Below are 84,754 nucleotides of genomic sequence, written 5' to 3'. Positions count from 1 at the left end.
CGCCGCCCTCGCGGTGGCCTTCCTCGTCTGGGGCTTGATCATCTGGTCGATCATCGTCTACCGGCGCCGCCACGCTGACGAGCCGGCGCCGGACCAGGTCCGGGCTACAACCTGCCGATGGAGATCGTGTACACGGTGCGCCGTTGATCGTGATCGGCGGCATGTTCTTCTTCACCGTTCGGGACCAGTCGCAGATCACCAAGGTGGAGAACAACCAGGATGTCACCATCGGTGCGGTCGGGTTCCGCTGGTCGTGGAACTTCAACTACGTGGACCAGAACACCTACGAGATCGGCACGCCGGGGCAGGACCCGGTGCTCTACCTCCCGGTCAACAGAAAGTGAAGCTCGAACTCACCCGCCTGACGTGATCCACCCTTCTGGGTGCCGGCGTTCCTCTTCAAGATGGATGTGATCCCTGGTCGTACGAACACGTTCGAGGTCACCCCCAACAAGGAGGGCACCTTCGCGGGCAAGTGCGCGGAATTGTGCGGTGTGGACCACTCCAGGATGCTGTTCAGCGTGAAGGTGGTCAGCCAGGCGGAGTTCGACGCGCACATGCAGGAATTGCGCGCCGAGGGCAATTCGGCCAGTTGACCAGTGGTAGGACGACCGAAGCGGCACAAGGAGTCTGACGTGGCGATCATTGACGAACCCATCACACCGACGTCCGACGAGGTCAACGCCAAACTGCAGGCGAGGGCCGACGCAAAGGCTCAGCGCCGCTCCGGCTGGGACAGACCGTCGTCAAGTGGGTGACCTCCACCGACCACAAGATCATCGGGCAGTTGTACCTGATCACGTCGTTCGTGTTCTTCCTCATCGCTGGACTGCTGGCGCTGGGCATGCGCGCAGAACTGGCTGAGCCGGGCATGCAGTTGATGTCGAACGCCCAGTACAACCAGTCGTTCACGATGCACGGCACGATCATACTGTTCCTGTTCGCGACGCCACTGTTCGTCGGGTTCGGCAACGTGATCATGCCTTTGCAGATCGGGGCCCCGGATGTGGCGTTCCCGACTGAACATGTTCTCGTACTGGCTGTTCTTCTTCGGCGGGCTCACCGCCTCGTTGAGTTTCTTGGTGCCGCAGCGGCGCCGCGGACTTGGAGTTCACACCCTCCGCAGGTGCCGACATGTGGTACCTCGGTCTTGCCCTGGGTGGCCTCGGCACGATCCTCGGGTCGGTCAACTTCCTGACCACGATCTACACGATGCGGGCCCCGGGCATGACCATGTTCCGGATGCCGATCTTCACCTGGAACATCCTGGTCACCTCGGTGCTGGTGCTGATGGTCTTCCCGGTGCTGGCGGCGGCCCTGCTCGTGGCGTTCATCGACCGCGAGTTCGGCACGGTGGTGTTCGATGCCGCGAACGGCGGGGCGATCCTCTGGCAGCACTTGCTCTGGTTCTTCGGCCACCCCGAGGTGTACGTGCTGGCACTGCCTTTCTTCGGCATCACCAGTGAGGTCCTGCCCGTCTTCAGCCGCAAGCCGATCTTCGGGTACAAGGGTCTGGTCTTCGCCACACTGGCCATCGGTGCGTTGTCGATGGCGGTCTGGGCCACCACATGTATGTGACCGGTGCCGTGTTGCTGCCGTTCTTCGCCTTCATGACCATGCTCATCGCCGTACCAACCGGTGTGGAAGTTCTTCAACTGGTGGCACCATGTGGGGCGGCTCGATCACCTTCGAGACACCCATGCCGTTCACCCTGGGTTTGATCACCTTCCTCTTCGGCGGGGTGACCGGCGTCATGCTCGCCAGCCCGCCGCTGGACTTCCAGTTGTCCGACAGCTACTTCGTGGTGGCGCACTTCCACTACACGGTGTTCGGCACGGTGGTGTTCGTCATGTTCGCCGGGTTCTACTACTGGTGGCCGAAGATGACCGGCAAGATGCTCGACGAGCGGATCGGCAAGATCCACTTCTGGTTGCTGTTCTGGGGCTTCCAGATCACCTTCCTCGTGCAGCACTGGCTGGGCACGCAGGGAATGCCCCGCCGCTATGCCGACTACCTTCCTGACGAGGGCTTCACACTGCTGAATCAGGTCTCGTCGTTCGGGGCGCTGATCCTGGGGATCTCGACGCTGTTGTTCCTCTACAACGTCTACAAGACCTGGCGGTTCGCACCCAACGTCACGACCGACGACCCGTGGGGCTGGGGCGCCTCGCTGGAGTGGGCCACCAGTTGCCCACCCCCGCGGCACAACTTCGTGTCCCTGCCGCCCATCCGCTCGGAGCGCCCGGCGTTCGACCTCCACCATGCGGAGGTCGAGGGATTGCTCTCGCAGACAGTCGTGGACAAACTGGTGGGCGCTGACGCCGGCCGGAAGGGAGTCGAGCAGTGAAGCACGCCGGATACATCTTCGGCCTGGGCACTGTCTTCTTCGGCGTTGTGTCCGTCGTGTACGGCGTCTGGTCGCGGGACTGGGCAGGGGACCACCTGCGCTGGCCTTCACCGGCTTCATGACCGCCCTGGTGGCCTTCTACTCGCTGTACACGGCCCGGCGACTCGACAGCCGTCCGGAGGACGACAAGGTCGCGAACCAGGAGGAAGCGGATCCCGGATTACGGCTTCTTCAGCCCGCAGTCGTGGTGGCCGCTGCCCATGGGCTTCAGCGCCATGTTGATCGCCCTGGGGCTGATCTTCGCGACCTGGCTGATGCTGGCAGGTGTGGTCTCTTGATGTTGAGCATCATTGGACTGGTTTTCGAGTACTACCGCCGGGACTTCGCCCACTGAGGCTCGCACAGCGCGCCGTGGACTCTCGCAGGTGACATGGCTCACGCACGCGCCGCCGATCAGGTGGTTTGAAAGAGACGCCTGCGTGGCACACTGGAATGAGTCGGCGTGTCAGCCGTCCAGGGCGTGCATACGCCAGGATCGACAAAAGATCGTTGCGAGGTTTCTTTGATGACAGTGAAGCGTAATGTTGCCGTTGCCGGAGCTGCTGCCACGGCGTTGCTGGTCGCTGGCTGCGGCCTGACGCTCATCGCGCGCAGCCAGCCCCAGGCGAACAGGCCGCGGTGTCCATGCAGATCCTGCCGTCGGGGACCGCAAGGCTCCGTGAACCAGCCCATCGTGGTGGTGGCGGAGGACGGCACCCTGGCCGACGTGACGGTCAACGGCCCCAAGGGCCTCTCAAGGGGCCGCCACAACCCGAACGCAACACCTGACCTCGAAGGCCAAGACGCTGGACTTCGGCGCCAGCACACCGGCGGCCACCGCCACCAACAGCTCCGGCGCGCCCACCACGATCGACCGGAACATCAAGACCGTGAACCCGCAGACCCTCGTGAACATCAGCACGGTGTCCGTCGCTGACAACGTGACCGTCGGTGTCGGCATGCCGGTCGGGTGACCTTCGACGCGCCGGTGAAGAACAAGAAGGCCGTCGAAGAGCAGCTGCAGGTGAAGACCTCGCAGGCCGGACCGGGGCTTGGGCGTGGGAGTCCGACTAGGTTGTGTTCCGCCCGAAGAAGTACTGGCCGGCTAACACGAAGATCGAGGTCTCGATGCCCCTGAAGGGGATCAAGACCGGTCCTGGTGCCTATGGCGCGGAGAACCGGGCGGTGTCCTGCAAGACCGGCGACCTTACGGTGTCCACCTACAACGCGTACAAGCACACCATGACCGTGAAGAAGAACGGCAAGGTCGTGAAGACCTTCCCGGCGACCAGCGGCAAGCCCGGTTTCGAGACCCGGCAGGGCATCAAGGAGTCATCACCGAGAAGCCTGACTTCGTGGTGATGGACGCGGCGACCGGTGGGACGACGTCGGAGGACGACCCCGAGTACTACCGCCTCGACGTGAACTGGGCGATGCGGATCACGAATTCCGGGGAGTTCGTCCACGCGGCCCCGTGGTCGGTCGGATCCCAGGGTTATGCCAACGTCGGCCACGGATGTGTCGGCTTGAGCACTGACAACGCGTACTGGCTGTTCCAGAACTCACGGGTGGGCGACGTCATCGTGGTCAAGAACACCGGTCGGGAGCAGGACCTGGGCAACGGCATCACCGAGTGGAACGTGGCCTGGAAGGACTGGCTGAAGGACTCCAAGACCGGCCCTGTGCAGACCGACACGACCGGTACCCCCGCCGCTTGAGCCCCTGTCGCGGGACGAGCCGGGACTGGATGGCGTTCCTTGCTGCAGCCGGGTCGTCGGCCCAGAAGGACAACGAGGTGAATCTACTGCGGCCTGCGGGCGGTCAACTCGGTGCCGAGTGGCAGGTGCACGTTGACCTGGCCCGACACGGCGATGAACAGGTGATCCTTCTCCTCGATCTGGACGACCCGGGGTGCTGGTCGAGGGAATCGATGTGCTGACCGGGCCGTGCACGTCGATGGCGTGACAGTTGCGGAGCGGACCCTCGCCGACTCCACGGGTGGGAAGCCCGATGAGTGAGGCCAGGTAGCCGAACATCCAGGCCTCACTACGAGCAGCACCGCGGCCAGTCCCAGCTGCTAAGGAACTGGACCGCGACCATCTCCAGCCCCGAGGCGCCTATCCAGCTGGAGTCCGCGACCCGGACCAGTTCGACGTGGCCGAAACACACAGTTCCCGGTTCTGCGTGGTCGGGCTTGCGCGCCAGCCAGCAGTAGATCCGCGGCCGAAGTCCGTCGGGCGCTGCCACACGGTCACCCCGGCCGGGGTGGGGCGCGCTCACACCCGTCAGCCTAGATGCGGCGGATGACACGGGCTGGACTGCCCACCGCGACGCAGTCGGCGGGGAGATCCCGGCTCACCACCGCGCCGGCACCCACCACCGTGTTGTCTCCGATGCTGACGCCCGGCAGCACGATGGTGCCTGCACCCAGCCAGACGTTGTCGCCGATGGTCACCGGCTCGCCGGACTCCCAGCCATCGCGGCGCAGTTCCGGGTCCAAGGGGTGGGTGGCGGTCAGGATCTGTACCCGCGGCGCGATCTGGCAGTGCGCCCCGATCCGGATGTCCCTGACGTCCAGCAGCATGGCGTCGTAGTTGATGAACGTGTGATCCCCGATGTGGATGTACTGGCCGTAGTCGCAGCGGAACGGCGGTTTGACGACGACCCGGTTCCACAGGTTCCGAGCAGTTCGCGCAGAAGCGCCTCACGCAGGACATCCTGCTCGGCTGAGGTCTCGTTGTAGCGGGCCAGGAGGTGCTGACAGCGCAGATGATCGCCGGTGAGTTCTGGGTCGTCGGCTTTGTACAACTCACCCGCCCGCATCCGGTCGCGCATCTGTGACACAGCCCCGAGCCTAGAGCCAAGCGCTGGGCAGTTGGGACCTTCTCACGGACCGGAGGAGACCCGCACACGCAGACGAGGGCGCCGGCCCCACCAGGGGAGCGGCGCCCTCGTCTGCGTGTCTACTTGTCGTCGATGACGGGATCGTGAAGTACGGATCCGTCGTGCGCCGGGACCAGGCGACGGTCCTCCGCCATCACCGGGGCAGCTTCCTCGACCTCGTGACGCAGGTGGGCCTCGGCAGCCTCGAGTTCTGCGCGCGTCGGCAACGGAATGTTGTCGGCGTAGAAGAAGTTCGAGAGTTTCGCCTGCAGCCGCTTCTTGCGGGCACCGGGTTGCCGCACACCGTTCTCGTCGATCCCTTCGGGCATCGGCAGCGGTGCACGGTCCGGCTTGGACATGAGCACGGCCTTCTCCTCGTCGGAGATGGGTGCGTGGATCTCGATGAACTCACCGTGCGGAAGGCGCAGGATGTTGCCGGTCTCCATGCCGTGGAGCAGCTTGTCCCGATCGCGGCGCTGCAGGCCCAGACAGATCCGCTTCGTGGCGATGAAGACCAGCGGCGGTACGACGAAGATCGCCCCCCGCAGGAACCACGTGATCGCGTGGATCGACAAGTCGAAGAAGCTGGCGATCAGGTCGTTGCCACCACCGATCCACAACAGGATGTAGAACGAAAGGGCCATGGCACCGAGTGCAGTGCGGACCGGAGCGTTGCGAGGCCGGTCGAGCAGGTGGTGCTCGGACTTGTCGCCGGTCGCCCACTGTTCGATCCACGGGTACAGGCCCATGACGGTGAAGAGGATGCCGGGGAGGATGGCAGCCGGGACGAGAATGTTCCAGCTGATCGTGTATCCGAAGATGACCCATTCCACGTTGGGCATCATCCGCAGTGCCCCTTCGAGGAACCCGATGTACCAGTCGGGCTGGGCGCCTGCCGTGACTTGGTCGGGTGTGTAGGGGCCGTAGAGCCAGATCGGGTTGATCGTGACCAGGCCCGAGATCAGGGTGATGATGCCGAAGACCACGAAGAAGAAGCCGCCGGCCTTCGCCGTGTAGATCGGTAGGAGCCGGTAGCCGACGACGTTGTCGTTCGTGCGGCCGGGACCGGGGAACTGCGTGTGCTTCTGGTACCAGACCATGATCAGGTGCGCGGTGAGCAGCGCCAGGATCAGGCCAGGCACGAGCAGGATATGGACCGCGTACAAGCGGCTGATGAAGTCCGTGCCCGGGAACTCGCCACCGAACACGAAGAAGCTGAGGTACGTGCCCACCAGCGGGATGGAGAGCATGATGCCCTGCGCGATGCGCAGCCCGGTACCGGACAGCAGATCGTCGGGCAGGGAGTAGCCCGCGAAGCCGGCCAGCAGGGCCATGGTGAGCAGGCCGACGCCGATCACCCAGTTCATCTCGCGTGGCTTGCGGAAGGCGCCGGTGAAGAAGACGCGGCACAGGTGCACCGTGATCGCCGCGACGAAGAACAGGGCACCCCAGTGGTGCACCTGGCGCATGAGCAGGCCGCCGCGGATGTCGAAGGAGATGTTCAGGGTGGAGGCGTACGCCTCGGACATCTCCACGCCCTTGAGCGGCACGTAGGAGCCGTTGTAGGCGATCTCAATCATCGACGGTTTGAAGAACAGCGTGAGGTAGACGCCCGACAGCAGCACCACGATGAAGCTGTACAGGGCGATCTCGCCGAGCATGAACGACCAGTGCTCGGGGAACACCTTGCCCATCTGCTTCTTGAGGAACTTGCTCGACCCCAGGCGGTCATCCACCCAGCGCACCGTCTTGCCTGCCGTGTTCACCGTCGCGCTCATGCGTCGCCACGCTCCCAGAAGCTCGGACCCACAGGTTCTGCGAAGCCGTCCTTGGCGACGAGGTACCCTTCGGGGTCAATCGTTATTGGTAGTTGCGGTAACCGGCGAGCCGCAGGCCCGAAAACGACGTTGCCGGCGTCACTCAGGTCGAACGTCGACTGGTGACAGGGACACAACAAATGATGCGTCCGTTGTTCGTAGAGCGCAATCGGACAGCCCACGTGGGTACAGATCTTGGAGAAGGCGAGGATGCCGCCGTAGTCCCAGTTCTCGCCCTGCTGGGAGACGATCTCCTGCGGCTCCATGCGCACCAGGATGATCGCGGCCTTCGCTCGGGCGTTGAGGTTGCCCTCCTCGTGCTGGACCTCCGGCAGGTCCGCCGGCATCGCGGAGATGAGCCCGCCCAGGGCCAGATCCGAGGGCCGGACGGGCCGACCGGTGGGATCGACGACGATCCGGGAGCCGGGCTTCCACAGCGTCTCGCGCAGGATGGTGCCCGGCAGCGGCCCGAGGTCGCGCAGCATCACGATCAAAGGGATCGGGAACAGCGCCATGGCCGTGAGCAGTGAGCGACGGATGATGGGGCGCTGCGCGAAGCCGGAGTCCGCCGAGTAGGTGTCGAAGGCCTCGACGGCCGCCTGCCGGTCCTCCTCTGTTGAGGACAGCGGGTGGCGAAGCTGCACCTCTTCCTTCTCGTTCATCAACTTCTTGGACCAGTGGATGGCACCGGCACCGATGAGGAAGATCGCCAGGCCGAAGGTCACGCCGAGGGCGATGTTGCTGGCGTTGACGCTGCCGAAGCCCCAGATGTAGACCGAGCGGTCGATCGGGATCGCCACGAAGGCGACCACGAAGAGCACCGTCATCACGGCCGAACCCAGGAACATCAAGGAGACTTGCCGCTCAGCGCGACGGGCGGCCTTCGGGTCCACATCGGTGCGACGCGGCCGGTGTGCCGGCAATGCCGCGACGGCTGCCTCGATGGCGGCGGCCTCGTCGTCGCCCGTGGTGGCGGGCAGATTGTCGTGAGTGCTCATCGGACCTTGGCTCCGATCCAGACAGCGGCCGCGATGAGGGCCAACAGGCCCGCGGTCCAGGCGAACAGTCCTTCAGCCACCGGCCCGAGCCGGCCGAGGGCGAGACCCCCGTTGTTCGGCTCCACCTTCAGCGACTGGACGTAGGCGATCAGGTTCTTCTTGTCCTCAGGGGTGATGGTCTCGCTGCTGAAGACCGGCATCTGCTGCGGTCCGGTGATCATCGCCTGCCAGATCTGCTCGGGCGTGGCGTCCATGAGGCTCGGGGCGTACTGCCCGTTGGTCAGCGCACCGCCGCTGCCGGCGAAGTTGTGGCACTGGGTGCAGTTGGTGCGGAAGATCTCGCCGCCCTCAGCGATGTTGGCCCCCTCGAGGTTCAACTCCTCTTCTGTGGGGTTCGCCGGGCCGGGTCCCAGCGTGGCGACGTACGCGGCAAGAGCGTCGATCTCAGACTCGGTGTAGATCGGGGTCTTGCGGCCAGCCTGTGCCTCGGGGACGGCCAGCGGCATGTGGCCGGTGCTGACCTGGAAGTCGACGGACGCGGCGCCCATGCCGATCAACGAGGGCCCGCCGTTTCCGCCGCTGGCATTGTCCGCCGCGATGCCTTGGCCTTCAAGGCCGTGGCAGGACGAGCAGCCCTCGAGGAACAGCTGGCGGCCGACTTGGACCTGCTCGATCGACCCGGCAGCCACGGTGGGCTCGGGGGAGGGAGTGGTCTCTGCGTTGACCACGGCATAGCCGGAGCCGACCAGCACCAGGGCCCCGCCCATCAGGGCCCCGGCGCCCCAGGAACGCCTGCGACTGCGCTTTTTCATGGAACCTCGCATCACTTGACCAGGTAAATGGTGGCGAACAGGGCGATCCAGACGACATCGACGAAATGCCAGTAGTACGACACGACAATCGCCGACGTCGCCTGTTCATGCGTGAACCGCTTAGCGACATAGGTGCGGGCGAGCACGAACAGGAAGGCGATGAGCCCGCCGGTCACGTGCAGGCCGTGGAATCCGGTGGTGAGGTAGAACACCGAGCCGTAGGCCGAACTCGACATGGTCAGGCCCTGGTGCACCAGTTCGGTGTACTCCGTGACCTGGCCGCCGATGAAGACCGAGCCCATGATGAAGGTGATGATGAACCATTTGCGCAGGCTCTTCACGTCTCCCCGCTCGGCGGCGAACACACCCATCTGACAGGTCACAGAACTGAGGACCAGGATCGTGGTGTTGACCGTTGCGAAGGGGACGTTGAGCAGTGAGGTGTCGACGGCCCAGATCTCGGGGTTCACTGACCGCAGCGTGAAGTACATCGCGAACAGAGCCGCGAAGAACATCAACTCGCTAGCGAGCCAGATGATCGTTCCGATGGCCACGTTGTTCGGACGGTCGACATGACCGACCGGCGCCAACCGGGTCGTCACAGCAGATGCATTAGCCACGGGTGCGATTCTGGCAGGTTTACGCCTCCCAAACCGAACGACCCCCCGATTCCGCGGCATTTTTCCGGATTCGGCCTCTCCTGAGCACGGAATCAGCCGCTCGGCGTCCGCTGCGCTCCGGTCCGCCACAAGCGAGGTTGCGCGCGGTGTGGCCGGGTGCTTGGCACCTCCTGCTGTTTTCCACACTCACGGTCGCCCGGGCGCCGCGGCCTCCTGACCGTACGGCGGGGCGCGAGGGCCACTAGCATCAGGAGCATGGCGCGCAGGTTGAAGGTCCTCGTCTACAGCGACAACTTGGATACCCGTCAGCAGATCCTGCTGGCCCTCGGCCGCCGGCCCTCGCGGGAACTGCCCGAGGTCGAGTACGTCGAAGTCGCCACCGAGCCGATGGTCATCCGCACCGCCGACACCGGGGGGTTCGACCTGCTGATCCTGGACGGGGAAGCCTCCCCGGCCGGCGGCATGGGGGTCTGCCGGCAACTCAAGGACGAGTTGTTCAAGGCACCTCCGATCCTGGTGGTGGTGGGCCGGCCGCAGGACGCGTGGCTGGCGACGTGGTCACGGGCGGACGCCGTGGTTTCGCACCCCATCGAGCCGATGTCGATGGCGAAGGCCGTAACCGATCTCCTGCGCCCACGGGTGGCGCTCGACGCGGGCTGATCAACCCGCCCCGCCGTTTGCGGTCCAGGTTACGTAGGCTGCCGACATGACCGAGTGGCCCCAGATCTTCTCCGCGCTGTTCGCCCGTCGGCAACTGCAGCCCGAGCAGACGCAGTGGGCCATGGAGGAGATCCTCGAGGATCGTGCCACCCCGGCCCAGATCGCGGCGTTCGCGGTGCTCATGCGGGCCAAGGACGAGACGCCCGAGGAGGTCATCGACCTGCTGTCGGTGATGCTCGAGCACGCCACCTCGGTGGCGGTGCCCGGGCCGGTGCTGGACGTTGTCGGCACCGGAGGTGACCGTGCCCACACCGTGAACGTGTCCACCATGTCCGCCGTCGTGGTGGCAGCCGCGGGTGCGAGGGTGGTCAAACACGGCAACCGGGCGGCCTCCTCGCAATCGGGGTCCGCGGACGTCCTGGAAGCGCTCGGGGTGGTGATCGACCTTCCGGCGGCTGCGGTAGGGCCGTGCTTGGAACAGGCGGGTATCGCGTTCTGCTTCGCCCCGGTGTTCCACCCCGCACTGCGATTCGCCGGTCAGGCGCGCAAGGACCTGGCCATCCCGACGTTCTTCAACATCCTCGGCCCGCTGGCCAACCCGGCCCGCCCCGCGGCTGCGCTGGTCGGCTGCGCCTTCGAGCCCATGGCCTCGGTGATGGCCGACGTGCTGCACAAACAAGGCGTGCGGGCGCTCGTCGTGCGCGGCCTGGACGGTCTGGACGAGATCAGTACGGAAGGGCCGACCACGGTCTGGGACGCCACCGGCCAGCGGGTGACCACTACGCAGTTCACCCCGGAGACCTTCTCGGTGGCCCGCTCGCCGTTGTCGGCCCTGCGAGGCGGGGACGCCGCGCGTAACGCTGACCTGGCGCGGGAGGTCTTCGCAGGCGGTGGGGGTCCGGTCCGCGACGTGGTGGTCGCGAACGCGGCTGCGGCCTGGGCGGCCTGGGCGGCCGTCGGTTCGCCGGAGGCCGATCTGCGTTCCCGGCTCGACGAGGGGGTGGCCCGGGTGAACGAGGCGTTGGACAGCGGCGCCGCCGCCCGGTTGCTCGACCGCTGGGTCGAGGTCAGCCGAGCTCTGCAGGGCTGACCGACGCCCGGACGGGCAGCGCCCAGCACCCGTCGATGTGCACCGGACGGGCCGACTCCAGCCAGCGCATCAGCATCCTGCTCTCGGCGACGAGCGCGGCGGTGGCCGGTGCCGGGGGCCGCGAGACGACCTCCGCGGCGATGACAGCGGTTTCGACCACCCGATGGGCGTCGGCGGTGGTAGGGCAGAAGACGGCGTTGGCCAGGCGCCCGTGGGCGATCACGTGGATGTCCCAGCCGCCCGGGCGGGAAGCGGCCGCGACGATCTGGGGGATCTGCCCGAGTGCGCGCAATTGGGCCGCGGAGTGCACGCCGGCCAGCGCGGCGTCGAGCCGGTCGCGCCACGTGGCAGCCTGCTCGAAGCGCTCTTGCCCGGCCAGGCCGGACATGCGCTCCTGCAGCACCCGGCTGATGAGTGCGGTGTCCCCGGCCATCGCGCGGCGTGCTGCCTGCACCAGCGGCCGGTAGTCCTCGGGGGTCAGTGCCCCGGAGCACGGTGCGAGGCAGCGCCCGATCTGACCGAGCACGCATCCGGTGGCTGCCCGGCCCGGGCGCAGACGCTGCGTGCAGGAGCGCAGGCCGGTGGCCTCGGTGAGCGCCGCTGCGGCCTCCAGTGCAGCAGCGCGCGAACCGAAGGGCCCGACGTACGTGCACCCGTCGGCCTCGTCCTCAGCGATCGCGCGCACCACCGACAGGCGGGGGAACGCCTCGTCGGTGAGTTTGAGCCACACGGTGCGTTCTGGGTGCCTGGACCGCCGGTTGTAGGGCGGCTTCCATTCCGCGATGAGCCGCAACTCGCGCACCCTCGCCTCGAGGTCGGTGGCGCACACGATGGCCGTCACGTCAGTGGCGATGCCGACCATCTCCGTCATCCGTGGCCGCTGTTCGGCACTGGTGAAGTAGGAACGCACCCGCCGGCGGATGTCCTGCGAGACGCCGACGTAGAGCGGGCGGCCTTCGGCGTCGCGGAACGTGTAGACGCCGGCTTCCTCGGGTAACCGGTCGGCCAGGTGACGTTTACTGCGCCGTTGCTGCGGGACCTTGCGCATGGAGGCGGTCAGTTCTTCCAGGGTCAGCACGCCGAGCGTGCCGAGCCGTTCCAGCAGTCCGTGCAGGACGTCGACAGTGGCGCGGGCATCGTCCAGCGCGCGGTGCGTCGGCGTCACCCGGGTGCGGAAGTACTGCGCCAGGGTCGCCAGTCTGTGGTTGGCCACCTCGTCACGGCCCAGCACGGAACGGGACAGCCGGGCCGTGTCGAGCACCTGCGGCTGCGGCCAGCGCACCTTCAGGCGATCGCAGGCCGCCCGCAGGAAACCGGTGTCGTACGGCGCGTTGTGCGCCACGAACACACTGTCGGCGAGAAAATCCAGCAGCATCGGCACCGCCGCGGCCTCTCGCGGTGCGTCGGCGACCATCGAGGAGGTGATGCCGGTGAGCACGGTGATGAACGCCGGGATGGGCTGCTCGGGGTCCACGAACGTGCGGAATTCGCCCAGGACCTCGCCGGCGCGGACCTTCACGGCGCCGATCTCAGTGATCCTGCCCTCGGTCGGACTACCGCCGGTGGTCTCCAGATCGACCACGCAGAACGTCGTTTCCACCAAGGGTGTGCCGTCGAAGTCGAGGTTGAGCTGGGCGGCGCCATGACGCAGCGGCAGCGGCTCCACGGACATGCTTCGACGCTAGGTCAGGGTCACGACATTTCCGGGTAACGGCGCGGATACCCCCATGCACCGGGTGGTGGGCGGCTGTCAGTGGACACATACAGTGGGCGCGTGGCCATCCCCGCCCCTGATGAGAACAGCCGGTGGCGTTGCGCGCGTTGCGGCAACCTCACCCGCTTCGACGTGGTGCGATCCACCCGCTCCGAGCAGTTCTGGCACTTCGACCTCAGTGGTGCGGTCACCGTGGAGGAACAACGCGACCTGCAGGACGACATCGAGAAGGTGACGTGCCGCTGGTGCGGCGCGGCGGACACCGTGGAACTTATCGCGCGGGTGGACGATGTCTGAGCCGCCACTGTCCGGGGTGCGGGTTCTGGACATGACCCGGTTGCTGCCCGGCAACTTCGCGACGGTGACCCTGGTCGAGATGGGCGCCGAGGTGATCAAGGTGGAGGCCCCGGAGGGAGACGGCACGCGCTGGGTCGCACCGCATCTGGCCTCCGGGGAATCCGGGGCGTTCGTGCAACTCAACCGCGGCAAGCGCAGCCTGGTCGTCGACCTGAAGACCGACGAGGGCCGCGAGCAGTTCGCCTCGCTGGTGGCCGGCGCTGATGTCCTGGTCGACTCGTTCCGCCCAGGAGTCCTGGACCGGCTGGGTTTCGGACAGGACAGGCTGCGAGAACTGCGTCCCGCTCTGGTGCACGTCACGATCGATGCCTACGGGTCCGGCGGTGAACTCGAACAGGTTCCCGGCCACGATCTCAACACTCTGGGCTACGCCGGAGTGCTCACTCTCGCCGGCGGCCCCGCGCTCCCCGGCCTGCAGGTCGCCGATCTGGCCGCTGGCATGCATGCGGCACTGGCGGTCCTGGCCGGGCTGCGGACCAGCGCCACGGGTGAGTTCGTGCGCTCCGAGGTAGCCATGGTGGACGCGGCCCTGTCGTTGGCACAGTTGCCACTGGGCGGCTGGCTTGCCACCGGCCTGGCGCCCACAACACCGTGGGACCTCACCGGGCGCTGGGCGTGTTACGAGGTGTACGAGTGCGCCGACGGCTTGTGGTTGACAGTGGGTGCCCTGGAGCCCAAATTCTTCGGCACCATCCTGGACCTGCTGGAACTGCCCGAATGGAAGCCGTCGCAGTACGATCCCGCACGGCAGACCGAACTGCGCGACGCCCTACGTCACCGGGTCGCGTCCCGGCCCCGCTCCCACTGGATGTCGCTGCTGGCTTTCGAGGACACCTGCGTGGGTCCGGCCCTGACGCTGGCCGAGGCCATGGCGCACCCCAATCTTCGCAACCGTCGCGTCCTGCGCGAAATCGAGGCGGCCGACGGCAGCCGTCACCAGGTGTTCGCGGCGCTGCCGTGGCTGGTGCCCGACGACCCCGCGCCACTGCGGGCGCCCGGTCTCGGCGAGGGCTGACCGGCACTTTGTCACAGGGTCTCCCTACGGTCGGGTCACGACGTGAGGAGATGACGATGCTGATCGATTGTGTAAGTTGCACGGCACGGCCGGCAGCCTGTGCCGACTGTGTGGTCACAGCGCTTCTGGATGCCCCCGGTGATGGTGAGCTGACGACTGAGGAAGTCGCCGCTATGGACGCTCTGGCGGCCTCCGGGCTGATATCGCCGCTGAGGTTCGTGCGCGCAGTGTGAGGCGGGCTTTGTGAACGCCGCGGGGTGCACAATGGTGGTATGGCGTCCCGTCGCGTGCTTTCGGCTGTCGTGGCTGGGATGTCGTGCGCCATCCTGCTGGTCCCGTGGGCCGCCCACGCGGACATCGATACGCAGATCGCCCAGGTGCAGTCGCAGTTGTCGGCTCTGCAGCAGCAGGCGGCCGCCGCCGCGGAGGAGGCCAACGATGCCACCATCGATTGGCAGCAGGCCCAGCAGGCGGTCGTGGACAAGCAGGCGGAACTGGCCGCCACCCAGCAGAGCCTGGCCACCAGCCAGAACACCCTCAACCAGGTGGTCAGCCAGATCTACCGCAACGGTGGGGTGGACCCCAGCCTGCTCGTACTGGCCTCGGACACCCCGTCGGACTGGCTGGCGACTCTGGACACCGCGCGGATCCTCGCCGGCCAGCAGAACTCGGCGCTGGTGCGCACGCAGGTCGCCGAGCAGCAGTTGATCCGCGACGAGGCAGCTCTGGAGAAGGCCGAGAAGAAGGCGGAGAACGCCCGGGACGATCTGCTGGACGCCAAGGCGGCCATCGATGCGCGAGTCGCCGAGTCCACTGCCCTGCTGTCCCAACTCCAGGCCGAGCAGCAGCGGCAACTGGCAGAAGAGCTGGCCCGTCAGCAGGAGCAGCAGCAGAAGCAGGCCGACCAGGCCGTCGACCAGGTGGGCGACCTGCCCGACTCCACCACGAAGCCGGTTGTGAAGTTCGCCATCAAGCAGGCCGGCAAGCCGTTCGAGGCCGGAGCGACCGGTCCGGACGCCTACGACTCCTCGGGGCTGGTCAAGGCAGCCTGGGCGGAGGCCGGCGTTGATCTGCCGCACTCGGTGCAGCGCCAGTACGACAAGACCCAGCGCGTCGACATCACCCAGTTGGCACCCGGCGACATTGTGTTCCTCTACGGGACGGGCAAGCATGCCGGCATCTACACCGGCGACGGGTACTTCGTGCATGCCAAGGGCCCGCGCGACGGAGTGGTGTACGAGAAACTGTTCACCAACGAGTTCATGTCGGAGTTCGCCGGCGCCGGGCGCCCGAAACCGTAGCCGGTGAACCGCACACTGGTCGTCACGAACGACTTCCCTCCGCGCGCCGGCGGCATCCAAGCGTTCGTGCACGGCGTGCTGCAGCATCAGGATCCCGAGTCGGTCGTCGTGTACGCGCCGGCATGGAAGCGTTCCGAGGCCTTCGACGACGAGCAGCCCTTCCCCGTTGTGCGTCACCGCACCTCCCTGATGCTCCCCGAACCGACAGTGCTGGCCCGGGCTCGTCGTATCGCGCAGGACTACGACTGCGACCGGGTGCTCTTCGGAGCGGCGGCACCCCTGGGGCTGTTGGCTCCCAGGTTGCGATCACAGGGGATGGCGCCGATCGTGGCCATGACGCACGGTCACGAAGCCGCCTGGGCGACGACCGTGGGTGCCCGCAGGGTCCTGCGGGTCATCGGTGACTCCGTCGACACCGTGACCTACCTGGGGGAGTACACCCGCGGTCGTATCGCTTCGGCCCTACGACCTGCAGCGGCCGCCCGGATGCGCCGACTGGTGCCCGGCGTGGACACCGACGTGTTCCATCCGCGGGTTCGCCCGGATGGGGCGGCCCTGCGCGGGGAACTGGGTCTGGCAGATCGACCAGTCATCGTGTGCGTGTCCAGGCTCATGCCGCGCAAGGGGCAGGACACGCTGATCCGGGCTTTGCCGCTGGTGCAGCGGGCGGTCCCCGATGCCGCGCTGCTGATCGTCGGTGGGGGGCCCTACCGTTCCCGGCTCGATGCCCTGGTCGAGGAGGTGGGCGTGGCCGGCAGCGTGGTTCTCACCGGCACCGTGGCCTGGGAGGCGCTGCCCCTGCACTACGCCGCCGGGGACCTGTTCGCGATGCCCTGCCGCACGCGCAACCGGGGCTGGGATGTCGAGGGCCTGGGCATCGTCTACCTCGAAGCCGGGGCTATCGGTCTGCCGGTCATCGCCGGGGACTCCGGCGGGGCGCCTGACGCGGTGCTCGATGGACAGACCGGGTACGTGGTGGATGGTCGCGATCTGCAGGATGTGGCGCGACGCATCGTGGCGGTGCTGAGCGATCCGCGGGCGGCGGCCGGCATGGGGGAGGCGGGGCGGCAGTGGGTCGAACAGCAATGGACCTGGCCGGTGGTGTCACGCCGGCTGACGGACCTCCTGGACGGCGTCGACCCCGACCGCGGTCCCGGGACGGCCCCGCATTAGCCGGGTCAGCCCCCAGCCGGTGGCGACGAGCAGCAACAGTATCCGCGCGGTCTGGAGGGCCAGCCCCTCCCACCGGTCGGACAGCAGCCAGTCGTAGTGCATGGGGTACAGGATCTGCCCCAGGGCGGCCACCGGCATCAATAGCGCGATCACCGGCCGCATGCGGGTGCCCCGATCCAGCAGACAGACCGCAGCGATGCCACCCACCCAGACCAAGTACTGCGGCGACAGCACGCGAGAGGTGACCATCGAGACCAGGACGACCACCAGGGCGATATCGGCCGGCGAGGCGTCGTCGAGGCGACCGCTGAAACGCAGGATCACCAGCGCGGCCAGGCTCACCACTGTTGCCACGGTCACTGCCAGGGCCACCGCCTCCACGCCCGGAGCGGAGACCTCCATAGCGCCGTAGCGGTAGACGAACCGGCGCGGCCACCCGAAGAGGTGCGCGACCAGGAACAGCCAGGCCGGCACCGACTCCACCTGCAGCCCACGCTCGCGCTGCTCCGAAGCGAACGAACTCGCTCCGTCCATCGTGAGCACGAGGGTCATGAGGATGGCGCCGCAGGTCACGACGAAGGCGGCGAGAGCCTTGGGGAAAGCGCGCCGGGGCACGCTGAGCAGCAGCAGTGCCGGCCATACCTTGAGCAACGCACCGACGGCCAGCCATGCCCCCGATCGCGCCGGTCGGCTGACGGCCAGCAGTCCCAACACCGCGAAGAAGGTGGGGATGACGTCGAAGCGGGTGAGCCACACCGGGCCGATCAGCATGCCGGCCACGATCCAGGCCCAGGGACCCTCCAGCGAGGCGCCGTGACCAGTCCTGCGCATCAGCACGACGAACGTGGCCACGTCGAACGCCAGCATGACCAGCATCAGGCCCAGAGTGGGGTCCGGCGGGACGAGGGCGCCGAGGGCGAAGACCGGGCCGACCAGTGGCGGGTACTGCCACATCTGATCCCCGACCGGGTATCGCCCGGTCTGCAGGATCTGCGCCCACTGCTCGTAGAGGGTGACGTCGTTGATGACCAGCGTGCCCCCGATGTACGGGATGAGGCCGAAGGGTATGAGCAATAGCCAGGCGCGGGTCAGGGCGAACGTCACAGTCGGGAGGAGCCACCACATGCGCGCAGACGGCGTGAAACGCACAGGCACTCCGATCGTCGCCGAACCCGGACCGCCCCGGGGCACAGTCAGTATCTCAGGTCAGACGGTGGGGTCCGACTGCCGCAGCAGACCGAGTTTCAAGGCCGTCATCAGAGCCTGCGCCCGGTTACCGGCCCCCAGCTTCTCGTACAACTTGGAGATGTGAGTCTTCGTGGTGGACTCGCTTATGAACAACCGCCGCGAGATCTGGGCCACGCCGAGACCGTCGGCCAGCAGTTGCAGGACCTCGCGCTCGCGCGGGCTCAATTGCGGTCCGCTCGGGCTCAGCTTGCGCTTCATGGCGTCGGCGAGATCCTTGGCGGTGAAGGACTGCGGGGTCGTGGCGGCGTGCCTGGCCGCGGCGACGACGTCGTCGGACGGTGCGTTCTTGGGCACGAATGCCGAGGCGCCGGCTTCCAGAGCGGCGAACAACTGCTCGTCGCCGGCGTACATCGTGAGGATGACGATGCCCAGCTGCGGGTAGCGCTCGCGTGAGGCAGCGGCCAGTTTGAGCCCGGATCCGTCGGGCAGCCGCACATCGAGGACGACGACATCCGGACGGGTGATCCGCAGCAGGCGCTCGGCGTCGGCGGCCGAGCCGGCCTCCCCGACCACGTCGAAGTCGCCGTCACGCTCGAAGGAGCGCCGCAGACCCTGCCTGATGAGTTCGTGGTCGTCGACGAGGAGAACTGAGATGGTCACAGCGCCTCACTCCTCCCTGTCGCCGGCGGTCGGCTTCAGGATGACCTCCAACACCGTGCCGCCGCCCTCCCGAGGATGCCACGCGAGTTCGGCGCCGATGCGGTTGGCCCGCTCCTGCATGATGTCCAACCCGAAGCTGTCGTTGCGCGGCGAATCCATGCCGCTGCCGTCATCGGCCACCCGCAGGTAGGCCCGCGGTGGGTCGACCCGGCAGGTCACCCACACGTTCTCGGCGTGGGCGTGGCGGCGCACGTTGGTGACCGCCTCCTGGGCGATGCGCAACAATTCGGTCTCCTGGGCCAGGGCGAGCCGGTCGTGGCCCTCCTCCATCACCAGGTGCACCGTCAGTCCGGCTGCGGTGCCGGCCTGCTGCACGTAACTGGCAAGCGCCGACCCGAGACCGACCCCGGGCTGCACGTCGGCTCGCAGGTCGAAGATGCTCAGGCGCAACTCGGAGATGATCCGGCGGACCTCGGTGCGGATGTCGTCGGCCAGAGTCTGCCCCGGCGTGCCCTGCAAGTCGGCGACGAGGACGTCCAGGGCGTAGCCGACACTGGCCAGCTCCTGTGCGATGCCGTCGTGGATCTCACGGGCCAGTCGCCTCCTCTCCTCCGTCGTGGCAGCCGTGCGGACATCGGCGAACAGGCGCCCGGTGTCGATGCGCAGAGCGGCTTCCTGGGCGCCTGGCATCGCCTGCCGAAGGGCAGCGCTGTCGAACGGGGTGACGTCGTTCTGCAGCGCTGCCACACCCACGAGCCGGGAACCGAGGGTCAACGGGATCAGCGCCTCCTGTTCGGGCCCGCCGGTGACCAGGCCCCGGCCGGCGTGGGGCTTCGCGTCGCGCAGTGTGGCCAGGGAGGACAGATCCAGGTCGGGGAACGGGCTGCGTTCGGTGCCGCGCAGCGCGTAGGGGACCAACTGATCGTCCTGCTGGATGTACAGCGCTGATCGCTGCGACGGGACGTCGTGGCTGAACTGCTCGAGGGTCTGCTGGGCCAGGGCCACCTCGTCGAGACCCGCGGGAAGTTGTCGCGACTTTTGTTGCAGCCGGCTCAACAAGCGGTGAGCCGAGCGGTACTCCTCCCCGCTGCGACGGCGCTGCTGGACAGTCCACAAGGCGATGCCTCCCAACCCGGCAAGTACCAGGGAGATGAGGATGATCGTGCCCACGCGACCGATTCCACCATGTGCGGGCCACTGGACGCAGGCTCTTGCCGGCGAACGGGTGGGTGGTGTTGGGGCCGGGGTTGCGGGCAAGGCGGGAGAGGGTGGTACATCGGGGAGTGTTCCAACCGGTGCGGCCTCAAGGCGTGGATGCAACACCTGAACTGAGGGTGAGGTGTTGTATCCACGGGGGTTGGATCGCTCCCGGGTTGTGGTTTCGCTCCCGCCTTGGGCTGGGGTGGTCGCGCCGTGCGCGCTTTCTGCACCGGGGAGAGTTGGGGACGTCGGGGTGTTTAACGGTCTTGTTCCCCGGTCTTTTTCGCTCCCGCTTCGTTTCACTCCCGCCTTTGCCCAGGGCCGGGGCGCGCAGGCCGGGGCGTGCCAGCGCCGGCGTGCCAGGGCCGGGGCCGCGGGCGGGCGACGAGGAAGGCCCGCCGCGGATCCGATCCACGACGGGCCCTCCTCGCTCGGGTCAGCTGTACAGCGATTCGACCTTCGCGCTGAACTCGGTCATGACGACGCTGCGCTTGAGCTTCATCGACGGGGTCAGCTGTCCGCCCTCCTCGGTCCAGTCGATCTCGAGGATCTCGAACTTCTTGATGGCCTCGGCATTGCTGCGCCGCCTTGTTGGCCTCATCCACGGCCCCGCTCACCTCGGCGAGGATGTCGGGGTCCGAGGCCAGCGAGGCCAGCGGGGTGTCGGTCGGCCGGCCCTTCTGCTCCAACCACGCCGGCAGCGCCTCGACGTCCAGGGTCACCAATGCGGCGATGAACGGCTTGTTGTCGCCGACGACCATGCACTGGCTGATCAGCCAGTGTGCGCGCAGCCGGTCCTCGAGCACCGCTGGTGCGACGTTCTTGCCGCCGGCCGTCACGATGAGTTCCTTCTTGCGGCCGGTGATGCGCAGGAAACCGTCGGCGTCGAGTTCGCCGATGTCGCCGCTGTGGAACCAGCCGTCATCCTCGAGGACCTCTTTGGTGGCCTCCTCGTTCTTCCAGTAGCCCTGGAAGATCTGCCCGCCCTTGAGCATGATCTCGCCGTCGTCGGCGATGCGCACCGACGCGCCAGGCATGGGACGCCCGACCGTACCGATCCGGATGGCGTCCGGGAGGTTGATGGTGCTGGCCGCCGATGTCTCGGTCAGGCCGTAGCCCTCGAGGATCGTCACGCCGATGCCCCGGAAGAAGTGGCCGAGCCGCGTGCCGAGCGGTGCACCACCGGAGACCGCGTACTCGACCTTCCCGCCGAGGGCCGCCCGCAGCTTGCCGTACACCAACTTGTCGAAGATCCCGTGTTTGAGTCGCAGCAGCAGGCTGGGGCCACCGGTGTCCAGAGCGCGCGAGTAATCGATCGCCGTGCTGGCGGCCATGTCGAAGATCCGGCCCTTGCCCTCAGCGGTGGCCTTCATCTGGGCGGAGTTGAAGACCTTCTCGAAGACCCGTGGCACAGACAGCAGGAAGGTCGGCTGAAACTGCGCCAGGTCGGCCAGGAGGTTCTTGACGTCCGCGCTGTGGCCCAGGACCGTGCCGGACTCGATGCAGCCGATCTCGATCACCCGCCCGAAGACGTGTGCCAGTGGCAGGAAGAGCAGCGTGGAGCCGTGCGCGTCGAACAGGTCGGGCATTGCGCCCATGATGTTGTCGGATTCGAAGAGCAGGTTCTTGTGCGTCAGCACGCAGCCCTTGGGCCGTCCGGTGGTCCCGGATGTATAGATGACGGTGGCGATGTCGTCCGGGGTGACCGCCTTGCGCCGGGATTCCAGTTCTGTGTCCGAGATGTCCGCCCCGGCCTGCGTGAGACCCTCGACCGCGCCCTCGTCGAAGACCCACACGTGCTTCGTGGGCACCTTGCCGGCCACTTGCTCGTACACACGCTTGTGCTTGTCGCCCTCCAGGAAGACACCGGCGCAGTCGGCGTTGCTGAGGATCCACTCGACCTGCTCGGCCGAGGAGGTCTCGTAGATGGGCACCACAGTCGCGCCGGCGAACCAGCCCGCGTAGTCAGCCAGCGTCCACTCGTAGCGGGTGGAGGACATGATGGCGATGCGGTCACCCGCTCCCACGCCCGCGGCGATGAGGCCCTTGGCCAGCCCGGCGACCTCGTCGCGGAACTGCGCGGACGTCACGTCCTGCCATGTCTCACCGACGCGACGCCGGAGTGCCACCCGGTCGGGGTTCTTCTCGGCGTGGGCGATCATCTTGTCCGTGAGGCCACCGCTGGTGATTTCAGCCACCAGGGGTGCCTCGGATACCTCCTGCATGCAGGGCTCCTGTCGTTGTAGTACCGGATTACCGGAATGAGCGGTCATGGGTTGTGCCGTATTGTTCCGCAATTCTGGCAATAGGGGAACACCCGGCCTAGGAGGCGCGCGGTTGGGGGTGCATCTGGTGGGGCATCATCGTCTCTGTGGCCGGCGTGGATCTCGTGGACGAGACCTTCATCGTCGTGCAGCCGCAGGTGCTGGCCGGAGTCGTCGCCGATCCGGCGTCCTGGGTCAGGTGGTGGCCGGACCTGCGGCTCACCGTGTTCATGGACCGGGGGGTCAACGGGCAGCGGTGGTCGATGACAGGGGCGCTCGTGGGTTCCCTGGAGATCTGGATCGAGCCGTTCGCCGATGGGTGCATTGTGCACCACTACTTGCGTGGCGAACCCTCCGACGACGGGCTGACCCCAGCGCCTTGGCCGGACACCCCGAAGGGCTGGCGAGCGGCGGCCAAGGAGCGCGCGCGCCGTGCCACCGCCTGGAAGCGCACCGTCTGGGAGCTCAAGCGTGAGGTCGAGCAGCGCGCCCGGCCGGTGCCGCGCCGGCGTGGGCGACGAGTCACGAAGAGGGGCAGTAACCTTGAGCGGGACACTTGGGTGAAGGGCGGAGGTCGGTGGCTGAGCAAACGGAGTCGAGCATCATCATCGAGGCTTCGGCTGAGCGGGTCATGGCAGTGATCGCCGATCTCGGCACCTACCCGCAGTGGGCCGGAGTCAAGCAGACCCGGGTGCTGCGGACGTTCCCCGACGGCCGTCCGCTGGAAGCAGAGATGGTCATCGACTCCGGTCCGATCAAGGACACCTACACCATCCAGTACCAGTGGCACGAGGACAAGCAGGTCAACTGGCAACTCACCGAGTCCACGGTTCTGCGCGACCTGGATGGCATGTACATGGTCCACGATCTCGGGAACGGCACCAGTGAGGTCACCTACCGGCTGATGGTCGACCTGCAGATCCCCATCATCGGTTCGATCAAGCGCAAGGCGGAGAGAGTCATAGTGGACACCGCCCTGAAAGGTCTGAAGAAGCGGGTTGAGCAATGAGCGAGGATGACCAGTCACAGAACTCGCCGCTGGACGACGAGGGCAACCCGCCGCCGTGGTGGCACAGCACACCGAGCCAGCCTCCGGTCGACTCGATGTTCGTCGAGGGCCTCAAACTCGCCGGCGCGCTACGGAACTGGGCAGTGGACTCCGGAGCGGTGGCCGCTGCCACGGAGGTGGCGCAGAACGCCGCCGCAAGTGCCTCGGCATTGCTGGCGCAGGCCACCGAGCAGCACCCGCAGACCGAGGAGCAGACCGAGGAGGAACCCGAGCCGGCGCAGGTCGTGCGCTGCACCGACTGCCCCATCTGTCAGGGCCTCGATGCCCTGGAACGCACGAACCCCGAGTGGGCGCATACCGCCCGCGCCGCTCTGTCCCAGATCAACGATCTTGTGGCGGGACTGCTGGGCCCCGCAGGCGGGCAGGCGAAGCCCTAGGCGATTCCCCTAGCGTTGCCATATGGGTCTGACCGTGGGGATCGACATCGGGGGCACCAAGATCGCTGCCGGCGTGGTGGACGAACAGGGCCGGATCCTGGCCCGGCACCGCGTCGCCACCCCGGGTCGCGATGCCGAACAGGTGGAGCAGACGGTCTGTGACCTGGTGCTGGCCTTGCAGAAGGAGCACGACATCGAAGCGGTCGGCATCGGCGCCGCGGGCTTCGTGGACGAGAGGCGCTCCCGTGTCAACTTCGCCCCGAACCTGGGCTGGCGGGACGAGCTGGCTGCGCAGGGCCGTCGAAGCTGTCATCGATCTGCCGGTGGTGGTGGAGAACGATGCCAACGCCGCAGCCTGGGGGGAGTACCGGTTCGGAGCCGGGAGGGACCGGGAGTACCTGGTGACGATCACCATCGGCACCGGCATCGGAGCGGGGATCATCCTCGACGGTGCCCTGTACCGCGGGCGATGGGGAGCGGCCGCCGAGTTCGGACACCTCAATGTCGACCCGGGCGGACGGCCATGCGGCTGCGGCAACCGGGGGTGCTGGGAGCAGTACGCCAGTGGCAACGCCCTGGTGCGTGAAGCCCGGTACCTGGCCTCGGAGCGGCGTGTGGATGCCGAGGCGCTGCTCGACCTCGGGGATGGCACCCCGGAAGGGGTGCAGGGACTGCACGTCACGCAGGCCGCGCGGAAAGGGGACCCCGTGGCGTTGGCGGCCTTCGACTTCGTGTCGCGCTGGCTGGGCCAGGGGATGGCCGACGTCACCGCCATCCTCGATCCGGAGTGCTTCGTCATCGGCGGCGGTGTGAGCGAGGCCGGTGACCTGCTCCTGGCGTCCACCATCCGGGCGTTCACCGAGTCGGTTTCGGGCAAGGACACCCGCCCGCTGCCGAAAGTGGTGATCGCCGAATTGGGCAACGCCGCAGGCCTGGTGGGTGCGGCCGACCTGGCCCGCATCCGCTGACCGCGGTCGCCTCCCCCCGTCGGCGCCGGACCGGCCCTGTGGGAGGCCGGAACCCCAGTCGAGCTAGGGCACCAGGTCCATGGCCAGTTGCTCGAGGAAGAGCCCGATGTCGGTGACCACACCCTGGGCCTGGGCGCTGCCGCGGTCGGACAGCTTCGTCACGGTCGAGGGGTTGATGTCCACGCAGACCAGCGGAATGGACGCTGGAAGGATGTTGCCGGTCGCGATGGCGTGCAGCATCGTGGCCACCATGATCGCGAAGCCGACGTCCTGGAGTTGTGCGCGCATCGCACGCTGCCCCTCGATCACGTCGGTGTAGACGTCGGGCAGGGGCCCGTCGTCGCGCACCGACCCGACCAGCACGAACGGTTTGTCGGCTTCGACCATCGCGTGCATCAGCCCGGCGGTGATCGCGCCGGCCGCCACAGCCTGGGCGATGCTGCCGTGGGAGCGCACGCGATTGATCGCCCGGATGTGGTTTTCGTGGCCGTGGTCGACGCCGGACCCTTTGCTGAGGTCCACACCCAGGGACGTGCCGTACATGTTCGACTCGATGTCGTGCACCGCCAGGGCGTTGCCGCCGAACAGCACGTCGACGTACCCGGCCGCCACGAGCCGGGAAAGGGCGGGCGCGCCGCCGGTGTGGACGATGGCCGGCCCACCGACCCATAGGATCCGCTTGCCGGCGGCCTTGCACTCGCGCATCTGGTCGGCGATCTGCCGCACCTGCAACGCCTGCGGCTTCTCGCTGGACACCACGGAGTTCATGAACTCGAAGATCGACTCGGAATCCGGACGCGGTGGCGACGGCACGACGACCTTGACACCGAGGAAGCCGACGACCACGGGCTCGCCGGCCAGCACGTCCGACATCGGCACGGTGGTCACGCCGCCGTCGCGCAGCACCAGTCCGCAGTCCATCTCAGGATTGCTCACCAGGATCCACTCCCCGCCGATGCGCACGTATGTCTCGAAGTTCGTGCTGGAGTGGAACCCCTCGGGGAACACCCCGTCCATCGGGGCCGGAACCGTGACGGCGTCGCTGGTCTCGACGGGGTTGGCGCCGTGGTTCTGCAGCCTGACCACCAGGTCGTTGAGGGCGGTGGTGTCCTCGTGGGTGATATGGATGCGGGCGGTCGACTCATCGTTCTTCGTCTTGCCGAAGACGAGGTCCTGGATCTCGTAGTCGGCCCCGGCCTCAGGATGTCGTCCAGGGCCCGGCTGAGCATTCCGGAATCGATGAGTGCCCCTGCATCTGCACGACTTCGCTGATGGTCATGGCGGCATCCTGTCACGTCGGCGCGGGCCGGGGCCATGCGTCGGACCCGGCGGGTCACACCACCGAGCCGTCGTCCCAGCCGTCCTCGGGCTCGTGCGGGGAGCGCAGGACCAGCGTCAGGAAGCCGGCGACGAAGGCCACCACCCCGGCGATGACCGCACTGGGGCGCACCACGCCGGGGGCCAGCACGCCCAGGAACAGCAGCAGCGGTCCGCCGATGACCCCGGCCCATGCGAGTCGTCCGATCAGATCGGTCTTGGGCAGCGGTGGCGGCTCCGGCGGAACGAACTCGTCCTCGGGATCCGGGGGCGGGGCGGCGGGCGGCCGGTCGGGCGCAGCGGGCATCTCGTCGCCGAGTTCGGCAACGATGCGCTCCCAGGCGTTCTCGTCGTAGGGGACGTGGTCCCCGGGCTCGCTCATGCCGCCGCCCCGAGCGACTCGGCGAACCTTGTACTGGCCTCGAATATCGCTGTGGCGTCGTTGTCGACGGTGGCCAGGTGGTAGGAGTCCTGGAGAAGGACCTCTTCGACCTGTGACCGCACGTTGGCCAGCAGCCACGTCGTGTTGCTCGGTTCGACCAGGTGGTCGTCGGCGCTGCGTAACACCAGCAGGGGAGCGGTGATGCGGTGGACGTCGGACTTCACCAGCGCCCACAAACGGGTCAGCGAATGCATCGCGCGCAGTGGCAATCGGTCATAACCCAGGTCCGTGCTGCCCGGGCGCTTCACGTCGTCGAAGTGCCACGGCACCGCACCGAGGAACTGGACGTACGGCAACAGGGCCCGGTCCCGGCGTTCGCTGTGCACGACCGGGTTCACCGCGACGATGCCGTCGATGTCGGAGTGAACCTCTGCCAATCGCAGGCTGATCGTGGCCCCGGCACCCAGTCCCATGACCACTCGAGTGTCCGTGTGTTCCCGCATCCGCTCGAGGCAGCGCTCGGCCTCTTGGATCCAGTCGTGCCAGGTGGTGGCGCTCAGGTCCTGCCAGCGCGTCCCATGACCTGGCAATCGGGGCGCGCTCACCGTGTGGCCAGCGGCGGCCAGGTGTTGTGCCCAGGGGCGCACGACCGCCGGTGTTGCGCCGAATCCGTGCAGCACGAGCACGCCGAGGTGGTCGCCCTCGGCGCTGTACGGCTCCGCGCCCGGCATCAGTGGCACTGTCTTCCTCGCGCTGTCGTCCCCGCGCTGACAGAGCCGATGATCTCACGCTCACTAGCGCGGAACGATCGTGCCGTCCACCAGAAGGTCACGGAATGGTCCGTTCGCTCAACCCTTGGCAGGTTGCATTGCCCAAGGCTCGCGGCGTTGCGTAGGGTCGGAGGCGAAATCACGTTCAGGAGGCGGCTGCGGTGTTGTACTGGTTCTTCAAGTACATCCTCATCGGCCCCTGGTTGCGATTGTTCTTCCGGCCGCAGGTCGAGGGTCTGGAACACATCCCCAAGGACGGATCGGCGATCCTGGCCAGCAACCACCTGAGTTTCTCCGATTCGTTCTTCCTGCCCCTCGTGGTCCCCCGTCACATCACGTTCCTGGCGAAGGCCGAGTACTTCAACGGCACAGGCATCAAGGGGTTCTTGAACCGTGCCTTCTTCAAGGGGGTCGGGCAGGTGCCCATCGATCGTTCGGGGGGTTCGGCTTCGGACGACGCCCTGAGCACCGCACTGCGCATCCTCGACCAGAACGAGTTGCTCGGCATCTACCCGGAGGGGACCCGCTCCCCGGACGGCCGGTTGTACCGGGGCAAGACGGGAGTGGCCCGGGTGGCGCTCGAGGCGGAGGTCCCGGTCATCCCGGTCGCCATGATCGGCACCCGGGAGATCCAGCGGCCGGGCAAGATCATGCCGAGCATCCGCCGGGTCGGCATCAAGATCGGCAAGCCCCTTGACTTCTCCCGGTACGAGGGCATGCAGAACGACCGCTTCGTGCTTCGCTCGATGACCGACGAGATCATGTACGAACTCATGGAATTGTCCGGCCAGGAGTACGTGGACCTGTACGCGGCGCGCGCCAAGGAAGTCATCGCCGACGGTGAATCGGTCCAGGCTGCCGCCGCGGCGCAAGCCTCCTGACGCCCGTCCGATCGGGCGTCTCTACGCGGTGCGTTACGCTTCTTGAGTGTCTGATCTGCCGTCCCACAACCTGATCTCCTGGCCGGATCTGCCCTCCGCCCAGCAGCCGGTGTGGCCCGACGCGGATCGCTTGGCGCAGGTCACCGCCGAACTCGCAGTCGTCCCTCCGCTGGTATTCGCAGGGGAGTGCGACCAGCTCATGGACCATCTCGGGCAGGCCGCCCGGGGAGAGGCGTTCGTGCTCATGGGCGGCGATTGCGCCGAGACTTTCGCGGCGAACACGGCCGATTCCATCCGGGCCAGGCTCAAGACCGTCCTGCAGATGGCAGTGGTCCTCACGTACGGCTCGCGGATGCCGGTGGTGAAGATCGGACGGCTGGCCGGTCAGTACTTCAAGCCGCGCTCGCAGCCCTCCGAGACCCACGACGGTGTGACGCTGCCGTCGTACTTCGGAGACGGTGTGAACGACCAGGCCTTCACTGCCGGGGCTCGGGAGATCGACCCCGGCCGGCTGCTCGGGGCCTACCACGCGTCCAGCGCCGCCCTGAATCTCGTGCGGGCCTTCACCCAGGGTGGATACGCCGACCTGCATCAGGTCCACGCCTGGAACCAGGACTTCGTGCGGGAGTCCGAGGCCGGCGTCCGCTACGAGCGCATCGCCCGCGAGATCGACAATGCGCTGGCGTTCATGAAGGCGTGCGGGGCCGATCCCGAGGAGTTCCGCAGGGTCGACTTCTACGCCAGCCACGAGGCGCTGGTCCTGGACTACGAGCGTCCCTTGGTGCGCATCGACTCGCGAACCGGCAACCCCTACTCGGTGTCCGGGCACTTCCTCTGGATCGGCGAGCGCACACGTGACCCCCGGTCGGCGCACATGCACTTCGCTTCGCTGATCCACAACCCTATCGGGGTCAAATTGGGGCCGACGGCCACCCCGGAGGACGCACTGGCGCTAGCCCAGATGCTCAATCCCCAGCGGATTCCCGGGCGGCTGACCTTCATCACCCGCATGGGGGCCGGGCGGGTTGCCGATGCGTTGCCACCGATCGTCGAAAAGGTGGAAGCGGACGGTCACCCCGTGGTGTGGGTCTGCGATCCGATGCACGGCAACACCCGTGAGACCAGCGGTGGGGTGAAGACCCGCCAGTTCGAGGATGTGACCGCGGAGGTGCACGGTTTCTTCGAGGTGCACCGCAGCCTGGGGACCCATCCAGGTGGGCTGCACATCGAGTTGACCGGTGACGACGTCACCGAGTGCCTCGGCGGAATCGACGGACCCCAGGAACAGGACTTGCCGTACCGATATGAGACGGCCTGCGACCCGCGGCTCAACCGGGTGCAGAGCCTTGAGTTGGCGTTCGAGGTCGCCCAGCGCCTCGAAGAGTTGCGCTGACGGATCCTCGGGGAGCGGCCGCTCCTGTGGCTGGCCGGTGTGGCTGGCCGGCTGGCTCAAGGTGGGAGAGGTGCCACTACCGGGGAGCGTTCCAACCGGTCTTTTTCGCTCCCGGCTGTCCGTTTCGCTCCCGCCTTCCGGTGGCCGGGGTGGCTAGCTCAAGGTGGGAGAGGTGCCACTACCGGGGAGCGTTCCAACCGGTCTTTTTGGCTCCCGGCTGTCCGTTTCGCTCCCGCCTTCCGGTGCCCGGATCCGGGACCACCCGGGTCAGGTGATCGTCAGCGTCACCAGCGCTCCGCGTGTGGCCGGCGATCCGCCCCCCGGGTCCTGGGAGATGACCCTGTTGGCGATCGTCACGCCGAACTGCTCCTGGGTCTGCACCTCGAAACCGGCGTCCTCGAGCGTGGCACGCGCCGATTCGGTGTCCATCCCTACGACGCTGGGGACGGGGATGTACTGCGAGCCCTTCGAGACGTAGACCCGCACCTTGTCCCCGCGGTAGGCAGTGGTGCCACTGGTCGGGTCGGTGCCGATGATCTGGCCGAACGGCACGTTCTCATCGAACCGCTCCACCGTCCGGGGCTTCAACCCGCCGCCGATCAGGGTCGCCTGAGCCTGCGAGACGGTCATGTTCCGGACATCCGGGACCACGACCGGCTCGGGGCCCAGCGAGATCGTCAAGGCCACCGTGGTATCCCGCTTGAGCGGCGTACCGGCCGCGGGTTTGGTGCGGATCACCATGCCGGCGGGCACCTTCCGGCTGTAGTCCTGCAGGACCTGCCCGGGTTTGAGGTTCACCGCCTCGAGGGCCTTGCCGGCGGAGGCCTGGTCCATGCCTCGCACCTTGGGCACTCGGTAGCGCTCGGGGCCCTTGGACAGCACCACGGAAACGGTCCCGTCGGCTGCCACCTTCTCGCCCGCGGACGGATCACTGCTGATGATCGTGCCGGCCTCGCGCTTCTCGGAATACTGCTCATCCGTGACGCGCATGGTCAGCCCGACCTCGTTCAGGGTCGCCAGTGCCTCGCTGCGGGTCAGGCCCACCAGTTTCGGGGTGTCCATGGTCTGGGTGGTGCCCAGTTGCCACGCGAAGTAGCCGACAACGCCGGCCAGCACCATGACCAGCAACAGGCCCAGGAAACGCCCGCGGCGGCGGTGCCGCGGGGGTGGCGTCGTGGCGACCGGAGGTGGCGGCGGCCCGACCACCGCGACCGCCGGACTCGGGGGAGTCGTGTCGGGCGCCTCCTTCTCGACGACTGGCATGGGGGGTGGCCCGACCGGGTCGGCCTGCACCACCAGGGTGTCGGGGATCACCATGGCCGGCGCTGCGGCCACGACAGGTGCTGCGTCGCGGCGTACGGGGGCGGGGGCGTGCGGGTCGGCCTCCCGGCGCAGACCGGACACGGCGATGAGCATCTCGGTGGCACTCTGGTAGCGGTCGGCGGGGTTCCTGGCGGTCGCCTTGCGGCACAATGCGTCGATGCCGCGGTCGACTTCCACGAAGGTGCTGGGATCGGGGACCGTCTGCGTCTGGTGCAGGGCGAGCACGTCATCGGGGGTGTCGGCACGGAAAGGCACGTGGCCGGTGAGCATCTCGAACAGCAAGATGCCGGTGCTGTACAGGTCACTGCGTGGATCCGGGGTACGGTCGGACGCCTGCTCAGGGGCCAGGTAGGCGGCGGTTCCGAGCAGCAATGACGCGCGGTGGTCGCCGTCCTCAATGGCGCGGGCCAGCCCGAAGTCGGTGACTTTGACGTCACCACGATCGGCGAGCAGCACGTTCTCCGGCTTGATGTCGCCGTGCACGAATCCAGCCGAGTGGGCCGCCTGCAGACCCTTGAGCACCGCGGTGAGGATGTCCAGGGCGCGGGCCACCGGCACCCGGCCTCCGAAGGTGAGCTCCCGGCGCAGCGTGCGCCCGGGCACGTATTCCATCACCAGGTAGACCGCGTCGGCGGTGCGCCCGCGGTCGTAAACGGCCACCACGTGGGGATCCGATAGTCGTGCGGCAGCGCGCGCCTCGGTGACGAACCGCTCAGTGAATCCGGGTTCGTAGACGAGATCGTCGTTCATCACCTTGACGGCGACAACCCGCTCGAGCCGGTTGTCGAAGCCCTCGAAGACGGTGCCCATCCCGCCGGTGGCGACCACGCGGTCCACTCCGGTACCGCGCGTCGAGTACGCGACCACAGAGATCCGAACTGGTGCGCACGAGAACCAAGTGTACTTTCGCCTGCAGTGTCGCCCGTCGCGATGGCCGGACATGATGGGCACATGTCCAACAAGCGCAGCGAGATTGCCATGACCGAGCAGGAGATCCGGTCCTTCCTGGACGATGGCGGGAACATCCAGATCGCCCTCAACGGCCCGGATGGATACCCCGACATCACGCCCATGTGGTACGTGGTGGATGGCGACCGGATCTGGATGCGCACGTACGCCAAGAGCCAGAAGGTCCACAACGCCCGGCGGGACCCGCGGTGCTGCGCGCTGCTGGAGACCGGCGCGCGCTACCTCGAACTGCAGGGGGTGCAGATCACCGGCGACCTCGGGATCTCCGAGGACGTCGACCGGATCTGCTGGGTCGCAGCAAGGCTCATGGTCAAGTACGAAGGTGTCGACTCCGCGCACCTCCCGGCGCTCGAGGCCGCCTACCGCGAAAAGGCCCCCAAGCAGGTCGCCATGAGTCTGCCGCTGGCGCAGGTGGTCTCCTGGGACCACCGGAAACTGGCTCAGCAGTGATCTACCTGGCGGTGCTGGCTGGGATCCTCCTGGCCAGCACCTGGTTGGAGATCGTCGTGCGCACCCGGGTGTTCCGGCGCTGGCGGCGGCTGCTGCTGACACTGGCCTTCACCCTGGTGCCGCTCGTGGTCTGGGACTGGTACGCGATCGCCCGGGGGCACTGGCACTTCCATCGCATGACCGGGCTGAACCTGGGGATCCTGCCCGTGGAGGAACTCCTGTTCTTCATCGTGGTGCCGATCGCCGGGATCCTGAGCCTGGAGGCAGTGCGGGCCGTGCGCCGGTGGCCGGCGGGGGACGAGCAGCCATGACCTACACGCAGATCGCCATGTGCGCGGTCGCTGCGGCGGTTCTCCTCGATCTCGGGTTGCGCACCCGGCTTGTCGGCCGGCGGGTCTTCTGGGTCTCCTACGCGATCATCCTGTTCTTCCAGTTGCTGTCCAACGGCGTGCTCACCGCCAGCGGCACCGTGCACTACGACGGTGCCGTCATCGTGGGCTCCTCGAGTCCGGAGGACGGCCTGCCGCCGTTCCTCGGCGACGGCAGGATCGCCTTCGCGCCGGCTGAGGATCTGCTGTTCGGCTTCGCCATGGTCCTGTGGTCGCAGGTGCTGTGGATCTACTGGGGCCGTCGGGGCGTGCAGCGGGAACCGGTGTCAGGCCCACCTGTCTGGGAACGTCCCCGCTCAACGGGCCCGTAAGGCTCTGGCGGCTGCGGGGCCAGCCACTGCGAGTCGCCGAGACCACGGCACCCTGGCGCGCCTGGTGAACACGTCGTAGTCGTTGGCCTCGACCTCGTCGACGATCCCGCAGTACAACTCGCTTGCCGCGGCAATGCACGGCTGGGAGTCCGCAGCCAGCATGCCGATACCGGGATTCGCGCGGGCCTGTAACTGACGGACCCGGCCGATCTGTTCGGCAAGTGCCTCCCGCCAGTTGTCGTCGACGCGGCGGGCCCGCACGTCGGCCGGGGTCACCCCATGGGCGGCGAGCTCGGCCAGCGGCAGGTAGATGCGGCCACGCTGCAGGTCCTCGCCCACATCGCGGATGAAGTTCGCCAACTGGAAGGCGATTCCCAGATCACGGGCATGCTCGTACGCCCGGTCGCTGCGGGGCTCGAGGATCGGGACCATCTGCACACCGATCACGGCCGCCGACCCGTAAAAGTACTCGGTGAGCTCCTCGAAGGTCGCGTAGGACTCCACGGTCAGATCCATGCGCATCGAGTGGAAGAACGCCTCGAAGTGCTCGGCAGGAATGGTCCAGCGAACAGCGGTGTCCACCGCGGCCGCTGCCACCGGGTCCTCGCTGTGCCCACGCGCCAGGTCGGTCAGGAAGCGCTCGGACCAGTGGCCCAGGGCCTCGGAGCGTTGCTGGGCGGTGAACGCCGGGTCGATCGCGTCGACGATCTCGTCGGCGTAGCGGGCCAGACCGTAGAGGGCATGGACGAACGGTCGTTTGGCCGGCGGGAGCAGACGTGTGGCCAGGAAGTACGTCTTTCCGTGCTCGGCGTTGAGGCGCCGGCAGCGACGGTATGAGGCCTGCAGCACCGGGTCGGTGATCCCCGCTGCCAGCAACTCCCTGTTCGACACGCAATCATTGTCTCGTGAGCACCGGTCGGTGCCACATGGGGTGATGGGCGCTGGGCGCACCGATGCGGCGGGGCATGTCAGGATTGAGCCCGGAGGCGGGCATGGACTTGCGGGCTCGGGGCTGGAGGGCGTCGTGGATGTGACCGACGCGCCCCGACGGCACTCGTTCTTCGTCCACTACGTCGTGGTCGGTCTGGTCGGATCCATCATCGTGGCCATCGGGTCGCTGGGGGTGGGGTGGCTGCCGGTCAACACCGCGTTGTACGGCAACCCCGTCGTCGAGGCGCTGCGGTCGCCCGGAGTGGGTGTGGCGCTTGCGAGATTCTGCGTGATCGTCGGCATGGCGCTGGTGCTGCAGGCCTGGTTGGTGCTCGGTTACGACGTCCTGCGAGGCAGGATCGAGAAGCTGACACCTCTGTGGTGGACCCTGGTCGCCTGGTGTGCGCCGCTCCTGCTCACGCCACCGCTGTTCAGCAGGGACGTCTATGCGTACTTCACGCAGGGCAAGTTGCTGATCGAGGGGCTCAATCCCTATGACGTGGGTGTGGCCGCCGAGTCCGGGTGGTTCAACGACGGAGCCGATCCCCTGTGGGCCGAGTCGCCCACGCCCTACGGCCCGTTGTTCCTGCTCATCGAGCGCGGCGTGGCGCAGTTCGTGGGCCCGCACCCGGTGTGGGCCGCGATCGCCTTCCGCTTGTGGGCGGTCCTGGCGGTGGCGATCCTGGCGGTGGCGGTGCCGGCACTGGCGCAGCGGCACGGCATCAGTGCGCCGAAGGCGCTGTGGCTGGCGGTGCTCAACCCCCTGGTGATCATGCACTTCGTGGCCGGTGCACACAACGACGCACTGATGGCGGCGGCGGTGGTGGTGGGGCTGTTGTGGGCCGTGGACTACCACCCGATCGCGGGCACCCTGGCGCTGGCCGTCGGTGTGGCGATCAAACCCATCGCCCTGGTGGCCTTGCCTTTCATCGGGTTGATATGGGCCGGGGTGCACGCCGGATGGTGGGACCGGATCCGGTGCTGGCTGGCGTCCGGGGCGGTAGCGGGTGTCGTGGTCGTCGGGCTCGGGTTGGTTTCCGGGACCGGGCTGGGGTGGATCGCGGCGTTGTCGACACCGGGTGCGATCAGGACGTGGCTGTCACCGCCGACGGCGGTCGGCATGGTGGTCGGGGTGCTGTGCGCGCCGTCGGACTCGGCGACCACGTGGACCTCACCGTGGTGGTGACCCGGGGTCTGGCGGGTCTGGTGGCGGTGGGGCTGCTGGCCTGGCTGGTCCTGAAGCCGGAGGGCAGATCCGGGGTGCGCGGCGCTGGCCTGGCGCTGCTCACCGTGGTCCTGCTGGGTCCCGTGGTTCAGCCCTGGTACCTGCTGTGGGCTCTGCCGTTGCTGGTTGCTACTGGCATGGCCGCCAGGTATCTGCACGCAACGCTGCTGTTGACGGCCGTGCTGACTCTGCATGGTGTCGCCGGGACCAGTGCCACCAGTGACGCGCTGTTCGAGTTCGGTGACGGCCTCGGCCTGCTGCTCGTGGCCGGACTGCTGGCCTTGATCGTGTGGGCTTCGCCACGGGAGCGGGTGCTGTTGCTCGGCGACGGAGACGATCCGGGGCTGGTGCCCGACGATCAACCCGCACAAGCCCGGTTCCGGCAGATGGTGATTCTCGGGGCGCGACGGGACTGAAGCCCGGGCGCCGCAAGCCCGTCGGCCGCGTGCGTCAGCGCCAAGCGGCCGAGCGGTATGCGGGGTCCGGCCCCACGATCCGTTCGGCAGCCAGCCGGCCACTGACAAGGACCATTGGCACCCCGACGCCGGGCTGGGTCCCTGACCCGGTGAAGACCACGTTTGCTCCCCAGTGGTTGGCGGAACGGAACGGCCCGGTCTGGAACAGTGAGTGAGCGGCGCTGAACGGTGCGCCGGCCTCCATGCCGCGGGCCTGCCACCCCGCCGGGTCCGTGATGTCCGACACCTCGATCGCGTCGCTGAAGCCGGTGTAGCCGCGCTCTTCCATGACCCGCAGTGCCTCGTCCTGGAACCGCGGGTTGGGCCAGGCCACCGAGCCCCGGGTGTTCGGCGTGATGAACAGGACGTAGTAACTCTGCTTGCCGGGTGGCGCCAGGGTGGGGTCGGTATGGGTGGGGTTGGTCACCAGGAAGCTCGGGTCGCTCATGAGGTTGCCGCTGAGCACCTCGTCGAACGACTGCCGCCACGCGCGGCCGAAGTGGATGTTGTGGTGCGCGATCTTCGAGTAGTGCGCAGAGGACCCGGCGAGCAGGAGCCAACAACTCGGCGAGTAGTCGAGGCGCTCCAGCCGCCGGGCGTCGAGGCCGAGCAGATCGCGGTATGCGACTGGCAGGTCCGGGTTGAGCACGACGGCGTCGGCGGGGAACCGGTCACCATCCGTGGTGATCACGGCGGTTGCCCGGTCGCCGACCGTCTCCACGGACTCCACCGTGACTCCGTAGTGGATCGTGACACCGTGCTTCACCGCGGCGTCGGCCATGGCCACCGGCAGGGCGTGCATGCCACCGCGGGGGAGGAATACCCCCGCCACGGAATCCATGTAGGAGATGACCGAGTACAGCGCCAGCGCCCGGTAGGGGGACAGCCCGGCGTACATCGCCTGGAACGAGAACAGGCGCCGGGTGCGCGGGTCGGACAAGAAGGAATCCACGCGGCGCTGCAGGCGACCGAAACCGCCGAGCGCCACGAGTCGGGCGAGATTCGGGGTGATCAGGTCCAGCGGGCTGTCGATGTTGCGGTCGATGAAGTCGCGGATCTCCAGCCGGTACATCTGCGCCACGTAGTCCACGAACCGGCGGTAGCCGGCCGCCTCGCCGGGGCCGATCCGGGCCTCGATCTCCGCCGCCATCCGCTCGGGATCCGCGAACACGTCCATGGTGGAACCGTCGGGGTAGAAGGCGCGATACGCAGGGTCGAGGGGGATCAGATCCAGCCAATCGCGGTAGTCCTCGCCCACTGCCGCGAAGGCGTCCTCGATGAGGTCGGGCATGGTCAGCACCGTGGGTCCGGTGTCGAAGGAGTAGCCGCCGATCTCCAGCCGGCCCGCGCGGCCGCCGGGTCGCTGCTCCCGCTCGAGCACGACCACCTCGCGGCCCGCCCCGGCCAGGCGCAGTGCCGCTGACAGCCCGGCCAGCCCCGCCCCGACCACGACGACTCGCTGGGTCGCCCCCTGCACGGTGAACATCACGTGCTCCGGCGGGTGGCCATGACCAGCAGCCGGTCGAAGGCGGTCCGCGTGGTGTCGTCAAGGTCCATGGCCGCGACCACTGTGGCAGCCGCCTCGGCCCGCTGGTCGATCATGGTTTCCACCGCGGCCCGGGCACCGGTGTCGGTGATCACATCGCGCAACTGGTCGACCATGGCGCCGGTGATGGCCGGGTCACCGAGATGCCGGCGCAGCAGGTCGCGCTGCATGGCGTCGGCCCGGCTCCAGGTCAGCGCGATCAGTGCCGTGCGCTTGCCCTCGCGCAGGTCGTCACCGGCGGGTTTGCCGGTCTCCTGCGGGTCGCCGAAGACCCCGAGCAGGTCGTCACGCAGCTGGAACGCCTCGCCGACCGGGATCCCGAAGTCCGTGAGGGCCTGCAGGTGGGCGGCGTCCGCGCCCGCCGCTGCCGCACCGATGTGCAGGGGGCGTTCCACGGTGTATTTGGCCGACTTGTAGCGGGCGACCACCAGGGCGTTGTCGAGGTCGTACTCTCCGCGTACCTGCTCGAGGAGGTCGAGATACTGCCCAGCCATGAGCTCGGTGCGCATCTCGTCGAAGATGGGCTTGGCTGCGGCCAGGGCCGGGGTGTCCAGGCCGCTGGCCATCAGCAACTCGTCGGACCAGCTCAGGCAGAGGTCGCCGAGCAGGATCGCCGAGCCGACGCCGAAATCCTCCGGTGAGCCCAAGTAACCGTGGGACCGGTGCATCGACGCCAGCCGTCGGTGGGCGGCAGGCTTGCCGCGGCGGGTGTCGGATCCGTCCATGACATCGTCGTGGATCAGTGCACAGGCCTGCAGGAACTCCAGCGCTGCCGCTGCGGTCAGGATGGGTCCGTCCGGGCGGCCGCCGGCGCTGCGCCATCCCCAGTACGCGAACGTCGGCCGCAGACGCTTGCCGCCGTCGAGGAGGTCCTTGAGTGTGTCCAGCAGGGGGAGCAGATCAGTACTGATCGCAGTCAGCACCCCGACTTGGTCGCGCACGAACTGGTCGACCGTGTCGCCGAAATGCGCGCGCAGATCGGCGAGGAGGACGTCGATATCGGCGACGGTTTCCGGCATGTCCCAAATCTACGCGCTGGCAGCCAAGTGCACATCCGCGCATGGGCAGGCATGCGGCTGCGCAGCCAGGTCAGGGCCGACCTAGAATCGGTGAATCATGCCCGCCATCCGTTCGTCCGTGCGCGAGCGCATCGACGCCGGCGGCACGTCCTTCTCGTTCGAGTTCTTCCCGCCGAAGACCGAGGCCGGCACCGCGCTGCTGTGGGACGCCATCCGTCGGCTGGAACCGCTGCACCCGGATCTGGTGTCCGTGACGTACGGCGCCGGCGGTTCGACGCGGGACCGCACCGTGGCGATCACCCAGCAAATAGCCCACGAGACCACGCTGACCCCGATGGGTCACCTGACGTGCGTGGGGTCGACGGTGGCCGAACTGCGGGCGGTCATCGCTTCCTACGCGGCCGCGGGGGTCCATCACGTGCTGGCCCTGCGCGGGGATCCCCCGGGGGGCCCCGAGGCGCACTGGGTGTCCACTCCGGGCGGGCTGGAACACGCCGACGAACTCGTCGGGCTGATCTCCCGGCTCGGCGACTTCAGCATCGGGGTGGCGGCGTTCCCGGACGTGCACCCGTCCTCACCGTCGCTGGCGGCCGATGTCACGGTTCTGAAGTCCAAGCAGGATCGCGGCGCGGATTTTGCGATGACCCAGTTCTTCTTCGACCCGGACTCCTACTTCCGGCTGGTGGACGCGGCCCAAGCCACGGGCGTGACCATGCCGATCATCCCGGGCATCATGCCCGTGACCAATGTCCGGCAACTGCAGCGGTTCGCGCAGTTGTCCGGCACCCCACTGCCGGCGCCCATGATCGAGCAGTTCGAGCGCGTCGCCGATGACCCGCAGGCTGTGGTGGACCTCGGTGTCGAGCACGCCTCGCACCTGTGTTCCCAACTCCTGGCCGGCGGTGCCCCGGGTCTGCATTTCTACACGCTGAACCGTTCGACAGCCACGTTGCGGGTCTACCGCGACCTAGGGTTGACGGTGTGACGCGCAGCGAGTACTTCGAGCGCTGGGCGGTCCTGCACGGTGGGCTGGACCCCCGCACGTCGATTCCGGTGCAGGCCTGGCTGACCGTCACGTACGCACTCGCCCGGCCGCTTGCGGCGATGCGGATGTCGCCGAACGCGGTGACGATCCTGGGGATGCTGGTCGCGCTTACTGTGCCGTACTTGGTGGTCCGCGAGCTGTATCTGATCGGCGGGGTCGTGGCGCTGGTGGCCGGGATCATCGACAACCTCGACGGCGCGGTGGCGATCATGACCGGGCGCAGCTCTGACTTCGGTTACGTCCTGGACAGCGTTGCCGACAGGTTCGGCGACGTCGCCCTGCTCGTGGGCCTGGCGCTGGCCGCGGCCAACCCGTGGCCCGCGGTCGGTGCGGCGTTCCTGGCCTTCATGCAGGAGTACACCCGGGCCCGGGCCGCCGGGGTGGGCTTCACGGAGATCGGTGTGATCAGCCTCTCGGAGCGGCCCACCCGGGTGCTGATCAGCGGGATGTTCCTCATCGCGACTGCTGTGGCCGGCCCCGTGTGGGCGCAGGTGGGCGGATGGGCGGCGTTGCTGGTGGGCATGCTCGGCTTCGGCCAGGTCCTGTGGGCGGTGCGCACCCGGCTGGACACCCGCTGATCAGGCCCTGCCGATCTCCTCGGCCACGATCTCGGCCCCCATCCCCACCAGCGGGAGTCCGCCGCCAGGGTGCGCGGACCCGCCCACCAGGTACAGGCCCGGCACCGCGCTGCGGTTCGACGGGCGCAGCACGGTGGACAGCCGGCCATTGCTGGACACGCCGTAGATGCTGCCGCCAGGGGAGGCGGTCGTGCGTTCCAGGTCCGCGGGCGTGCGGATCTGCGACCACTGCAGACGCTCGCGCAAATCGACTCCGCGGCGGGCGAGTACGTCGAGGATGTGCTCGGCGTACGCGGGGCCGAGAGTGTCCCAGTCCACCGCGGGCGGGGCGTGCAGCGGTGCGTTCAGCAGGATGAACCAGGCCTCGCTGCCATCGGGCCGCATGGCCGGTTCGTCGGGCACGCAGGCGTAGATCGCCGGGTCGGTCACGGGCGCCGGGTTCTTGGCGAAGAGCGCGTCGAACTCCGCGTCGTAGTCCTGCGGAACCAGACGTTGTGGTGGCGGATCCCCGGGGTGGTGCCAGACAGCGCCAGCATGAGCACGAACCCGGAGAACGACGGCTGCAGGCGGTTCAGGCGCTGGCGGGCCGTCCGGGTGCGACGGTCCTCGACAAGTTCGTTGTACACCGTGCGGGTGTCAGCATCGGTGACCACCACATCGGCCGCAATCCTCGCCTGCGCCGCCTCGATCCCCGTGACGCCGCGCTCGTCGGTGAGGATCCGGTCGACGCGCACGCCGAAGTGGAAGACCACGCCGAGGTCGAGGCAGCGCTGGTACAGAGCCGCGGCCAGGGCATGCAGCCCGCCACCGATGTGCCACACGCCGAAGGTCTGCTCGACGAACGGGATCGTGGCCAGGCCGCGGGACACCGCCGTGGGTCGGAACCGGTGTATGTGGCGTAGCGGTCGAGGATCAACCGGGCGCGGGGTCCTGCAGAGTGCGCCGCCCCAGCCCGCGCAGTGTCTGCCAGGGGGCGACCGTGAGCAGGCTCCTCCGGGACGACGCCAGCGGCAGCAGATCGCGGTAGCCCTCCAGTGAGCGGCCGAGCACGTCTCGGCGGGTCAACGCCCAGATGTCGCCGGCCCGTCGCAGCAGTTCGCGCCACTCGTGGCCGGTGTTCCCGCCGAAGGCCTCCTGCAGTGCCGCTGCGCAAGCGCCAACTCCGGCGCCTGGGAGGGTCACGCTCACGCCGTCGGCGAAGTGGTAGCCGAACGCCGGATCGACCTCCTGCAGGTCCACGGAGTCCTCAAGGCTGCGGCCGGTCTTCAGGAAGAGGTCCCGGTAGACCGCCGGGAGGGTGAGCGTGCTGGGGCCGAGGTCGAAGCGGAACCCGTCGTGCTCGAAGCCCGCATTCTTGCCGCCGGGGCTGTGCCACTGCTCCCAGACCTGTACCGCGTGACCCTTCGCGGCCAGCCGTGCGGCGACGGCCATCCCCGCCATGCCCGCGCCCACCACTGCCACCCTCGCCACGCCAAGCAGGCTACCGGCGCGCTTGGATGGTCGGGTGCATGCAGTCCCCGAGAAGTTGCCTGATTACGCGTGGGCCGGGCTCGACCCGCGGTTGGTCGGCGTCCAGGACGATGGCTGGGCAGTGGGCCTGGCTGCGCTGGTGCGAACGCCCGAACTCACCGAGTTGCCGGATGGACCGACCTCGGCGAGCACCGACCTGGTACCTGTGGAGGACCCGCGGATCCGGGTGCTCGGTGCGTATTTCCACGAGCGCTGGCCCTTCGCGATCGCCGGTGCATACCTGCGCCCGGAGGCCTTCGAGCGCCTCGTGCTGGCGGCGGAATCGTTGCCCGATCCCTTCGGGCTGGCGGTGTGGGACGCGTGGCGCGACCCCCGTCTGCAGGCGGTCTTGCATGAGCGGGTGTACCGCGATGGCGATCTGCCGCCGGGCTTCGTGGCGTCACCGGATCCCGATCCGCGCCGGTGTCCACCCCATGCCTCGGGAGGCACGGTCGACCTGACACTCACCTGGTCGGGCCACCCGCTGGCGCTGGGCACAGGCTTCGACGCCTTCGTCCCAGAGGCAGCGTCCGCCGCATTGGAGCCAGACGGCCCGCGGCTGGCTCGCGACCTGCGGAGGTTGTTGGGGGCCGCCATGTCCGGGGCCGGGTTCGTTGCCCACCCGCAGGAGTGGTGGCACTGGGAGTACGGGACCCGCTATTGGGCCGCTGTGGTCGGTACACCCGTGCGGTTCGGGCACGCCCGGCCGCGGGGGCGCTGACTGTGGCCCGCCCTGCCCGCCGCACTGGCCGCGGCAGCTGAAGGCGGGAGAGATCGGTACGTCCGGGAGCGATGCAACCGGTGTTTTTCGCTCCCGCCTGTCCGTTTCGCTCCCGGGTGCGGGCCCCGGCCCGCGGCCCGGCCCCGGCCCCTGGCTGGAGTCCCGGTGGGTGGCTCGCTGCGGGCTCCAACCGCCGCCGCTCCCGGGTGCTGGAGCCCGGGCCGCGCCCCCCGCCCGCCGCCGGCCACTCAAGGCGGGAGAGATCGGTACGTCCGGGAGCGATGCAACCGGTGTTTTTCGCTCCCGCCTGTCCGTTTCGCTCCCGGGTGTGGCTGGAGTCCCGGTGGGTGGCTCGCTGCGGGCTCCAGCCGCCGCGGCTCCCGGGTGTGGCTGGAGTCCCGGTGGGTGGCTCGCTGCGGGCTCCGGTCGCGCCGCTCCCGGATGCGGCTGGTGGTGGCGCAGGCTCACCCAGCGCTGATGGAGCGTCCCCGCCACGTGATCGTCCCGCGACGATGGGCCTGCACGGACCGCTCCCGGATGCCGATCAGGGCAAGGATCGACAGCGGGTGCAACACACAGGCCCACACGGGCTGTCGCATGCGGCGCGCCACGGCCACCCGGCCCATCACCGCCGCCCCGTAGCCGGCCAGGCCCAGCCACCGCGTCAAGCGGTCGCGGGTCAGCAGGGCGACCACCGGTGGCGCCACGTAAAGAGCGGCGAGCAGAACCACCGTGGCCGGGCCGAACGCGTCGTGCAGGGATTTGGTGTAGCCCTCGATGAGTTCCCGGTCGTCGGCATACATCCGGCAGTCGGCCAGGTCGGTGCCGTCGGCCATCGCCACCGTGTGCCCGGTCGCCTTGAACCGGCGCACAAGCGCAAGATCCTCCAATACCTGGTCGCGGACCGCCGCGTGCCCACCGGCGGCGAAGTAGGCATCGCGGCGCACCACGAGGAACTGTCCGTTGCCCGCGGACAGCAGGGGATGGGAGGAGCGCTCGGCCAGGCGCAGTGGCAGGAAGCTCAGCCATGACCATTGCAGCAGCGGCTGCACCAGGACCTGCAATGGGCTGTTCACCTGCTGATGGGGGTAGGGGCACACCAGATCCACGTCGGCCAACAGTCCCGCCGCAGCCCTCGCCGCATCGGGACGCAACTGCACGTCGGCGTCGAGGAAGACCAGGATGTCGCCGTGGGATGCTTGCGCGAGTCGTTGACAGGCCCACGGTTTGCCCAGCCAGCCCCGTGGTGGTCCGCCGTCGCCGTGGATGACATCCAGCCCGGCGGCCGCCACCACGTCCGCGGTGGCGTCGCTGGAGTCGTCATCGAGGACGAGGATCTCGTGGACCCCCTCGAGGGCCTGCAGGCTACGCAACGTGGGTCCGATGCGCCCGGCCTCGTCGCGCGCCGGGACCAGGACACTGATCCGGCCCGGCAAGGGCGCCTGCCCCGGTCGTCGCAAGTGGCGCAGGTTGACCAGACTCAGGGCCGTGGCCGCAGCGGCACCCGCGGCAGCCATCGCGACCGCGCTCCGCAGCACCTTCATGGCGTTCGCCGGGCCCACAGTGCCGGAATGCCCAGCACGGCCATGCCGATGCCCCCGACGAGCGCCACCGCGGGACGGTCCAGGAAGAACGCGTTGGCGATGATGCCGCCGATCCACATCCATCCGTACAGCACGCGCGGTACCACCAGGTCAACTTGCGTCCGCGGCAGACGGTTCAGCATGGTCATCAGCACCAGCGTGCTGAGCAGCCAGCCGGCATAGTTCTGCGCCGGGATCCCGGGGATGCCAGGTAATGCGGGGTCTGCCGACTCCCACACCCAGTAACCCTCGCCGACCATCTGCGGGTCGAGGAACAGGTCCCACGCAGTCAGGCCGGCGGCGGCCAGGGGACTGTCCAGCGCCGGCTCACCGACCGGGCGAGGACCAGGCACGGGTAGGCCATCATGATCCAGGCCAAGGGGACGATGAGTGGCACGCCGAGGATCTGCGGCTGCAGATCGGGGGAGTAGTAGTAGGGGCCGAACGGTACGTCGGTGGTGTGCCCGAGGAGTTCGATGCCCAGGCCGAATGCGCCGGAGATCGTCGCGAACCGCCAGGTCCAACTCCAGCCGTTCTGCTGCATGGCGTGGGTGAGGCTGGCTGCGGTGAACAGCACCACGACTGCGGTGGTGGTGGCCTGCCGGTTGCCGGCGGGTACCAGGATCCAGGAGATCTGCGCGAGGATCGCCGCGGCCGTCAGGGCCACAGGTACGGTCAGGAACCGCTGCCCGGCCACGGCCCGGGTCACCACAGCGGATCCCCGCTGACGTCCAGCACGGCGAACCGGGCGAACAACTCCTCTGCGTACCAACCCGTCTCCCGGGTCTGTGCGATGACGTCGCGGTGCTCGGGTTGACGATAGGCGAAGTCACGCAGAGTGACCGCGTCGCGCCACACACTGAACGTCCCCTGCAGCCCGACCGGTGCTTCCCCGATGCCGATGCGGTAGAGCAGCCCCTCCTGGTCGGGCAGGAGCGCGGCCACCGGCGGAACGGCGCGCTGGAACGCCCGCCACTGCCGTGTCCGGACCCGGGCCCGGGTGATTGCGGCGAGGGGACCGGGGTGCGCGACCAGCGCGGGGTCGACGGTGAAGGGTTCCCGGCCCGACCAGCTGCCGTGGCTGGCGATTGTCCCCAGGACCAAGCGCGTGTGCTGTTCAGCCCGTGCGTTCCAGCGCCGGCGGACACTCTCCGCGGAGTGGTCGGGGCCTGACCAGCACGTGAGCAGTGCCCACTGCCGCAGGTCGGCGTCGGAGGCGGTGAAACGCTTGCCGGCCCCGGTGCCCAGTGATTTGTGGAAGAGCAGCCCGGGCAGCCCTGACAGGGCGAAGGGGTCGCGCGCCATGCGCCACAAGGCCACGGGCACTGCGGTGCGCGGTACCCGCCAGATGTCCAGGACGACGGTCATTCCGCGGGGGCCTCGCCGACCTCGCCGGCATTGCCGGCGGTGATACGCAGCAACTCGTCGTATCTGGTGCGGAAGACGAATTGGGGGTGCCCTGCGCTCACCCACACCTGGCGCTGCCGGGAGAGGGTGACGTCCACGAGGGTTTCGATCGGCCGGGGGTGCCCGACCGGTGACACGCCGCCGATCGGCTGGCCGGTGTGCAGGCGTACGAAGGAGGGGTCGGCACGGTGCACACGCCGGCTGTCGGTGAGTGCGGCGAGTTTCAGCAGGTCCACGCGATGCGCCCCGGAGATGACGACGAGCAACGGTCCGCCATCCGCTTCGAAGATCAGCGAGTTGCCGATCGCGGCCTTGTCAACACCGAGTGCCTGCGCCGCGGATGCGGCGGTGGCCGCCGATTCTGGAAGCTCACGCACTCGTTCGGTGAGGCCGAGATCCTGCAGTGTCGCCTGGACTTTGCGCACACCTGACGGAAGACCCTCCATGGTGGAAGCCTATTGCGTCACCGACTGTTCGCAGCGCCACGTCGCGTATCGGGATCGGGGCGGACTGCGGTGGAAGTGCGTTCCAGATCCGCATTCATGGCAGAGGCGGGCAGGGCGTGGTCACGGCTGCGGGATCTGTGTGAGCGAGTGCCCGTGTCATCGTGATGATCCCGGAGCAGTGAGTCACAGCCGCAGTTGCCCGATCACCGACCGCACCTGCTCGACCGGGATCTTCACCACCCGGCGGTCGTAGGTCAGCAGCCCGTTGGTCTCGTCCTCGACGTCGCTGACCTGGGTGTACACGGTGGCCGTCAAGCCCTGAGTGACGGCGGGGAGGATCTGGTCGGTGTGCAGCAGACGGAATGCCTCGGCCAGTGACGCCGCCGATGTATAGCGCCGGTATCCGAACTCGGTGTCGGTGGGGGAGTGCTCTGCCAGGTGCAGGCTGTATCCGCCGTACTCGCTGAGCGCCAGCGCCCGCGGGTCGCGGCGCCGGGGCACCCGGAAGGCCCGGAAGTAGACGTGCAGGCTGTGGAAGTCCCCGCCATCCTGGTCGTGCCAGCCGCTGGCATGGTCCACCGGCCGGCTGGGGTCGAGGGCGCGGACGCGCTCGGCCACCAGGGTGGCGTCGAACTGCCCCCAGCCCTCGTTGAAGGGCACCCATACGACCACGCTCGGGTGGTTGCGCAGCAGGGCGACGGTCTGGTCGGTCTCGACAAGCCACTGGTCACGGCCGGCCGCGTCCTGGCGAGAGAAGACCCGGTAGTGGCTGTCTTTGAGGCGCAGCGGCGTGACGGCCGGTACCTGCACCACGCCCCGCCGGTACGGCCCGCCGCCGTTGACCATGTCCTGCCACACCAGCATGCCCAGGCGATCGCAGTGGTAGTACCAGCGCTGGGGCTCGATCTTGATGTGCTTGCGCATCATCGTGAACCCCATGTCCTTCATGGTTTCGATGTCGAACACGAGGGCGTCGTCGGAGGCGGCGGTGTACAGGCCGTCGGACCAGTAGCCCTGATCGAGCACGCCAGCATGCAGGTAGGGCCGGCCGTTGAGCAGCAGTTGCGGCACGCCGGACGCATCCGGTCCCACGGTGGTCGTCCGCAGCCCGACGTAGCTGCGAACCTCGTCGTCGCCACAGTGGATCTCCACGTCGTAGAGGTGCGGGTCCTCAGGTGACCACAGGCGCGGTTGCGGGATGTCGATGCGCAGTCGCGAGCCGGTCCGACCTGACGCGGTGCTCACGGGGACGCCGCCGCTCAGCACGCTGACGTCCACGGAGGTGGTGACCGTGGCGGCCACCGTGATCGTGAACCCGGTGAGGTCCGGCTCGAGGTGGACGTCTGTGACGTGGCCGGCGGGCACGGACTCCAGCCACACGGTCTGCCAGATCCCCGACTGTGCGGTGTACCAGATGCCGCCCGGCTGCAGTTTCTGCTTGCCGCGCGCCCCGGTCCCGGTGTCGCTGGGATCGGTGACCACGACGTGCAGGGTGTTGCTCCCCGGCTTCAGCGCCTCGGTGATGTCGAGCGTGAACGGTAGGTAGCCGCCCCCGTGTGCGCCGACGTCGACACCGTTGACGCGTACCCGGCAGAACTGGTCGACAGCGCCGAAGTGCAGCAGCACGCGGTCGCGCACGAACCTCTCCGGCAGGTCGAACGTACGCCGGTAGTGCAGGAACTCCGCGGGCTGCAGTTGTCGGCCGACCCCGGACAGGGGTGCCTCCGGGGAGAACGGCACGACGATGGGTCCGTCCCACGTCGAGGGCTCCCGCGCGGAGATGCGGAAGGCGTGGTCCCAGCGGCCGTTGAGGTTCAGGTAGGAGTCGCGTCGTAATTGTGGTCGTGGGTACTCGGGCAGCGGGTGGTCGGGATCCAGCGCCTCCCCCCAGACGGTCAGCAGTGGCCGCCGGGTCGGCATCATCTGGCCGACCTCCTGCGCAGCGCCGCCACGGGGATCACGATGATCAACACGACGACCGCAGCGGCCACGAAGATGCCCGGTGTGGGCACCTGCTTGAGTTGTCCGAGGTCCTCGTAGTACTCATCGGCCCCGCGGATCACGGCCGCGCCGATGAACGGTCCGATGACCATGGGGACCAGGACCATGGCGATCATGCGCAACCCCTGCACCATGCCCACGCGGTCGGGCGGTGAGAAGTCACGCACGGCCGCGCCGATGGCGGCCATGGAGAGCATGAATCCCGACATCAGCACCAGTCCCGCCGCGATCACCGGGAGCAGTCCGCGGGCGAAGATCATCAGTGCGAGCCCGACGAGGTAGACCCCCGCCGCCGGGAGCATGAAGGCGACCTTGCCCACCCGGTCGATGATGCGCCCGCCGAGCACGCTGACCACCGACGCGCCGGTGAGGACGACGGCGAGTACGAGGGCGTAGGCGTCGATGCGCAGGTAGCGCTGGACGTAGATGATCAGGTACGGCAGGAAGACCTGGGTGGAGGTGCCCAGGATGGCGAAGGCGACCAGGGTCCAGTAGAGCGGGGGATTGCTGCGTATCGTGGTCGGCCGCAGCCCGTGCACGATGGAACGCAGCAGGCTGTCGGTCTGGGTCGGCTCACCGGGGGCGTCCCGGATGAGGGCCAGGGCGACCAGGCCGGCGACGATCATGAGGGCGCCGACCACGATGAAGAACATCTGCCAGTCGCCGTTCTTCGTGAGTCCGTCCAGCCCGCCGAAGACCAGCAGCATCGAGACCAGTGGGAGCACCGCCAGCACCGACTCGACCCGCCCGCGGTTGCTGGGGGAGGTGATGTCGGTGACCCAGGCGTTGAACGAGGCGTCGTTGGCACCCGCGCCGAGGAAACTCATGATGCAGTCCAGCAGAATGACGGCCGTCGCGGCGGCGGTGATGGCGCTGACCGCGGGGATGAGGGCCGCGACGCTGTCCACGGTGATGAAGCCGAAGAGCATCGTGGACACCCCCCACAGCAGGTAGCCGCTCACGATGAACACCCGGCGCTTCCCGATCCGGTCGGAGAGCGGGCCGATGAGGAACGTCGCGAGCGTCGCGGAGATGGCCGAGGCCGCCACCATCGTCGCGATGACGTTCGGGTCGTCGGTGATCGTGTCGTAGACGAAGACGTTCAGGTAGAGGTTCTCGACCGTCCACGCGATCTGGCCGACCAGGCCGATGATGACGACGCCGAACCAGGTGCGCGTGCCCAGCGCGGTGGGCCGCAGGTGGTGGTCGGTGCGGGCCGGGGTCTGCTGGGCCATGGGCGGTCTCCTTCGGGTCCACCCGCACGGTACCGGGCGTAGCGGCGTGGATGCCGCGGGCAGGGCGTGGGGAGGCTAGGGACCGCGGTGGTGTGAGGCACAGGAGTAACCGCGGCACCGCACGCGCGCCACCTGCAGGCAGGAGAGATGCCTCCATCGGCGAGTGAAGGATCGGTTGGGTCGCTCCCGGGTGTGGGGATCTCTCCCGGATCGACCGGAACCTCCATCGGCCGCAGTGTCGTGCCGGGTCAGGTCGTGCTGTGTGTGACCCGGCACGACGCATGCGGTCGTGCGTAAGGCTCAGATGCAGAGAGCCACCGCGGTGATCGTCGCGTTGACTCCGGAGATGTTCCGGTAGGTGGCAAACCAGCCGTTGCCGACCGGGAAGGACCTGAGGACGAGAACCAAGTCGTTCCCGCCGAGGGTGGCCGTGCTGCCGCCGCTGAGCATCTGGGTGCCGGCGGGGCATTGGACTGAGACGTTGCCTGTCGCGCCGTTCGCCAGACCGGCACCGTTCGACACTGTCTGTACCGGGCCGAGTTGCTTGGCCTTGACCGCATCTTCGGCGATCGTCGGGTCGGGGTAGGTGCCGGTCAGGTCGCCACCGGCGGGACCGGTGGGCGCGGCCGTCTGCGCGGACAGCACGGAGAGTCCGGGTGCGCGCGCGTCGATGGCCTTGTTGGCCTGGTTGCGGGCGATCGTCTTGACCTTTGCCTTCGAGACGGCCTGCAGACTGCCGCCGGGGTCGGGTGCGGCCACGGCGGTGCCGGCTACGGCGAGGGTCAGGGCGGCGAAGCCGACGACCAGTGCGGGGGAGGGACGGAGTTTGGAAATCTTGATCATAGGAGTACCTGCCTGTCTCCTAGGTGCGCCTCAGTCCTCTGGCCTCGTGGGTTGAGGCGACGGGTGCCCCAAGATTAGAACCCGTGATCACTGCTGGATAGGTAAGCCTTACAAGACCCTCCCTTAGGCTGAGGCCCCCTGGGCCGATAGGCCACTCTTCCGGGCCGAGGTGGCGGCGTTGGAGTCTGGTCACCGCGTTGGAGATGCCACGTGTGGCTTCTCCAACCTCGTGCATGTTCTCCAACGCGGCGGGTGCGGGGGACACGGTCTCCACGCGCCGCAGCCAGGCCCGAAGACGCACGAGAAATGCCAGCGAACAAATGTTCGAAAATCCCTTGACGTACCCCTGTGCGAGTGTTGTGCTGGATGTCGAACACAGGTTCGAATCGGTATCGAGGAGGCGGAGTCATGAGTCGTACGTACGGCCGGGTCGAGGGAGCCATCGACGTGAAGCAGGCCCGGGAGGCGGGGGCCCCGAACAGTTCGTCTGGCGGGACCGGTTGTACCGGGTCAACCATGTCCTGCAGCAGTGGGACACCTCGGCTGCGTGGTGGCATGACATCGCCACGCCTCCCACCGGCGCCGACCTGCGGACTTGGCGGGTGGAGGCCTCCGCCGGGAAGTGCGACGCCCCTGGTGTGTACGAACTGAGTTTCGATCCTGGGGCTGGCCGCTGGTACCTCCTGCGGACCTTCGACTGAGCGGGCGGTGACGAGATGGTTGCCCTCACGTATGCCGGCAGGGAACTGCTGCGCACCGCAGTGATCGCACTCGATGACGCCTACCAGGCAGCCACTCCGGCCGAGCGGTACGTCGCGGCACACATCGCGGCGCTGCGGGCCGGTGCCGCACTGCTGGCCACCCGGGCGCGCCCGAGTCGCTCGTCGCGCATCCGCAGCGTTTGGCAGATGGTCCCCACCATCGCCCCCGAACTCGGGGAGTGGTGCGCCTACTTCGACATGATCGGGCGCCGGCGCGTCTTCGTGGAGATCGGCCGGGAGCCGGTGACCCAGCGCCAGGCAGACGACCTGGTGCGTGACGCCGAGACCTTCCTGGAGCAGATCGCCGGGATCCTCGGAGTCGGTCTGCCCATCCCCTCCTGGCGCACAGCCGGATAGTCGATGTTCACCCACCTGCATGTCGCGTCCTACTACTCCCTGCGCCACGGCGTCTGTGCACCGCGGGACCTCGTCCAGCGGGCGGCGGAACTGGACCAGCCGGCACTGGCACTGACCGACCGGGACGGTCTGTACGGGGCCGTGCGGTTCATGCAGGCCTGCATGGAACAGGGGGTGGGCGGCATCCTCGGGGCGGATCTCGCCCAGCGTCCGGAGGATCCTCCGCCGGCGCGGCGCACTCCGGTGCGCGGCGGGACCACCCGCGATCCGGCACATCCCCGCATGGTGCTCCTGGCGCGTGGGGGCCGGGGGTGGTCGGCGCTGAGCCGGCTGGTGTCCGCCGCTCATGTCGGGGGTGAACGCGGCACCCCGTCGGTCGGCTGGGACCTGCTCGAGGAGTTCGTCGTCCCCGGCGATCTGCGAGTGGTTCTGGGTCCGGACTCGGAGGTGGGCAGGGCCATCGCCCGTCACCGCTTCGACCTTGCCGACCGGCTGCTGGACCGGTGGCGGCACGTGGCTGGCCGGCAGGTGTACCTGGAGATCGTCGACCACCGGACCGCGCCGCGCGACCCCGGCCGGCACGGGCCGGGCCCAGACCTGTCGACGGCGATGGCTCGCCGGATGTGGGGGTACGCAGCCGAGCGGGACGTTCCGGCGGTACTCACCAACGCGGTGCGCTACATCCGTCCGCGGCAGGCCGCGACCGCCGACCTGCTCGATGCCATCCGGCGCCTGGTCCCGTTGGACTCCCGTCACCTCGACCGGGAGAACTCCGGTGGCTTCCTCGCCGCGCAGTCCCACATGCGCGGGGTCGCCGAACAGGTCGCCGGGTCGGCGGCCGGGCGGCTGCTGGGGGTGACCGCCGATCTGGCGCAGGAGTGCGTGCTGGATCCGGTCGGCGACTTCGGGATCGGCGACATCCATGTGCCCGAACTCGATGTCCTGCTGTCGGGACGCCCACCGGGCGAACCCACCGGTCCGGTGATGGCCGGGTACGCCGCCCGTCGGCACCGGCACGACCAGCGCCGGGCCGAGGGGGCGCGCGCTGACGTCCTGCTGCGCGCCCGCTGCGAAGCATCGCTGCACACTCGTTTCACGGGCCGGGAGGTGTCCGTGGCCCGGCGCCGGCTCGATGACGAACTCGAGGTCGTCGCGACGCTCGGGTTCGCCGGCTACTTCCTGACGGTGGCCGAGGTCGTCGACCTCATCCGGTCGATGCGCATCCGGGTGGCCGCCCGTGGGTCCGGTGCGGGCAGCGTGGTGAACTACCTGCTCGGCATCTCCGGGGTGGACCCGATCCGCCACGACCTGCTCATGGAACGGTTCCTGTCTCCGCTGCGCCGGGTGCTGCCGGACATCGACATCGATGTGGAATCGGCCCGGCGCACCGACATCTACCGGCGGATCGTGGACCGGTTCGGCGCCCACCGCAGCGCCTGCGTGAGCATGCGGGACACCTACAAGGTGCGCCACGCCATCCGTGACGTCGGCGCCGCGCTGGGCTTCCCGGCCTCCGAGATCGACGATTTCGCGAAGGCCTTCCCGCACATCCGCGCCCGCGACGCCCGGGCGGCCGTGGCCGAACTCCCCGAAGTCCGTTCGTCGGTCGTCGGGAAGTTGGCCGAGCGGGGGATGCTCGATGGGTTCCTGCACTTCGTGGAGGCCCTCGACGGCCTGCCGCGCCACATCGCCCTGCACCCCTGCGGCGTGCTGCTGTCCGATTCCTCGCTGCTGGACCGGACCCCGGTCGAGGCGTCCTGGCAGGGCTTCCCGATGAGTCAGTTCGACAAGGACGACGTCGAGGAGATGGGTTTCCTCAAACTCGATGTGCTGGGCATCCGGATGCAGTCGGCGATGGCCCACGCGGTGACGGAGATCCAGCGCGTGGACGGCGCCGAGATCGACCTCGACACGCTGCCCTTCGACGATGCCGACACCTTCGACCTGATCACGAAGGCCAAGACGCTCGGATGTTTCCAGATCGAGTCGCCAGGGCAGCGCGAGCTCATCGGCAAGTTCGCGCCCGAGACCTTCGGCGACCTCATCATCGACATCTCCCTGTTCCGACCCGGGCCGGTGAAGTCCGACATGGTCACTCCGTTCCTGTCGGCCCGCCACGGCTGGCGCGAGCCGTTGCATCTGCACCCGGACCTCGAACCGGCTCTGCGGGAGACCCACGGGGTGGTGGTCTTCCACGAACAGGTCCTGCGTCTGGTGTCGGTCATGAGCGGCTGTTCGCTGGCAGAGGCCGACGAGGTGCGCCGGCAGCTCGGAACCCCCGACGGGCAGATCCAGGTCCGCACATGGTTCATCCCGGCGGCGCTGAAGAAAGGGTACGACCTGAAGACCGTCGAACGGGTCTGGGAGGTTCTGCGGGCCTTCGCCAGTTTCGGGTTCTGCAAAGCCCACGCGGCGGCGTTCGCGCTGCCCACCTATCACTCCGCGTGGCTCAAACGGCACTACCCAGCGGCGTTCCTGGCCGGTGTGCTCACTCACGACCCCGGCATGTACCCCAAGCGCCTGATCCTCGACGAGGCGCGCAATTCGGGGGTGGCGGTGCTGCCGCTGGACGTCAACGTCTCGACCGGGGAGTACCGGGTGGAGACGGTGGGTGAGGGTTACGGGATCCGGCTGTCGCTGGCCGACGTGAAGGGGATCAACGAAGTGGAGATCCGCCAGATCGAGAACGCCCAGCCGTTCGTCGACCTGGCGGATTTCTGGACCCGGACTGCTGTGGCCCGGCCGGTCGTGGAGCGACTGGTGCGCACCGGTGGCTTCGACACCGTGTACGGCATCGCCGGCACCCGCCGGATCGGCCGCGTGACCCGTAGGGACCTGTTGTTGCAGGTCGCCGACCTGCACCGGTCAGGGGGTCGCCGACGAGCCCGGCGGACGGCCGCTGTGCCGCAGGCAGGTAGTGACCTGGCAGCACGAGTGGCCGCGCAGTCGCAGGCGCCGAAGGTCCACGTCGCCGAATCCGCGCAGCTCGCTCTGCCACTTGCCGAGCCCGAACTTCCCAGCGGGCTGCCGGAGATGTCGGTGGCCGACCGGGTGCAGGCGGAGGTGGAGATCCTCGGCCTGGACGTCACGCGCCACGCCATTTCCTTCTACGAGCCGATGTTCGCCGATCTCGGTGTGGTGCGGGCCCGGGATCTGTTGTCACACCGCTCGGACGCCCGGGTACTCGTGGCGGGGATCAAGGTCGCGACCCAGACCCCGCCGATCCGCAGTGGCAGGCGGGTCATCTTCGCCTCCCTGGACGACTCCACCGGGCCGATCGATCTGACGTTCTTCGAGGATGCCCAGGGACCGTACGCCCACACCGTGTTCCACTCCTGGCTGTTGCTGGCCGCCGGGGTGATCCGGCGGACGGGGAGACGCGGCATCTCGGTGCGGGCCACCGGGTGCTGGTCGCTGCCCGACCTGCACGCGGTGTGGAGGTCCGCCGGCGTGGCCGGGGTGTACGAGATCCTCAACTCCCCGGTCGAGATGGCCGGTGGCCCGGATCGCCTGGAGGACCCGACCCGGGCCACCGGGGGTTCGGATCCGGGGGTGCGCCGGGTACTGGTCCACGCCAGTGGTTTCCGGCAGTCACCGTACGCGGACACCCGCCCTGCGGGTCCGTCGTCGAAACGGCCGCCGAAACTGTGGCACAGCAGTCCGGGCAGTGCAGGCTAGGGGAGGAGGGCATCGACGATGAGCAGGCGTGAGACGGGCAAGGTGGCGTTCCCGGCGCCCAGCGACGATTCGACCTGCACAATTCTGCACGTCGACATGGACGCCTTCTACGCCTCGGTCGAACTGCTCAGCCGGCCGATGTTGCGCGGCCAGCCGGTGATCGTCGGCGGCTCCGGGTCCCGCGGGGTGGTGCTCTCGGCGACCTATGAGGCACGCGCGTTCGGAGTGCGGGCGGCGATGTCCATGGGCCGCGCCCGCAGGCTGTGCCCGGAGGCTGTGGTGATCTCACCGGACCATCGGCGGTACAGCCGCGTCAGCGAAGGCGTCATGGAGATCTTTGGTTCCTTCACCGCCGCTGTCGAGCCGCTGTCCCTGGACGAGGCGTTCCTCGACGTCTCCGGGGCGATCCGGAAGTTCGGAAGTCCCACGGTGATCGCCGAGCTGCTGCGGGCCCGCGTGTTCGACGAGCAGGGGATCACGTGCTCGGTGGGCGGGTCGCCCAACAAGTTCGTGGCCAAGGTCGCCAGCGCGCATGCCAAGCCGGACGGCATGCTGCTCATCCCGGCAGACTCCATCGTCGCCTTCCTGCACCCCTTGCCCGTGGGAGCGCTGTGGGGCGTGGGGCCGCGCACCGAGGAGCAGTTGCACAGCCTGGGGGTCCGGACGGTTGCCGATGTCGCACATCTGCCCCGCAATGTCCTGCGCCGAGCCCTTGGCCAGGCCGCCGGCGAGCATCTGGCGGATCTCGCCTGGGGCCGGGACACCCGCCAGGTGAGTTCGCACACGCCGGACCGCAGCATCGGTTCGGAGCACACGTTCGCCGGTGATGTCGACGATCCCGAGGTGATCACCCGGCAGTTGCTGGGCTTGTGCGACCACGTGGCCGCGCGCCTGCGGGCTGCCGGTTGGGTGGGGCGGACGGTGAGCCTCAAGATCCGGTTCGCCGACTTCACGACCATCACCCGTTCCCGCACGCTGCCCGAGGCCACGGACGTGGGCAGGGACATCTACACAGAGGTGGCTGCACTGTACGCCGGACTGGGCCTGCAGCGGGCACGTCTACGACTGGTGGGCGTGCGCATGGAGAAGTTGGCACCGGCGGCGGTGAGCACCCACCAGATCGCCTTCGACGAACCAGAGGCCGGGTGGCGGGAGGCGGAGACCGCAGTAGATCGGGCCGTGGCCCGGTTCGGCAGCGGCGTGGTGCGTCCGGCGAGCCTGTTGGACATGGGCCGTTCGGACGATGATGGCGCGTCGTGACAGGCTCTGGGTGCTTGTGCGCCCTCTCGGGTTTCCATCCGGGACGGCTACCCGTATCGTGGTCTGGTAGTAGACCTCAAGGAGGGAAGGAACGTGCCTCTCTCAGAGCATGAGCAGCGTCTGCTCGAGCAGATGGAACGGGCCCTCATGGCCGAGGACCCGAAGTTCGCCACGTCCTTGCGAAACGGCTCGTCCGGGGCCGATCGGCGCCGGATCATCGGCGGTGTCATCGGCGCCCTGGTGGGTATGGGCCTGCTGCTGGCGGGGGTCTCGGCCAGTCTGCCGCCGCTGGGTGTGCTCGGATTCATCGTGATGCTTGCCGCCGTGTTCCTCGTGATCTCCGGGGTACGTCACGGGTCGTCCGCTCCCAAAGACGCGGCCGCCACCGCTGCACCTACGACGACCAAGGCCAAGCCGGCGAAGGGCCAGTCCGGCTTCATGGCGAAGTTCGAGCAACGCTGGCAGGACCGCAACCGCCGGGACGGCCGCGACGGGTGACCGCCGCCACCGCACTGTGACTCCTTCCGACGCTGTCGTGCTGCGCTGACGTCCGCCTGGACGGCCGGGCAGGAGGCTCGGGGGAGGCATCGCAATGGGTGGGGGATCGGCCGGGGACAACGACCTCGCAGCGCTGCTGTTCGATGGCTATTACGTTCTGGCACTCCAGCCGGTCACGCGCTTGGAGCACGTGTCAGCGACAGTGTGCGGAGTGCTCGGCTACTCCGCGGACGAACTGCGCGGTGACCCCGGTCTGCTGCTGCGGGTGCTGGACCCCCGCGACCGGGACATGATGCTGGCGGTTCTCAACGCCGACGTCGGACTGTCCATGTACCTCACACTGCGATGGGTGGCCAAGGACGGCCACGTCGTGTGGAGCCGGCAGACCTCGCGCAAACTCCGGCGCGACGACGGGTCAGTGGTGTTGTCCGCGACCCTCACCCACATCGACCAGCATGGCGTTCCCGGTGAGCGGGCGAGGGTGGACGGCCGCGACCGGATGCTGGCGGATCACGTGGGTGTGGAGTTGCGGACCGACCGCGAGGGCCGCATCCGCTCGGTCAAGGACTCGGTCGAAGCGGTCACCGGCTGGGCGCCCGGGGATCTCGTCGGGACGTTCGCGAGGGACCTGCTGGATGAACAGGACCGGGATACGTGTGATGCGACCCAGCAGCGGATCCTTGCAGGGGAGTCGGGTTCGCAGATCGTGGTCCGCATCCGGACCGCTGACGCCGGGACCCGTTTCGTCTGCGCCACCTGGCATCCGGTACGCGACGAGACCACGGGCGAGGTTACTGGATCCGTCGTGTCCTGGCGCGACATCGACAGTGCCACCTGCCTGCGACTGGAGATGCAAGTCGAGTCACAGATCCTGCGGGCGGCCCTGGACGCCCACCTGGACCCGCATGGGGTGGTCGAGGCCGTGCGCGACGAGACGGGGCGGACCGTCGACCTGCGGTGTATCGAGGTGAACAACGCCGGCTGCCTGGCCCTGGGCTTGACCCGTGAGCAAGTGCTCGCATCCACAGTGCTCGAACTCATGCCGGACCTGACCGGATCGGCACTGATGGCAGCATTCATCAAGGTCGTGGACGACCGGGAACCCCTGGTGCTCAACGATGGGCTGTCGCCCATCGGACCCAGTGACCGGCGGTACGACCTGCGTGCGGTTGCGGTGCTCGACGGCTTGAGTATCACGTGGCGCGATGTCACCAAGCGCTACGAGTCCGCCTCGAGGCTCGCCGCATCCGAAGCGCACTACCGACTCCTGCTCGAGCACAGCAGCGACCTTGTGACGTTCCATTCCCGGGATGGCGACGTGCAGTGGGTATCACCCTCGATCCGCCGCATCCTCGGCTGGGATCCCGACGAGGTCCAGGGCCGGTTGCTGGGTCTGATCCACCGCGACGACCTCGAGGGTGTCCTCGCCCTGCATGCTGCCATCCGCGCCGGCCAGGAGGACGGCGCTGTGCGGTTTCGGGTCCGCTCCCAGAAAAGGGGGTGGTCGTGGTTCGAGGGCACCGCGCGGGCGGTGCGTGACGCGGCGGGCGCGCTTGATTCGCTGGTGGTGTTCAGCCACGACATCTCGGCCCAGGTGGACTACGAGAATGCGCTGGCAGACTCCGAACAGCGCTACCGACTTCTCGCCGAGCACGCGACGGACGTCGTCTATGGGACAGGACGGGGTGGCACCACGGAGTGGGTCTCCGAGGGTCTGACGAAGATCCTCGGCTTCGCCCCGGAGGAGTTCATCGGTCATAACGGCATGGAACAGGTCTACCCCGGGGACCGGGCATTCGTCTCCCAAGCCATGGCCGAAGTCCTCGCCGGTGAGCGCGAGACTGCCCGCTTCCGGATGCAGACCAAGCGCGGCGACACCCGTTGGATCGAGGCCACCATCCACGCGCTGGAGGATGAACACGGGCAACCGACCGGTTTCGCGGGGGGATGGCGCGACATCCAAGCGGAGGTCGAGGCCGGAGAAGCGCTGAAGCATCGAGCGCGCACCGACAACCTCACCGGACTGCTCAACCGTGGTGAGGCGGTCGCCCAATTGGCTGCCTGGCTGGAGCCCGGTGGGCGCCGCGCGGGACTGGCCGTCGCATTCTGCGACGTCGATGACTTCAAGGTGGTCAACGACCGGCTCGGTCACGCTGTGGGGGACCGCGTCCTGAAGGTCGTCGCCGACCGGGTGCGGGCTTGTGTCCGGAGCAGCGACGTCGTCGCTCGGTTCGGTGGCGACGAGATCCTCCTGATGCTCGCCGGTGCCGACACGATCGAGAGCGCGACTGCGGTCGCCGAGAAGGTGCGGCAGGCGGTCAGAATCCCGTTCGACCTCGATGGACGCCCCGTACAGGTGTCGGTGAGCCTGGGCGTGACCATGGCCGAGGACCGCGACGATGTCGACTCCCTCATCGCCCGCGCGGACCGGGCGATGTACGCGGCGAAGACAGCCGGTCGCGACCAGGTGATCCGCCTCGATTAGACCTCGCCTGGGCACCACAAGTGGGCGCGAGCGGTCCGGGGCTGCCCAGTTGTGGCGCTCCCGGATGAGTGGATTCGGTGTACTTCGGGCGAATCGGACCCAGAACTGGGCGGAATGATCGCGAGTTGACCGCTCCGTGCCCAGTTGTGGTGTGAGCGGGTGCTGGTGGGGAGATCAGTGGTGCTAAGTGGAGGGAAATGGAGTACTGTGGGGCTCCAAGGTGGTCCACGGGTCTGGAGGTGTGCGCATGTTCCTCGGCACGCACACCCCCAAGGTCGACGACAAGGGCCGACTGATCCTGCCGGCCAAGTTCCGCCCCGGCCTGGCGGACGGCGTGGTCCTCACCAAGGGTCAGGACCGGTCCCTTGTCCTATGGCCGATCGCTGAATTCGAGGCAGCTGCGGCCCGGGTCCGGGAGGCCTCACAGTCCAATGCGGCAGTCCGTGCGTACTCCCGCGTGCTGTTCTCCAGCGCCTTCGACCAGGTCCCGGACAAGCAGGGGCGCATCACCGTGCCGCCGACGTTGCGCGAGTATGCGGGCCTGGCGCGTGAGTGTGTCGTGGTGGGCAACCACCACACCGTCGAGATCTGGGACGAACGGGCGTGGAACGACTATCTGGTCACGCAGGACGAGCAGTTCGCCGACCTGTCCCAGGAGGTGGTGCCCGGACTGTTCTGACCCCCGTCCCCCCGCCACTGCGCTGCGGCCCCCGGCCGACGCCCGACCCGGTTGCCTGGCAACCACCATCACCTTGGGTCACTTCCCCGGATCCAAGGTGGCCCCATCCGCCGCGTGCGGACGGGGACCGGAGCGCAGAGACCCCGATCGAAGAGAAGGAGGCCCCGTGGAGCAGGCCGCCCACATACCCGTGGCGCTCAACCGTGTCCTCGACCTCCTCGACCCCGTCCTCGGAACCGACTCACCCACCCAGGAGCGCGTCATGGTGGATGCCACCACTGGCCTCGGCGGCCACAGCGCCGCGGTGCTCGCGCGCTTCCCGGCCGCGCGGGTGATCGGCCTGGATCGCGACCCGGCCGCCGTGGCCGCCGCCCGGCAGCGGCTCGCGCCCTTCGGTGACCGGGCCTCGATCCACCACGCCCGGTACGACCAGATGGGTGAAGTGCTCGATGCCGAGCACGTCCCGGAGATCGATGCTGTGCTCTTCGATCTCGGGGTCTCCTCGATGCAGATCGACCAGACTGATCGTGGCTTCTCGTACGCCCGGCCGGCGCCCTTGGACATGCGCATGGACACCACCGCCGCACTCACCGCCGAGGAGGTCCTCAACACCTACCCGCAGTCAGAACTCGCGCGCGTCCTCTGGGAGTACGGCGAAGAGCGGTTCGCCCGCCGGATCGCACGACAGATCGTCCAGCGCCGCCCCTTGCAGACCAGTACCGACCTCGTGGCTGCGGTGGAGGCGGGGGTTCCTGCCGGTGCCCGGCGCAAGGGACACCCCGCCAAACGCACCTTCCAGGCCATCCGCATCGAAGTCAACGCGGAACTGCGCAGTCTCGAGCAGGCGGTGCCGGTCGCACTGCGGCGACTGCGTCTGGGGGGCCGGTTCATCGCTTTGAGTTACCACTCGCTGGAGGACAAGATGATCAAGCAGGCCCTGCGCGGCGGGTCCCAGTCCACCGCACCACCCGATCTGCCGGTGATCCCGCCCGACTCGCGGCCCTGGCTTCGTCTGATTACCCGCGGGTCGGAGGTAGCGTCGGACACAGAAGTTGCGGCGAACCCACGGGCTCGTTCAGTCCGGCTGCGTGCCGCTGAGAAGGTGCGGGAGGCATCATGACGGTCGTACCCCACGCGGGTTCGCGCCGCACGGTGCTGCAGCGCTCGCTGCCCGCGCAGCGGGCCAGCCGCACAGGTGTGATGAGTTCCAGTGCTTTCGCCATCGGTGCGCTCGCGGTGCTCAGCATCGGGCTGCTGTCGCTGCTGGTGCTCAACACGGCCCTGGCCAAGGGCAGTTTCCGGGCCCACGAACTGCGTGTCCAGAAGGCCGACCTGGCGCAGCGCGAGCAGTTGCTGCGCACCCAGATCCAGGACGCATCGTCGCCGGTCACGCTGACCAAGAGAGCCAGGGCGATGGGCCTGGTACCGGCCACCGCGCCGGTGTTCATCCGGTTGGCGGACGCCCAGATCCTCGGTGAGTCCCTCCCCGCCGGGGTGCCGCTCGACCCATCGACCGGTCAGCCGCTGACCTCCACGGCCCCCACCGCCCCGGTCGTCGGTGGCACCGACCCGGCCGCAGCCGGAGAGCCCACGGCGCCGGCCAGCCCGGAGCCGGTGCAATCGGCGCCCGCTCCCGGCGTGGCAACCACGCCCGGGACGGATACCGAGCAACCCTTGGGAATAACCGGCCAGTAGGCACAGACCCCCGATCACGACAGGACACCAGTGAGCACTTCGACCCGACCCCGTTGCGGCCGAACGATCGGCTCGACGGACCGGGTGACGGGGGTGCGGCGCGCACCTACGAGCCTGGTGATCCGTCGAAGCGCCTGCGTCTGCTGGCTCTCGGGGTCGCGTTCGTGCTGTCGATCTTCGCCGCCCGACTGGTGGACCTGCAGTTGCTGAACCGCGAGCCGCGGGCCGAGGCCGCGGTGGCCGATCGCACCGCCGTGTTCACCCTGCCGGCCAAGCGCGGGACGATCTACGACGCGAACATGCGGCCGCTGGCGGAGTCCGTGGAAGCCGTCGATGTGACGGCCGACCCGCGCCTGGTGACCGACAAGGACGCCACCGCCGACTACTTGGCACCGATCCTCAACATCCCCAAGCAGCAGATCGTCGACGCCCTGACCACGGACAAGCACTTCGCCTACATCGCCAAACAGGTCACCCCGGAAACGTGGGACGCGGTGTCCTCGCTGGACCTCGTCGGCGTCTTCGGCCAGCGCACGACCAAGCGGTACTACCCCTCCGGCGAACTGGCCGCCAATGTGCTCGGCTACGTCCGTGAGGACGGTGAGGCAGGGGCCGGCCTCGAGTACGGGCTCGACACGGAACTGCGTGGTCAGGACGGGCAGAAGATCTTCGAGAGCGGCATCGGTGGCCGACAGATCCCCACCGGCTCGGAACGCGAACGGGACCCGGTCGACGGCACCTCGGTGCAACTCACGATCGACAGCGATCTGCAGTGGGTGGCCCAGCAGGCCATCGAGCAGCGGGTCAAGGAGGTCGATGCCGACAGCGGGACGGTCGTGGCCATCGACCCCCGTACCGGCGAGATCAAGGCCCTTGCGTCCGTGCCGACGATGAACCCCAACTACCCGGGTCAGGCGAACGACGCCAACCGCAACAACCGGGCGCTCACAGAGGTCTTCGAACCCGGCTCCACAAGCAAGATCATGACGATGGCCGCCGTGCTCAGCGAGCGGGCGGCAACCCCCGCACTGTCTTCACCGTGCCGTACAGCTTCACCCGCGGCGGCAGCGTCTTCCGCAACCACGACGCGCACCCCACTTACCAGTTGACGCTGGCGGGCATCCTGGCCAAGTCCGCGAACACCGGCACGATCGAGGCCGCGGAGACCATCGGCGGCGAGAAGCTGTACGAGTACATCAAGAAGTTCGGCGTCGGGGAGCCGACCGGACTGCAGTTCCCGGGCGAGTCCGACGGTTACGTTCCGCCCCCTCGGAATGGTCGCCGACCTCGTTCCCGACGATCGCCTTCGGTCAGGGTTTGTCTGTGAACGCGATCCAGGCCACCTCGGTGTTCGCGACTGTCGCCAACGACGGTGTGCGCATGCCGTCCACGCTGATCAAGAGCTACATCAGCCCGGACGGCCGGGTCCAGGATGCGCCCCGACCGGAGGGCATCCCGGTCGTCGACGCCAAGGCTGCGAAGCAGACGATGCGCATGATGGAGCAGGTCGTCGGCGAGCAGGGCACCGCCCAGATGGCCGCCATTCCCGGCTACCGCGTGGCAGGCAAGACAGGTACCGCCTACCGGATCAACGACGCCTGCGGGTGCTACGACAACTCCGTCACGGCGTCGTTCATCGGTGTGGCGCCCGCCGACGACCCCCGATTGGTCGTCGGGGTCATCGTGCAGAACCCCAAACGCTCCCGGTACGGAGGTCTGACCGGCGGGCCGGTGTTCCGCGAGGTGATGGTGCACGGGCTGCAGGCGATGAACGTCGCCCCATCGGGCAAGAAGTCGCCGCAGATGCCGATCTTCTCCAGCGATCTGGGGCAGTGAGCCCCCGGTGTCCGAGGCGCCATTCACCCGACACCCGACGTCGCCGGTTCTCCTGAGCGAGATCTGCGCGCTGCTCGGGGTCCCCCCGGTGGCAGGTTCGGTCACCGGCGTCAGCCTGTCATCGGCGGCGGTGCAGCCCGGCGATCTCTACGCCGGACTTCCGGGCGCGCGCACGCACGGCGCCAGGTACGTGCCGCAGGCTGTGGCACATGGCGCTGCGGCCGTCCTCACCGACCCGCAAGGGGCGGCCATGTTCGAGACGGACGTGCCCATCGTGGTCTGCGCGGACCCGCGGGCCCGGCTCGGGGAGGTCAGCGCCACGGTGTACGGCGATCCGTCGGCCCGTCTGCAGACGTTGGGCGTGACGGGTACCAACGGCAAGACGACTGTCACGTACATGCTGGCCGCGGCGCTCGAAGCGCTCGGCACGCCGGTCGGACTCATCGGCACCACGGGCACCTATATCGGGGCACGGCGGTTGCCCACGGTGCGAACCACCCCGGAGGCCCCCGACCTGCAGGCACTTATGGCGCTGATGGTCGACGAGGACGTCCTGGCGCTGGCCATGGAGGTGTCCAGTCACGCGCTGGTCCTCGGCCGGGTGGACGGCATCACGTTCGACATCGCCGCCTTCACCAATCTGAGCCCCGATCACCTCGACTTCCACGAAACGATGGCGGAGTACTTCGCTGCCAAGTCGTCGCTGTTCAGCCCGCTGCGCAGCCGCCGCGCCGTCATCAACACCGACGACGAGTGGGGGCGCCGATTGGCCGGCAGCGTGGTCGTGCCGCATGTCACCTACGCCGTGAGCGGTCCCGCGGACTGGACGATCCGTTCCGTGCGCGCCGACGCCGCGGGGTCGGTGTTCGAGGCCGTTCACGCGGGGACGGCGGTCACTGTGCGCGTCGGATCACCGGGGCTGTTCAACGTGGCGAACGCACTGTGCGCGCTGGCGATGCTCGTCACCGCGGGTCACGCCCCGCAGCCTGCCGCAGCCGCACTGTCGTCCTTCCACGGCGTTCCCGGGCGCATGGAGGTCGTGGGTGCGCAACCGGCGGTCATCGTGGACTATGCACACACACCCGACGCCGTGGAACGGGCGTTGCATGCCATCGCCGGCCTGACGCAGGGCAGAATCTGGTGTGTGATCGGGTGCGGAGGAGATCGGGACGCCATCAAGCGCCCGGCGATGGGTGAGATCGCCGCGCGCCTGGCCGATCATGTGGTCGTCACCGACGACAACCCCCGCTCGGAGGACCCGGCGGTCATCCGGGCCGCGGTTCTGCGTGGAGCGCACCAAGTGGCGGGCGCGGACGTGACGGAGATCGGCGACCGGTCGGACGCCATCCACCGGGTGATCGCGGCCGCCTCGCCAGCGGACACGGTGATCATCCTCGGGAAGGGCCACGAGACGGGCCAGGAGATCGCCGGTGTCGTGCAGCCGTTCGACGACCGCGACGTCGCGCGGGCGGCCCTGGGTGCACGCCCGTGATCCCCCTGACGGTGCAGGAGGTGGCGCGGGCCACTGGCGGGTCACTTTCCGGTGTTCCCGGCGACGTGCTGATCGATGCCGTGGTGACGGACTCCCGCCAGGCAACGGCGGGTGCCCTGTTCATCGCCGTGAAGGGTGAGACCCACGACGGCCACGACCATGTCGGCAGTGCACTTGCCGCGGGGAGCCCGGCTGCTCTGGTCTCCCGGCCCGTCGACGGACCGCACATCCTCGTGCACGAGGACACGGTGACCGCAGCCGGACGACTGGCCCGGGCCGTCATCGACGGGTGTCCGGACCTTCGGGTCGTGGCCCTCACCGGCTCGTCCGGGAAGACGAGCACCAAGGACCTCCTGCGAGTTGTGCTGTCGGCGTTCGCCGCAACTGTGGCGCCGCAGGGCTCCTTCAACAACGAACTGGGACTGCCCCGTACCGTCTACGAGGTCACCGTCGACACCCGGTACCTAGTCGCGGAGATGGGTGCGCGCGGAACCGGTCACATCCACTACCTGTGCGGCATCGCACCACCGGACGTCTCGCTGTTCCTGAACGTCGGCCAGGCTCACCTGTCGGAGTTCGGCAGCCAGGAGGGCATCGCCGAGGCCAAGTCCGAGATCCTCGCGGCTCTGCGACCGGACGGCGTCGCCGTGCTCAACGCCGACGATTCGCGCGTCATGGCTCAGGCTGCGGCAGCACCCGGTCGGGTGGTGACGTTCGGGCGGGCCCCGGACGCCGACGTCCGGATCACGGCCCTCGACCTGCAGGACGGACACCCGGTGGTCACCCTTGACCACGCCGGGCAGTCGGTGCGCATCGAGCCGGCGTTGTACGGCGAGCACCAGGGGTTCAACATGGCCGCCGCGGTGGCGCGGCGGTCGCCCTCGGGCTCGACTTCCGGCAGGCGGCGGACAGTCTGCAGGGGGTCGCTCTGGACAGCCGGTGGCGCATGGAGGTCGGGCAGTCGTCGTCGGGCGTAACGGTCATCAATGACGCGTACAACGCCAACCCGGAGAGCATGGCCGCGGGGCTGCGTGCGCTGGCAGCCATGGGACGGGGCAGGCGCACCTGGGCCGTCCTCGGGGAGATGCGCGAGATCGGCCCCACATCGGCCACCGAACACGATGCGATCGGGCGGCTGTGTGTGCGCCTGAACATCTCCCGGCTCATCGCTGTCGGTCCAGGCGCCCGACCCATCCACATGGGAGCCGCACACGAGGGGTCCTGGGGCGAGGAGTCGGTGGCGGTCAGCAGCGTCGATGAGGCGATCGAGGTGCTGGCCCGGAGGTGGACCCGGTGACGTCGTGCTGGTGAAAGCTTCGCGCGCCATCGGACTGGAGCGCGTCGCTGAGGCATTGCTGGGGGAGGCCCCGTGAAACTGGTCGTCATCGCCGGGCTGGTCGCCCTGCTGGTCACGCTGCTCGGCACGCCGCTGCTGATCCGATTCCTGCAGCGCCACGGCTACTCCCAGGCGATCCGGGTCTCCACCGAGGGTGTGCCGTACCCCGAGCACGAGGGCAAGCGCGGCACCCCGTCCATGGGTGGCCTGGCCATCCTCATCGCCCTGCTCGTCGGGTACACGGTGAGCCATCTGTACGCCTGGCAACTGCCATCGGCGTCCGGGTTGCTGGCCATCTACCTCATCGTCGGGCTCGGCCTGGTGGGCGCCGCGGACGACTACCTGAAGATCTTCAAGCAGCGCTCGACCGGCATCCGGGCGCGCACCAAGCTCATCGGTCAGGCGGTCGTCGCGCTGACGTTCGCGTACGGCACCACCCTGTGGCCCGACGAGTACGGGCGAACGCCGGCGTCCAACGCGGTCTCCTTGGTGCGCGACACCCCGATTGTGCTGCCCACAGTCCTGCTGGTGCTGTGGGTCTGGCTACTCATCACCGCCGCCACCAATGCGGTCAACCTGACCGATGGCCTCGACGGTTTGGCCGCTGGGGCCAGTGCGATCACCTTCATGGCCTACACCCTGCTGGGGGTGTGGCAGTACGGTCAGAACTGCTCCTTCGGGCGCTTCGTCCGCTGCTACGACGTGCGCGACCCGCTGGACCTGGCGGTCGTGGCCGCGGCCATGGCCGGCGCGTGCGTGGGGTTCCTCTGGTGGAATGCCTCCCCGGCACAGATCTTCATGGGCGACACCGGCTCGCTGGCGCTCGGCGGCGGCATCGCCGCGCTGGCCATTCTCAGCCGCACCGAGCTGCTGCTGCCTCTGATGGGTGGGCTGTTCGTGATTGTCGCGCTGTCGGTCATCGGCCAAGTCGGCAGTTACAAACTCACCGGCAAGCGGATGTTCCGCATGGCGCCGCTGCACCATCACTTCGAGATGAAGGGGTGGGGAGAGGTGACCATCGTGGTGAGGTTCTGGATCGTGCAGGCGCTGTTCGTGGCTGCGGCGCTGTCGTTGTTCTACGCGGAATGGGTGCGGCTGTGACGGATCTCCCCCCGCCGGGACGTGCGGACTGGTCCGGGCTGCAGGTGGTGGTCGCCGGGCTGGGGATCGCCGGGTTCGCCTGTGCTGACGGGCTGCTGCAGCGCGGCGCGCATGTGACGGTGGTCGATGACAAAGACGGCCCGGACCAGCAGAACAAGGCACAGATCCTCGACGTGCTCGGTGCCACGGTCCGACTCGGGTATGGCTCTTCGCTGCCCGACGCGGACCTGCTGGTGGTGTCGCCGGGCCTGCCGCCGTCGGCTGCGATCACCACTGCGGCGCTGGCCGCGGGCATGCCGGTCTGGGGTGAACTGGAACTGGCGTGGCGGCTGCGCGACCCGGACGGGGCGCCCTGGTTGTTCGTCACCGGCACCAACGGCAAGACCACGACCACGCTGATGCTGGCCTCGATGTTGCGCGCCGCCGGGCTGCGTACCGACGCCGTCGGCAACATCGGCGTGAGCCTGGTCTCCGCGGTGCTGGACCCGGAACCCTTCGACGTGCTGGCCGTGGAAGTGGGTGCCCCCCAGTTGCCTTTCGTGCACACCGTGTCCCCACACTCCGCGGCCTGCTTGAACCTCGCCGAGGATCATGTCGACTTCTTCGGCTCCTTCGAGGACTACCGCAACGCGAAGGCCCGGGTCTACGAGCGCACCCAGGTGTCCTGCGTGTACAACGCGCAGGACGAGGCGACGATCCGCATGGTCGAGCAGGCCGAGGTCGTCGAGGGCTGCCGCGCGATCGGCTTCACCCTCGGTATTCCGGACCGATCGGAGGTGGGGGTGGTCGACAACCTCCTCGCCGACCGCGCCTTCCTGCAGGAGCGCGCGAGCCACGCGCTGGAACTGGCCACTACCGGCGATGTCCAGCCACCGGTTCCGCATCAGATCGCCAACGCCCTCGCGGCTGCCGCACTGGCCCGGTCCTTCGGCATTGATCCCCGACACGTGCGCGACGGTCTGCGCCGTTTCGAGCCGGCCGCGCACCGCATCGCCGAGGTCGGCCGGGTCGACGAGGTGCTGTACATCGACGACTCGAAGGCGACCAACGCGCATGCCGCGGACATGTCCCTGCGGGCCTACGAGTCGGTCGTGTGGATCGCCGGTGGGCTGGCCAAGGGGCAGACATTCGATGACCTGGTGATCAGCCACGCGGGCCGTCTGCGGGCTGTCGTGCTGCTCGGGGCCGACCGGGACCGGATCCGCGAGGCACTGCGGCGACACGCACCGGATGTGCCGGTGGAAGAGGTCGGGGCCACGGACACTGGTGCAATGCAGGAAGTGGTGCGACGGGCCGCGGGGCTGGCCCGACCGGGGGACACGGTTCTGCTGGCGCCGGGATGCGCATCATGGGACATGTTCAGCGACTACGCCCAGCGGGGGCGGGCCTTCGCAGCAGCCGTGGCCGGCATGGAGTCGTGATGCCCACCACCAACCACACCGCGACCACGCGCCGACGGCCCCCCGATCAGTCGGCGGGGGCCTGGCATGTGATCCCAGGCGGGGAGACGCTTCGGCGCTGGTGGAACCATCCGCTGGCCAACTACGCGCTACTGCTGAGCACCACCATGCTGCTGCTCGTGCTCGGGATCGTCATGGTGTTCTCGGCGAGCAACGTGGTCACGTATGCCGCCGGCGAGGGTGTGGGCCTCACGGTCACCCAGAAACAACTCATGTTCGCCGGTGCCGGCCTGGCGTCGATGGTGCTCATCTCCCGGGCATCGGTGACCGGGATCCGGAGGGCCGCGCCCTTCCTCATGATCGCGGCTGTGGTGGGCCTCTCTTGGTCTTCGTGCCGGGCATCGGGGTGTCGGTCTTCGGTCAGCGCAACTGGATCTCCTTCGGCGGACCGTTCCAGTTCCAGCCCAGCGAATTGGCCAAACTCGCCGTCATCATCTGGGGTGCCGACCTCCTCGCGCGCAAGCAGAAGGTGATCCACGAGTGGCGGCATCTGCTCGTTCCGCTGCTGCCCGTGTGGGGCCTGATCGTGGTGCTGATCGTCGCCGAGGGCGATCTGGGCACCACCATTGTCATGTTCCCGATCCTGGCCAGCCTGTTGTTCATCGTCGGTGCCCCGGCGCGGGTGTTCGGGGCGGCGTTCGGCGCGCTGGTGCTGCTGGTCGGACTGGCCTCGGTCACGGTGGCCTACCGCATGCAGCGGTTCCGGACCTGGCTGGATCCTGCCTCGGATCCGAGCGGTGCGGGCTACCAGGTGATCCACGGGCAGTACGGGCTGTCCACTGGCGGGCTGTTCGGGACCGGGCTCGGAGCCAGCCGTGAGAAGTGGGGCGGGCTGCCCGAGGCGCACACCGACTTCATCTTCGCGGTCATCGGCGAGGAACTCGGTCTCATCGGCAGCATCAGCGTCCTGCTGATGTTCGCGATCATCGCCATCGTGGCCGTCCGGGTCGCTCGCTCCTCCGACGATCTGTTCGTCCGACTCGCGACCGGCGGGATCCTGGCGTGGATCGTGGGCCAGGCACTGATCAACATCGGCGCGGTGCTCGGTCTGCTTCCCGTCACCGGCCTGCCGTTGCCGATGGTCTCCTACGGTGGGTCGTCGCTGCTGATGTGTCTGTGTGCCATCGGTGTGTTGCTGGCCTTCGCCCGTGCGGAACCGCAGGCGGCCACGGCGCTGCAGTCACGACGCGGGGACTCCCGGACACGGCTCCTGCGGCGCAGGGGGCACCACTGAGCCGCGGACTGCGGGTGGTGGTGGCCGGCGGAGGAACGGCCGGGCACGTCGAGCCCGCCTTGAACCTCGCGGACGCCGTACGTCGCGCCGATCCCGATGCGGTTGTCACGGCGCTGGGCACGGCCGAGGGGCTGGAGACCCGGCTCGTCCCCGCCCGCGGTTACGAACTCGACCTGATTCCCCGGGTGCCCCTGCCGCGGCGACCGTCTGCGGACCTGCTCACACTGCCGGGTCGGTTGCGCACCGCCGTCGACAGGTGCCGGGAGGTGCTCGCCGATCGACGGGCCGAGGTCGTCGTGGGATTCGGGGGGTTCGTGGCGCTGCCGGCGTACCTGGCGGCTCGCGGCCGGGTACCGATCGTGGTCCATGAGGCCAACGCGAAAGCCGGGCTCGCCAACCGGATCGGGCGGCGCTTCACCCCGTTCGTCGCCGAGGCGACCTCCGGCAGCCTCCCCGGCGCGGTCCGTATCGGCATCCCATTGCGCGAGAGCATCGCCCACCTGGACCGGGCTGCACGCCGATCCGCTGCGCGTGCCCGGTGGGGTCTGGACCCCGACCGCGCTTGCCTGCTGGTCTTCGGTGGATCACAGGGTGCCCGTTCGCTGAACGCCGCCGCCGTTGCCGCGGCGCCGGCGTTGACACGGGCGGGGGTGCAGGTCCTGCACGCCTTCGGCGCGAGGAACGGCGATCAGGTGGCCGGCGTCGCCGATCTTCCCGGTTACCACGCCGTGGATTACATCGACGGCATGGACGACGCGTACGCGGCCGCGGACATGGCCGTATGCCGGGCCGGCGCCATGACGTGTGCGGAACTGGCAGCTGTCGGACTGCCCGCGTTGTACGTTCCGCTGCCCATCGGCAACGGTGAGCAGCGGTTCAACGCGGCGCCGGTCGTGGCCGCCGACGGGGGCCTGTTGATCGACGATGCTGCGCTGGACGGCGACACGCTGGCCAGGGCTGTGCTCCCGGTCGTCACCTCGCCAGGCAGACTGGATGAGATGTCGCAGAACGCAGCCCGTCAGGGCGTGCGGGATGCGGCGGCCCGACTCGCGGACATGGTGTTCGCGGCGGCCGCGAAGGGTGAGACGTGAACGAGCAACGTGAGGTGACCGAGATCCCCGAGTCGGTGCACATCCTGGGCATCGGTGGCGCCGGGATGAGTGCACTGGCCAGGCTGCTGCTGGCCCGCGGCGTGCGGGTCAGCGGGTCCGACGCGAAGGACTCCCGGCGCCTGGACGCCCTGCGGGCGCTGGGCGCGCAGTGCACGGTCGGGCACGACCCCGCGAACGTCGGCGAGGTCGGTGCCGTGGTCGTGTCCACCGCGATCGGGGAGTCCAACGTCGAACTGCGCGCGGCCCGCGAGCGCGGTATCCCCGTGCTGCACAGGTCCGTGGCGCTGGCCATGACCATGACCGGCCGGACCGTCCTTGCCGTTGCAGGCACCCACGGTAAGACGACGACGACATCCATCCTCACGGTCATCCTGCAGGCCTGTGGCCAGGATCCCTCCTTCGCCATCGGCAGCGAACTCAACGACTCCGGAGCCAACGCGCACCTGGGTACCGGTGAGGCCTTCGTGGTCGAGGCCGACGAGAGCGACGGGTCGTTCCTGCGCCTCGATGCCCGGGTGGGGATCGTGACCAACGTCGAACCCGACCACCTCAATTACTGGGGGACCGCGGAGGCCATGACCGCCGGGTTCCACGACTTCGCCACGGCGATCGGCGGTCGTGGCGGCTACCTGGTCGTCTGTCAGGACGACCCGGGGTCCGCCGCACTGGCTCTTGCCGCCAGGGCTGCTGGCGTGGATGTGCGCACCTACGGGGTGGCCGAGGACAGCGACTACCGCATCCACGTCGAGGATCTGACGCCAGACGGGTCGGTCTTCCGGGTGCAGGGACCGTCACTCGGCGACGTCACCTGCCGCATCGGGGTCGCCGGCCTGCACAACGTGCTCAACGCCACCGCCGCAGTGGTCGCGGCCGTGGGTCTGGGCCTGCCCCCGCAGGAGGTGGCGGCCGGGGTGGAGCAGTTCGTCGGCACGCGGCGGCGTTTCGAGTTCCGCGGTGAGGTGGCCGGGGTGCGGGTGTTCGACGACTATGCGCACCATCCGACGGAGATCGCGGCCACGTTGCGCGCTGCGCGCGCAGTCGTGGGGGCCGGGCGCATCCGCGTGGCGTTCCAGGCCCATCACTACTACCGGACGGCCATGTACCTCGACGAGTTCGGCGCCGCCCTCGGCCTGGCCGATTTCGTCGTCGTCCTGGAGGTCTTCGCGCCGGGCGAGGAGCCGATCCCCGGAGCCAGCGGTCAGGGCATGGCCGATGCGGTCCCCTTGCCCGCCGAGCAGGTCGTGTTCGAGCCCTCCTGGTCGGCGGTGGCTGCCCGTCTGGTCGCAGATGCGCACTCCGGCGACATGATCATGACGCTGGGGGCCGGGGACATCAGCCTGCTGATCCCCGAGGTGCTCGACCTGCTGGCACGCACTCTGGACGAGGTGGGACCGTGACCATCACCGAGCCCAAGCAGGAGCACACCGGGGCGCCGGCATCGCGTCGCAAGTGGGTTGTCGCCGGGGCTGCGGTGCTGGTCGCAGGCGGGGCAGCGGTCTATGCGGCGGGCTGGACCGGTGCCATGGGCGTGTCTGCAGTGAAAGTGGAAGGTACTACCTCCATGGATCCTGGGCAACTGGTGAGCGTGGCAGGCATTCCCAAGGGAACCCCCATGATGCGCGTGGACGTGCGCGCGGCCACCGCGCGGCTCTCGGATCTCCCGCAGGTGGCGTCGGTGGACGTGCACCGGCAGTGGCCACGGACCGTTGTCATCACGGTGTCCGAACGCACCGCGGTGGCAATGCAGAAGGCCGCAGATGGGTGGGAACTACTCGACGAGAACGGTGCTGCGTTCGCCGTGGCATCCGAGAAGCCCAAGGACCTTCCCACCGTCGAACGTTCCCCGGACGAGGCCGCGAACACGGCCATGCTGCAGGCGCTGGCCGGGATGTCGCAGCAGGTGCGTGCCCGCGTCGCCTCGATCTCCGCGGAGTCACCGAACAGCCTGATGCTGCAACTGCGCAAGTCGCAGGCCGTGGTGAGTTGGGGCTCAGCGGCGGATTCCGACTACAAGTCCGCGGTGTTGTCGGTGCTGCTGGGCACCGATTCCGGCTGGTACGACGTGTCCAACCCGGACACCCCCACCACGGCCGACGGCCCGCCGATCCCGGCGACTCCGTCGCCGTCGGCCAGCCCGCAGGGGTCGGTCGCGCCCACACCGGCCGCCTCCCCGGAAGCGGGGCTGGACACTCCCACCCCGACCCCCACGCCGAGCGTCGCAGCTGCGGAGACCCCCGGGGGGGTCGTGGCCGACTGAGGTCACATGGCCATGCCGTGCGGGGGGTGTCCCGCGCTCTGGCCCGGCTTCACCACCACGAACTGCCCCATCACGCCCATGTCCTCGTGCAGCAGCAGGTGGCAGTGGAACATGTACGGCCATTCCCGGGTCGGCGTAGTCGGTGAACCGCACGAGGATCCGCACGGTCGACTGGGGCGCCACGTACATGGTGTCCTTGTAACCCGCCAACTCCGGCGGGGGCGGATCCGCGTCCCGCGACAGGATCCGGAACTGCACGTTGTGCACGTGGAAGTTGTGCGGCTGCCGGTCCTGGTTGGTGACCTCCCAGATCTCCGGGGTGTCCACAGGCACTGCCAGGTCGATGCGTGCCATCTGCATGGGCCGGCCATTGATCGCCCGGCCCTGGATCCGGAAAGAGCGGGTGGTCTGGGCGGTCGTGGGATCTGGCGGCGGGAGGGCGGTCAGCTGCGGGGCCGGCGCGGGGGAGGGCCGCAGCGTGGCCGCCGCCCTCAGCTCCGTGACGGTGAACGTCCCGCCGCTGTAGCGGGCATCTGCGCCCGTGCCGAGGTCGGGCGGCGTGCTGTTCAGCTGCACCGTCTCTGCGGGCCGCATGCGGACCACGATCTCGGCCCGTTCGCCGGGGGAGAGCTGGACGCGCTGCGCTGGAACTGGTCCCGCGAGGAGGCCACCATCAGAGGCCACGATGTCGAACGTTCGGTCGTCGTTGAAGCCGAAGGCGTAGGCGCGGGCGTTCGAGGCGTTGAGCAGTCGCAGCCGGATCGCCTCAGTGGTCACCGGGAGGTAGGTGCCGATCTTGCCGTTGGTGACGATGGTGTCACCGAGGAATCCGGTGGAGGGCCCCTGCGCCGGTTCCGGATCGACGATGAGTTGTCCGTCCGCCGTGAAACTCTTGTCCTGCACGATCAACGGCACGTCGTCCACGCCGTACTCGCCGGGCAGGCCGGCATCTGCGGCACCAGGGTCATCCAGGATGAGCATCCCCGCCACACCTCGGTACACCTGTTGGGCGGTCTGCCCGTGGGGATGGGAGTGGTACCAGAGAGTCGCTGCGGGTTGTCGCACGGTCCATTCCGGCTGCCATGTCCGGCCCGGATCGATCATGGAGTGAGGCCCGCCGTCGGACTTGGCCGGCACGTGTAGCCCGTGCCAGTGCAGAGTGGTCATCTCACCCAGCGAGTTGCGCACGACCGCACGCACCCGCTCACCGCGGTGCAGGCGGATGGTCGGACCCAGGTAGCTGCCATTGATGCCAAAGGTGTCGGCGAGTCCCCCCGGTTGTCCGAAGTCGGTGCGTCCGGTGCGGATCCGCAGGGGGACGACGGTGCGCCCGTTGCGATGCGAGGCCTGCGCCAGCGGCGGGATGGGCAGTGGCGTCACCGCGGGGTAGTCCTTGACGCCGGCACCACCACGTTCGCCAGGAGGCGTGCATGCCTGGGTCAGCGGGAGCAGCAGCAGAGCGGCCAGTCCAACACTCCCGGCCCGCACCATGGGCTCATTGTGTCGCACGGAACCTGGCCACCAACGTCCCCTCCGGTAGTCTCAACCTCACATTCAGCCTTAGAAATATGCCGATATTGCGCCCGTTTTCCGACATCTGGCGAAAAAGTCTCCGCCACTTTCCCACAAGTGCTTGCGCGGGCCATTCCTCGTACTAGTCTCCTGTGCAGAGCCCGCATCAGGGGGTTTGTGAACCTCAAGTTGAGGTTGATGGCGATCGATGCGGCTACTTCCCCCAGCCGGTCTGCGAGGACCGGACAACACAGCGCAGTGTGTGCTCTGCCGTGCTCTGCGCTGCCATGTCGGGTTCGACCTGAACCTGAGATGGATACTCCGACTTGAGAAAGGATTTCTGGTGGCCGCTCCCCAGAACTACCTCGCAGTGATCAAAGTTGTCGGCATCGGCGGTGGCGGCGTCAACGCCGTGAACCGCATGATCGAGTTCGGGCTCAAGGGCGTCGAGTTCATCGCGGTGAACACCGACGCGCAGGCCCTGCTCATGTCCGACGCCGACGTGAAACTCGACATCGGACGGGAACTTACCCGTGGCCTCGGCGCCGGCGCCGATCCGGAGGTGGGCCGCAAGGCCGCCGAGGACCATGCCGAGGAGATCGCCGAGGTTCTGCGCGGTGCCGACATGGTGTTCGTGACCGCAGGTGAGGGCGGTGGCACCGGCACCGGCGGCGCGCCCGTCGTGGCGCGCATCGCCAAGGAGATCGGTGCTCTGACCATTGGTGTCGTCACCCGGCCGTTCATGTTCGAGGGCCGCCGACGCGCCACCCAGGCGGAGAGCGGCATCGACGCCCTGCGCGAGGGGGTCGACACCCTGATCGTGATCCCCAACGACCGGCTGCTGGCGCTGGCCGACCGCACGATCTCGATGATCGACGCCTTCAAGCAGGCAGACCAGGTCCTGCTGCAGGGCGTCTCCGGCATCACCGACCTGATCACGACCCCGGGCCTGATCAACCTCGACTTCGCCGACGTGAAGAGCGTCATGCAGGGCGCCGGTTCGGCGCTCATGGGCATCGGTTCGGCCCGCGGTGAGGAGCGGGCGCAGGTCGCCGCCGAGATGGCCATCTCGTCACCCTTGCTGGAGGCCAGCATCGAGGGAGCGCACGGCGTGCTGCTCAGCGTTGCAGGTGGCGCGGATCTCGGCCTGCACGAAATCACCGAGGCGGCCCGGCTGGTGTCCGACGCCGCTCACCCGGAGGCGAACATCATCTTCGGCACGGTCATCGACGACATGTTCGGCGACGAGGTCCGCGTGACCGTCATCGCTGCCGGCTTCGACGGCGGGGCGCCGCTGCCGCGCCTGACCGCGCCGGCGCGGGCGTCGCAGAACGACGGCTTCCACTCCAGCGCCACGGCGCCGCAGCGCGAGGCCATCGATCTGTCCAGCAGCAAGCAGGAGGTCGGCCGCCCACTGGCGCCGGCCACGCGGGCCGTGTCGTTCGAGGACGCCCCGGCCAGCAACGACGCCGACGACCTCGACGTCCCCGACTTCCTGAAGTGACCTCGGGCTCACTGCACGACGCCTCCTGGCTCGTCACCGACCGTACGGCCGGGGCGAGCCAGGGGGCGTTCGCCTTGGGGAACCTCGCCGTGCACGTCGGCGACGACCCCGCGGCGGTGAGCGCGAACCGAACAGCATTGGCTGAGCGAGTGGGGGTGTCCCAGGTGGTCTTCACCCGGGCCGCGCACTCGGCCACGGTCACCTATGTAGACAGCATCGTGCCCGACGTCGCGCGCAGCGACGGCCTGATGACGGACCGGCCGGGGCTGGCCATCGCGGCGCAGGGGGCCGATTGTGCGATGATCGGCATCGCCACCGCGGACGGCTGGATCGCTGCGGTCCACTGCGGCTGGAAAGGGCTGGTACTGGGTGTTGTGCCCGCGGCTCTCGAGGCGATGCGCGCCGCCGGGTCCACGCTCGAGGATCCACAGGCACACGTGGGACCGGTGATCTGCGCGCAGTGCTACCCCGTGGACGTGGGGCGGGCCGGCGAAGTGGCGGCGGTCGTCCCGGAAGCCGTCGTCGAGCGCCGCGGCACTGCAGCCGTGGATCTGCGCGCGGGCCTGGCAGCGCAGTTGGCCGGTCGCGGTGTGCACACGAGCTGGGACCACCGCTGCACCGCTGAGGAGCCGAGCCTCTACTCCCACCGACGCGACGGCGTCACCGGCCGGCAGGCACTGACCATCATCCGGCGGGCTGCATGAACGACGATCCGCGGACCCGGGAACTGGCCGAGAACCTGCACGCGGTGCAGAAGCGGGTGGCTGTCGCCTGCGCGGCCGCCGGGCGCCCGCCGGCCAGCGTGATCGTCGTGACCAAGTTCTTCGGCGCCGACGATGTGCGCCGCCTCGCCGCCCTCGGTGTGCACGACATCGGCGAGAACCGCGACCAGGAGGCCGTGGCCAAACATTCACAGTGCCTCGATCTGGATCTCACATGGCACTTCATCGGGCAGTTGCAGACCAACAAGGCGAAGTCCGTCGTGGGCTACGCGGACCTGGTGCACACCGTTGACCGCACTTCTCTGGTGCGCGCGCTGGACAAGGCGGCGCACACCGCCGGGAAGGTCCAGGATGTGCTGATCCAAGTGAACCTCGACCCGCCGGCGCGGGCGGGCCGCGGGGGGGTCGCGCCGCCCGGCGTGGACGGGCTGCTGACGGCTGTCAGGGCGGCCGACGGGTTGCGACTGCGCGGTGTGATGGGGGTGGCCCCGCTGGGGGAGGACCCGGCCCCGGCGTTCGCCGCGCTGGCCGCAGTGGCCGCGCACGTGCGTGGGCAGGTGCCGGAGGCGGACATCATCTCCGCCGGGATGAGTTCGGATCTGGAGGTGGCGGTGGCGTATGGCGCGACACACCTTCGGATAGGCACGGCTGTCATGGGCAGTCGGCCAACCGTCGGGTACCGTCCTTCTAAGGGCGGGAAGAACAACGAAGGAGAAGCGCATTGAGCACCTTGCGCCAGAAAGTCGCCGTGTACCTCGGGCTCGCCGAGGACGACTACGGATTCGAGTACGACGAGCGCCACGAGCGCGTTGAGCGCTCCTCGACGGCCCGTTCCGACATCGCGGTGGAGCAGAGCAGCACAGCGTTCGCGCCGACCTCCGGTCCGCGCCGGATCGAGGCGGCCTACGACGTCGTCCGGATGAGTCCGTCGGCGTACGCGGACGTGCGTTCCATCGGTGAAGGATTCCGTGCCGGTGACGTGGTCTCGATGGACCTGTCCGGTCTTACCGCGGACGACGCCAAGCGCATGATCGACTTCGCCTCGGGGCTGACCTTCGGTCTGCAGGGAACGATCGAGCGCATCGGGGGCAAGGTGTTCCTGCTCACGCCGAAGGGTGTGGAGGTCACTGCCTCCGTGCGGTCCGCACTGATCTCTTAGGCTCGTGACGTGAGCCCGGTCGCCAGCGTCATCGTCAACGTCCTCTGGCCTCTACCTGCTGGTGCTCATCGGGCGTTTGGTCTTCGACATCGTGCAGATGCTCGCCCGGGACTGGCAGCCGAAGGGCGTCGTCCTGATCATCGCCGAGATCATCTACACACTGACCGATCCGCCCCTGCGCTTGCTGCGCCGCATCATCCCCCCGATCCGCTTCGGCGGGATCGCCTTGGACGTGGCGTTCCTCGTGCTGTTCATCGGCCTGCAGATCCTCATCGCCGTGGTGGCGAGGTTCTGACCGGTCGGTGCCTTAGCCCCGCCGCAGCGCCACGCGCAGGTCCGGGTCCGACAGATCCATCGCCGCCGGTGCCGCCGCTTCGACGATCTCGGTGGCCAGCACCTCTCCTGCGATCATGTCGCCGTGTTCAGCGAACGCCTGCTCGACCCGTTCGTCGTCGGACTGCCACAACACAGTGATGCGGTCGGTGACCTCGAAGCCGGAGTCCTTGCGCGCCTGCTGCAGTGTCCGCACGATGTCGCGAGCGGTCCCCAGGACCAGGAGCCGGTCGTCGAGATGCAGGTCCAGCGCGACGGATTCGCCGCCCCCACTGGCCACGGTCCACCCCTCCTGGGGGACTTCTGTCACGATCACGTCGTCGATCGTCAGCGAAACGGGCGAACCTTCAACCTCGACCTGACCTTCACCTAGGCGCACGGCGGCCGCCAGCCGGGCGGGATCGGCCGCTGTGATGGCCGCGGCGACCACAGGTGTGCGCTTGCCGAACCGCTTGCCGAGGGTGCGGAAGTTGGGCTTGACGCTGACCTCCACGACGGCACCGGCGTCCGCCAGCGACTCCAGGGACAGCACGTTGAGTTCCTCGGCGATCTGCGTGCGCGCCTGCTCATCGAGCTCCGGCCACCGTTCGGCGGCCACCAGGGCCCGCGAGAGCGGCTGCCGGATCTTCATGCCGGATTCGGCGCGGGCGGCGCGGCCCAACTCGACCAACCGGCGGACCAGGGCCATCCGGGCCTCGAGATCGGGGTCGATGAGGTCGTCGGCCACGGCCGGCCAGGCTGCCAGGTGCACGCTGTCGACCTCCTCGGAGCGCGCGAACAGGTCCTGCCACAGCCGCTCGGTGATGAACGGCGTGAACGGCGCCATGATCAGGACCACGTCCCGCAGGCAGGCGTGCAGCGTCTGCAGTGCCGCCGGGTCCGCGTCCCAGAACCGCCGCCGCGAGCGGCGCACGTACCAGTTGGACAGGTCGTCGATCAGTTCGGCGATGAGGCGCCCAGCGGTCTGGGAGTCGAACTGGTCCAGCGCGGCATCCACCGCCCGCACCGTGCTGTGGGTGCGCGACAGCGCCCACCGGTCCATGAGGGTCGGCTCGGCGGTCCGGCCGGGCTCCCACTCGGCCAACCCGCCGTACAGCGCCTGGAAGGACGCGGTGCTCCACAGGGTCGACAGCACTTTGCTGACGACCTCCTGCATGGCCTCCGCACTGACCCGGCGGGCCTGTAACGGGGAGCCTGAGGCGAGCATGAACCAGCGCAGGGCGTCGGCGCCCTGCGCATCCATCAGCGGGATCGGCTCCAGCACATTGCCCAGGTGTTTGCTCATCTTGCGGCCCTCGGCGTCGAGGATGTGCCCGAGGCACAGCACGTTCCGGTAGGCGTTCTGCCCGGTCACGAGGGTCCCCACCGCCATGAGGGTGTAGAACCAGCCGCGGGTCTGGTCGATGGCCTCGCAGACGAAGTCCGCCGGGTAGGACTGCTCGAACTCCTCAGCGTTGGCCGCGGGGTAGCCGAATTGGGCGAACGGCATGGCCCCGGAGTCGTACCAGCAGTCGATCACCTCGGGCACGCGGGTGGCCGTCGCGTCGCACTGCGGGCAGTCGATGGTGATGTCGTCGACGTACGGCCGGTGGGGGTCGATCGCGCTGAGGTCGTCGCCGGCGAGCCGGGACAGTTCGGCGCGCGAGCCGACCGCGGTGAGATGGTCGTTGTCGCACCGCCAGATCGGCAGCGGGGTGCCCCAGTAGCGCGACCGCGACAACGCCCAGTCGATGTTGTTGCGCAGCCAGTCCCCGTAACGACCCCACTTGATCGTCTCCGGGTACCAGTTCGTCGCCTCGTTCTGGGCGAGCAGGGCGTCCTTGGCCGCCGTGGTGCGGATGTACCAGGACGGCAGCGCGTAGTAGATCAGCGGTGTGTGACACCGCCAGCAGTGGGGGTAGGCGTGCTCGTACGGCACCCGCTTGAACAGCAGTCCGCGGGCCGCCATGTCGGCCACGAGGTCCTCGTCGGCGTGTTTGAAGAACTGGCCACCCACCAGGGCGAGCGATTCGTCGAACGTGCCGTCGGTGCGCACCGGGTTGACGACCGGGAGGTTGTAGGCCCGGCACACGGCGAGGTCGTCGGCACCGAACGCCGGGGCCAGGTGCACGATCCCGGAACCGTCGCTGGTGGTCACGAAATCACCGAGGATCACGAAGTGAGCGTCCGGGATGTCGACGAGGTCGAAGGGCGGGCGGTAGTGGACCCCTTGCAGGTCGCTGCCCGCGAGCCGGTGCAGGATCTGCGCGTCGTCTCCGAGGGTGGCCCCGAGCAGGTCCTCTGCGACGACCAGGGTCCGATCTCCGCTGCGCGCCACCACGTACGTTGCCTCCGGCGAGACCGCCACGGCGGTGTTCGACACCAACGTCCAGGGCGTGGTGGTCCACACCAGCAACTGCACACCGGGGAAGCTCTCAACGAGATCGCCGTCGAGGACCTCGCAGGTCACGAACACGGAGGGATCCACGACGGTTTCGTACCCCTGCGCCAGTTCGTGATCGCTGAGCGTGGTCCCGCAGCGGGGGCAGTAGGGGGAGACGCGATGGTCCTGTTCGAGCAGGCCGTCATCGAAGATCTTCTTCAACGACCACCACACGCTGTCGATGTACTCCGGTGACATCGTCCAGTACGCCTGGTCCATGTCGACCCAGTAGCCCATGCGGGCGGTCATCTCGGAGAAGGCATCCACGTGCCGAAGGACGGACTCCCGGCACCGCAGGTTGAACTCACCGATGCCGTAGGCCTCGATGTCGGGTTTGCCGTTGAAACCGAGCTCGCGTTCGACCGCCAGCTCCACCGGCAAGCCATGGCAGTCCCAGCCGGCCTTGCGGGGCACGTGGTACCCCTTCATCGTCCGATAGCGGGGGTAGAGGTCCTTGAACACCCGCGCCTCGATGTGGTGCACGCCGGGGGTCCCGTTGGCGGTGGGCGGTCCCTCGAAGAACGTCCACTGCGGGCCGTCGGCGGTCTGTTGCAGGGAGCGGTGGAAGACGTCGTTCTTCTGCCAGAACGTGATGATTTCGCGTTCCATCGCGGGCAGGTCGATCTTCGCGGGCACCTGTCGGTACATTCGGCTCCTTCTTAGGACTCCCTTCGAGGGTAGCGACGTGGTGGTCGCTACCGGGTCGTACGGTGGCCGCGTGAGCGGTCGGCCCTTCCGGGGATCCATCCGGGTCAGGCCCGGGGCCAGTCGCACGGCCGTCGGCGGGCAGTACGGCGAACCCCCCGCCCTGGTGGTTCGCGTGACGGCACGCGCCGCCGATGGCAAGGCCAATGCCGCCGTGGTGGTCGCCCTGGCGCAGGCCCTCGGGGTGCCCCGCTCCCGGATCGCCATCGTCGCGGGTCGCACCGCTCGCAGCAAGGTCGTCGAGATCGCCGACCCGCCCGCGGACCTCGCGCACGGTTGGGCCGGGCTTCTGCAGGGGCGGGGGTGACCACAACTGGGCTGCCAAGGGCTCATTCCGCCCAGTTGTGGTCACCGCGAACGGGATAAGTCGGTCAAAACGGTCGCCCCACGAACCACAACTGGGCAGATGGCCGAAGTGCAGTACTGGTGATCGCCCATTTGTGGCGGTCTCCACCAGAGCCCCTGCCCGACCCGGGCCGGCCCGGCCTGTCTACCGTGGGCGGCATGAGGCATCCGGCCGTGCTGGTCGCGTGGGCCACGGCGGCGGCCGTGATCCTGGTCGACCAGTTGAGCAAAGCGTGGGCGGTGGCCACGCTGGAGGGTCAGCCCGATCGCCAGATCGTCGGGGAGTTGCTGCGGTTCAGTTTCGTGCGCAATCCTGGCGCAGCCTTCGGCCTGGGCGGGGGAGCCACGATTGTCTTCAGCCTGGTGGCGGTGGCCGTGGTTGTGGTCTTGGTGCGCATGTCGACCAGGTTGGTGTCCATGTGGTGGGCGGTGGCCCTGGGACTGATGCTGGGCGGGGCGGTGGGCAACTTCATCGACCGCGTGTTCCGGGAACCGGCCCCCTTGCAGGGCCACGTCGTCGACTTCCTGCGCCTGCCGAATTGGCCGGTGTTCAACGCGGCGGACATGAGTCTGGTGACCGCGGCGATCCTGATCGTGGCCCTGAGCCTGTTCAACGTCCCCTACGACCGGCCCCGCCACGAGCCGGCCGACGCCGCGGCCGCATGAGCGAGCGCACGTACCCCGTGCCGGACGGCCTCGACGGCCAGCGCCTGGATCAGGCGCTGGCGCGGATGCTGGGTGTGTCCCGCAGCCGGGCCGCTGATCTCGTGGACCATGCCCAGGTCACCGTCGATGGGGAGCTGGTGCCGAAGTCCTCGCGGGTGCTGGCCGACCAGACTGTCATCGTGCAGGACCTCGACGTGATTGCCGTACCGCCACCGGCCATGGACCTGCCGGTCCTGTACGTCGACGACGACCTGATCGTGGTGGACAAGCCGGTGGGCATGGCCGCCCATGCCAGCCCCGGTTGGGACGGTCCGACGGTGGTGGACGCCCTGGCCCGGGGTGGCTTCCAGATCGCCGCGGTCGGAGCCGATGAGCGGCAGGGTGTCGTGCATCGGCTCGACGTGGGCACCAGCGGGGTCATGGTGGTCGCAAAGTCCGCGCGGGCGTATTCGGCGCTGAAACGGGACTTCAAGGAGCGCCGGGTCGACAAGGTGTACCACGCGCTGGTCCAGGGCCATCCCGACCCGGCCACCGGGACCGTCGACGCCCCGATCGCCCGCGACCCCCGCCACGACCACAGGTTCGCCGTCGTGGCCGGCGGCCGGCCGAGCGTCACCCATTACCGGACGCTCGAGGGCCACCGCTTCGCGTCGTTGCTGGAGGTGACTCTGGAGACCGGGCGGACCCATCAGATCCGCGTGCACATGTCGGCCCTGCACCACCCGTGCTGCGGCGACACGGCGTACGGCGCAGACCCGGTCCTCGCCCAGCGCCTCGGGCTGCACCGGCAGTGGCTGCACGCCGTGCGCCTGGGATTCCGGCATCCCGCTTCCGGCCGTCCGGTGGAGTTCACCAGTGCCTACCCGGACGACCTCGCCCGCGCCCTCGAGGTGATCCGAGAGGCATGACCACCGGCGGGCGCGTCGCGATCCCGCGGTGTCATGACGTCGGCTTAGTCTGGAGACCCGTTCACGCACTCGTCGAGGTGATCCATGTCGGACTCGTTCGTGCATCTGCACGTGCACACCGAGTACTCGATGCTTGATGGTGCTGCCCGCCTCGACGATCTCTTCGCGGAGGCTGCCCGGTTGGAGATGCCAGCCATCGCGATGACCGACCACGGCAACGTGTTCGGCGCCTACGACTTCTACAAGAAGGGCCAGAAGTACGGGGTTAAGCCGATCATCGGCATCGAGGGGTACTACGCGCCCCAGGGCCGGCACACCAGAGCACCGTACGATTTCGGCGACGTGCCCGGTGACGACGTCGGCGAGGACGGCGTGCCCGCCTCGAAGGGCAAGCAGGCCTACACCCACATGACGGTCCTGGCCGAGACGACTGAGGGGATGCACAACCTCTTCCGGCTGTCGAGCATGGCCAGCATCGAGGGGTACTACCGCAAGCCCCGGTTCGACCGGGAGCTGCTCGACCGGTACGGCAAAGGCCTCATCGCCACGACGGGCTGCCCGAGCGGCGAGGTGAACATGTGGCTGCGATCGGGGCAGTACGAGCGGGCCCTGGCAGCCGCGGCCGACTTCCGGGACATCCTGGGGGCCGGCAACTTCTACTGCGAACTGATGGACCACGGCCTGGACATCGAGCGGCGCCACCGTGAGGACCTGCGGCGGATCGCGCGCACACTGGACCTCCCGCTGGTGGCCACCAACGACCTGCACTACGTGCGTGAGGAGGATGCCGCGGCCCATGACGTCCTGTTGTGCATCGGGACCCGGGCCACCGTGAACGACGAGAAGCGGTTCCGCTTCAACGGCTCCGGGTACTTCCTGAAGTCCCCGGAGCAGATGCGTGCGGTGTGGTCGGAACTGCCCGAGGCCTGCGACAACACACTGCTCATCGCGCAGCGGTGCAACGTCGAGTTCGACGACTCGGCCAACCTCATGCCACGCTTCGACGTCCCGGACGGTGAGACCGAGGAGTCCTGGCTGGCCAAGGAGGTCCTGCGCGGGCTGCAACAGCGGTTCGCCCCGCATCCTGTCCCGCAGACCCACCGGCAGCAGGCCGACTACGAGATCTCCGTGATCAACCAAATGGGGTACCCGAGCTACTTCCTCGTCGTGGCCGACCTGGTCCGCCACGCCAAGGAGAATGGCATCCGGGTGGGGCCTGGTCGCGGGTCGGCGGCGGGAGCGCTCATCGCCTGGGCGCTGGGAATCACCGAACTGGACCCGCTGGAACACGGCCTGATCTTCGAGCGCTTCCTCAACCCCGACCGGGTGTCCATGCCCGATATCGACATGGACTTCGACGAGCGCCGGCGTGGCGAGATGATCCGCTACGCCACCGAGAAGTACGGCGCCGACCAGGTCGCGCAGATCGTGACATACGGGTCCATCAAGGCCAAGGCCGCGATCAAGGACTCCGCCCGGGCACTGGGCCTGCCCTACGCGTTGAGCGACCAGATCACCAAGGCCATGCCGGACCCGGTGATGGGCAAGGACATCCCGCTGTCGGGGATCTTCGACCCCAAGCACCAGCGGTACGCGGAGGCCGCCGACTTCCGCACCCTGCATGACGGCGACGAGCAGGTGCAGCAGGTGGTGGCCACCGCCCGTGGCCTGGAGGGCCTGAAACGTCAGCCCGGGGTGCACGCCGCCGGCGTCATCTTGTCCCGCGCGAAACTGCTGGACGTCGTGCCGTTGTGGATGCGCGACGACGGCTCGATCATCACCCAGTTCGACATGGGTGCGTGCGAGGAACTCGGTCTGCTCAAGATGGACTTCCTCGGACTGCGCAACCTCACGGTGCTCGACGACTGCCTGGACAACATCGAGCGGAACAAGGGCGAGACAGTGGTGCTGGAGGAGTTGCCGCTGGACAACGCCGAGGCGTACCGACTGCTCGCCC

The 84,754-nt window shown here is 68.5% G+C and carries 78 protein-coding genes and 9 pseudogenes (1 of these 87 only partly in view); 57 read left to right on the top strand and 30 right to left on the bottom strand.

The genetic code is table 11. The features are described from left to right. Positions 1-143 precede the first annotated feature (143 nt). The 8 genes and pseudogenes from IPG68_10700 to IPG68_10665 all read left to right on the top strand — a co-directional run bounded on the left by IPG68_10700 (position 144) and on the right by IPG68_10665 (position 4,325). Positions 144-344, top strand: coding sequence for a hypothetical protein (locus tag IPG68_10700; GenBank protein MBK6763693.1), 201 nt, complete (start codon positions 144-146; stop codon positions 342-344). A gap of 33 nt (positions 345-377) precedes the next feature. Continuing rightward, positions 378-596, top strand: a pseudogene (locus tag IPG68_10695) (cytochrome c oxidase subunit II). Between the two features lie 134 nt (positions 597-730). Continuing rightward, positions 731-2,347: pseudogene (locus tag IPG68_10690) on the top strand (cbb3-type cytochrome c oxidase subunit I). 118 nt (positions 2,348-2,465) lie between these two features. Next, positions 2,466-2,741, top strand: coding sequence for a cytochrome c oxidase subunit 4 (locus tag IPG68_10685; GenBank protein ID MBK6763692.1), 276 nt, complete (start codon positions 2,466-2,468; stop codon positions 2,739-2,741). Positions 2,742-3,171: 430 nt separating this feature from the next. Next, positions 3,172-3,360 carry a hypothetical protein gene (locus tag IPG68_10680; GenBank protein MBK6763691.1) on the top strand — a complete coding sequence of 63 codons (189 nt, stop codon included), beginning with the start codon at positions 3,172-3,174 and terminating at the stop codon, positions 3,358-3,360. A gap of 103 nt (positions 3,361-3,463) precedes the next feature. Next, positions 3,464-3,748, top strand: coding sequence for a L,D-transpeptidase (locus IPG68_10675; protein ID MBK6763690.1), 285 nt, complete (start codon positions 3,464-3,466; stop codon positions 3,746-3,748). After that, positions 3,742-4,104, top strand: a complete 363-nt coding sequence (locus IPG68_10670; GenBank protein MBK6763689.1) for a L,D-transpeptidase — start codon at positions 3,742-3,744, stop codon at positions 4,102-4,104. Before IPG68_10675 ends, IPG68_10670 begins: the two co-directional genes overlap by 7 nt. Beyond that, the gene (locus IPG68_10665) at positions 4,101-4,325 is read left to right on the top strand and encodes a hypothetical protein (protein ID MBK6763688.1); all 225 of its coding nucleotides are present in this window, start codon (positions 4,101-4,103) and stop codon (positions 4,323-4,325) included. The genes IPG68_10670 and IPG68_10665 overlap by 4 nt, the downstream gene beginning before the upstream one ends. A 107-nt stretch (positions 4,326-4,432) precedes the next feature. On the opposite strand, the gene IPG68_10660 is transcribed toward IPG68_10665, so the two are convergent. From IPG68_10660 to IPG68_10635, 6 genes and pseudogenes are all read right to left on the bottom strand, one after another. Then, a complete protein-coding gene (locus tag IPG68_10660) occupies positions 4,433-4,666 on the bottom strand; it encodes a hypothetical protein (GenBank protein MBK6763687.1) in 234 nt (77 codons plus the stop codon). 10 nt (positions 4,667-4,676) lie between these two features. After that, positions 4,677-5,230 (bottom strand): annotated as a pseudogene (locus IPG68_10655) (sugar O-acetyltransferase). Positions 5,231-5,349: 119 nt separating this feature from the next. Beyond that, positions 5,350-7,047 carry a ubiquinol-cytochrome c reductase cytochrome b subunit gene (locus tag IPG68_10650; protein ID MBK6763686.1) on the bottom strand — a complete coding sequence of 566 codons (1,698 nt, stop codon included), beginning with the start codon at positions 7,045-7,047 and terminating at the stop codon, positions 5,350-5,352. Then, positions 7,044-8,084 carry a Rieske (2Fe-2S) protein gene (locus tag IPG68_10645; protein MBK6763685.1) on the bottom strand — a complete coding sequence of 347 codons (1,041 nt, stop codon included), beginning with the start codon at positions 8,082-8,084 and terminating at the stop codon, positions 7,044-7,046. Before IPG68_10645 ends, IPG68_10650 begins: the two co-directional genes overlap by 4 nt. Then, on the bottom strand, positions 8,081-8,896 hold the full coding sequence (locus IPG68_10640; GenBank protein ID MBK6763684.1) for a c-type cytochrome: 816 nt from the start codon (positions 8,894-8,896) through the stop codon (positions 8,081-8,083). The genes IPG68_10645 and IPG68_10640 overlap by 4 nt, the downstream gene beginning before the upstream one ends. Positions 8,897-8,907: 11 nt before the next feature. Continuing rightward, positions 8,908-9,576 (bottom strand): heme-copper oxidase subunit III, encoded by a 669-nt coding sequence (locus tag IPG68_10635; protein MBK6763683.1) that lies wholly within the window; start codon positions 9,574-9,576, stop codon positions 8,908-8,910. Between the two features lie 195 nt (positions 9,577-9,771). Between IPG68_10635 and IPG68_10630 the strand changes: the two genes are divergently transcribed. Then, a complete protein-coding gene (locus IPG68_10630) occupies positions 9,772-10,176 on the top strand; it encodes a response regulator transcription factor (protein ID MBK6763682.1) in 405 nt (134 codons plus the stop codon). Between the two features lie 46 nt (positions 10,177-10,222). Continuing rightward, complete coding sequence (trpD, locus tag IPG68_10625; protein MBK6763681.1) at positions 10,223-11,266, top strand: anthranilate phosphoribosyltransferase; 1,044 nt, start codon at positions 10,223-10,225, stop codon at positions 11,264-11,266. Here the strand turns inward: trpD and IPG68_10620 are convergent. Next, positions 11,244-12,938: a DEDD exonuclease domain-containing protein gene (locus IPG68_10620; GenBank protein ID MBK6763680.1), complete on the bottom strand. Its 1,695-nt coding sequence runs from the start codon at positions 12,936-12,938 to the stop codon at positions 11,244-11,246. The two genes, trpD and IPG68_10620, sit on opposite strands and share 23 nt — an antisense overlap. A 102-nt stretch (positions 12,939-13,040) precedes the next feature. On the opposite strand from IPG68_10620, the gene IPG68_10615 reads away from it, so the two are divergent. The 4 genes from IPG68_10615 to IPG68_10600 all read left to right on the top strand — a co-directional run bounded on the left by IPG68_10615 (position 13,041) and on the right by IPG68_10600 (position 16,826). Next, a complete protein-coding gene (locus tag IPG68_10615) occupies positions 13,041-13,277 on the top strand; it encodes a hypothetical protein (protein MBK6763679.1) in 237 nt (78 codons plus the stop codon). Continuing rightward, positions 13,270-14,352, top strand: a complete 1,083-nt coding sequence (locus tag IPG68_10610; protein ID MBK6763678.1) for a CoA transferase — start codon at positions 13,270-13,272, stop codon at positions 14,350-14,352. The genes IPG68_10615 and IPG68_10610 overlap by 8 nt, the downstream gene beginning before the upstream one ends. A 272-nt stretch (positions 14,353-14,624) precedes the next feature. Continuing rightward, positions 14,625-15,653, top strand: a complete 1,029-nt coding sequence (locus IPG68_10605) for a C40 family peptidase (GenBank protein ID MBK6763677.1) — start codon at positions 14,625-14,627, stop codon at positions 15,651-15,653. A 3-nt stretch (positions 15,654-15,656) separates the two neighbouring features. Beyond that, a complete protein-coding gene (locus IPG68_10600; protein ID MBK6763676.1) occupies positions 15,657-16,826 on the top strand; it encodes a glycosyltransferase family 4 protein in 1,170 nt (389 codons plus the stop codon). On the opposite strand, the gene IPG68_10595 is transcribed toward IPG68_10600, so the two are convergent. The 4 genes and pseudogenes from IPG68_10595 to IPG68_10580 form a co-directional block, all read right to left on the bottom strand. Next, on the bottom strand, positions 16,758-17,951 hold the full coding sequence (locus tag IPG68_10595; GenBank protein MBK6763675.1) for a DUF2029 domain-containing protein: 1,194 nt from the start codon (positions 17,949-17,951) through the stop codon (positions 16,758-16,760). The two genes, IPG68_10600 and IPG68_10595, sit on opposite strands and share 69 nt — an antisense overlap. An 81-nt stretch (positions 17,952-18,032) precedes the next feature. Next, entirely contained in the window at positions 18,033-18,674 is a 642-nt protein-coding gene (locus IPG68_10590; protein ID MBK6763674.1) for a response regulator transcription factor, read from the bottom strand. A 6-nt stretch (positions 18,675-18,680) separates the two neighbouring features. Then, the gene (locus IPG68_10585; GenBank protein MBK6763673.1) at positions 18,681-19,844 is read right to left on the bottom strand and encodes a sensor histidine kinase; all 1,164 of its coding nucleotides are present in this window, start codon (positions 19,842-19,844) and stop codon (positions 18,681-18,683) included. Positions 19,845-20,310: 466 nt separating this feature from the next. Beyond that, positions 20,311-22,099 (bottom strand): annotated as a pseudogene (locus IPG68_10580) (AMP-binding protein). A 146-nt stretch (positions 22,100-22,245) separates the two neighbouring features. On the opposite strand from IPG68_10580, the gene IPG68_10575 reads away from it, so the two are divergent. From IPG68_10575 to IPG68_10560, 4 genes and pseudogenes are all read left to right on the top strand, one after another. Continuing rightward, positions 22,246-22,779 carry a polyketide cyclase / dehydrase and lipid transport gene (locus tag IPG68_10575; GenBank protein ID MBK6763672.1) on the top strand — a complete coding sequence of 178 codons (534 nt, stop codon included), beginning with the start codon at positions 22,246-22,248 and terminating at the stop codon, positions 22,777-22,779. Next, on the top strand, positions 22,716-23,147 hold the full coding sequence (locus IPG68_10570) for an SRPBCC family protein (GenBank protein MBK6763671.1): 432 nt from the start codon (positions 22,716-22,718) through the stop codon (positions 23,145-23,147). Before IPG68_10575 ends, IPG68_10570 begins: the two co-directional genes overlap by 64 nt. Then, on the top strand, positions 23,144-23,584 hold the full coding sequence (locus IPG68_10565) for a hypothetical protein (protein MBK6763670.1): 441 nt from the start codon (positions 23,144-23,146) through the stop codon (positions 23,582-23,584). Before IPG68_10570 ends, IPG68_10565 begins: the two co-directional genes overlap by 4 nt. A 22-nt stretch (positions 23,585-23,606) precedes the next feature. Beyond that, a pseudogene (locus tag IPG68_10560) lies at positions 23,607-24,552 on the top strand (ROK family glucokinase). A gap of 63 nt (positions 24,553-24,615) precedes the next feature. Here the strand turns inward: IPG68_10560 and IPG68_10555 are convergent. The 3 genes and pseudogenes from IPG68_10555 to IPG68_10545 form a co-directional block, all read right to left on the bottom strand. Continuing rightward, positions 24,616-25,868 (bottom strand): annotated as a pseudogene (locus IPG68_10555) (TIGR00300 family protein). 17 nt (positions 25,869-25,885) lie between these two features. Further along, positions 25,886-26,251 carry a hypothetical protein gene (locus IPG68_10550; GenBank protein ID MBK6763669.1) on the bottom strand — a complete coding sequence of 122 codons (366 nt, stop codon included), beginning with the start codon at positions 26,249-26,251 and terminating at the stop codon, positions 25,886-25,888. Beyond that, positions 26,248-26,991, bottom strand: a complete 744-nt coding sequence (locus IPG68_10545) for an alpha/beta fold hydrolase (protein MBK6763668.1) — start codon at positions 26,989-26,991, stop codon at positions 26,248-26,250. The genes IPG68_10550 and IPG68_10545 overlap by 4 nt, the downstream gene beginning before the upstream one ends. A gap of 191 nt (positions 26,992-27,182) precedes the next feature. Here IPG68_10545 and IPG68_10540 point away from each other — a divergent pair, with 191 nt between their 5' ends. After that, positions 27,183-27,902: a 1-acyl-sn-glycerol-3-phosphate acyltransferase gene (locus IPG68_10540; GenBank protein ID MBK6763667.1), complete on the top strand. Its 720-nt coding sequence runs from the start codon at positions 27,183-27,185 to the stop codon at positions 27,900-27,902. A 55-nt stretch (positions 27,903-27,957) separates the two neighbouring features. Continuing rightward, positions 27,958-29,295 carry a 3-deoxy-7-phosphoheptulonate synthase class II gene (locus IPG68_10535; protein MBK6763666.1) on the top strand — a complete coding sequence of 446 codons (1,338 nt, stop codon included), beginning with the start codon at positions 27,958-27,960 and terminating at the stop codon, positions 29,293-29,295. A 267-nt stretch (positions 29,296-29,562) separates the two neighbouring features. Here IPG68_10535 and pknB read toward each other — a convergent pair whose 3' ends face one another. Further along, positions 29,563-31,455 carry a Stk1 family PASTA domain-containing Ser/Thr kinase gene (gene pknB, locus IPG68_10530; protein MBK6763665.1) on the bottom strand — a complete coding sequence of 631 codons (1,893 nt, stop codon included), beginning with the start codon at positions 31,453-31,455 and terminating at the stop codon, positions 29,563-29,565. Positions 31,456-31,569: 114 nt separating this feature from the next. On the opposite strand from pknB, the gene IPG68_10525 reads away from it, so the two are divergent. From IPG68_10525 to IPG68_10515, 3 genes are read left to right on the top strand one after another with little or no spacing between them, the layout of a single operon-like run. After that, positions 31,570-32,037 carry a pyridoxamine 5'-phosphate oxidase family protein gene (locus IPG68_10525; protein MBK6763664.1) on the top strand — a complete coding sequence of 156 codons (468 nt, stop codon included), beginning with the start codon at positions 31,570-31,572 and terminating at the stop codon, positions 32,035-32,037. Beyond that, positions 32,034-32,348, top strand: a complete 315-nt coding sequence (locus tag IPG68_10520) for a lycopene cyclase domain-containing protein (protein ID MBK6763663.1) — start codon at positions 32,034-32,036, stop codon at positions 32,346-32,348. The genes IPG68_10525 and IPG68_10520 overlap by 4 nt, the downstream gene beginning before the upstream one ends. Further along, a complete protein-coding gene (locus IPG68_10515) occupies positions 32,345-32,737 on the top strand; it encodes a lycopene cyclase domain-containing protein (GenBank protein MBK6763662.1) in 393 nt (130 codons plus the stop codon). The genes IPG68_10520 and IPG68_10515 overlap by 4 nt, the downstream gene beginning before the upstream one ends. Here IPG68_10515 and IPG68_10510 read toward each other — a convergent pair. After that, entirely contained in the window at positions 32,723-33,628 is a 906-nt protein-coding gene (locus tag IPG68_10510) for a phytoene/squalene synthase family protein (GenBank protein ID MBK6763661.1), read from the bottom strand. The genes IPG68_10515 and IPG68_10510 overlap by 15 nt on opposite strands. Positions 33,629-33,761: 133 nt before the next feature. On the opposite strand from IPG68_10510, the gene mptB reads away from it, so the two are divergent. Further along, positions 33,762-34,853, top strand: coding sequence for a polyprenol phosphomannose-dependent alpha 1,6 mannosyltransferase MptB (gene mptB, locus IPG68_10505; protein MBK6763660.1), 1,092 nt, complete (start codon positions 33,762-33,764; stop codon positions 34,851-34,853). Next, on the top strand, positions 34,805-35,308 hold the full coding sequence (locus tag IPG68_10500) for a hypothetical protein (protein MBK6763659.1): 504 nt from the start codon (positions 34,805-34,807) through the stop codon (positions 35,306-35,308). The genes mptB and IPG68_10500 overlap by 49 nt, the downstream gene beginning before the upstream one ends. Before the next feature lie 34 nt (positions 35,309-35,342). On the opposite strand, the gene crtI (IPG68_10495) is transcribed toward IPG68_10500, so the two are convergent. After that, positions 35,343-36,833: a phytoene desaturase gene (gene crtI / locus IPG68_10495; protein MBK6763658.1), complete on the bottom strand. Its 1,491-nt coding sequence runs from the start codon at positions 36,831-36,833 to the stop codon at positions 35,343-35,345. After that, positions 36,833-37,912, bottom strand: a complete 1,080-nt coding sequence (locus IPG68_10490; GenBank protein MBK6763657.1) for a polyprenyl synthetase family protein — start codon at positions 37,910-37,912, stop codon at positions 36,833-36,835. Before IPG68_10490 ends, crtI (IPG68_10495) begins: the two co-directional genes overlap by 1 nt. A 97-nt stretch (positions 37,913-38,009) precedes the next feature. Between IPG68_10490 and metF the strand changes: the two genes are divergently transcribed. Together metF and IPG68_10480 are read left to right on the top strand one after the other, a co-directional pair. Next, positions 38,010-38,897 carry a methylenetetrahydrofolate reductase [NAD(P)H] gene (gene metF / locus IPG68_10485; protein ID MBK6763656.1) on the top strand — a complete coding sequence of 296 codons (888 nt, stop codon included), beginning with the start codon at positions 38,010-38,012 and terminating at the stop codon, positions 38,895-38,897. Then, complete coding sequence (locus IPG68_10480; GenBank protein MBK6763655.1) at positions 38,894-39,535, top strand: CDP-alcohol phosphatidyltransferase family protein; 642 nt, start codon at positions 38,894-38,896, stop codon at positions 39,533-39,535. The genes metF and IPG68_10480 overlap by 4 nt, the downstream gene beginning before the upstream one ends. Here IPG68_10480 and crtI (IPG68_10475) read toward each other — a convergent pair. Beyond that, positions 39,536-41,005, bottom strand: a pseudogene (crtI, locus tag IPG68_10475) (phytoene desaturase). Positions 41,006-41,039: 34 nt separating this feature from the next. Between crtI (IPG68_10475) and IPG68_10470 the strand changes: the two are divergent. Then, entirely contained in the window at positions 41,040-41,765 is a 726-nt protein-coding gene (locus tag IPG68_10470; protein ID MBK6763654.1) for a hypothetical protein, read from the top strand. A 464-nt stretch (positions 41,766-42,229) separates the two neighbouring features. Here IPG68_10470 and IPG68_10465 read toward each other — a convergent pair whose 3' ends face one another. The 8 genes from IPG68_10465 to IPG68_10430 all read right to left on the bottom strand — a co-directional run bounded on the left by IPG68_10465 (position 42,230) and on the right by IPG68_10430 (position 49,280). Next, positions 42,230-43,309, bottom strand: coding sequence for a glycosyltransferase (locus IPG68_10465; GenBank protein MBK6763653.1), 1,080 nt, complete (start codon positions 43,307-43,309; stop codon positions 42,230-42,232). Next, positions 43,306-43,701, bottom strand: a complete 396-nt coding sequence (locus tag IPG68_10460; protein ID MBK6763652.1) for a carotenoid biosynthesis protein — start codon at positions 43,699-43,701, stop codon at positions 43,306-43,308. Before IPG68_10460 ends, IPG68_10465 begins: the two co-directional genes overlap by 4 nt. Beyond that, on the bottom strand, positions 43,638-44,060 hold the full coding sequence (locus IPG68_10455; protein MBK6763651.1) for a carotenoid biosynthesis protein: 423 nt from the start codon (positions 44,058-44,060) through the stop codon (positions 43,638-43,640). The genes IPG68_10460 and IPG68_10455 overlap by 64 nt, the downstream gene beginning before the upstream one ends. After that, a complete protein-coding gene (locus IPG68_10450) occupies positions 44,054-44,716 on the bottom strand; it encodes a hypothetical protein (GenBank protein ID MBK6763650.1) in 663 nt (220 codons plus the stop codon). Before IPG68_10450 ends, IPG68_10455 begins: the two co-directional genes overlap by 7 nt. Continuing rightward, positions 44,713-45,201, bottom strand: coding sequence for a YbaK/EbsC family protein (locus IPG68_10445; GenBank protein MBK6763649.1), 489 nt, complete (start codon positions 45,199-45,201; stop codon positions 44,713-44,715). The genes IPG68_10450 and IPG68_10445 overlap by 4 nt, the downstream gene beginning before the upstream one ends. Before the next feature lie 183 nt (positions 45,202-45,384). Further along, entirely contained in the window at positions 45,385-47,121 is a 1,737-nt protein-coding gene (locus IPG68_10440; GenBank protein ID MBK6763648.1) for a glycoside hydrolase family 2, read from the bottom strand. Continuing rightward, positions 47,121-48,437, bottom strand: a complete 1,317-nt coding sequence (locus IPG68_10435; protein ID MBK6763647.1) for an MFS transporter — start codon at positions 48,435-48,437, stop codon at positions 47,121-47,123. Before IPG68_10435 ends, IPG68_10440 begins: the two co-directional genes overlap by 1 nt. 300 nt (positions 48,438-48,737) lie before the next feature. Next, complete coding sequence (locus IPG68_10430) at positions 48,738-49,280, bottom strand: hypothetical protein (GenBank protein MBK6763646.1); 543 nt, start codon at positions 49,278-49,280, stop codon at positions 48,738-48,740. A 500-nt stretch (positions 49,281-49,780) separates the two neighbouring features. On the opposite strand from IPG68_10430, the gene IPG68_10425 reads away from it, so the two are divergent. The 16 genes and pseudogenes from IPG68_10425 to IPG68_10350 all read left to right on the top strand — a co-directional run bounded on the left by IPG68_10425 (position 49,781) and on the right by IPG68_10350 (position 67,879). Continuing rightward, positions 49,781-49,981, top strand: coding sequence for a nucleotidyltransferase (locus IPG68_10425; protein ID MBK6763645.1), 201 nt, complete (start codon positions 49,781-49,783; stop codon positions 49,979-49,981). A gap of 15 nt (positions 49,982-49,996) precedes the next feature. Beyond that, entirely contained in the window at positions 49,997-50,398 is a 402-nt protein-coding gene (locus tag IPG68_10420) for a chromosome segregation protein SMC (GenBank protein ID MBK6763644.1), read from the top strand. A gap of 3 nt (positions 50,399-50,401) precedes the next feature. Next, on the top strand, positions 50,402-54,076 hold the full coding sequence (gene dnaE / locus IPG68_10415) for a DNA polymerase III subunit alpha (protein MBK6763643.1): 3,675 nt from the start codon (positions 50,402-50,404) through the stop codon (positions 54,074-54,076). Between the two features lie 18 nt (positions 54,077-54,094). Then, positions 54,095-55,336, top strand: coding sequence for a DNA polymerase IV (gene dinB / locus IPG68_10410; protein ID MBK6763642.1), 1,242 nt, complete (start codon positions 54,095-54,097; stop codon positions 55,334-55,336). A gap of 93 nt (positions 55,337-55,429) precedes the next feature. Next, the gene (locus tag IPG68_10405; GenBank protein MBK6763641.1) at positions 55,430-55,834 is read left to right on the top strand and encodes a DUF3040 domain-containing protein; all 405 of its coding nucleotides are present in this window, start codon (positions 55,430-55,432) and stop codon (positions 55,832-55,834) included. A 94-nt stretch (positions 55,835-55,928) separates the two neighbouring features. Next, positions 55,929-58,319 carry a PAS domain S-box protein gene (locus tag IPG68_10400; protein MBK6763640.1) on the top strand — a complete coding sequence of 797 codons (2,391 nt, stop codon included), beginning with the start codon at positions 55,929-55,931 and terminating at the stop codon, positions 58,317-58,319. A 247-nt stretch (positions 58,320-58,566) separates the two neighbouring features. Next, positions 58,567-58,998: a division/cell wall cluster transcriptional repressor MraZ gene (mraZ, locus tag IPG68_10395; protein ID MBK6763639.1), complete on the top strand. Its 432-nt coding sequence runs from the start codon at positions 58,567-58,569 to the stop codon at positions 58,996-58,998. A gap of 166 nt (positions 58,999-59,164) precedes the next feature. Continuing rightward, positions 59,165-60,118, top strand: a complete 954-nt coding sequence (gene rsmH, locus IPG68_10390) for a 16S rRNA (cytosine(1402)-N(4))-methyltransferase RsmH (GenBank protein MBK6763638.1) — start codon at positions 59,165-59,167, stop codon at positions 60,116-60,118. Continuing rightward, on the top strand, positions 60,115-60,693 hold the full coding sequence (locus IPG68_10385; GenBank protein MBK6763637.1) for a hypothetical protein: 579 nt from the start codon (positions 60,115-60,117) through the stop codon (positions 60,691-60,693). Before rsmH ends, IPG68_10385 begins: the two co-directional genes overlap by 4 nt. Before the next feature lie 53 nt (positions 60,694-60,746). Continuing rightward, on the top strand, positions 60,747-61,802 hold the full coding sequence (locus tag IPG68_10380) for a hypothetical protein (protein MBK6763636.1): 1,056 nt from the start codon (positions 60,747-60,749) through the stop codon (positions 61,800-61,802). Further along, entirely contained in the window at positions 61,733-62,020 is a 288-nt protein-coding gene (locus tag IPG68_10375; protein MBK6763635.1) for a hypothetical protein, read from the top strand. Before IPG68_10380 ends, IPG68_10375 begins: the two co-directional genes overlap by 70 nt. Further along, on the top strand, positions 61,993-62,529 hold the full coding sequence (locus IPG68_10370) for a hypothetical protein (protein MBK6763634.1): 537 nt from the start codon (positions 61,993-61,995) through the stop codon (positions 62,527-62,529). Before IPG68_10375 ends, IPG68_10370 begins: the two co-directional genes overlap by 28 nt. A gap of 7 nt (positions 62,530-62,536) precedes the next feature. Then, a complete protein-coding gene (locus IPG68_10365) occupies positions 62,537-64,021 on the top strand; it encodes a UDP-N-acetylmuramoyl-L-alanyl-D-glutamate--2,6-diaminopimelate ligase (protein MBK6763633.1) in 1,485 nt (494 codons plus the stop codon). Continuing rightward, positions 64,018-65,394 (top strand): annotated as a pseudogene (locus IPG68_10360) (UDP-N-acetylmuramoyl-tripeptide--D-alanyl-D-alanine ligase). Before IPG68_10365 ends, IPG68_10360 begins: the two are co-directional and overlap by 4 nt. Beyond that, a complete protein-coding gene (locus tag IPG68_10355; GenBank protein MBK6763632.1) occupies positions 65,391-66,458 on the top strand; it encodes a phospho-N-acetylmuramoyl-pentapeptide-transferase in 1,068 nt (355 codons plus the stop codon). Before IPG68_10360 ends, IPG68_10355 begins: the two are co-directional and overlap by 4 nt. Next, positions 66,443-67,879, top strand: coding sequence for a UDP-N-acetylmuramoyl-L-alanine--D-glutamate ligase (locus tag IPG68_10350; protein MBK6763631.1), 1,437 nt, complete (start codon positions 66,443-66,445; stop codon positions 67,877-67,879). Before IPG68_10355 ends, IPG68_10350 begins: the two co-directional genes overlap by 16 nt. Before the next feature lie 121 nt (positions 67,880-68,000). Here the strand turns inward: IPG68_10350 and IPG68_10345 are convergent, their stop codons facing one another. Continuing rightward, entirely contained in the window at positions 68,001-68,216 is a 216-nt protein-coding gene (locus tag IPG68_10345; GenBank protein MBK6763630.1) for a hypothetical protein, read from the bottom strand. Positions 68,217-68,249: 33 nt separating this feature from the next. Here IPG68_10345 and IPG68_10340 point away from each other — a divergent pair, with 33 nt between their 5' ends. The 4 genes from IPG68_10340 to IPG68_10325 all read left to right on the top strand — a co-directional run bounded on the left by IPG68_10340 (position 68,250) and on the right by IPG68_10325 (position 72,521). Further along, positions 68,250-69,152 (top strand): cell division protein FtsW, encoded by a 903-nt coding sequence (locus tag IPG68_10340; GenBank protein MBK6763629.1) that lies wholly within the window; start codon positions 68,250-68,252, stop codon positions 69,150-69,152. Between the two features lie 8 nt (positions 69,153-69,160). Then, a complete protein-coding gene (locus tag IPG68_10335) occupies positions 69,161-70,243 on the top strand; it encodes a UDP-N-acetylglucosamine--N-acetylmuramyl-(pentapeptide) pyrophosphoryl-undecaprenol N-acetylglucosamine transferase (protein ID MBK6763628.1) in 1,083 nt (360 codons plus the stop codon). 65 nt (positions 70,244-70,308) lie between these two features. Next, positions 70,309-71,661, top strand: coding sequence for a UDP-N-acetylmuramate--L-alanine ligase (locus IPG68_10330; protein ID MBK6763627.1), 1,353 nt, complete (start codon positions 70,309-70,311; stop codon positions 71,659-71,661). Then, on the top strand, positions 71,658-72,521 hold the full coding sequence (locus IPG68_10325) for an FtsQ-type POTRA domain-containing protein (GenBank protein MBK6763626.1): 864 nt from the start codon (positions 71,658-71,660) through the stop codon (positions 72,519-72,521). Before IPG68_10330 ends, IPG68_10325 begins: the two co-directional genes overlap by 4 nt. 2 nt (positions 72,522-72,523) lie before the next feature. On the opposite strand, the pseudogene IPG68_10320 reads toward IPG68_10325, so the two are convergent. After that, positions 72,524-74,012, bottom strand: a pseudogene (locus tag IPG68_10320) (multicopper oxidase domain-containing protein). 364 nt (positions 74,013-74,376) lie between these two features. Between IPG68_10320 and ftsZ the strand changes: the two are divergent. The 5 genes from ftsZ to IPG68_10295 all read left to right on the top strand — a co-directional run bounded on the left by ftsZ (position 74,377) and on the right by IPG68_10295 (position 77,713). After that, positions 74,377-75,537 carry a cell division protein FtsZ gene (gene ftsZ / locus IPG68_10315; protein ID MBK6763625.1) on the top strand — a complete coding sequence of 387 codons (1,161 nt, stop codon included), beginning with the start codon at positions 74,377-74,379 and terminating at the stop codon, positions 75,535-75,537. Then, the gene (locus IPG68_10310; GenBank protein MBK6763624.1) at positions 75,534-76,241 is read left to right on the top strand and encodes a laccase domain-containing protein; all 708 of its coding nucleotides are present in this window, start codon (positions 75,534-75,536) and stop codon (positions 76,239-76,241) included. The genes ftsZ and IPG68_10310 overlap by 4 nt, the downstream gene beginning before the upstream one ends. Then, positions 76,238-76,984, top strand: coding sequence for a YggS family pyridoxal phosphate-dependent enzyme (locus IPG68_10305; GenBank protein ID MBK6763623.1), 747 nt, complete (start codon positions 76,238-76,240; stop codon positions 76,982-76,984). Before IPG68_10310 ends, IPG68_10305 begins: the two co-directional genes overlap by 4 nt. A gap of 194 nt (positions 76,985-77,178) precedes the next feature. Beyond that, a complete protein-coding gene (locus IPG68_10300) occupies positions 77,179-77,418 on the top strand; it encodes a cell division protein SepF (protein MBK6763622.1) in 240 nt (79 codons plus the stop codon). A 97-nt stretch (positions 77,419-77,515) separates the two neighbouring features. Next, the gene (locus tag IPG68_10295) at positions 77,516-77,713 is read left to right on the top strand and encodes a YggT family protein (GenBank protein ID MBK6763621.1); all 198 of its coding nucleotides are present in this window, start codon (positions 77,516-77,518) and stop codon (positions 77,711-77,713) included. Positions 77,714-77,725: 12 nt separating this feature from the next. On the opposite strand, the gene IPG68_10290 is transcribed toward IPG68_10295, so the two are convergent. Next, positions 77,726-80,821, bottom strand: a complete 3,096-nt coding sequence (locus tag IPG68_10290; protein MBK6763620.1) for an isoleucine--tRNA ligase — start codon at positions 80,819-80,821, stop codon at positions 77,726-77,728. Between IPG68_10290 and IPG68_10285 the strand changes: the two genes are divergently transcribed. From IPG68_10285 to dnaE (IPG68_10270), 4 genes are all read left to right on the top strand, one after another. Continuing rightward, positions 80,766-81,185 (top strand): DUF167 domain-containing protein, encoded by a 420-nt coding sequence (locus IPG68_10285; GenBank protein MBK6763619.1) that lies wholly within the window; start codon positions 80,766-80,768, stop codon positions 81,183-81,185. The two genes, IPG68_10290 and IPG68_10285, sit on opposite strands and share 56 nt — an antisense overlap. Before the next feature lie 197 nt (positions 81,186-81,382). After that, positions 81,383-81,889 (top strand): signal peptidase II, encoded by a 507-nt coding sequence (gene lspA / locus IPG68_10280; GenBank protein MBK6763618.1) that lies wholly within the window; start codon positions 81,383-81,385, stop codon positions 81,887-81,889. After that, positions 81,886-82,797: an RluA family pseudouridine synthase gene (locus tag IPG68_10275; GenBank protein MBK6763617.1), complete on the top strand. Its 912-nt coding sequence runs from the start codon at positions 81,886-81,888 to the stop codon at positions 82,795-82,797. Before lspA ends, IPG68_10275 begins: the two co-directional genes overlap by 4 nt. 84 nt (positions 82,798-82,881) lie before the next feature. Next, positions 82,882-84,754: the 5' portion of a DNA polymerase III subunit alpha gene (gene dnaE, locus IPG68_10270; GenBank protein MBK6763616.1), read on the top strand. 1,661 nt of this gene lie beyond the right edge of the window; 1,873 of the gene's 3,534 nt are visible here — the first part of the coding sequence; its start codon is at positions 82,882-82,884; its stop codon lies off the right edge, out of view.

Source organism: Micrococcales bacterium, from assembly GCA_016703125.1.
GTDB lineage: Bacteria > Actinomycetota > Actinomycetes > S36-B12 > UBA10799 > JADKAV01.
This window is presented reverse-complemented; position numbering and strand designations above follow the sequence as displayed.

Bases quoted from the DNA above. Each gene is read 5' to 3' on its own strand.
- IPG68_10685 (MBK6763692.1), top strand. From the start codon at position 2,466: ATGACCGCCCTGGTGGCCTTCTACTCGCTGTACACGGCCCGGCGACTC.
- IPG68_10650 (MBK6763686.1), bottom strand. From the start codon at position 7,047: ATGAGCGCGACGGTGAACACGGCAGGCAAGACGGTGCGCTGGGTGGAT.
- IPG68_10645 (MBK6763685.1), bottom strand. From the start codon at position 8,084: ATGAGCACTCACGACAATCTGCCCGCCACCACGGGCGACGACGAGGCC.
- IPG68_10640 (MBK6763684.1), bottom strand. From the start codon at position 8,896: ATGAAAAAGCGCAGTCGCAGGCGTTCCTGGGGCGCCGGGGCCCTGATG.
- IPG68_10635 (MBK6763683.1), bottom strand. From the start codon at position 9,576: ATGCCGCGGAATCGGGGGGTCGTTCGGTTTGGGAGGCGTAAACCTGCC.
- IPG68_10630 (MBK6763682.1), top strand. From the start codon at position 9,772: ATGGCGCGCAGGTTGAAGGTCCTCGTCTACAGCGACAACTTGGATACC.
- trpD (MBK6763681.1), top strand. From the start codon at position 10,223: ATGACCGAGTGGCCCCAGATCTTCTCCGCGCTGTTCGCCCGTCGGCAA.
- IPG68_10620 (MBK6763680.1), bottom strand. From the start codon at position 12,938: ATGTCCGTGGAGCCGCTGCCGCTGCGTCATGGCGCCGCCCAGCTCAAC.
- IPG68_10610 (MBK6763678.1), top strand. From the start codon at position 13,270: ATGTCTGAGCCGCCACTGTCCGGGGTGCGGGTTCTGGACATGACCCGG.
- IPG68_10605 (MBK6763677.1), top strand. From the start codon at position 14,625: ATGGCGTCCCGTCGCGTGCTTTCGGCTGTCGTGGCTGGGATGTCGTGC.
- IPG68_10595 (MBK6763675.1), bottom strand. From the start codon at position 17,951: ATGTGGTGGCTCCTCCCGACTGTGACGTTCGCCCTGACCCGCGCCTGG.
- IPG68_10565 (MBK6763670.1), top strand. From the start codon at position 23,144: ATGAGCGAGGATGACCAGTCACAGAACTCGCCGCTGGACGACGAGGGC.
- IPG68_10550 (MBK6763669.1), bottom strand. From the start codon at position 26,251: ATGAGCGAGCCCGGGGACCACGTCCCCTACGACGAGAACGCCTGGGAG.
- IPG68_10525 (MBK6763664.1), top strand. From the start codon at position 31,570: ATGTCCAACAAGCGCAGCGAGATTGCCATGACCGAGCAGGAGATCCGG.
- IPG68_10515 (MBK6763662.1), top strand. From the start codon at position 32,345: ATGACCTACACGCAGATCGCCATGTGCGCGGTCGCTGCGGCGGTTCTC.
- crtI (MBK6763658.1), bottom strand. From the start codon at position 36,833: ATGTTCACCGTGCAGGGGGCGACCCAGCGAGTCGTCGTGGTCGGGGCG.
- IPG68_10490 (MBK6763657.1), bottom strand. From the start codon at position 37,912: ATGCCGGAAACCGTCGCCGATATCGACGTCCTCCTCGCCGATCTGCGC.
- metF (MBK6763656.1), top strand. From the start codon at position 38,010: ATGCCCGCCATCCGTTCGTCCGTGCGCGAGCGCATCGACGCCGGCGGC.
- IPG68_10465 (MBK6763653.1), bottom strand. From the start codon at position 43,309: ATGAAGGTGCTGCGGAGCGCGGTCGCGATGGCTGCCGCGGGTGCCGCT.
- IPG68_10450 (MBK6763650.1), bottom strand. From the start codon at position 44,716: ATGACCGTCGTCCTGGACATCTGGCGGGTACCGCGCACCGCAGTGCCC.
- IPG68_10445 (MBK6763649.1), bottom strand. From the start codon at position 45,201: ATGGAGGGTCTTCCGTCAGGTGTGCGCAAAGTCCAGGCGACACTGCAG.
- IPG68_10440 (MBK6763648.1), bottom strand. From the start codon at position 47,121: ATGCCGACCCGGCGGCCACTGCTGACCGTCTGGGGGGAGGCGCTGGAT.
- IPG68_10435 (MBK6763647.1), bottom strand. From the start codon at position 48,437: ATGGCCCAGCAGACCCCGGCCCGCACCGACCACCACCTGCGGCCCACC.
- IPG68_10430 (MBK6763646.1), bottom strand. From the start codon at position 49,280: ATGATCAAGATTTCCAAACTCCGTCCCTCCCCCGCACTGGTCGTCGGC.
- IPG68_10420 (MBK6763644.1), top strand. From the start codon at position 49,997: ATGGTTGCCCTCACGTATGCCGGCAGGGAACTGCTGCGCACCGCAGTG.
- dnaE (MBK6763643.1), top strand. From the start codon at position 50,402: ATGTTCACCCACCTGCATGTCGCGTCCTACTACTCCCTGCGCCACGGC.
- dinB (MBK6763642.1), top strand. From the start codon at position 54,095: ATGAGCAGGCGTGAGACGGGCAAGGTGGCGTTCCCGGCGCCCAGCGAC.
- IPG68_10400 (MBK6763640.1), top strand. From the start codon at position 55,929: ATGGGTGGGGGATCGGCCGGGGACAACGACCTCGCAGCGCTGCTGTTC.
- mraZ (MBK6763639.1), top strand. From the start codon at position 58,567: ATGTTCCTCGGCACGCACACCCCCAAGGTCGACGACAAGGGCCGACTG.
- IPG68_10385 (MBK6763637.1), top strand. From the start codon at position 60,115: ATGACGGTCGTACCCCACGCGGGTTCGCGCCGCACGGTGCTGCAGCGC.
- IPG68_10350 (MBK6763631.1), top strand. From the start codon at position 66,443: ATGGGTGCGGCTGTGACGGATCTCCCCCCGCCGGGACGTGCGGACTGG.
- IPG68_10345 (MBK6763630.1), bottom strand. From the start codon at position 68,216: ATGAGGAAGGGCGCGGCCCTCCGGATCCCGGTCACCGATGCCCGGGAG.
- IPG68_10330 (MBK6763627.1), top strand. From the start codon at position 70,309: ATGAGTGCACTGGCCAGGCTGCTGCTGGCCCGCGGCGTGCGGGTCAGC.
- IPG68_10305 (MBK6763623.1), top strand. From the start codon at position 76,238: ATGAACGACGATCCGCGGACCCGGGAACTGGCCGAGAACCTGCACGCG.
- IPG68_10300 (MBK6763622.1), top strand. From the start codon at position 77,179: ATGAGTCCGTCGGCGTACGCGGACGTGCGTTCCATCGGTGAAGGATTC.
- IPG68_10295 (MBK6763621.1), top strand. From the start codon at position 77,516: ATGCTCGCCCGGGACTGGCAGCCGAAGGGCGTCGTCCTGATCATCGCC.
- IPG68_10285 (MBK6763619.1), top strand. From the start codon at position 80,766: ATGATTTCGCGTTCCATCGCGGGCAGGTCGATCTTCGCGGGCACCTGT.
- IPG68_10290 (MBK6763620.1), bottom strand. From the start codon at position 80,821: ATGTACCGACAGGTGCCCGCGAAGATCGACCTGCCCGCGATGGAACGC.
- lspA (MBK6763618.1), top strand. From the start codon at position 81,383: ATGAGGCATCCGGCCGTGCTGGTCGCGTGGGCCACGGCGGCGGCCGTG.
- IPG68_10275 (MBK6763617.1), top strand. From the start codon at position 81,886: ATGAGCGAGCGCACGTACCCCGTGCCGGACGGCCTCGACGGCCAGCGC.